A 115,343-nucleotide genomic window follows, 5' to 3' on the forward strand; every position below is an offset into this window, starting at 1 on the left:
CATCGCGACCGTAAAAGTCGTCGGCATTGATTACTGCAAATGGCGTATCGGTCTGTTCCCAGGCGCAGAGCGTGGCATGCCCGGTGCCCCAGGGCTTGGTGCGTTCTACGGCACCCAAATCTTCCGGAACATAGGATTGAATGCCCTGAATGGCGAAGTCGAAATCGATTTTACCTTGCAGCTTTGGCGCAAAAATAGCCTCGGCACTTTCCTTGATCTCCTGGCGTACGATAAATACTACTTTTCCAAAACCTGCGCGAATGGCGTCGTATAAAGAATAATCGATGATGGTTTCTCCGTTGGGACCGAACTGGTCGAGCTGCTTGATACCTCCGTATCTGCTACCGATGCCGGCAGCCAAAATCAAAAGAGTTGGTTTCATTCAAATGGATTTAAACGTTCCTTAATGTGGTGTGTAAAAGACGGTTCAAATTAAATCCATTCAAAACGATAAAAAAAACGCGTCCCGGGTTTCGGAGCGCGTTTTTTCAAAATAAAATATTTTAATAATTTAACTATACCGCGAAGCTTTCGCCGCAACCGCAAGTACGTGTGGCGTTTGGATTGATGAACTGGAAGCCCTTCCCGTTCAGTCCGTCGCTGAAATCAAGGGTCGTTCCGGCGAGATACAGCAGGCTCTTCTTGTCAACGATAATCTTCACTCCCTTGTCTTCAAAAACCATGTCATTCGGCTTTGAATCCGAGTTGAATTCCAGATTATAGGTCAAACCCGAACAACCGCCGCCAAGTACGCCGACGCGAATCTGATAATCTTCATCAAAACCGTCAGCCTTGCGGAGTTCTACAATTTTGTTTTTGGCTGTATCGCTTACCGTAACCATTTCTCTAATGTTTTATTACCTGTACGTTTTAACGCATTTTTGGAACCTGAAAGTTCACATTCCGATCAAAAACGCAATTCAACCATTCATTTCCCCGTTCCACGGCGGCTCATTCCAAAATGACCGCCCCACCCTGGTTAATGCCGGAAACGTGCACCGCCGACTCAATCCCCGCGCTAGCAAACCGTGCTTGCATCGCTTTCCCGGCGTTTTGAGCATTTTCGATGCCCCGGCTCAATGCAAACATCGATGGCCCGGAGCCAGAAATACTGCATCCCAAAGCGCCATTGGAAATGGCCGCCTGCTTTACGTCTTTAAATTCAGGAATCAGGATCGAACGGACGGGTTCGATGATCACATCCACCATCGAGCGGCTGATCAGTTCGTAATCTGCCTTCATAAGGCCTGCTACCAAACCGGCCACATTGCCCATTTGGGCGATTGTATTTTTCAGGGAAACTTCGTTTCGCAAAATGAAACGGGCGTCCTTGGTATTGATCTCGATATCAGGATGCACGAGGGTGCAATAAAGATCGTCGGGCACCGGGATCGTAAATATATCCAGCGGATTATAGCTTCGGATCACGACAAAGCCTCCCAGCAATGAAGGCCCCACATTATCCGCATGCGCCGAACCGGAAGCAATACGCTCACCTTCCATAGCAAACGGCAAAAGCTCACCGCGACTCAGCGGATTACCCAGCAATTCGTTCATCGCCACCACACCAGCCACCGCACTTGCCGCGCTGGACCCCATTCCACTACCCAAAGGCATATTTTTACGCAATACCACTTCGCAGCCCAGGTCGCTGATGCCCAGGTGTTTCAGCAAAGCCAGCATGACCACCGTCACTGAATTCTTTTCCGCCTGGCGTGGCAACCGCCCTCCGTCGCCCGTAATTTCCGTTATGACAACGCCCGGTTCGTCACGCCTGATCAACTCAACCGTATCCCCCGGCTCCTGAATGGCAAACCCGAAAATATCAAACCCACACGACACATTAGCGACTGTCGCCGGCGCAAAAGCTTTTACTGAATTCACTGTAAATGGTTGTTTTCTATCCCAAATAGCTACTGATACTCATGATATCCGCGAACACGCCCGAAGCGGTCACTTCCGCGCCGGCGCCTGGTCCTTTGATCACGAGCGGACGGTCTTTGTAACGTTCGGTGGTGAAGGACACGATGTTGTCGCTGCCCGAGAGCGTGTAAAACGGATGCGAGGCGTCCACAGTTTTGAGCTCGATGGTCGCTTTGCCGTTTTCGAGCGCTGCGATGTAACGTAGTTTCTCTCCTCTGGCCTCGGCTGCTGCCTGCATATCGGCGAAATAGGCGTTTGAAATTTCCAGCTCACCAAAAAAAGCATCCACTGTCGGCGCGTTCAGGCAGTTCCCAGGCAGGATTTGTGAGATTTTCACTTCCTCCGGCTCCAACGGCACACCTACTTCCCGAGAAAGAATGAGGATTTTCCTACCTACGTCGGCTCCGCTTAAGTCGTCGCGCGGGTCAGGTTCGGTGAATCCTTTCGCTTTGGCTTCTTTCACGATGTCCACAAAACGGTTGTCGCCTCCGAAATTGTTGAATATATAGGATAGCGTTCCCGAAAGGATTGCTTCTATTTTCAAAAACTTGTCGCCGCTCGCCATCAACCCCTGAATCGTGTTGATGATAGGTAAGCCTGCGCCTACGTTGGTTTCATACAAAAACTTCACCCCGCGCTGCAATGCGGTGCGCTGCAATGCAATGTATTCCGAATAGCTGCCGGAGTTCGCGACTTTATTAGGTGTTACCACGCTGATACTCGCATCCAGGAGCATGTGATAGTATTGCACAATGTCCTTATCCGAAGTACAATCCACAAAAACGCTGTTCGGCAGGTTGAGCTCGATCATGCGCTGCACGAATGCAGGCAGGCTCGTCTTCACGCCCTCGTCCATCACACGGTCGCGCCAGTTTTCAGGTTTGATGCCGTCCGGGTCCAGGAGCATTTTTTTAGTATTGGATAAACCGGCGATATTCAGGTTCAGCAGCTTTTCGTCACGCAAGAACTTTGTCTGATTACGGATTTGCTCGATCAGCGTACTGCCAATAAGCCCTACCCCGACGATAAACAGGTTCAACGAGCGCGTTTCCGATTGGAAGAACACCCCATGAATCGCGTTCAGTGCTTTGGAAAGGTCGCTTTTTGAGATAACCACCGAGATATTCAGCTCGGAAGACCCTTGCGCAGTGGCCACCACATTAATACCGTTCTTACCCAAAGCCGAAAACAACTTGCCTGAAATACCGGTATTCTTTTTCATTCCCTCGCCCACGATGGCGACGATCGAAAGGTTTTTTTCTACCGAAATGCCATCAATATGGCCAAGACCGATTTCGGTAGCGAATTCCTTTTCCAGGACATCAATCGCTTTCTGGGCGTTTTTCGGGTCGATCGAGAAACAGATCGAATGCTCCGAAGAAGCCTGCGAAATCAGGATCACGCTGATGGCATTGTTGGAAAGGGCCGTGAAAAGGCGCCCGGAAATACCGGCCACGCCGATCATCCCGCTACCCTGGATATTCACCAGCGCGATCTCGTCGATCGACGAAATCCCTGTGATCACATATTCCTTACCGTTAGCCGATTTCTGAACATAAGTTCCTTCGAAACCCGTATTGAATGTATTGAGGACTTTTAATGTAATGTTCTTTGCAAATGCCGGCTGCAAACTTGGCGGGTAAATCACCTTCGCACCGAAATGCGACAATTCCATCGCTTCCGCATAGGAAATGGACGGGATCGTGAATGCATTCGCGACCTTGCGCGGATCGGCGGTCATCATACCGTCGACGTCCGTCCAGATCTCGATCGAATCGGCTTCGAGTGCCGCGCCGACGATGGAGGCCGTGTAGTCAGAGCCGCCGCGTCCGAGCGTCGTCGTTACGCCTTCGGCAGTGGACGCGATAAAGCCGGTAATGCATTGCAGTGCCGTGCTTTTCGCGAAATGCTCTAATATAAGATGGTTAGTTATTTCAAAATTGACATCGCCCATGCCATAAGCAGCATTGGTGCGGATAACCTGGCGTGCATCGCAAAATTCCGCAGCTACGCCTTTGCTTTTGAGAATTTCAGTGATTACGAGCGTAGAAAGCCGCTCACCGAAGCTCATAATGAAGTCGAGGGTACGTTCTGACAGTTCCCTGATCCAGGAAACGCCGCGCAGAATATCTTCCAGCTCATTGAAAAGGCCGCGCACAGCCGCAAATGTGCTGCTCTGGTTTTTTACGGGAATCAGGCCCCGCACTACCGCAAAATGCCGCTCCTCAACGCCCTTCAAAAATTCGACATATTCCGTATTGCCGGCGGCCGCCATTTTCCCGATTTCGATCAATCTGTTCGTGACCCCGCCCATGGCAGAGAAAACGACCGCGATGCGTTCGCCTTTTGACAGATTTTCTTCGAGGATACTGATTACCGTTTTGATGCTGTCGACCGAACCGACAGAGGTGCCGCCAAATTTAAGAACCTTCATTTAAAGCTATATTCGAAATATGCGAATGTGAACGGCACAGGACCGCTCATTTTGAACAGAATGCAAATATAGCAATTCAAACGCCGCTTACTTTCAATAATAGCCCTAAATGCAGGGACCGTCCTGGATTTCGCAGGGCAATAAAAACCACCGATCCCCGCCGCACTCACACTCAGCAACTTGCCGCCCAATGTTACTCCATATAAACATGCTGATTTTTAATATAAAATTTTAAACAAAATCATTTTTATCGTGGAATATTTCATTAAAACATTTTTTCTCGATCATATATTTTTTGAAATTAATTAAAAATAGAAGATTCTTCTGTTTTAATAAGAATACCTAACTGTTTCACTCCATTACTTAATCAATCATGAAGAAAGTCTTTACATTAGGCTTCCTGCTTCTCCTGCTATTCCTTACCGGGGCAGGTTTTGCGCAGGACCTGGCTATCAAAGGCAAAGTGCAATCGGCCGACGGGTACCTTCCCGGAGCCAGCATCCTCATCAAGGGCACTAGCCGTGGCAGCACCACGGACGCCAACGGCGATTTCACCCTCACCTCGCCGGCCAATGCAACCCTCGTGGTTTCGTTTATCGGATACAAAACACTGGAAATCCCCGTGGGCTCGAAAACCGTCTTCGACATTATGCTCGAAAATGACGCGACGCAGTTCAATGAAATCGTCGTAACGGCACTCGGCATCGCCCGTGAGAAGAAGGCATTGGGCTATGCGGTGCAGGAAGTGAGCGGCAAAACGCTCACGCAGGCACGCGAGACAAACCTCGTCAACTCGCTTTCAGGGCGGCTTGCCGGTGTACAAATTACCAATTCCAATGGCGCACCGGGCTCCTCGTCGCGGATGATCATCCGCGGGGCCAGCTCAATCGGCAGCAACAACCAGCCATTGTTTGTGGTGGACGGCGTACCGGTAGACAACAGTAACTTTGGCTCGGGTACGGGTATCGATTATGGCAATGCGGCAGCGTCGATCAACCCGGACGACGTGGAGTCGATCAACGTATTGAAAGGCCCGAGCGCCGCGGCGCTTTACGGCTCGCGCGGAGCGAATGGGGTGGTTTTGGTAACTACCAAAAGCGGTAAGGGCACGAAGGGGATCGGGGTTTCGGTCAACTCAAATACAGCTTTCGAAAGCCCGTTCAGATTGCCTGAATGGCAAAACGAGTACGGTCAGGGAGCCGCAGGGCAATTTACTTATGTGGATGGCAAAGGCGGTGGTAAGGGCGACGGGGTGGACGAAAGCTGGGGACCCAGATTGGATGGCCGCCTTATCGCACAATTCGATTCGCCGATCGCCGCCGACGGTACCCGGACTCCCACACCCTGGATCGCGCATCCCGACAATGTGGACAAGTTTTTTGAAACCGGCAGAACGCTTACCAACAGCGTGGCGGTGACGGGCTCCAACGACAAGGCCGATTTCCGGCTTGCATTCACCAACCTGGACCAAACGGGTATTTTGCCAAATACCAACTATAAACGACGAACAGTTTCACTGAATGCCGGCTGGAACCTCACCAGCAAACTGAGCATCCGGGCAACGGGAAACTACATCAAAGACGGCTCAGACAACCGTAACAACTTCGGCCTCTATTTCATATGGTTTGGTCGCCAGGTGGATATGGACAAGCTGAAAGCCTACAAAAAGCCGGGTAGCATTTATCAGTACAACTGGAACGACAATTACTGGACAAACCCCTATTACCTGCTCAACGAGAGCACCCGCGCGAACGAAAAAGACCGGCTTTACGGCAATTTTTCGGCAACGTACAAGTTCGCCGACTGGCTGTCATTGACCGCCCGGACAGGTACAGATTTCTATGAAGACCGACGCAAGACCAAAAGTGCCGCACGCCAGGCTATCATTGGAACCTCGGCGCTTTACGACGCTTATAATGAAGAACAAATCTTCGTTCGGGAATCTAACTCCGACTTCCTGCTCAATGCGACCCACAAGTTCGGAGATTTCGACATTACCGCGAATATTGGTGGAAACCACCGGACAAACTATGCGCAACGCAACTATATGGGTGCCACTGAATTGGCGATCCCGCGGGTTTACAACTTCGGAAACTCCCGCCAGAAACTGGTCGGCGAAAACAGCTACATCAAAAAGACGGTCAACAGTCTTTACGCAGCTGCCAACCTTGGCTTCCGCAACTACCTTTTCCTCGATCTGACTGCAAGAAACGACTGGTCGAGCACACTGCCGTCCAATAACCGCTCTTATTTCTACCCTTCCGCGGCGGTGAGCGCGATCGTGACAGACATATTCGACATTAAGTCGTCGGTTTTATCTTTTGCAAAAATACGCGCCGGTGTAGCCCAGGTTGGAAATGACACTGACCCTTATCGTCTGGTAAGTACCTACAAATATGAAAACGCGTGGGGAAGCACACCAAGCCTGTCGGAGAACAATGCGATGCTGAATGCGAATTTGAAACCTGAAATCACATCTTCCTACGAGATTGGTGCGGATATCAGGCTTTGGCACAACCGTGTAGGCCTCGATGTTACCTACTACAACAAGGTTTCGAAAAACCAGATCCTGGATGTTAACATTTCCAACGCAACCGGGTTCTTGTCCAAATTGCTGAATGCGGGTAAGATCAAAAACTCGGGTATCGAGATCCAGCTGACTGCAACGCCTGTGAAGCTCGACAAGTTCTCATGGGATATCGGTTTAAACTGGGCGAAGAACAACAACAAGGTGGTTGCGCTGGACGGAGGGCTCACTACTTACCAGCTGAACACCAGCTATAATTCATTGACCCAGGCGACATCAAGCAACAGTTTCAGAGGATTGTCGGTTGAAGCCCGCGTGGGACAGCCTTACGGCACATTCTTTGGTAAAGGCTTCCTGCGCGCGCCGGACGGCCAGATTGTGTACGACAGCCAGGGGTATCCGATGATCGACCCTGTAAGCCGTGTGCTCGGCAGCTTTACGCCGAATTGGATTGGCGGCATTTCCAACACATTTACCTACAAAGGCTTTTCGCTCAGCACGCTCATCGATATGAAACAGGGCGGGGACATTTTCTCGCAGTCTATCAATATCGGCAGGTATACCGGCGTCCTGAAAGAAACCACTTTCGGGCGCGAGGATGGTGTGGTCGGACAAGGTGTGGTAAATATCGGAACCTCGGCCGCTCCCGAATATGTGCCTAACGAGAAGCGCATTTCATCGGAAGAATACCATCACAAATACTACCTGCTGACCAACAACGAAAACACCATTTTCGATGCGAGCTATATCAAGCTACGGGAGGTAAAGCTTACCTATATGATTTCCGGAAAGGTGTTCAACAAGCTGCCGTTCCGCGACATCGCTATTTCCATTGTTGGACGCAACCTGGCACTGTTGAAGAGCAATCTGCCGCATATTGATCCTGAAACCAGCTATTACAACGACGGTAACCTGCAAGGGATCGAAAACGGGCAAATCCCGACCACCAAGACCATGGGCTTTAATATCAGTTTCAACTTATAGGATAATTTTTCGAGACGATGAAAAAGAAAATATATTCATTGGGCATTTCGACGCTGCTTTCGCTGACGATTATCTGCGCAACGAGCTGCACCAGCGATTTTGACACCATTAATACGAACAACAACAGCGCTGCCACCGGCACCGCCGATCTTTTCCTGCCGCACGGCATCCAGAGTGCGGTCGATATTTATTGGGGCGGTTCGCTGGGAATGGATATCGGCGACGGCTATTCGCAGCATTGGGCGCGGATCCAGTACACGGACATTGATCAATACACGGTCTCAAGCGACGTGTACACCGCAGCATGGCAGGGATTGTATGTGGAATCACTCGCGGATTATCAGCGCATTTACAAAATCGGCAAAGAGTCGGGTAACGTCAATTACCAGGCGGTGGCGGTGATATTGCGGTCGTGGGCGTTCATGCTCCTCAGTGACGTGTACGGCGATATCCCTTATACCGATGCGTTGCAGGGGCTGGAAGGAAACCTTTTGCCTAAATATGATAAGCAAAAGGATGTTTACGCGGGCATTGTGGCCGAGCTTAAATCGGCCGGAGAGACTATCAACACATCCGACAAAAGTATGGCGATCGCGGGCGATATCCTCTTCAATAATGACCTTTCCAAATGGAAAAAATTCGCGAACTCTCTGAGCTTGCGCGTGCTAAGCCGCATGATCGATAAAGCCGACGCGCCCATCGACGTAAAGGCCGAAATCACCCGGATTTTGAGCGATCCCGTCAAATATCCCGTGATCGCCTCCGTGGCCGATAACATTCAGCTCAATTACCTGGATGCCACCAACAACCAGAATCCGGTGAATGTAAACCGGAAAACACGCGACGACCACCGCGTAAGTGCCACTTTGGTGAACAAATTGAAAGATTTGAAAGATGCGCGCCTGCCCATTTACGCCAACAAACCGGTATTACGCGACGAGTACACGGGGGTCCCCAATGGACTTTCCTCCTCACAAGCAGGTAAGCTCGGCCTCGACAGTACTTCCAGGGTTGGCAGCTACTTCACGGGCCCCACTGCCCCGGGCGTTGTCATGAGTTATGCGGAGCTGTTATTTCTTAAAAGCGAGTTTGCCTACAAAGGAATAGCGGCGGCCGGCGACGCAGCTAAAAACTATTCGGATGCCATTACCGCATCATTTGCCCAGTACAAATTGGCCATTACCCCTGAATACCTCAGTGCGAATGCCTTGAAACCAGGGGCAGCCGGTTTCACACAAATTATGGAGCAAAAGTGGATCGCATTGTACGGGCAGGGACTCGAAGCCTGGACAGAATTCCGCAGGACAGGCATCCCCGACTTGAAACCTCCTGTATTGAATACCAACCAGAATGTCATTCCCACGCGGCTGCCTTACCCGAACTCGGAAGAATCGCTGAATTACCAAAATTTCTCAGCGGCCCTTACCGCCCAGGGAGGCAAGAATGACATGAAAATGAAACTTTGGTTTGCGAAATAATGCAGGCTTAAAGTCCTAAAAAGCAAAACGGGTCGGATACGTGCGGTATCCGGCCCATTTTCTTAGAGTATAATATTGATTTAGAATGAAATACCCAAGCCTGCACCAACATTGGCAACTCCCACGAAGCGCTTCTCATTGATTGGAATACTTACCTCGGGATATTTGCCGACGCGTACATTCACTGCCACATTCTCCAACTGGGCCTCGGTAGCAAGAAAGTCGCCGGAAATATGAAAATACAATGGACCGGCAATGGGCAAGCGCAAACTGGCGCCGGCGCCAACGCCGAAACCGCTCGTGGAAGCGGGGCTTAAATGCACGAGGATCTGATTTTCTCCGGACTGGAATGTCCCCGTCATATCCACCGTCGGCGAAGTAACTTCTACATAACCTCCCTGCACGTGCCCTTCGATTTGCACTCTGTTGAAATTAAGGAATATCGCGGGCCCGGCCATGATCGCGTTGAATTTCCAGCGCGACACGCGCGTGTCCCAGGTATGTGTGGTAGTTTCATTGATAAAACCTTTGATTTCTTCGACGCGACGGTCGGCAATATCGACGATCGGCTGAGGGCGTGTCGTATTTTTATTCATACTCCCTGAGAGCTTCAAACCAAACCAGCGTGCGATACGGAAATCATAATTGGCTTGGAAATAATATCCCGAGCCTGTCAGGCCGGCAAATGGGTCGTTCAGTTTTTCCCTGGCGAGCTCGCCCACGGGTAAGCTATACCCGCCAGCGACGGACAAGAAGCTCCGGTTGTCGTTCTGCGCCGTGGCGTCGACTTGTGTAAATAGGAAAAGTGCAAAAAACGGGATAGAGAAACGTTGGCTAATTTTCATTAATATGGCTGTTTGTGAGAAGAACTAGTACGTGAAACGAAATTTCCCGCTAAGGTAACATCAAACATCCCCGATATATTACATTTTTATTCACCTACTTAGTTTGGGGAAATTTTATCAACACAATGTTATATAATTCGCTTAAAAAGTGCTGAATCCGCGCTGGTATGGAAATGGTAAGGTTCCTATTAAACTAAATCATTAAACCCATGAACAGGCAAGAAACAGATAAGGAAGCAAGAGCCACCAAGAACGTGAAGAACGTCTGGAAGTGGATCGTCGGCATCGGTATCGTTCTTTCGCTGATCGCCTGGTTTGGCGGCTTCTTCAACCACGATAGAAATTTTTCGGGCCAGGCAGATAACCCGGCCGATCAGGGCACAACTGTGGTGGACAGCATTGCTTCTGATACAGCAGGTACCCAAATGCGCGCCGATACGGTTAACGAGCATGTACGCGGCACAGAATAGGCATTATTTGATCAATGCATCGTATAAAATCTCTACCGGATGCATCGCTATGCGTCCGGTGCCATCCTTGATCTGATGGCGGCAACTCGTTCCGGCAGCCGCGATGATCACATCTTCGGGCTGCTGCCGAACGGTTGGGAACAGTACCAGTTCCCCGATCTGCATCGACACTTCAAAATGCTCTTCCTCGTAGCCAAACGACCCGGCCATTCCGCAGCACCCCGACGGGATGAGCTGAACGTGATAGTTCTCAGGCAATTGCAATGCCTTTTTAGAAGCCGTTAATGTCGAAAGGGCTTTCTGGTGGCAATGGCCGTGCAGCTTGATCAGCTGATTTTTCGCCACAAATGCGCTTTTCTGAATGCGCTTCTCATCGATTTCGCGCGCGACGAATTCCTCGAAAAGCAATGCATTCGCCGCGATATTCTCCGCATGGCCCCTTTCTTTTTCCCCTACCAGATCCACATATTCGTCCCGGAAAGAAAGTATTGCCGATGGCTCAATACCCACCAGCGGCGCGTCATAATTGATTTTGTCCTTCAACAAATCCACATTCCGGATAGCCAGTTTCTGCGCTTCTTTTACAAAACCTTTGGATAAATACGAGCGGCCGGATTCGACATGCTCGGGGATAATGACTTCGTAACCCAGCTTTTCGAGCAATAGCACGGCTTTTTTGCCTACTTCCGCATCATTATAATTGGTAAACTCATCACAAAACAAATAAACCTTCCTCGAATGTGGCGCGGCGGCCGGTTTGTTTCGCTGATGCTTTTCCCACCAGCTTTTCAAGGGTTGGCTATCCAGCTTAGGCATTGAGCGGTCGGGATGGAAACCCACCATTTTGTTGGCGATTTTCCGCAATGCAGGCGTCCCGAATATACCATTGAATGCCCATGGCGCGATCGACGCCAGTTTCATCTGATTTGAAAAATTGGCGATCAGCTTGCTGCGCATCGGTGCGCCATGGCTTTCGTAATATTGCTGCGTGAATTCGGCCTTCATTTTACCAATATCCACGCTGGAAGGGCATTCCGATTTGCAGCCTTTGCAGGAAAGACAAAGGTCCAGCACTTCCTTCACCATTTCCTGGCTGGTTGCCGGGGCGGTTTCAGGCGTAAGGTACTGGCGTAAAATGTTTGCACGGGCACGCGTCGTGTCGCGCTCGCTGCGCGTGGCCATGTAGCTGGGGCACATCGTACCGCCGGTTAGTTCGGTTTTACGGCAATCGCCCGAGCCGCTGCATTTCTCGGCCAGGCGCAGCATGCCTTCCTGCTTCGAAAAATCGAATATGGTATCGATCTGCGGGTTAGGCTTGTCCTGCTCATAGCGCAGAAATTCGTTCATCGGCGGTGTGTCCACGATTTTGTTCGCATTGAAAACGCCATCCGGGTCCCAGATGCGCTTCACCTGCCTGAACATTTCGTACACCTCCTCGCCCATCATATAAGGAATAAACTCCCCTCGCAAGCGACCATCGCCATGCTCGCCCGACAATGCTCCGTTGTATTTCTTTACAAGCATCGCCGTATCAGCCAGCACATCGCGGAATTGCTGTTTTCCTTCACTGGTTTTGAGGTTGATCATCGGTTCCACGTGCAGCTCGCCCGCACCCGCATGCGCGTAGTACGAGGCGCTCAAACCGTGTTTTTTCAGCAAAGCCTCCAATTCTTCGATGTATGCGGGCAAATCTTCTACCGCTACGGCGCAATCTTCGATCAGGTTCACGGGCTGCGTGTCGCCGGGGAGATTGCGTATCAGTCCAAGGCCCGCTTTACGAATGTCCCAGGCTTTGTTGGCATCGTCGCCAAACAGCAATGGATAGGCGTAACCAAGGTTTTCCACTTTCAACTGCTGGATCAATGCGGAAGCTTTCTGTTCCACCTCTTCTTCTGCAACGCCCCAGAACTCCACCATGAGCATTGCCGCGGGGTCGCCCTGCATGAAAAAGCGGTTTTGGGAATACACATTGTGGTTTTTGGTAAAATCCATAATGTACTTATCGACCAGCTCAGAGGCTTTCGGATCGTGCTGCATCGCCACGCGGTTCGCGTGGAGCGCTTCCGCAAGCGAGTTGGTATGCACGCACACGACGCCGACAGCTGCGGGAGGAGCGTCCACCAACGCAATTTTCGCTTCGGTAACAAGGCATAATGTGCCTTCCGAGCCCGCAATGAGGTTACAAAGGTTGATATTGCCGTTTTCGAAATTCCTGACCAGCGCGTCGAGCGCATAACCGGAGTTGCGTCGGGTAACGCTCGGTTTGGGAAACTGTTTTTTGATTAAATCGTGGTCAATAGGATTGGATATTAAGCCAAACATGCCCGCCAGAATCGATTGCAGGCGCTGGCCTTTGATCTGCTTTTCCCGGATTTCACGTGTAAAATCAGCGATGGATTTCTCATTGAATATCGCCTCAGTGCCATCTGAAAGCAGCACTTTCACTTCCAGTAAATGGTCACGCGTGGCACCCCAGGTGATGGAATGCAGCCCGCACGAGTTGTTACCGATCATTCCGCCGATCATCGCGCGGCTGGCCGTGGAAGTTTCAGGGCCGAAAAGCAGGCCGTAAGGAGCCAGGTGCTTGTTGAGATCGTCGCGGATCACGCCCGGCTGCACGCGTACCCATTTCTCCTTCGCGCTAACCTCGACAATTTCCCTGAAATGCTTCGAAATATCGACCACAATGCCATTTCCTACAACTTGCCCCGCGAGTGAGGTTCCTGCTGCCCTCGGGATCAGTGTCACTTTATTGGTTTTCGCAAAACCGATCAGCGCGCGGATGTCTTCCACCGTTTTCGGCAAAGCTACTGCAACCGGCATTTCCTGATAAACAGACGCATCGGTAGCATAAACCGTGCGCTGGGCAGCGTGTAGCGTGGAATTATCAAAATACAGCTCCCCCTCGAACCGGGCACGGAGCGTATTGAACTGAAATTGTGAAACGCGGGTCATGGGAACAATCGATAATCAGATGGCGAATTTACGGTAGTTGGCCTATTAATGCTTTGAAAAACTGCATTAATGTGCTCCCGGACAACGCTGAATAAGCTGCCGGAACACTTACCGGCGGGAGTTACGTATATTGGCACAATTTTTACACCGCATGTTTTGGTAAAAACTGTTTTCCCTTTCGAAACGATGAAACACATAAACTTTCTGATCCTCACACTATTCGGCTGGACCGCATTAGGTTGGGCTGCGTATGCGCAGAATACAGCGAACATTACGCTCGCCGCCTCCAAACAAGCTCCGATAACGGTTACGCTGGTGCTGGAAGATGTACATTTTCACCCCAATCTGGGCACAGGCCTTGCCGATGCAAAGCTCGACGCCGTAGCCTCAGTGAATTTCGCAGACAAAACCACCGAAAAAACGATTATCCAGCTCACCGAACCGAAAATGATGCGCCTGCAATACAGCGGAAGCGGCGTGAACAAGACGTGGATGCTCTTCCTGCAACCAGGCGACGACCTGACGATCAATGTCGCGGAGAATGCGGATGTGACTTTCACAGGCAAGAACGCCGGCTACCAGACGTTTTTGAAAAATTACTTTCTTGAAAACCAATATCAATATCTGCCCGTTTTCGGCTACAAGCCATCGCAAATCGATAACAAAAGCGTGGTACAGCAAAGCGACAGCCTGAAAAAAGTACGGCTCGAAGCATTTGAGAAATTTAAAATGGCTAATCCGGTGGTGCCGGCGTTCGAGGCCTACGTACTTGCGACGACGGCTACCGAGCCATCGCTTACACGCCAGCTCATCCAGGAAAAGATCATGCGCCGCAACCGCGTAGCCAAACTCGACGCCACGCAACGCAAAGAGCTGGAAGATTTTACCTTAACCGACTTCAAAATCCAGCCCGACGATGCATTACTGAGCCAAACCTACCGCGACGAGCTCCGCAACTGGGCGCTGATCCCCTCGACCCGCAAATTCCCGCTCGCATCCGAAAGCCGTTACGAAATCAGCCCCGATGCATTGAAGGATGTATACGCATTCAGTAAGGAAAAGCTGGCCAGCTATCCGAAACAAAAGGAATACCTTGCGACCTACTGGCTCAATTACGCCGCAACGGCCATTCCCGACATTTCAACCGCTAAAACGCTCCTGGCAGATTACAAAGCGACATTCCCTCAGTCGCCATACTCAGAATACATTTCCAAACTCATCCAAACCAAAGAATCGCTGCAACCAGGGGCGGCTATCCCGGATATCACGCTGCTAAGCACCGATAGCACGGCTGTAACAGTATCGTCCTTGCAGGGCAAACCGGTCGTCATGGTCTTTTCGTTCAGCATCGGCCAGCACGAGCCCGGGTTGAAGGTTTTGGAAGATAAATATGCCGATAAAGTGACCTTCGCCTACATTTCCGTCGCGACAGGCATACCCTTTCCGACCTGGAAAAAATATGTAAAAATACGGCCTACTGCAAAGCATTTATGGGCTTCCGACGATAATATCGAGGTTTTGAAGGAGAAATACGGCATTGACATCCGGTATCCGTTCCTGGTGCTGGATGGTTCGGGCAAAATAGTGAACCGATGGATTCCGCAGGAGTTCCCCAATAATAAAACTTTGGAAGCCGAGTTGCAGAAGGTTGCGAAATAGTTGCGTTTCCTCCACATAGCGTGTGCGAAGCAGGAGCTTCGCACTATCCTGTGATTTTAATCGAATGGATCGGCGCGTCATACTGGTACGAGATCCGCAGCTCACAATTATCGCAAATCTGCTTCACGATCGCCAGCCCCAGTCCCAACGACTCCGCGCCGGTCGATTCCTTTTTGAACCGCTCGAATAGCCGTTCAGGGTCGCTTTTCAGCGGATTGCCCGTATTACTTACCCGCACATAATCCGTACCCGATTCCAGCCTGAGCTCGCCGCCGGTGTAGTTATGTCTGATCGCATTGTTAATCAAATTTGTCAGCAGAATATCCGCCAATGCAGGTGACATTAGTTTCCGGAAACTGCCCGACGACTGTAAATCGAGCCTGATTTCCTTATGCTGCAAAATGTCTTCAAAATCTTTCAGCTTGTTCAATGCGAGTTCTGAGAGATCGAGTTCTTCCTGTTCCGTAAACTGCTGGTTTTCAATTTTGGCCAACAACAAAAGCCCTTGATTAAGCCGCGACATCCGCCTGGCTGCATGGTAAATCTCCTCAATCCAGTAAGTATGATTTTCTCCTAAATCTTTCGACTGGATAAACTGCTCAACCCGCGCATTGATGAGCGCGAGGGGTGTCTGGATTTCGTGGGAAGCATTCTCAGTGAATTCGCGCAGGCTCCGGTAGTCGTGCTGCATCTTGGAGGCCATTTTCTCCATCACATCGCCCAGCTCGTTGAACTCCGTGATTTCGCTGCGAACAGTTTCCAGCGGCTTGTTTTTCGTCCAGTCGAAGTCCTTAATCCTTGCCAGTGAATCATAAAACGGCTTCCAGAGCTTACCCGATAAAACCCGGTGAAAAAGGAATGTACTCACCAACAGCAACCCAAGGAACGCGATCATCGCCGCCGAAATCGCCTCAATCAGTTTATAGGACTCGATCATCGACTTCCTGATCGCGACGCGATAGGGCGCGCCACCGATCAACGTGTAGAATGTGAGCTGCCTGAATGGGTCGGCACTCTCCTCGTAGCGGTTATTAATGAGCGTATCGGTAAAAACCACCTCGGCCTTGTACTTGCCGAATACGGGCAGCACTTCAATTTTATTTTCTACAAAATATGAATTGTTGCTCCAAGTGTCATTCGTACGGACATATGTCTCAAAATCCTGCTTCTCAACCATGAGGCGACTTTCCACTTCGTCGTAGATCATGAATTTGATGATCCAGAAAAACGCAATCCCCACCGCCAGGTAAATCAGCAGCGAGGCAAGCAGGTAAATCCGACTGGCTTTTTCGAGGAGTTTCAAGGTGCGGTGAATTTGTAGCCTATCCCGTAAATCGATTGAATGTAATCCTTCCCACCCTTTTCCACTATTTTCCGGCGAAGGTTTTTGATATGCGAATACACCATATCCAGTGAATCGGCCGAATCCATGTTGTCGCCCCAGAGGTGCTCGGCAATGGATTCTTTCGTTAATGCAACATCGATATTGGAAAGAAAATAGAGCAGCAGATCGTACTCCTTCCGTGACAAAGTAGTTTCAATATCTTTGATAAAAACCTTCCGGGCAGGCAGATTAACCCTGATATCCTTCCAGATCATATCATTATTTCCTCCAAAATTCCTGCGCCGGATCAGTGACTTCACCCTGGCATTCAGTTCAGAAAGATGGAATGGCTTGGTCATGTAATCATCCGATCCTATTTCAAGCCCTTTCAACTTGTCTTCCAATGTATTACGGGCTGAAATAATGATAATACCGGTTGCGGAAGCAATCTTTTTCAATGTCTGGATTATATCGAAACCATTGCCGTCGGGCAGCGTCAGATCCACGATCGTGCAATCGTACTGGTAAAGGCTGATCTTTTCATCTGCCTGCCAGAAAGTGTTGGCTACTTCGCAAACAAACCCTTCGCGGGAAAGGTAGTCGGTGATACTTTCTGCAAGCCCTTTTTCGTCCTCTACAACTAAAATTTTCATTCCTCTTTCAAAAGATACTTTACAAAAATACACCCGGAAGTTGGAAACATTTAGGAAGGATAATCGGGTAATAAACAGCCCATTGCAAAGCTCCGTTTCCCAAATGTTTCCAGAATTGGGCTCTAATTTCGGCTAAAAATCTCTTTAACCCGAATTATGAAGCACTCCCAGTACCATTCGGATTCCCGCTTTTTTCCGCCGGGGAACGCGCATGCTCCGGCACACCGGACCTTCGACATTAAAAACCGTTGGCTCGCATTGTTTTTCGCTGCCTTCGCATGCATGCAGGCGAATGCCCAGCAAATCAAGCTGCACGAAGCATTGGAACAAGGCAAAGGCAACTTTCCTTTCCTGAAAGCCAAACAGGCTGAGATCCACAGCGCCGAAAGCCGCATTAAATCCGTCAAAACCGACTACCTGCCCGCATTCATCGTGCAGGATCAATATACTTATGCCACGGGCAACAGCGTTGCCGGTGCATTCCTGCCCAACGAGGGAAGCGCATTGTCGCCCTCAGGCGGTATCCGTCCCGAAAATATCTATACCGCCACATTCGGCAGCTTCACCACGGCGATGGTCGACTGGAAAGTATTTAATTTCGGAAAGGTTAATGCGAATGTGAACGCTGCCAAAGCCGACCTCGCCCGCAGCCAGGCCGATTATGAGAACGAGCTGTTCCAGCATCAGGTCAAAATCATCGATGCCTATTTATTGTTGTTGATTAATCAAAAACTCGTCGAGGCGCAGCGCCAGAACCTTCAAAGGGCGGCTATTTTCAAACGGGTGACCGATGCCGCGGTAAGTTCGGGCATGCGCCCGGGTGTCGACAGCTCGCTTGCCGCCGCGGAATATGCCAAAGCACAATTGCTGTTGCTGGAAAGCCGGCGGTCGGAAAAAGCGCAGCGCCTCCGCTTTTCGGAACTGACCGGCGAGCTGCGCGACAGCATTCAGGTCGATTCAATGGGCTTTTACTCCCAATTGCCTTTACCGGCGGAAACCGCATCATTTCTTAAAAATCCGGCATTACGATTTTCACAAGCGCAAATCGATGCGTCGCTGGCACGCAGCCTGGCCGTAAAACGCTCATCCTTACCCTCGGTCTCGCTCGTAGGCGCCGGTTGGGGACGCGGCTCGGGGGTGTCGAACAAAGACGATTCGTTCCGCACCGATTTTGGCAGCGGGGTCAAATACCAGGTTTACAATTACCTGATCGGCGTTTCCACGCGCTGGAATCTGACCAACATTTTCAAAGTCAGACATGATTACCACGCCGAGCAGTTCCAGGCAGAGCGTTTCAAATCATTATACAAAACCCAGCAATTGCAACTCGACCGCCAGGCGCGTGAATCTGAAATGCAGTTCCAGCTTTCCCTCGCGCAAGCACGCCTCACACCCGTGCAGCTCGCAGCCGCCCGGACCGCATTCAACCAGGCCGAGGCACGCTATCAAAGCGGCTTGACTGATCTTTTCACGCTCGCACAAAGTGTAAATGCACTCAACCGGGCTGAAATCGACAAGTTCGTCACCAACGGCAACGCCTGGCGCTCGCTCCTGCTCAAAGCCGCGGCCGCCGGTGACCTCGACATTTTCCTGAGCCAGATAAACAGATAATCTTATGTATCAACTCATCAGAACTGCCCTCCGACAGCCTATTTCCATAGTGGTGGTCGTCATCGGCATCCTATTCTTTTCGATTCTGTCGATACGGAGCATTCCCGTCGACATTTTTCCAAATCTCGATCTTCCCACCATCTACGTGGTGCAGCCCTACGGCGGTATGGCCCCCGACCAAATGGACGGATTCATCGCAACCCGCTATCAGGACCACTTCCTGTATGTTTCCGGGATCCGCGATGTGGATGTGAAAACCATTCAGGGGCTATCTCTCATTAAACTTTCGTTCTACCCCGGCACCGACATGGCGCAGGCAGCCGCTGAGGTCGCCAACAACGTCTCCCGCGCGAAGGCCTATATGCCCGAGGGGACGGTACCTCCGCAAGTGGTCCGTTTCGATGCCAGCTCGGTGCCGATCGGGCAGATGGTATTCGAAAGCGCCTCGCGGTCGCTGAACGAAATCCAGGACTTCGCCTCCTCGCGGGTACGACCGATGTTCAGCCGCATTGAAGGTGTTTCGAGCCCGCCGCCATTCGGTGGAAACCAGCGCACGATTGTCGTCCGCGTCGATCCTGAGCGCATCAGAAGTTATCATCTGACACCGGAAGAGGTGATCAAATCTATTATTGCCAACAACCAGCCTTCCCCGGCCGGCAATATCCGTATGGGTGATAAGACCTTGATGACGCCCGTCAACTCCCTCATTAAGAAGCCGGAAGACTTTTTGAATATTCCTATCCGTGTGGGCGCAGGGCCTACCGTGTTCATCCGTGATGTGGGCGTGGTAGAAGATGGTGCCGATGTGACTGTGAGCTATGCATTGATCAATGGCCGGCGGGCAGTTTATATTCCTGTTGTAAAAAAATCGGACGCTTCGACGCTCGATGTGGTCAACAATATCCGCGCCGCATTGCCGCAACTTCGGAACGCGGTGCCCGAGGATGTGAAGATTTCCTATGAATTCGACCAGTCGGTGTATGTGACCAACTCTTTGAAAAGCCTTATTACCGAGGGTATTTTAGGCGCATTGCTCACCGGTTTGATGGTACTCCTGTTCCTCCGTGACTGGCGCAGCGTGATCATCGTGATCGTGACGATCCCCATTTCCATTCTCTCGGCGGTGATATTGATGAATTTGTTTGGCCAAACGATCAATATCATGACATTGAGTGGCCTGGCATTGGCTATCGGTGTACTCGTCGACCAGGCAACGGTGACAATTGAAAACATCCACCAGCACCAGGAAATGGGTAAACCGAAGGAGCAGGCCATTTGGGACGCGTGCAAGGAAATCGCATTCCCCGAGTTTCTGATCCTGCTCGCGATCCTCGCCGTTTTTGCGCCTTCCTTCGTTATGAGCGGTATTCCAAGATCGATGTTTTTGCCACTCTCGCTGGCCGTGGGTTTTGCAATGATCGCTTCGTTTTTGCTTTCACAAACATTGGTACCGGTACTTGCCAACTGGCTTTTGAAGGATCATCCGCACCATGAAGCACCGACTTTGGCATTGGATAGCCAGGAAATTGATGATGTGATTGAAGAAGGTGCGCACCCGTCGCTGCCACCGACCGGTTTTGAAAAATTCAAATTGAAATACCTGAATGTGCTTGGCGGCATTATGGGCAGGCGGCTTATCGTTCCGGTCTATCTCGTAGGTACCATTGCACTGATCGTCGGCGGATTTTTCCTCATCGGCACCGACATTCTGCCCAAAGCCAACAGCCACCAGTTCCAGATGCGCCTGCGGGTGCCCGACGGCACGCGCGTGGAACGTACGGAAGAGGCCACATTGAAGGTTTTGAACCTGATTAAATCGGAGGTGGGGAAAGAGCATGTAGAAATATCCTCGGCTTATGTCGGCACCGTGCCTTCCAGCTATGGTACTTCCAATATTTTCGTATTCAACAGCGGCCCGCATGAAGCTGTTCTACAAGTGTCTTTGAAAGAAGATTTTCCTGTGAGAATGGATGCATTAAAAGAAGAACTTCGCTCGAGAATTAAAAAAGAGATTCCAAACCTCGCCATTTCATTTGAACCGATTGAATTGGTAGACAAAATCATGAGCCAGGGGGCCTCAACTCCGATCGAGGTGAGCGTGGCCGCTAAAGACGTGGAAGAAGCCGGAAGGTTCGCCCGGAAAATTCAGAAAGAAATGCAGCGGATCGCATTCCTCCGCGATGTACAGATCGCCCAGCCGTTGCAATACCCCATTCTGGACGTAAAAATCGACCGCGAAAGGGCCGGCCAGCTAGGCATTACCTCGACGCAAGTGGCGCGATCGATGGTAGCGGCAACGTCTTCCAGCCGTTTTACCGATAAAAACCTCTGGCTCGATGATGCGAAAGGACTCGCCTATCAGGTCCAGGTACAAATCCCGGAATACCAGATGACCTCGGTTCAGGATATCGGAACTATTCCATTAAAAACCGGCGTGAGCAACCCGCTACTGGCCGATGTGGCCACATTCTCGGAAAAAACAGCCCCCGGCGAATACGACCGCGCCGGCCCGAACCGCCTGGTGACCGTTACCGCGAATATCCATAAAAAGGATCTTGGAGCTGCCAGCACTGCTGTTCAAAAGGCAATTAAGAATGCAGGCGAGCCGCCACGCGGGATTATTGTGGAATTGAAAGGGCAAACCGAGCTGCTGACCGAGACGTTAAACAGCTTGCAAACCGGTCTGCTGATCGCCGTGGTGATCATGTTCCTCCTGCTCGCGGCTACGTATCAGTCGTTCAAACTGTCTCTTGTCGTACTTTCCACGATCCCCGCCGTGGTTGTAGGGTCAATAGGCCTGCTGCTGCTTACCGGTGCGACATTGAACCTGCAATCTTATATTGGGCTGATTATGTCCGTCGGAGTATCCGTTGCGAATGCGATCCTGATGGTAACCAATGCGGAGAACCTGCGCCTTAAATTACAGGATGCCCATAAAGCCGTAACACTCGCAGCCGGTAGCCGTATCCGCCCGATCCTCATGACCAGTATCGCAATGATCGCCGGTATGGTTCCGATGGCGTCCGGCCTCGGCGAAGGAGGTGACCAGATCGCACCGCTCGGGCAGGCGGTAATCGGCGGGCTCATCGCTTCCACGCTGGCTTCGCTGCTGATACTACCGGCCGTGTTCACGCTCGTGCAACGCAAAGCGTCCGTCAACTCGGTATCCCTCGACCCCGAAGACCCTGAAAGCAATTTCTTCCGTAAAAAACTCCAAACATCCGTTTCCATGAATACCCTGAAATCCATTCTGATCCTGATTGCCGTCGTTGCCGGTATGAGCGCATGCAGCAGCACCGCCGAAACGAGCGAAAGCCACGAAGCCAAAACCGAGGCTGGAACCGCCGCGAAGGAGCCTACCACCGTCGAACTCGCTTACGTCAAAAGCATGAAACCTGCGAAGCAAATTGCGTTACCGGGCGAATTGAAGCCGTGGAACAAGGTGAGCATTCATCCAAAAGTGAAAGGATTCGTCAGAACGGTAAATGTCGATCGCGGCAGTTTTGTCCGAAAAGGTCAGGTATTATCCATATTGGAAGCACCGGAAATTATCTCCGAACTCAGCCAGGCAAAGGCGCAGCTCATCGCCGCCGAAGCCGCATTGCAGCAAACCACCACGCGCTACCAGGCCAGCACATTGACATACAGCCGCTTGCAAAAAACCAATCGCACTGAAGGGGCCGTTTCTATGAACGAACTGGATCTGGCGAAAGCGCGTGCAGCATCCGACAGCTCGGCAATGGCCGTGGCAAGGGGCAACGTACAAGCTGCAAAGTCATTCATGGAAACAAAAACCGAACTCTCGCGCTACCTGACCGTGACTGCCCCGTTCGACGGCATTATTACCGAAAGGAATATCAGCCCCGGTGCGCTAGTAGGCCCGGGAGAAGGCGGCGCAAAGCCATTATTTGTTTTGGAAGACAATACGAAATTGCGTCTTACGCTCGCGATCCCGGAAAACATGTCGAGCGCCATTCCGAACAAAGGGGAAGTAAGTTTTACCGTTTCGGCCAGCCCTGAAAAGGTGTACAAAGCCGTTTATGCACGCAGCTCCCGCACATTATCCGAAGAAAACCGCTCGATGATGACGGAATTCGACGTCAACAACCGCTCAAACGAGCTGAAAGCCGGCATGTACGCGCAAGTTCAACTCAATACGGAGCGCACGGGCAACACACTTTTTGTTCCTACTACCGCCGTTGTCAATTCCAGCGAGCAGGTATTTGTGATCCGCGACAAAGGTAAAAAAGCCGAATGGGTGCCCGTGAAACGCGGTGTTGTGGTAGACACGCTCGTGGAAGTTTTCGGGGATTTGCACGACGGCGACGCGATTGTGAAGAAAGCATCGGAAGAGTATCGGAATGGGCAGGATTTGTAACAGGTTACCATAACATCAGCCGTTCGTTCATTGGAGCGGGAAAGTGGTCTGTCCGACCACTTTCCCGCTCTATTTTTGTTTAAATCTATGCACAGTATTTCATGAATGTAATCAGTTTCAGAAAATTGAAAGAATTTTACCAGATGGTAACCCGAATCAGCTTTGAACACAAAAGAATCATGATCAAATGGCTCGGTACCCATGCTGAATATGACCGCATTACCGCTAAGACAATCTAGAAGATGGTAGACGTAAAACTGATAGAAACCGAAGAAGAATACAATGAGGCATTGAACGACTCGATATGCTTTTTTGACGCGTCTGTGGGCACTCAGGAGGCCAAAGAGGCTGATGTTCTCGCGTTGCTGATCAATCGATATGAGGAAGAACATTATCCGATCGATGAGCCCGCGCCCGAAGAATATAGCAGGATTAGAATGGAAGAAGCGGGTTTGAAAGAAGATTTTGATTCATAACAAAAATGCCGGACGCAAGCCCGGCATTTTTGTGACTATTAACCCTAAAAATCATTTCCGGCTGTAAGTATCCAGCGTTGCCTGCGGAAAAGAACGAAGAATATCAGCCATAGTATTTTTGATCATCGTATTCTGATCTTCCTTCTTGGTTGGCGCTTTCACTTTTCCCGAAGCCCAGCCTTGCCACACCATTCGCTCGGTGTTTTTTTGGTAGATGTTCAGAATGAAACGGCTCTCCTGATAATTGTAAGTCGAGATATTGTTACCGCCGCCGTACCACCACATATAAGGCGAATACATGTTGTTGGAGCGTACTTGTTGACGGTCCTTCACGTCGGTCATGAAACGTACTATGATTTCGGGATTCTGCTGATCCAGTTTGTAGCCTTTGGCTTCCATCACTTCTACTACGGCATCGCCCAGACGGCGTCTGTTCAGTTCGCTACCCAGCAATGGGTCTTGCTCCATATTATGCTCGGCCTCCACTTTGAAGGTTTTGAACTGCTTGAGATTCACCGCCGAATCGTAATCGTAACTGACTTGAAGGGCATTGCTGCACGCCATCAGGAATACACCCGCCACAACCGCCATGCCAGCGGATTTTATCAACTTCACTATGGTTTTCATTGTGTTTTTGAACGTTTGGTTATGTTACATTACTCTGACAGTTTCAGGGGGTAATTGGTTTAAAAGACCGCGAAACATCTATTAAACTTGTAAACAAATAAAATTGATATATCGATCGACAAAATTACTTATTTCGGTGCATTTCAAACGTTTGCATAGCACTCAACCCCTCTATTTACTTTACCGCAGTCCTGCCTCGTCTGTTGCAGCGGCGTATTGAAAATAAACCGGCCTTAAACAAAAACGCGCCCGGAGTTTGCCGGACGCGATGTACTGGGAATATATAAGGGACCACGAACTTTAATGAGGTATCCTAGACATGCTTATAGTCTGGATGTTTGTAAGGAGCCCGGTAAGAACGGGCCAGTAACGCATTCGCCTCTCTATCTCCCACAATTTCGCGCTTTATTGGGTCATAAACAATCGAACGGCCTGTTTTCATCGAAAGATTTGCCAAAATGCAGCTTGCAGTCGAAATATGTCCCTCCTCGATGTCGGCAACAGGTCTGCCGTTATTCTCTATAGCGCTCAGGAAATCGAGCATATGCAGGCGCGTTGCAGGTGCCGCATTGAGCTCAATCTTGTCCTCTTTTAAATCCTCGGGATATTTTTCCTTTTCGTAAACAACGTCCTTATGGATCTTCTCGCCTTTGCCTTGCGGAATAAAATCGTAAGCCATCGTACTCGCCCAAAGCGTCCCTTTCTCGCCATAGAGTGTAAATGACCATGGATAATCGGGATTGTTTGGCGTGCCCCACGTGCGATGCTGCCAAACGCAGTTCAACCCGTCGTATTCGAAAATGGCTGATTGCGTGTCGGATATATTGGACTTGCCTTCTTTCTGCACATAAATACCGCCCGTCGACGTGATTTTCTTTGGCCAGCCCAGTTTCAGCATCCAGCGCACCGTGTCGAACATGTGCACGCACATGTCTCCGGTAATGCCATTGCCATATTCCATGAACGTCCGCCACCAGCGCACATGCGGCGAGCCGTCGTATGGGCGCAGGGGCGCGGGCCCTGTCCATTTTTCATAGTCAAGGTATTCCGGAACGGCTTCTACCGGCGGATTACCATTGGCCCGCATGTGGTAATAGCAGCACATTTCGACGTGGGAAATCTTGCCCAGCAAGCCTGCGTCGACGATGTTTTTCTTGGCGTCGATCAAATGCGGCGTACTTTTCCGCTGCGTTCCCACCTGTACTACCTTCTTGTATTTGCGGGCTGCGGCAACCATCGCTTCACCTTCCAGCACGTCCACGCTGATGGGCTTCTGTACATACACGTGTGCGCCGGCCTTCACTGCGTCGATCATCTGCAATGCATGCCAGTGGTCTGGCGAGCCGATAAGTACAATATCCATTTCATTTTCAGCAAGCATTTTCTGGTAATCACCGTACAACTTAGGCGTCTTACCTGACTTCTGCCGCTGGCTCACCAGTTTACCCGCTTCGTTCAATTGGTTTTTATCCACATCGCACAACGCGATCACCTCCACGGGCGCTACCTGAATCAACCTGAAAAGATCACTTTTGCCATACCAACCCGTACCGATTAATCCCACGCGCCAGGTTTTCGCTGGGTTCATCAGGTCCATTCCCTGCGCTCCGAAAGTGGAAAGTGCCAATGCAGCCGTGGCCCCGTGGAGAAAGCTACGGCGGTTGATATTGAAAGTGTTCATCAGTGATTTGATTGGTTTTAGGAAAACTGGCAAATGCCATTCGGAGGTAAAAGGGCAAGGCGCCGCCCGTTTTACTTTTAAGGGGAGATTATTTTACATTTGTTACACATACTCCGCTCAACTTCCTGCATTCGATATGGTACCTGTTATCTCCCGATTGTATGGATTTAGAATTTTATCCTTTAACTGCAAGAGAAAACCGTCTTCTTTTCGAGTTTGAAAGTATAAGCGAACAAAAGCGGATTTCAAAACGTGTCACATTTGCTGCTTTACCCGATTCCCCCTCCGTCTTCAACCTTGCGCTGATGGATCTTGATCAGTATGGAGCAACCACTGATGTCACTGTCAGCAACAATTCGGACATGCCCAAAGTAATGGCAACCGTGATCCAATGCGTATTTTTGTTTCTGGAAAAATACCCTTCGGCTACCGTATACATCACAGGCAATTCTCCTGCACGTACTCGACTGTACCGCGCTACCATCAGCAGAGAGATTTCAAAAGCGAAAAATTTTATCGAAATTTATGGAATGGACGGCTGGCAAATTGAGCCATTTCGCTCTGGTAAACACTATGACGCGTTCTTAATTAGAAGACTATGAAAAGTACATTGAATAAAAGTGAAAGAAGACGCCCTCGGGAGGTAGTTACCTATCCATCCGTTGAAGCATTCACCCAAGCCAAGCTTGAACAGGCCATGAAACTTCTGGAAGGCGCGGATTTATCTCCTATCTTCGGTCCAGGTTATGAATGTTTTTCTTTTAAAACTCCCCCACATTCTCCTTCGTCACCAGCTGAAAAGGAATAATCACCTCCTTATCAAATGCCTCTTTTTTAGCTGCTTTCACTGCCGTTTCTATCGCTTTTCCGCCCTGTTCTTTGGCATTCTGGAAAACTGTGGCGTCCAAGGTTCCCTTTTTTACAGCTTGTAATGCATCCGGAATAGCGTCTACGCTAACCACTAGTACTTTGCCTTTTAAGCCTGCGGCTTCCAGTGCTTTCACGGCACCCATGCCCATTTCGTCGTTTTGAGCAAAAATGGCGTTGATTTTATCGCCGTAGGATTGGATCCAGTTTTCTGTGAGGGACATTCCCTTGGCGCGGTCCCATTCGCCGGTTTGCTCGGCGAGCAGTTTGAGGCCTGGATTGGCTTTCAGGATTTCCTTCGCCCCGTTATCGCGCCGGATCTGCGCGGCCTGGCCCATGAAGCCGTGTATCATCAGCACGTTGCCTTTTCCTCCCAGCTTTTCGGCAATGTATTTCATGGCTATGCGCGCCGACTCGGTATCATCCGAGCCTACAAATGCCGTGGGCTTGGCAGAAGTTTCGGAATTGACATTGATAATGGGAATCTTCGCATCCATCGCCAGTTTGATCGCCGGCGAGCTTGCTTCCACTTCGCAGGGATTCATGATAATCGCGTCCACTCCCTGGCCGATAAAGCTTTCCACCTGCTCCACCTGCTTCAACGCAGAGCGCTCGGCGTCGACGGTGATCAATTCTACGCCCATCTCCTTCGCCTTCGCCTCCATTGCGTCGCTCACATTCACGATAAACTCATTCTGCATGCTCAGCATCGTAGCGCCGATCACCAGTTTTTTCCCTCCATCCGATCCCGTCTCTTTGTCAGACGATTGATTACAGCCCGCCAAAAGGACTGTCGCGATGAATGTTGCGAAAATTGCGTTGCGTTTCATAGAGTTATCAGCGGTAGCCCGTCAGTTTATGTTTTAATATTAAAATCATTTTCAAATCCCACTTCTCCATCCTCCCCTTCTTCCCTCCCCCACCTTTCCTCCTTCAATCAATCCTTCTTCCCAACCCCATCCAGCACCACGGCGCCGATAATGATCACACCCATTACCACCTGCTGGTAATAGGAGGTTACATTCAGCAAATCGAGGCTGTTGCTGATTACTCCTATCAGCAAGGCGCCGATCAATGTGCCTGTCATGGTTCCCGTGCCGCCCGAGGTGCTGGTACCGCCGATTATCGCAGCCGCGATAGCATCCAGCTCGAAGCCGGCACCGGCATTGGGCTGACCAGTCGTGATGCGCGACGTAAGCAAAATACCTCCTAACGCAGAAAGCAGCCCGCAAATCGTATATACCCACATCTTGACACGGCTCACACGTATACCTGACGCACGCGCAGCAGGCTCGTTGCCCCCTACCGCGTACATATAGCGTCCGAGAATCGTTTTATTCAAAATAACCGAACATACCGCGAATGCAATGAGCAGAATAATGATAGGAAATGGAATTCCGCCAATATTACCTCCTCCGATGAAATTGAATGAATCGGAAAGATTTGATACCGGCCTTCCCTTACTGAGAATCAATGCGAGCCCTCGCCCGATTGTCATCGTTCCGAGCGTAACTATGAATGGAGGGACTTTGCTTTTGGTAACCACCAGCCCGTTGAATGCACCCATGGCAGAGCCGGCTCCCAGTCCGACGAGCAGCGGCACCACGAGCGGATAAGTATCGGGGTGAGCGAATGTCGCGGCGGCTACGCCTGTTACCGCTACCATCGAGCCAAGCGAAAGGTCGATTCCCCCGGTGATGATCACAAAAGTGACACCAAATGCTAATAATGCGTTGATTGACACCTGATTACCAATGATCAGCAGGTTCGAAACGGTAAAAAACTTCGGCGTACTCAACGCCAGCACCAGGCATATCAATGCAAATGCGAAAAAGATGCCGTACTGGCCTAATTTGGAGAGCTTGTTCATTCGTTTGTTGGGTATTGTGCCGTGGTTCGGTTTGACCGCCGTTTGCTTCTTTTAAATTTCGATTCGTATGTAATCTGCATTACATGTCGGCGGTCAGTGGTCGGCCGTCGCCACTCCGCTCACGCTACCGCATACCGCATAATCAACTCCTGCGTCGCTTCCGCCCTGGAAAGCAGCGCGGTTTGTTTTCCTTTGGATAAAACCAGAATCCGGTCGCTGAGTCCCAGGATTTCCGGCAGCTCCGATGATATCATGATGATCGCCATGCCCCGATCGGCCAGGCTGCGGATCAGTTTGTAAATTTCAAACTTGGCCCCTACGTCCACGCCGCGGGTTGGCTCGTCGAGGATAATGATCTCAGGCGAGGCAAGCAGTACTTTGCCGATAACGACTTTCTGTTGGTTCCCTCCACTCAAATAAGTGACGTGCTGATCAGCCCCGGCTGTCTTAATCTTCAAATCGGCAATCATTTTTTCGGTGACCGATTGTTCGCTGTGTGTATTGATAAAACCGCCTTTGCGGTGATTTTTCATGCTCGAAAGTGTGATATTGCTCTTTACCGACATCCTTGGAATAAACCCAAGTCCTTTCCTGTCCTCGCTCACATATCCGATTCCCCGGTCGATGGCCTCGCGTGGCGTACGTGCGCAAAACGGCGATTGTTTGATCGAGATCTCTCCCTCATCCCATTGATCCAGCCCGAATATTGCTCTCGCTATTTCAGTTCTTCCCGCACCCATCAGCCCCGCTAACCCCAGTATTTCGCCGGATTTTACTTCAAAACTGATATTTGAAAACTTACCAGCCCTGCCCAGGTTCTGCACCGAAAGTACTTCCCCCCCTGCCGGCTGCGTTGCTTCCGGAAACATCTGATCTATTTCTCTTCCCACCATCATGGCGATCAATGCATTCTGATCCAGATCGGCGGCACTTTTCGTGCCGATGTATTTCCCATCCCGGAGCACGCTAATGGTATCCGAAATCTGGAATATCTCATCCATTTTGTGGGAAATGTAAATAATACTAACACCCTGCGCTTTCAGATCACGGATAATCTGGAATAATGTACCGACTTCCTTATCTGAAATAGCCGAAGTAGGCTCATCCATGATGATTACTTTCGCGTCGTTCGAAACAGCCTTCGCAATCTCGACCATCTGCATTTGCGCCACGCTGAGGTGTTTCATTTTCGTCTTTGGCGCGATGTCAACACCCATCCGGTCAAGCAATGCGCCCGCTCGCTGGTTTATTTCCGAATCATTCAACCAGCCGGAAAGCAGTCCTTTTTTACCAGAAACCTCCCTTTCCCTTCCCAGGAAAATATTCTGTGCCACGGTCAGTTCGGGAATAATCAGGATTTCCTGATGGATCATGGAAATACCTTTTTTCAAAGTCTCATTTACATTGTTACCGATCAGGTTTTCGCCTTCCAGCAAAACCTCCCCCGAATCGGGCGCAACCAATCCGATCAGTATTTTCATGAACGTCGATTTCCCGGCCCCATTTTCACCCATTAAGGCATGTACTTCGCCTTTTATCAGGTCAAAATGGATATTGTCCAGCGCTTTCACACCGGAGAATGACTTGGAAATTCCCTTAATCCTCAGAATGTAGTCGGACATAGCAGTATCGAAACTGAGGCTTTAACCTATCCCGCAGGAATGGTCAAAGCCTCAGATTATGAATGCGTTATTGGATTAGCCTTCCCAATGTACGCCGGTATCTTTCCAGCTTTTGGAAGCCGCCGAATCCAATACCGCTTCACACACTTTCTGTGTTTCGTAAGCGTCACGGAAAGTCGGTGAACAAGGCTTGCCGGTTTGCAGGCTTTCGAAGAAATCGGCTGCCTGGTGGATGAACGAATGCTCGTAACCAATGCTGGTCCCGGGAATCCACCATCTTTTCATGTAAGGCTGATCGCTGTCGGTGACAAGGATCGATCTCCATCCGCGAACGATCGACTCGTCGTTGTGATCGAAGTATTCCAGGCGGTTCAGATCATGCAGGTCCCAGCGAATCGATGCATGTTCACCGTTGATTTCAAAAGTATAAAGCGCCTTATGGCCGCGTGCGTAACGCGTAGACTCAAAAAGGCCAAGTGAGCCATTGTCGAAATGGCAGTGGAAGATACAAGCGTCGTCGATGCCCACTTTCTGAACCTCGCCGGTTCCGGTGTGCTTACGCTCTTTGATGAATGTCTCAGCCACGGCCGAAACGTCCTTGATACCGCCATTGATCCACATTGCTGTGTCGATACAATGCGCCAGCAAATCGCCGGTTACGCCGGAGCCTGCTGCGTCCACGTCGAGGCGCCAGGTAGCGGTTCCACCTTGCGGCACATCCGGGCTGATCGTCCAGTCTTGCAGGAAGTTCGCGCGGTAATGGAAAATACGTCCCAGTTTACCTGAATCCACAATTTGCTTCGCCAAGGTCACGGCCGGAACGCGGCGGTAGTTGTACCAGACAGTATTTTTAACTCCCGCTTTTTCAATGGCTTCCACCATTGCCTTCGCTTCCGCGAGCGTACGTGCGAGAGGCTTTTCGCAAAGGATCATTTTTCCCTTCGCAGCCGCCGCCAATGCGATCTCGGCGTGGGTATCATTCGGTGTACAAATATCCACCGCGTCGATATCGTCGCGCTCGATGATCCTGCGCCAGTCGGTTTCGTACGATTCGTATCCCCACTGCTCGGCGAAGGCCTTCACTTTCTCCTCGTTACGGGAGCAAACAGCCGCCAGCACCGGGCGGTATTCGAGCTCAGGAAAAAAGTCCCCGATCCTTTTATAACCATTGGTATGCGTGCGGCCCATCAAACCGGAACCGATCAGTGCTACACGAATTTGCTTTTTTTCTGACATAAGGTTTTGTTGGTTGGGGCTTTAAGCGATTCGCTTCGGGCCCTAGGTTTTTGGAATATACTTTTGACCATGGACGATGGACCATAGACCATGCGTTTGCTAGTCCATATCATGCCCCATGGTCGGCGGTCTATGGTCTGTAATCGAAAACCATTACGCTACCCACCCATGCGCATTGCGCACTTTCACGAGCGCAGCGAGGATGTCGTTCCAGGTTTGCTGCTTGTACATTACCTCGTTGGGGAACATGCAGCCATCCCAGCAAATATGGCGGAACGCTCTCGTAGGTTCGCCTTTTTCGTCGCGGAGCCAGAATCCGGCGTGGTGCACGATGTCGAGCTTGCCGTTTGGATCGGTAGCCAGACAGTGGCGGCCGGTTTTGTCGTGCGAACCGGTGCCGTGAACGGTGCCGTCGTTTTGTGCTACGTGGAAATCGATGGTCCACGGACGAAGCGCAGCGGTCATTTTCTTGAAGGCTTCATCCAATGTGGCCCGGTCGTTCCACTGGAAATCTGCGGGCAAAATACGATCTTCCGGTGCATTGTAGCCGAGCAAATAAAGGAATGTATGTGACATATCGGCTTGGAAACCTACATTCGGGCGGTCTGTCGCTTCGAGCGTATCGATCATAGCTTTCCAGCTATGCATACCACCCCAGCAGATTTCCCCCTCCGCAGCCAGCCTTTCACCGAAATCAGCGGCAACGTCGGCAGCACGTCTGAAAGTCTCGGCAATTTGCTTGGTATTACCTGTGGGATCAGCCGACCATGCTTCCGGCGAAGAAGCCGAATCGATGCGGATTACGCCTCCCTGCCTTACACCGGCATCACGGAGTTGCTTCCCAAATTCACATGCCTTGCGGACCTGCTCCACAAACGTATCGCGTGCCTCCTTGCTGCCCATTGCAGAACCAGCCCAAACGTTGGCTACAAGGCTGCCGGCTTCGAGGTTATACCCAGCCAGCTTATCCGCCAGGCGTTTACCACCGTCGGCGCTATTCAGATATTCACCAATATGCTCGTCGAAAAGACCGATATCGACACCGTCGAATTTCACACCGTCCACCTCGGCAGCGGCAGTTTTTTCCAAAAGCGTATCAAAAGGAATGATCGGTTCCGAATCAGAACCTTTGCCCACGATGCCAGGCCATGTGGCGTTGTGGAGTTTAGGGAAATTATTTTCAGGCATGGTTTGAGGAATTTATGGTGGGGGACTTCGGCCGTCGGCCGAAAGCCGAAGTTTATTTACAATACTAGGTCAGGGTTGCCCGGACCGAAGTGCTTCAAGATCACAATAGGATCTGTTTTCGAAGGGTTGCTGATCACTACGCCTTCGACCGCAGCAGCTTCGCTTACGAAGTACTCGTCGTTGGTTAACTGTCCATAGCGGATCAATGCAGGGGTTTCGATATCCCACACACCGAATTTTCCATGTCCCTGCATTACAATCATTCCGTATGCAGCAGCGTCAGTAATGGTAACAGTCTGTCCTGGAAAAACGGTAAGTTCCTTGGCACTGTAAGCCTCGTTTTTATAGCAAATCCAGTTTTCGCTATATCCTTCTTCGGCCATCACAGCGACATCTTTTACCGGTTTGGGGCGCATGAAATGCTTCTCCATTAAATTAGGATTTACGTTCAAATCCCAGTCGATCACTTCCATCAACAGGTCATAATCGCCTATTCTGTCTTTCGGCGTTCCTTTCCAAAGCAACTCTTCCGGAATCACCGCCTCGTTGACAAGCGATTGATACATCGCAAAAATATCCGATGCTTTTTGAGGCTCATAGGTACACAAGCTACCCGGCGCATGCAACATGCCAGGAGGCACATCCCAGCCTGTTCCCGGCTCCAGACGAAACGCCTGGGAGTAATTGGTAATCTTGTTGTCACCTTTGGTGAAGTTCATCAGACATTCTTTGATCTGCTCTTTGGTTGTACCGGGAGCGATTCCGATGAATGTGTATGGAAAATCACCACCGTGATTGTTCAGTTGAGGCGGGAAATAGTAGGCTTCCGGCTTTCCATTCTGGCCCACCATAGCGGCGTGCTCATCTCTGTGGTGAATGTGATGCGGAAGTGGCCCCATATTGTCAAAAAACTTGGAGTACATGGGCCAGCTCTTGTATTGATCCCAAAGTCTGTCGCCTATAATCTGACCTTTCAGCTCTTCTACCGCGTCCCGCAATGTCACTTTTTGAATCCCTGATTCATCTTCCAAAACGATTTGGCTCAAACCTTCATTTTCACCTGTAAGCGGCCCGTTTTCCGCAGGAGTTGTGGATGACAACCAGCGCTCATCGATACCACCACGCTCTCCACCCAGCACGTAATAATCGTCGGGGTGCAACTTGATCCTGCGGCCAGGAACGCAAAACGAACGCGGCACCCATGTCGGAGCCAGACGTAAAATTCCCTTCCCCTGCTCCAACGCCTTCTCAGCTATACTTGAAAGTCCCATTGTTTTTGTATTAAAGAATTGGTTTTTGGTATACTTAGTTAAAATTTTCACTGTGTGTTAATGTACTGTCGTTCTTGTCGTCCTGAGCGGACCGGGCCGCTCAGGGGGACAGTATCGCTACACATTCACCTTTAATTCAAATTCTTCGATTTCTTCCCTCGCAGTCAATACGCTCAGTTCCAGATCATATTCCCGCGTTTCTTCCGGTTCCAGAAAAATCAACGTTCCGTCTTCCCTTGCCTTGGCCTGCCCGGAAAGCGGGTGCGTACTCGGCTCGATACCCGTTACGTATTCCCCTTTGCCCCAATGTTGCCAGTTGGCCAGCCAGGGCAACTGTTCTTTTTTGAATTTCAATGCCACGGCCAATCCGAGCTTCGCATTGTGCAATCCACAAATGCTATCTCCGAAAATGTCGGCGTCCACATCAATTAAGGCTACTTCTTCTCCGCTTCCCAAGTGGCTTTCCAGCGGTGCCGGGGCTTTTTTGAATGCATTACCTTCTTTGAAAATCTTGGCATTCTCTTCAAAGCGCGGGCGCCATTGGCCATTCCAGAGAATGTCGGTACCCTCGTCCACGATCGGCCATCCGAAATTAAAATGGTACAGCAACATATGCGGCGTGGCGGTATTGGCTTTGTTGATCACCTCATCGTGAATGCGCAGTTTTGGCTCTCCCAACGTGGCTGAAATCGTTCTTTTCAATTCCAAACTTGGTCCGAAAGGCCGCGTTTCACGGATAATGCCGGTAATGCTCATATCGTATTTCCCAGCGCGCAAGTCTGGCTGAACGATCGAAACGATTTCCGCAGGCTGATTACCGATCAAACCATGTAATCCGCGGTCGCCGAAACCGTCAGACTCCGGCCCGCCCGCGTGTGAGAGGCCACAAGTAGTAAGCAGCCCGCCGCCAAATGTGCGGAGCCAGTCAATGCCTTTGTCAGAAAACGGTTGCGGATAGGTAATGCCGCCGTGACTGATCCACGCAAGGCTATGCTGGTTATAAAACGCCTCGGCAATATCCATCGCCCTGTCGATCACCACCTTAAAGCGCAAACCGCCCCCGGTATTGATCCACGCAATGCGGGTACCGCGACCAGCGCCATTGTCCAGCACTGAAGTTTCGATACCGCCTACTTGTGCGTGGTTCGAAACTTTTACTTTCCAGTCTTCCACTAGCTTTTCAATGCCTTTCGAATCGCCGATCTCCATTATATCTTAATTAAACTACTAATTATCTAAACCTCAAAAAGGCGCAAAATGCCTGGCTTTAATGCTTTTAACTCAAAAAATGGGAGGTCAGGCTACCGGTGCGCTAGTCAGCCAGTTTCTCACTCTTGCATTGAAATCTTCTGTATTCTCAAAATGGAACGCGTGCCCGAGCTTGTCGTACAAAAACAGCTCGGCACCCGGAATGCCACCGGCGACCTCTTCCGCCATCCATACCGGCGTAAAAATATCCTCCCTGCCGCCTATGACCAGTGTCGGGGCGTTGATCTTACCCAGTTCCGGCAATGCATTGTGGTTAATGCAGGCAGCCGCCTGCCCCTCCAATCCGTGCAATGGCTGCGGGAATGGGTTGAATGCATCTACACTACGGCCATTTTCGAGGTCCTCGTGTTGTTTCGCATCGTCCCACGACGATTTCGAAAAGATCAGCAACTGAATATACAAGCTGAACTCCTCCGGCCTGAAACGGGCCTTGGCATTCATAATATGTTGGAAAAGGCCCTTGGCATAATTGTCGCAACGCGCCCACGGGCACATTAACACGAGCGATTTGACCTTGTGAGGATGCCTTATCGCAAGTTGCTGCGCGATGGTACTACCCATGGAGCAACCGATCACATGCACGTTTTCCAAACCCAAAGAATCGAGTAAGCCGGCATAGTCATCCGCCATTTGCTCGGTAGAATACGGTCCGGCCGGTTTATCTGTCAGCCCTACACCACGATTATCGCCGATAATGCAGCGGAAATGATGCTTCCAGTCGGCAAGATGCACATTCCATACCGCGCCCGGCGCCGTTATGCCCATAATCAGGAGCAGAGGCTCGCCGGAACCGCGTTCTTCGTAGTAAAAGTTGATACCGTTGGTTTTTATTGTGGGCATGGGGAGATGCTATTTTAGTGCCGGAATCAACTCCTGCTGAATCCACTTCCCGTCGTGCAATGTCACGAAATCGGGGTCTTCGAGGGCTTCCTCGCCTTCATCTTCGCAGATGATCCAGCCTTTGTAATTGATGTCTTTCAGCCACTGGGTTACGCCGGGCAGATCTACCTTACCATTACCCATTAATGTAAACTCAGGGTTGCCGTCCCAGTCCTTATAATGCACATGGTTGATCAGCGACTGATATTCCTTCATTTTCGTGAGCGGATCCATGCCACCGTTGATGATATGGCCTACATCGGGCGTCCAACCGGTTACCGACGCATCCAGGCCTTCAAGAACGATCTTGTAATCTTCCTCGGTACGGATTATGGAGGTATGCGGCGAGTTCGGATGGTAGCTACAAGGCACGCCTTTGTCGGCGGCACGGCGCGAAACGGTGTTGACGATGTTCACGAGGCGCTTTTGGCGCTCTTCGATGTTATGCCTGCCGGCCGGGATCTGTACTGTGTTCAAAACCGCACCCGGGAAGCGTTGCAGCACACGGATGGCGTGGTCCGCCACTTCGCGTTCGCGTTCGGTCTCTTCGGACTCGTTCCAGTCCAGTGCGAGGGCCAATGCGGCGAGTTCGATACCTTGTTCTTTCAGTTTGGCTTCGAGCAGATCAGGGTCCTGAAGATCGCCCATCCAGGTAAAAATAGGTTGAATACCGGTAAAGCCCGCTTTGGCGATGACTTCGATCATGTGTCCTAACCGGCCCTGGTGTGTTTGGCCGCTGTTGCTCATGAACCAGGTGTAAACCTCTGATCCAAAGCGAAATGGAAGTTGCTGAGACATTAAAAAGTTTATTTTCAATTACATAAAAATCACTTCGACTTCTTTTTCACTACCTCGCCCGGCATGATCAGCGAATCCCAACCAGCCAGATCGGAGGGCTTCACATTCGCTTTGTACCCGCTGAAATTGAATGTAGTAGGCTTGTAAGGGCCCACAAATGCAATGTCGTTATTCGGTTTGATAGCATTTTCAAGCCCCAGCCCCCAGAACATCGCATTCACGATCATCCTTCTGAAACCTTCATTCAACAAATCCTCGGACGCGCCATGCGTCGTGGTGAAGGCGCGGCCTTTCCGGCCTCCCTCCATTTGATAATCGCGAATCCAGGCAACCGGTAGCAGTTCTTTCGTCGGATCGGCAGGCGAATCGGCGGTCATGCCATTCAGCACCTGGCCTTTTGCCAGCACAGTTCCTTTGGGCGCTGCCGTATAACCTCCCGACTGAACCCACATATCCTTCACGCCCCGCATGATCGGATGCTTCGTCTGTGTTTCGTCGATGACGATTTTAGAGGATTGCTTATGGTTCGTCCCATAATGCGACACCCAGGTTTCACCCAAAATATGTTCGCCGAAACCGTCTTTCCATTCCGTTTTTGGCCCCTTATAGTTCCAGGTATAATGCTCCCATTTCGGGTCATTTTTAATTTCAAATGCATGTGTCGACGTGCGGAACGCTACGATGGGCCCTCCTCGTTTGAGGTAGTTCTCGAAATGCTGCATTTCCTTGTCTTCGAAATGCGCGAAACGCATAAAAAGCACCATCAAGTCGGCCTTATCGAGCACGTCGAGGCCTTTTACATTGGAACTACCCGGGTAAATGTAGCCATTCGAGTCGAGCGCGTACACGACCGTACACGTGAACCCGTAGCGCCTGGCCATAATCCGCGCCAGTGCGGGAAGCGATTCTTCGCCGCGGTATTCGTGGTCGGTGGCAATAAAAACGATGTTTTTACCCACCCCCGGCCCTTTGTCGCCTTTGTACACGACCCGGTGTTTCGCGGGATCGTCCTGTGCATTGGAGCCGAAAGTGATCAGTGCAATGCCGAACGCCAGCATTGATTTCAATAGATTCTTCATAAACCCGGACTAAAAAAGGTGGTTGATCAAAGCCCGTGTTTCAGGCCCATTTCGCGGATAAATTTGTAGCCGTTTTCGGCAATGTCCCACGGCTCATTGAATTCTCGCCACACGCCGATTGCATTCGCAAAACCGGGATCGTTCCGCGAAAATGCCTCGATCGTCAGCCAGCCATCGTATTTAATAGCCGCCAGCGCCGCGAAAGCATCATCCCACTTCACCTGCCCGGTTCCCGGCGTGCCGCGGTCGTTCTCACTGATGTGTACGTGCGCCAGCACCGGTGCGATCGTCTGCAAGCCACTCAAATAGCTTTTCTCCTCGATATTGGAATGGTGGGTGTCGAACATCGCCCGAACATTCGGATGGTCTGCGGCCTTTACGAGTTTGAGCAGCTGCTCCATGGTATTGCACAGGTAGCATTCGAAACGGTTAAGCGCTTCGAGGGCAAATGTGATGTTGGCCTGTGCGGCGTAATCGGCAGCCGCATTCAAAACTTCACCCGCCAATGCATATTCCCGATCTTCGGCCGGGCGGTTTACAAAAACAGTATGTGCCGAGTGGAAAGGTCCGCAAATGACTTTGGAATTCAGGTCATGGGCACGGTCAACAGCCCATTTGATTTTGTCCAAAGCTCTTCCCCGAACCTCCGCTGATTCGCTCACCGGATTTTCGTCGGCACCGACCGTCATTACCGCCGTAGTTTCAAGGCCCAAGTCTTTCACAAAACTGCCCATCCGTTGGTAAGCCGCGGCTTCCTGGGGGCCTAAATAGAACTCGACACCGTCGTACCCAATCGTTTTCAGTCGTTCGATGATCGGAAACAAGTCATCCGAAACTGCCGCCGTCCAGGCCAGCACATTAAATCCGATTTTATTCATAGTAGGCATTAAGCCGACGGCCAACAGCCGACAGCAGATGTTTGATTAATATTGTTTGATGCGCAGGTCTTTGTATTCCACTTTCATTGGTGGGCCTACATGTACCTGTACACCTAAAAGGCCTTTTTTGGCTCCATTTACCGTGTCATTGTCGGTAACATCACTCATGAGGACGCCATTGATGTAGTGTTGGAGATGATTTCCCTTCACTACGAGGTGGAAAGTATTCCAATCTTCACTTTTGATCAATGTCTTCAAAGAATCGGAAGAACCGAGCGAGCCTACCACTTCGAAGCCTGTCCAAGCATTTCTCGCCACGTTCTTGCGGATAGCTTCCGGTGTTTTTTCGCCTGTATATTCCTTGATGACCGTTTTCTGGCCGCGGTAGGCCAATGTGGTACGCTTGCGCTCTTCGTAGTTCTGGCCGGTGTAGTTGTTTTTGCCATCGATATCGGCCTGGTAGCCTTTCAATGCAAAAGGTACGTCGGTCAACTGTTCGCTGCGGTAGTTGATACCGGAGTTACCGGCAGCCGCGATCTTGAAGGAGCCCTTTAATTCGAAATCTCCCGGCTCGCCGCCTTTCCAAATGATGAATGAGTTGGTTTTTAAAAGCGTTTCAGGAGTTATTTCCCCCACGAGGGAGCCGTTTTCGGCACGCCAGTATTTCGGATCCCCGTCCCAGCCTTTCAGTGTTTTTCCGTCGAAGATGGATTTAAAGCCTTTTTCGGCTTTTTGGGCAAAAGTATCGACCTGGCTGGTGAGGGTCATCACGGCGGCCAGAAGCATTCCGGCCTTGATAAATCTGAAACTCATTTTTGATCGCATTTATAGGTTTAGTGACTTCTGAACAACTGACTTCCCTTACTTCAAGAATTATTGGGGCATCAACCTCCTCTTAAAAAAGCAGAAATTAATATCCAAAAATTCCTAAAAATATCTGATGGACTATCCTGTACTGACCTGCTACCGGCGCGAAGCTCTTGCTTCGTACCAACGCATTAGGGCAGCGGATCGCCAGGGGTTTTGGCAGCGGGATCGTATACCGCCACTCCTACGCGTGAATCGGCGCAGCCATAGTAGAGGAGCCATTTCTTTTTGTAATACACCATTCCTTCAATGAAAACCGTCCCTGCTACGTACTGGCCGCTCTTTTCGAACGGTTCCATCGGGCGGAAAAACGGCGCATCGAGGCGTGCAAGGACTTTGGTAGGGTCATTTTTATCAAACAATACCTGACCGGCGCAGTAGCTGTTCGGCGTAAAACGTTTGTCGCCGTCTTCGCCTTTGTCGTTTTTACCATTATAAAGTAATACAATTCCCTTGTCGGTCAGGATGGCCGGGGGGCCGCATTCGGTGAGGTTGCTGTCGAAGTAACCTTTTCTTGGCGAAATCAGATTGACGAGCTCGCCTTTGCTATCGACCACCGGTTCCCAGTTGATGAGGTCGGTGGAGGTGGCTATATTCACATTTGCCTCTCCAAAATAGAGCCAGTATTTGCCGTTTATTTTTGCGATCACCTGCTTATCTCCAACCAATTTGGTCACAATAGAGCCGGATTTTGTCCAAATGTTGTTGAACTTGCCATGATAGGCCTCCCTGAAAGCGGGCCCATATTTCTCCCATTTGAGCAAATCGCGGGACGTAGCGACTCCAAGGCGCGCCTTGTCCTTGTTCCATTGGGTATAAATCACGACGTACAACCCATCTTCTGTTACAGCCACACGCGGGTCTTCGCAGCCGCCGGGCCATTCATTAGCCTTCTGACTGTCCTCAGCAGGAAACAGCACCGGTTCTTTTCTCCTTTTGAAATGGATCCCATCCTCACTTTCGGCGTAGCCGAGGCGCGAAGTACGCATACCAATCGCCTTGCCGGCCTTATCCTCCGCGCGGTAGAGCACCACGATCTTGCCGTTTTTGATAGCCGCAGCGGGATTGAATGTATCATTCGACTCCCAATCGACATGCCGCTTTTTCATAGGGCAAAAGAAATGCGAGGTGCTGTCGGGAGATATCACGGGATTCACGCCGGCTGGTCGTTTGAAACCACCGATAGTCCAATCGGGTAGTTTGTTTTCGGTTTGGGCAAATGTCTGCCCTGTGAAGATCGATGTGCATATAGCCAGGCCGGCGATAAAATTTTTCATAGATTTTCTATCAGTTATCAAATCATACCTCTCAAATATAAGGCTCTGCGGGCAATAAAAAATCCGGTCTGATTGCTCAAACCGGATTTCATGCCTTTTAAATATGCGTTGATTATTTGTTCGCTACCAGATTTACATCGAGTGTAAAATCATTTTCGATCGCCTTGTCTCCGAGGTTTTCGAAGAAGTTGGTCGAGCGGAATTTGATATCGTATTTGGTACGATCGATCGCTACTTTCGCGTTGGCAGTCACCTTTTTAGCATCGGCTGTAACGGTTGCCGGGAATTTCACATCCTGGGTAATCCCTTTGATCGTCAGCTTGCCGGTTACATCATATGCATTTCCGCCTTTTGGCGTCACGGTAGAAATCACGAGCTTAGCCTGCGGGTGTTTTTCAACTGAGAAAAAGTCGTCGCTTTTGAGGTGATTGGTAAGCTTGCCGTTCATTTCCTTGTCGGTCACATCGGTCACAACGAGTGATTTGATGTCGGCCACAAAACTACCTCCTTTGAGCTTGTCGTTATCCACCACGAGTGTGCCGCTTTCCAGAGGCACAGTTCCGGCATGCGTTCCTGTCACTTTTTTAGCGCCCCAATTAATAGTGCTTGCCTTGGGATCCACCTTCAAAGTTTTGTCGGCAGCATTCTTTCCAGGACCGTTGGCAATTGCAGCAACATTGAAAAGCAAACCAGCTGCTGCGAGTACAAACATTCTTTTCATAATAATTTCAATCGTTTAAAGTGTAGAAGAATTGTTTTGAAAGATATAAAGAATAAAAAGTACTTAACAAATCATTAACAGGCTTTAACAATCCTATACGTCGTTTGTCAGGAGCGCGTTGCTTCGCTTTCCAGCAATTTTACGTCATCAAAGCGCTCCAATATCTTCTTACCATCGACCCAGTCTTCGAGCCCCGATACGGCATTGATATGTCCCTTTTTGCCCACATTGACGAAATCGCTTCCCCAGTTCGCGGCAAATACTTTTGACCGGCCTATTGTCGCGTAAATGTCGTTCGTACTCGCTACCACAATCGTTTTGAAAGGGATCGTACGCACAGGTATGGGCGTAAACCCGACGACAAAATTCAATCTTTTCGAAAGTTCGGCATCGGCCGGGGCCACTAATAATGCGCCCTTGATCAGCTCCGAACTAAATTCCTGCGCCCAATGCGCCACGGTAATGCATCCCAGGCTATGCGCAATGAGGATCGTCGGCTCGGTGAGTTCGCCGACCTGCTTTTGAAGCTGCGCAACCCAGTCCTCTTTCACCGGCCAGTCCCAGTTCTCCTGCTGTACGCGGTCGAAACGGTGTGGATATTGCTCTTCCCAGATGGTCTGCCAATGCTGCGAGCCCGAGCTCGCCAGCCCCGGTACGGTCAGAAAGCGCGTACTCATAATACTATCGATTTGATGATCACATCATTTTTTATCCATTACACAACGGAAACCAAGATTGTTGCTCCCGCTCGTCACTTCGCCCTTGCCGCGGCTTCCGGCTTTATAACGAATGCAATAGTCGTCGCTGCAAAGGAACGAGCCTCCGCGCTGGACGCGTTTCACTGCGCCGGGCTCGTCGGGGTCGTAGCTATCCGACGGCCCTTTCGGGTTAGCGGTGGGACTTTTCTGGTAATAATCGGGACGATACAAGTCCTCGCACCATTCCCAGACATTGCCGTCCATGTCGTAAAGCCCGTAAGGATTCGAAGGGAAGGACTTAATGGGCGCTGCCGTAAGATGGCCGTCTTCTTTGGTATTCTTGTCAGGGAAACTTCCCTGATAAATATTCGCAACCCATTTGCCGCCGGGTTTTAGCTGGTCGCCCCAGTAATAGGTGTGATTGCCTTTCCCGCCCTGTGCTGCAAACTCCCATTCTGCTTCGGTAGGGAGCCTCTTACCTGCCCATTTTGCATAAGCGGAAGCATCTTCATACGAAACATGTACCACCGGATAGTTTTCACGGCCTTTGATCGAGCTGGAAGGTCCTTCGGGATGTGCCCAGTCGGCTCCGGCCACGTAATTCCACCATTGCAGCGGGTTATCCAGGCTCACGCGTGAAGGCGTGGGCGTAAAAACCGCCGAGCCGGGAACCAGCTTATCAGCCGGCACACCGGGATAATCGGCCGGGTTCAATGGGCGTTCGGCGACGGTTTTATAATTGGTCGCTTTTACAAAAGCGGCGAATTCGGCATTGGTTACCTCATGGGAATCGATATAATAGCCATTCACGGTTACCTCGTGCATCGGGCGCGCATCGGGAAACTCGTCGGCGCCCATCAGGAATTTTCCGCCGGGAATCCACACCATACCGGTACTATCGCCGGCACCTTCCGTCACCAGGCTTGCACTGCGGATCGCGGCTGCGCGGGAAGGCATACCGTCGGCAATGCAGGCTGCCAGGCTGTCGGCTTTGCGTTTTTCTTCGGCGGTTTGTTTGCTTCCGCAGCTCCACAACGTCACAGCCATCGCTCCTACCAGACCGCAAAAACCTTTTATTGAAAACTCCATATTCCAGAAAACTCGGTTATCCTTTTTTTACTTCTACTTTAAAAACATCCTTCAAAGCCTGTCGCGCAGCGTGGTACCCGCACATCCCATGTACGCCCCCGCCCGGCGGTGTGGACGACGAGCAAATGTAAATGTCTCTGCCCGACGTCCGGTAAGGCGAAATACTCAGTACTGGCCGCGAATACAACTGCCAGATATCCTGAATACCCCCGTTGATATCACCTCCGATGTAATTCGGGTTATATTGTTCCAATGCGCTGGCATTGGTAATGTGTTTTGCTTTGATCACGTCCCTGAAACCCGGAGCATAGCGTTCGATCTGGCTTTCCAGGGCGTCGGTCATATCGCGGTCGTCGCCGTTGGGTACGTGGCAATAGGCCCATGCCGTATGCTTGCCTTCCGGTGCGCGCGTTTTATCAAAAAGACTTTGCTGCGCTACAAGGGCAAAAGGTTTCTCGCCCCGTTTGCCATTTCCTACATTACGTTCATACTGCACAATTTCTTCGAATGTATTCCCCAGATGCACCGTCCCTGCGCTCCTGCATTCCTCGCGTTGAAAGGGTATCGGCTCATCCAGTGCCCAATCGACCTTGAAAATCCCCGGACCCTGCCGGTAGGTTTCGAGACGACGTTTGTACGAAGTACTCAGCCTGTCGCCCGCGATGCGTACCAGCTGTCGCGGCGTCACATCCATTAAGACCGCCTTCGCCGGTGGAAGTTCATTCAATGAGCCCACCATCCAGCCTGTTTGGATCTTTCCGCCGAGCGATTGAAAATACGCCCCCAGTGCGTCCGCAATGCTTTGACTTCCGCCTACGGGAATCACCCATCCTTTAATATGTGCCGCCGCCATGAGCATGATACCAAACGCCGACGTGGCAATATTATCCAGCGGCTGGATCGAATGCGCTGCCATTCCGGCCCATAATGCACGTCCCTCCGCTGTTTTGAACTTCGTGGCAGTCCAGGTCGCCGGGGGCAGTGCTGCTAATCCAAAACCTGCCAGGCGAAAAGGCTCGGCAGGCCATTGCAGCGGCCCTAGCAAATCCGGCAACAACTTCGGGACCGATTCGAGCAAATTGCTCATCCATTTGCGGTAAGTACTCCCATCCGCACCCAGCTGCGCCGCCGTCGATTCCACCGATTGGTCCAATACTGCCACCCTGCCTCCGTCCAGCGGATGTGCCGCGTCGTGAGTCGGTTGAACGAACGTCAACCCGAAATCCGCGAGCGGCAGCTTTGCAAAAAAAGGCGACATCAATGCCATCGGGTGAACCGCCGAGCAAATGTCGTGTCGGTAACCGGGCAACGTCAGTTCCGCTGTACGCATACCGCCGCCAATCGTTTCTTTACCTTCAATCAACAACACCGAAAGCCCCGACTCTTGTAAGGTAATGGCCGCCGCAAGCCCATTCGGACCAGAGCCGACCACTATCGCATCGTATTCGGGAGTACCCACTCCTGGAATATCCACTCGGGTGTCTGCCACGCTGATCAGGGTTTAGCTGTCGCAAGGATCTGCAATGCCTCGTCGTCTTTGTATTCGTTCATTAACGCTTTCAGCTTCGTTTTAAGATCGGTTGTCAGTGTTTCTGTTCCTTTTGTTCCGTAGATATTCGAAACCTCTTTCGGATCTTTTTGCAAATCATACAATTCCCATGAATCGGCACCGCCGTAGAAGTAGGCCAGCTTGTAGCGACTTGTCCTTAGCCCGAAATGCGGGTGTACGTGGTGCGGCTGGGGGAACTCGTAATAGTGATAATATGCCTCTTTCCTCCACGGAATTTGTGCTGCGCGGTTCGCTTTCAACAATGGGAAGAACGATTTGCCCTGCATGTCCGAGGGAGTTTTCACACCTGCGATATTTAGCACGGTAGGCGCCCAGTCGATATTCACCACGAGGTCGCTCACTTTCGTACCCGGTTTGATCACCCCCGGATAACGGATCACAAACGGTGTTTTGAGCGATTCTTCGTAAATGAACCGCTTGTCGAACCAGCCGTGTTCGCCGAGGTAAAAACCCTGGTCGGAGGCGTAGATCACGACGGTGTTTTTAGATAAACCACTTTTATCGAGGTAATCGAGCAACTTACCAATGTTGCGATCGAGCGAATTGGCCGTCGCGAAATAATCACGGAGGTAACGCTGGAATTTCCATTCCACCAGTGCTTTCCCGGTCAGGTTCTTGTCGGTAACTTCTTTTGAAACCTTGTCATAGTAAGCCTTAAAAACCTTTTTCTGCTCGGAGTTCAGGCGTTTGTAGAGAAAATCTGTTTCATAATCCACGCCCACTTTCAGGTCGAGCTTCATGCGCATCGTTTTGTCGATCGTCATATCCTGGTCGGCGGCGGCCTTTCTTCCCTTATAATCATCATAAAATGTCGAAGGCAGCGGAAAAGTCACATCATCATAAGCGCCAAGGTCTTCCAGGGCGGGCATCCATTCGCGGTGCGTGGCTTTGTGTCCGACGATCAGGAAAAACGGCTTGTCGTTTTCACGTTTTTCGAGCCATCCGGTAGCAAACTGGGTAATAAGATCGGAAACGTAGCCTGTGTATTTGGTGGTATCGTTAGGTTGGCCCACGAACTCCGGATTGTAATAATGCCCCTGGTCGGGAAGTACATTCCAGTAATCGAAACCTGCCGGCAGGCTGTTCAAATGCATTTTACCGATCCACGCCGTCTGGTAGCCGTTCTTGCGGAGCGTTTCCGACAACAGCGTCTGGCTGGTATCGAATTTCGTGCGGTCGTTGCGTTTGTAGCCGTTCAGATGGCTGTATTTGCCGGTGAGGAGTGTAGCACGGCTCGGGCCGCATATGGAGTTGGTAACGAGGTTATTGGTAAGCAATGCGCCTTCCCGGGCAATGCGGTCGATATTCGGTGTTTTGGCGATTTTGTTTCCATAGGCACCAATGCCCTGATAGGCGTGATCATCGGAGAATATGAAGATAATATTCGGGCGCTGAGCGGCTTGGCCGAACGCCAGCGTAACCGACACAACCAATGCAACCAGGCCTGAAAAGGCCTTTGAAATCAACTTCGTAGTACGGGTAAGGATAGCAAACATGAAATACTCTATATAATAGGTAGACAAAATAAACTTATGCAAAATCAAATCGCAAGCGTTTTACCGGAATTACTTTGCGAGGCCGGCTCCCGACGGGGTTTAAAATTACAAATTGGAGATTTGTTTTCACTATCCCGCGTTTTTTAAACGCAAAATGCCCGGAACGCTTGGCGCCCCGGGCATTTCAAACCAACGGTTTAGCTTACTTTACCTTTTCATGGAGCGCCTCAGCCGTTTCCAGGTGATGTTTCAATGTCGGCACTTTTCCTGCCGCCCATGCTTTTACATCCGGGTCTTTAGCGTCATTCCCGGCTTCTTCGAACTCGTTGATATCTTCCTTGTGGTCGTCGACCATGAAGGATACGTAGGCTTTATCAAACTCTTTGCCTTTCTTTTCGGCCAGTTCATCGTACTTTTTCTGCTTGTCGTCGCTCAATGTAGCGGGAAGCGTGATGTTTTTTTGAGCAGCGAGCGCTTTCAATTCATCATTGGCTTTCGAATGGTCGGTAACCATCATTTCGCCGAACTTTTTAACGTCGGCGCTTGCCGCATTCATCTTCGCCAGTTCGCCCAGTTTCACCTCCATCATACCGCCGTCGGCAGCTGCCACGGCAAACTCGGAGTCGTCTTCCAATGCAGTCGTATCGAGTTTCGCTTCATTTTGCTCTTCGGCAACTTCCTTGCTGTCCTCAGTCTTGTTGCTGTTACAGGCAGTGAACGCCACGCCGGTGGCCACCAAAGTAGTAGCGGCCATTAGGATACTCAATGTGATCTTTTTCATAACAGGTTTTCATTTTTTGATGATTTGGGTGCTAAAAAGTAAAAAACTGTGCCACCCCATCACAAACCCGTTTGCGGCCGGCACCCGCGGCAGGCACATTTAGTTTTCTGGAAAAAGAATGCATATTTTTGTAGCTATCCGTCGACATCGCGATGTGTTGTTCAGCCATTTTATAACCCCCTCTTCCCCGATTAATGAGCTTCCTTACTCTTACGCGTATTTTGCTGGCCGACGACGACCACGATGATACTTTCTTGTTCCGGGAAGCATTGGAACAGGTCCCGGTTGAGACACGGCTTTCTGTTGCTGAAAATGGTGCGCAGCTCCTCCAATTAATGAAAGGCGCAGATGCGAAGCCGGATATCATATTTCTGGATATGAATATGCCGGTCAAAAACGGGCTTGAATGTCTGGAAGAAATCAGGGGTACGGCCGGGTACGAACAGGTTCCGGTTGTGATCCTCTCGACGTCCGTGGCGCAATACCTGTGGGAATCGGCGTATAAGGGCGGCGCTAACCTCTATATCCAGAAACCGACCAGCTTCAAAGGTTTGATAGAAATCCTTAAAATGTGCCTGCTCGAAAAGGCGGGAACAGCAATGCCGGTGGGGTTGGAACAATTTTTGATTACCAATTAGTCTTAACAGGTTTCAATTTGCATTCAGTATGAGTGAAGCAACTGCTTTCAACACGGAGCAAGACTTATTTTTCAAACAATTAAGACAAGAGACAGCGGAAAGCCACCAGTCACTGGAAGATAACCGACTTTCCAAAGCAATACTCAATCCCTCCGTTTCCATTCAGGATTACCAGACTTACCTGGCCGCTCTTTTCGGAGTGACTGTCGCCTGCGAGGATCAGATATTCCCCGCTATTTCCCACGTTATCACCGACTTGCCCGATCGTTACAAATCGCGACTGATCATCGACGACCTGCTTGCGACGGGTTTTACAGAAGCTGAGATCGACGCATTACCCGTTTATCATTTCGAATTTTCTTCGGTCGCTCAGGCGCTGGGTATCATGTATGTGCTGGAAGGTTCGACGCTCGGCGGAAGGTTTTTATACAAACACACGCATGAAGTGCTGGGACTGAAATTCGAAAACGGCGCTTCCTACTTCTGGGGATATGGTACGCAAACAGGGAACCTGTGGAAAAGTTTCATCTCCGCCCTTACCCAATTTGTCGAAGAGCATGAAGAAAGGGGCGAGGTAATCGCCAGTGCAAAAAATACTTTTACCATCATTGACAATTGGCTGAGGCAAACAGGCGCAGCGAGCGTGACCCGGCCGGTCGTAACTGATCAGCATGAATGAATATTAAGGACATCGTAAATCGCGACATTGTCAATCTGACCAATTGCGAAAGTGAACCCATCCATATACCAGGCAGTATTCAACCCCATGGTTTTTTGCTGGGAATAAAAAAAGGTGATTCGAGGATCGAATTCTGCAGTGCCAATAGTGCCGTATACATCGGCGTCGGCCCTGAAACGTTGCTTGGCAAAGATATTTCGGATATTTTCCCAGGGGAACAGGCCTCGCGATTCGCCATGTACGCCGGCGAAGAGGTTATCGACTCCGCAAAGCCGTTTGTGTTCTCGCTGAACGGGACTTCGTTCAATACCACCGTTCACCAGAGCGGCGGCAATGTGATCATGGAGCTGGAACCGTTCCCCGACGGTACCCTGAACTTGCCGAACCTCTACACGCAGACACGGAATTTCGTGTCGATCATGGAAAAATCCAGCGGCTTGCTGGACCTCTGCCAGGAGATCGCCGATGAAACGCGCGCCATTACCGGTTACGATCGGGTGATGATCTACCGCTTCGACGACCAGTACAATGGAGAGGTGATAGCCGAAAGCCGACGCGAAGACCTGGTTTCGTTTGCTAACCAGAAATACCCGCATACCGACATCCCCGCACAGGCACGCGAACTGTATATCCGTAATCCGCTGCGAATGATCGCGGACATCAGCTATACGCCGGTACCGCTGCTCACCATCGACGATTCTGCTGACAAGGGAAACCATTCCCTGGATCTCAGCCTGTCGATCCTCCGCAGCGTATCTCCCATGCATATCGAGTATCTCAAAAATATGGGTGTAGGTGCGACGTTGACCATTTCACTGCTCCAAAACCAGAAACTTTGGGGTCTTATCGCCTGCCACCATTATGCGCCGAAGATATTGCCACATTATACACGCCTTTCCGCATTGCTGCAGGGCCATTTCCTGACCTCGCAAATAGCGGTACGGGAAGTGGCCGAGGAATACAAAATCAGTGAAGAAGTGGACAAAGCCTTGGTGGAAGCGCTGGCGCTACTGCACGAGACCGAAAACTTCATGGAAGCCAGCCACCGTTCGCCGGCATTGCTGAAACTCGCGAATGCGACCGGCGCCGCCATTTACCATGAAGGCGTCCTGTATACCAACGGCCTGGTCCCCTCAGATTCCGAACTGCTTGATTTATTCACATTTCTCGCAAATGCATACCCCAATCAGGCGTTCGAGACAGACAACCTCTCCGACGTTTATCCGGCCGCGAAAGACATTTCCAAATATGCCGCGGGGGCGATCTACCATTCAATGGTTTCCGGCGAAAATGACGGGATTTTATGGTTGAGGCAAGAAAAAATCGAGACAATCAACTGGGCCGGTAACCCGGATAAGGCTGTTTTACCTAATGAAGACGGCGTACAGCTTTCCCCGCGCAAATCGTTCGAGCTATGGATGGAGATTGTGAAGGATAAAAGTGCCCCGTGGCGCAAATCGGAGGTTAATGCGGCGTCGAGCTTTTCCTATGCACTGCAAAAGCATATTAATTACCGGATTATCAGGGCGCAGGAAGATGAAAACAGTATCCTCAACGATGAATTGCGGCTTGCCAACAAGGAACTGGCCAACCTGAACTGGATATCGACCCACGATCTTAAAGAGCCGCTTCGGAAAATACAGATCTTCGCATCAAGGGTGCTTGATCGCGAAGATCCCGACCTGTCTGTTCAGGTTAAAGATTCGGTTGAAAGAATGCGTTTCGCAGCCGAAAAGATGCAAATGCTGATCGAAGATATCCTGACCTACTCGAAAGCGGGCAGCATGGAAAAAACCTTCGTCCTCACAGATTTGAACGAGGTGCTACGGAATGTACTTTCGGAATTGCAGGATACTATCGATGAAAAAGGTGCTGCGGTTCATGCGGAAGATTTACCCTTCCTTGAAATCATACCTTTCCAGGTACACCAGCTCTTCATTAACCTGATCAGCAATGCGATCAAATTTGTAAAAACCGACGAACGGCCTGCTATCAGAATAACGGCAGACGTCGTCGAAGCGACAGCTGTTTCCCTTGAAAAAACCGCATCTGCCCGATATCACGCCATTGCTTTTCACGATAACGGAATCGGCTTCGAGGCAGAATACGAAAGCCGGATCTTCGATATTTTCCAGCGCCTGCACCCCGCCCACAAGTACCCGGGCACAGGCATAGGTCTGGCGATCTGCAAGAAAATCATGGAAAACCATAAAGGGCTGATTGATGCAAAATCGGTTTTCGGTGAAGGTTCTGTGTTCACCATATATTTCCCGGTTGCGTAACAGCCGATTTCTGTGAGTACATTGTTCCTCAGCTTAGCTGCTCATCGGGCCAGGCTGAGGATTTTTATGTAGTTTAAAATGAATGCAATGCCGCTGACAGGCGGTTTTGAATCGTCTAGCGGTCACCGGCGCGGATTGGTATTAAATTATTAGGATTTGTGGGACAACAAAAAAGTAAACCACATGTCAGTAGCCGCAGCCCCTGCATTAACAACCGACGAGCTTGTCATCACGGCCCGTCAATTTAAAAAACTAAGAAAGAATCCTGCATTGACAGCGGAAGCGGCCGGGCTTCATTATGTCCAGTCTGCCGATGCGCCTGGCTATACCCGCAAAGGAAAAGCACCCCGGTTCTACTATACCGATGCTGCCGGCCTGCGTTGCAAAGATCCCCAGGCGATCAAGCGCATTAAATCGCTGGTGCTCCCGCCCGCCTGGACCAATGTATGGATCAGCGCCGATCCGGACGCACATTTGCAGGCCACGGGAATCGACGCTGCCGGCAGGAAACAATATCGCTACCATCCCTACTGGAACCTCATCAGGAACCAGACCAAATATTACAAACTCCTGACTTTTTCCGAAGCCCTGCCGCTATTGCGCGAGCAGGTGGAACATGATCTCCGAAAGCGCGACTTCGACCTTTCCAAAACCATAGCATTGGTGATCAAGTTGATGGACAAAACCTGTATGCGCGTGGGCAACCAGCGTTACAAGGTTCGCCACGGCTCGTCGGGCATTACTACGCTCGATGCCCGCAGTGCGACAGTCACCGGAAGCCGTATCCGATTTATATTCAAGGGAAAGAAGGGCATCCGGCAGGACATTACCCTACAAGATAAGCAGCTGGCACGCCTGGTAAAGCAATGTAAGGAAATGCCCGGGAAAAGGTTGTTTCAATATGTCACGGAAAGTGGCTGCAAATGCGCACTGAACGCCCAACAGGTCAACGATTACATTCGCCGCCATACAGGCGCTACCTTCTCGGCAAAGGACTTCCGGACCTGGATGGGAACTGTTACCGCGTTCGAATACCTCAGTCGCCAGGAAAAGACATCGTCGCAACGGCAGCTGACCCGTGTACTAAACACCTGTCTCGACGCCGTGGCCACTCATCTGGGAAATACGCGGGCGGTTTGCAAGAAATATTATGTTCACCCCGCTGTTTTCAGAGCTTACGAGCACAATCGCATCCAACGCTTCCTGAACAGGCAGGTTGAAGAAGCCGCCTATTTTTCAGAAACCGAGCAGCATGTCCGGGCATTGCTAGCCCGCCCCAATTGAGGGTTCTGCCGACATTCGGAAGCATATACGCGTGCCGTTTCCCTCGCGGCGGGAAATATCTCCAACATATACGCAGGCGAAAAACGCCTTATGCGCTCCTTCCGCGGCTGTTAAATAATGGCACAGCATTTGAAAACAATGCAACTGTTTACAAACAAAACTTGTCACAAACTTTAACATTGAAGAACCATGGAAACCAATGAGAATTTAATTGAAGTAATGAATGATTTGATCCGAATTAACAACGACCGCGTGGATGGTTATGAAAAGGCGCTCACCGAAGTTGAAGACATAGATGTTGACCTGAGAGGCATCTTTCAGAAAATGGCCAATGAAAGCCGTGAGAATATCAATGAACTGAGCACAGAAATCCGCAGGCTCGGCGGCGAAGTGACATCGGGAACGACCACTTCCGGTAAGATCTACCGTGTGTGGATGGACATCAAGGCCACATTTACCGGCCACGACCGCACATCGGTTCTCGAAAGCTGCGAGTATGGCGAGGATGCCGCGCAAGAAGCTTACGACGATGCATTAGCTACCGACGCCGATCTGCCGGTCGATATTCGTCAACTGATCGCCAACCAGAAAGCAGAATTGCTCGAATCGCACAACCTGATCAAGAAATACCGCGATCTGCATCAGGCGGTCAATTAAAAGAGAATATATAACGCGTATAAGAAAAATGGGTGAGACCGAGAGGCTCACCCATTGCTATGTTGATATACTTCTGGAAATTACCGCAGGTCGACCACTTCCACACCCGGATATTGTTTGGCATTGAAGGCGAAAAAATTGTCGGCCACATTCACGTCCGCTACAAACTGATCTACCTTATAAGTTACCTCCTGTCCGTTCTTTTGAAAGATCTTCCAGCTGCTGATCGACTTATCTGCCTTATTCACCTCGATCTGCACTTTATTAACCTGGCTGTTTTTGTTGGTTGACGTTAATTCAACCACTTCGACTGCCTTTCCTGCTTCCTGTCTTTCCTTTACAAAAGCGGATTTGAAACCCTTTTTATAGGCTGTGTAAATTTTGGTCGGGTCCAGGTCGCCGCCAGCAGCGGGGTCGAAATCCTGCAAATTCACTTCATTGGTTTCCTTGATGTACGTGGCCATCAGTTTACCGTCGTTAAAGATCTCCTGACCAGCCATTTTCAACCTAAACTTCGTTCCTTTCACGGTCGCTTCTCCTTTCAATGGCTTTTCACCCTTGGTAATGTAGGTAAAAAGTGCTTTAAAGGATTTGATCTTCTGGTACTTGCTGCTCATGGCGTTCAATATATCCGATGACTTTTTATCACCCTGCGCATTGGAAGCGAATGGGTTTAAAAGCATAACCGTCATTACCGCAAACAGGCAAGCACATTTCTTCAAATTTCTCATATTCAATTATTTAATCCTTACTAAGTTTATAAAAACGGGGTTTTTAGTGAAATATTTCAATTTTAGACTCTGCAAGCATCCAGGGGTTTAATGCCGTTCGAACTAGCTAACCCCCATTACGCGGAGATGCTCTTCCAGCATATTTAGGTCGTGGTACATCACATCGCGTGCTTTACTTCCGGTGAAAGGCCCTACTACGCCCAGCACTTCCAGTTGGTCCATGATCCGGCCTGCGCGGTTGTACCCGAGCTTCATTTTACGCTGGATCAGTGAAGTACTCCCTTGCTGGTGCGTCACGATCAGGCGCGCGGCATCGGGTAGTAAACTGTCGAAATCATCCGGGTTAAGATCCGCCTTACCTTCCGCGGCGTCCTCACCTTCATATTCTGGCAGGGCATAAGCTTCGTCATAGCCGCGCTGCGCGCCGATATACTCGCAAACATCCTCGATCTCGCGGGTGTCTATAAACGGGCATTGCAAACGGATTACCTCCGAGTTGATCGCCAGCAGCATGTCCCCCTGCCCCACCAGCTGTTCGGCGCCACCCATATCAAGGATGGTACGGGAGTCGATACTCGACGTCACCCTGAACGACAGACGTGCCGGGAAATTCGCCTTGATCAACCCCGTGATAACCTTCACCGAAGGTCGCTGCGTCGCCACTACAAGGTGAATACCTACCGCACGTGCCAGCTGGGCCAGACGGGCAATTGGCGTTTCAACTTCCTTACCGGCCGTCATCATCAAGTCGGCCAACTCATCGATCACCAATACAATGTATGGAAGGAAGCGATGCCCTTTTTCGGGGTTCAGTCTTCGCGCCGCAAATTTCGTATTGTACTCCTTCAAATTCCGTACCGCGGCTTCTTTCAGCAGGTCGTAGCGAGAATCCATTTCGATACACAGGGAATTGAGTGTAAAAATTACCTTCTTGGTATCTGTAATAATGGCTTCTTCGGCATTGGGGAGCTTCGCAAGAAAATGCCTTTCCAGCTTGTTGAAAAGGGTTAATTCCACCTTTTTCGGATCCACAAGCACAAATTTCAGCTCTGCCGGATGCTTTTTATAAATCAATGAGGCGAGAATGACGTTCAAACCGACGGACTTACCCTGCCCGGTCGCACCTGCCATGAGCAAGTGGGGCATTTTTGCCAGATCGGCAATGTGAATGTCATTCGAAATGGTTTTGCCCAAAACAATCGGCAAGTCGTAGTTCGACTTCTGGAAACGTTCATTCGCAAGCACCGATCGGGCAAAAACCGTTTCCCTGTTCTTGTTGGGCACCTCGATACCGATCGTTCCGCGGCCGGGCATAGGCGCAATGATACGGATACCGAGCGCTGCAAGGCTCAATGCGATGTCGCCTTCCAGGTTCTTGATCTTCGAGATCCGGACACCGGCTTCCGGGATGATCTCGTAAAGCGTTACCGTCGGCCCGATCGTCGCCTTAATTTTCGATATATTGATACCATAGCTGCCAAGCGTATCGACAATCTTGGTTTTGTTGCTTTCCAGCTCTTCCTGGCTTACTTTTTCATGCTGGTTCTCAACAACTTCGTTCAGCAGGTCGATATGCGGAAAATGATAGGATGGCAAGTCAAGCATCGGGTCATATTGCCCGAATTCGCGTAAAATCGACGCATTGACATCCTCATCTTCGAACTCCTCTTCCTCAGCTTCCTTCCCCTGCGTGGTATCCTCTACTTCCAGTTCCAGAAGCGGTTCGGATGGCACCGCTGATACTTCCATCGGCATTACAGGCAACTCCATGGTCGTCGATGCAGCGGGTACCGGTGGAGCCGCAACCGGCAATACCACTGCGGGATGCGGAGCAGGGCGGGGCGTCTCCTCTTCTGTTTCCAGATCGGAATCCGGCTCTTCTTCCGAAATCATCACCTCATCATCATAAGTATCGTTTACGACCGACACAAATGCGCTCTCGGAAGCTGTAACGGCAGCCGGATCGCTCGGAGAATGCGGATCTCCTGTATCCTCACCCGCTACTTCCGGTTTCGCATGCCTTGCCTGCCACGACTCATATCTGTCGCGCACATCGTAAAAGAACACCGCGAAAACGAATAGTGCAAAGAGAATCGGCAATACGCTCCCCCATTTCAGCCAGTCGAAAAGCGACACATTGATGAGGTAACCGAAACCGCCGGAGAGGAAGCTGAGCGTGTTTTCGGTATTGCTCATGAGAATCACATAACCCATCAGCACACTTACCCAGAGCGTAAAAAAGATCACCTCCCGGGTCGTTCTGCTTAACGGCAATATTTCCCTGCCGAATGCCATTTTCCAGCCGGCTACAAACGGCACGAGCGGCAACAACAATGCTCCTACCCCAAACCAGCGATAGACGAAAATATGCGAAACCACTGCCCCGAGCACGCCCAGGAAGTTGCGGGTCTGCCGGCCTGCGTCACGCAGCGACTGGTGCCCCAGACCGTCCAGCACGCTCTGGTCGGACAGACCGGTGACAATGTAGGAGAAAAACGATGTTTCCAGGATTAATCCCAGGATGATAAAGAAAGTGCCCCAGGCCAACGTGTTCTTCGGACTGGTGAAAATGTGTTCCCAATCGAGGGATACACGAAAGCGGGGAGCGGCGGCCTCCTCCGGTTTCTGGCGCTGTGTGTTACCTCTTGGCTTGTTGACTGACATTTATTTCTATTCCGGGAATGCGTGAAGTGCTGTTTTAGATTTTACTTCCTGACCAATGCCTTGCAGATCCTGCTGACCACACCGGGCCCTTCGTAAATAAAGCCGGTATAAAGCTGAATCAGGCCGGCCCCTGCATTTATTTTTTCCAAAGCTTGCCCGGGAGTGGCGATACCGCCGACTCCGATAACGGGAAATGCATGATTGGATTGTTCACAAAGGTAACGAATTACTTCCGTCGAGCGATGCGTCAATGGGGCGCCGCTCAATCCGCCCGCCCCTATGTTAGCCACTTCCGTCCGATCGGTTACAAGGCCTTCGCGGCTGATCGTCGTGTTGGTAGCGATCACTCCTGCGATGCCGGTTTCCTTTACAATATCGATAATATCATCGAGCTGGCTATTGGTAAGATCCGGCGCTATTTTCAGGAAAATGGGTTTGGGATTGACCCTTTCGGCGTTCCGGGTTTGCAGTTCTTTCAAAATTTCAGTCAATGGGCCTTTCTCCTGCAAATCCCGCAATCCGGGTGTATTTGGCGAGCTTACATTCACTACAAAATAATCCACCACATCGAACAACTCCCGAAAGCAGATCAGGTAATCGCTTAGTGCCTGCTCGTTCGGTGTATCCTTATTTTTACCAATATTACCTCCTACCAGTATTTTGGATTTACGTTTCGCCAGTTTCGCCGCAGCCACCTGCACGCCCTTGTTGTTGAAACCCATGCGGTTGATGAGCGCCTTATCCTTTTTTAGCCGAAACAAACGTGGCTTATCATTCCCCGGCTGCGGGCGCGGCGTAACCGTCCCGATCTCGATAAACCCGAAACCTAATGCTTCCAGCTGGTCTACCATTTCGGCATTTTTATCGAACCCCGCGGCCAGCCCTACCGGGTTACGGAACCGCAAACCGGCCACTTCCTGCACCAGGTCGGGGTGCTCGTACGTGTACAACGCACGCATGATCCTCGGCATAAAGGGGATTTTAAAAGCGATATGCAGCACTTCACATACAAAATAGTGAATGCGCTCAGCGTCAAACAGGAAAAGTATAGGGGAGATCAGAATCTTATACATCCTGCAAAAATAGAATGTTTCACAGGAAGGCGCGGGTGGGTCGGGGAATTTTATTTTAAGTCTTGCAGCAGTTGTTTCAAATGACTGTCAGATCGCTAATCAGCTCCGTCACCGCCACCAAATCGGATAAAATCATCGATCATCACGACGTCCCGTAGGTCTTGTGGTCTCCTCGCGAGTATCTTCAATTCACGTAAGTCATTTATCCATTCTGCTTTGCGGATTTTAATGGTCCTATCACGGGTACTGTGATCGAAGCCTATAAAAAGTTCGAATTTTTTCCGGATCTCAAAAAACCTGTCGAATCGCTCACGCGGCGTTTCCCCCATGCCGGTTAGCATTACATCGACATACGGGTCATCGAGGCTTTTATAAATAGTGATTATTCTCTTCTTCGTTTTCATGCCTCTAAAAATCTATGCAGAGTAAATATCGGGATATTCACTAAACAATAAAAGCACCCTTTTCAGGATGCTTCTATCAACTTTCAAAGTAACACGACTACTTTTTCTCCGGCCACACATATTCGAACTTGCCGTTGATCGGCGCGCCGAAGTAGTTAACACCGAGGAAATCGAGGCGCTTTTTGTGGATTTCCATGCGTTTGCTGAAATCTTCGAAGTTCTTGCCCTCTTTAGAAGTCCATCCGACTTCAGCCAGCGCGGTGGCGCGGGGCCATACCATATATTGTACGTAGGCAGGAGTTTTCATGTATTCGGTCCACACGTTGCCTTGCACGCCGAGAATGTGCTTCGCTTCGTCGGCTGTAAGTTCCGCGGGCGTTGGTTCGTAGGAATAGGACTCAGCCAGGTCGGTGAAACCGCCAATTGCGATCGGTTGTGTTTTGGCGTCGGCCTGATAATGGTCGAGGTAGCAGAAGTTACCGGGTGTCATGATCACGTCGTGGCGCTCTTTCGCCGCGGCGATACCGCCTTCAATGCCGCGCCAGCTCATCACTGTGGCATTTGGAGAAAGGCCCCCCTCGAGGATTTCGTCCCAGCCGATCATCCGGCGGCCTTTGGCAGTAATGAACTTATCGATCCGCTTGATGACGTAGCTTTGCAGACCGTGCTCGTCTTTCAAGCCTTCTTTCTGAATGATATTCTGGGCAAAACGGCTCTCCTTCCACTGTACTTTCGGGCATTCGTCGCCGCCGATGTGGATATATTTACTGGGGAAAAGGTCGATCACTTCGGTAAGAACGTCTTCCAGGAACTTGAAAGTCTCCTCACGCGGCATGAAAACGTCGTCGTAAACGCCCCATTTCGTACCTACTTCATAAATCTTGTCGGGATTGTTACCCAGCTGCGGATAAGCTGCCAGTGCCGCCAACGCGTGGCCCGGCATTTCGATCTCAGGGATCACATTCACGAAACGATCCTCTGCATATTTGATAACCTCTTTAATTTCATCCTGTGTGTAAAAACCTTCATAAGGCTGACCATCGTATTTATGGTCGCCGTAATGCCCCTTCATCGTCTCTTTGCGTTTCGAGCTGATGGTTTTCAGTTCAGGATACTTCTTGATCTCGATGCGCCAGCCCTGGTCGTCGGTCAGGTGCCAGTGGAACTGGTTCTGCTTATGCAATGCAATCAGGTCGATGTATTTCTTGACAAATTCAATCGGCATGAAATGACGGCACACGTCGAGCATCAGACCGCGGTAAGCGTAGCGCGGCACGTCTTTGATCGTAACGTAAGGCACGGTCCATTTCACGCCGGTGACCGACGCACCGGCGCCCGGAGCTTCGCTGAATACCTCTGCCGGCAACAGTTGCAGGAGAGTTTGGACACCATAGAATGCTCCCTTGGCGGTCTGCGCCTGGATGGTTACGCCCTGGGATGTCGACAGCAGGCGGTAACCTTCTTCGCCGAGGCTGGCGTCCGATGATACCGCGAGCGTGATATCACCTTTGCCTTTGGTGGTTGTCACAGTTTGTCCGGTGGCCTTTCTAAGTTGCGCGGTGAGCATGTCCGCTACATGTGCCCATTTGGCGTCGGCAGGTGCGCCGACTTTCGTTTTTGCTTTGAGCGTCCATGCGCCTTTGGCGGTCAGGACCTGGGTGGGTTTGGGGATGACATTGATCTGCGCGAATGCAGAGTGTACGAGCACGCAACAGATCAGTCCGAAAAGGAAGCGTTTCATCAGGTAGGAATTCAGTATTTATTAAAATTATTTAAAAATGCTGCAAGTTAATGTGTTCCCTATTTAAAATACTGCGGATCTTAAATTTTTTATAATTTTATGTAATTATTTCAAAAACGGGCACGTTACCATGATTAGGTGTAACTTTGTACCCTCTACCGCTTTACAACTAGGTTTTGTTACATTCTTCACACGCTGTCAGCCAATTTCGCAACCTTAACTCCTAATAAAATCTAAATCCTATACCCGTGAAAAGCACTTTGCTTCTTAACAGTCTTGCCCTATTTTTACCTGCACAACTTCTTTTTGCATCTCCTGAAAGCCGGCCGTTTCCTGTGAATGGTACAAAATCACACCGCGTGGTCGGCGGTAAACTTGTCGGCAAAATCGTGGAGGCGCCCGATAATGCCGGGGTAGCATTCGCCACAATCGCGTTGCTAATGCCCAAAGATTCGTCCCTGGCCAATGGCGCAGTGGCCGATGAGAACGGGGTGTTTACGATTGCCGATGTAAAACCAGGCAGCTACATCCTGCGTGTAACCAATATGGGTTACCAAACGCTTTACCGGCCCAATGTAAAAGTAGCCGCCGAAGCCAACTTGCTCGATTTGGGTAGCATTACCGTGAAGGCCGAGGCACAAAAATTGGCCGAGGTGGTGGTGAAAGGTGAAAAAACGATGATTGTCGACGATATCGACAAGAAGATCGTCAATATCGGCAAGGACATGCTTGCTACGAGCAACAACGTGAGCGACCTGCTCGAAAAAGTACCGGCGGTTTCACTGGACGAGAACGGCAACCCGCAGGTACGCGGCAAAGGGAATGTGGTCGTACTGATCGACGGCAAGCCGTCCAACCTCTACGGCAGCGACCTTCCTACCATCCTGCAGTCTTTTCCGGCGAACCTCATCGAACGGATCGACGTGATGACGACCCCTTCCGCGAAATATGAAGGCGAGGGCGCATCGGGGGTAATCGACATTATTACTAAAAAGACGAAAATCCGTGGCATGAACGGCGGTGCGCGGTTGAGTATTGGCAACAAAAACAACAATGCGGCGTCGGGTTACCTGAGCTACAAAGCCGGGAAATTCGGTTTGAATGCGTCCCTCAGCGGGCAAACACGAGCCACCACCTGGGAAAGGAAATTGAACCGCGATAATTTCGTGACCGAATCGACCTCGCATCTGCAGCAGGATGGTACCGGCGGCAATAAGGGCAAGAATGCATTCGGTCGTGTGGGTGTCAACTATGATTTTAATGACAAAAACTCCATTGAAGCCGGCGTAAACTACTCCCGCGACAACAGCCGCAACAACAGCAATATCTTCAACCAAACCACGCTCGCTTCGGGTGTGGTATCAGAAAGCTTCCGCCGCCTCAACAACAGCAAAGGCAATGGCGATAATGTCAATTTCAGCTTCGATTACCGCCGGAAATTTGCTGATAAAGACCATCAGCTCAATTTCAACTCGAGCTACTCCCTTGGCGGCTCCGACGGAGAATCGTATTTCGCACAGGAAAGCGCTGTCGACAGCCTGCTGCGCAACCAGCAGAACCTGCGCAACAACAACCGCCATTCGCTTTTCCTGAATGCCGATTACACCTGGCCCATCACGCCCAAAGCGACACTTGAAGCTGGTGTACGCTCTCGCACGAGCTCGAACGACAATGTAAATGCGTTCTACAATCTCGACCGTGAGACGAACGGATACGTTTTTGACAACAATATCAGCAATGTGTTCGGCTACAAGGATGCGACTTACACCGGTTTTATGACATTCTCACAGAAAACCGACCTCTGGGGACTCCGGGCCGGCCTTCGGGTAACAGATTATAACCAGGATATCGACCAGGTGAGCCGTAACCAGGATTTCAGCGTGCATTTTCTTACGCTCGTGCCTTCCCTTGCGGTGACGCGCAAACTGGGCGAATCGTCCCAGGTAAAGCTAAATTACAGCCGCCGCGTGCAGCGTCCCGAAGCTGACTGGTTGAACCCCTATACCGATGTTTCTGACCCGCGCAATGTAAAAACCGGTAATCCCAATCTGCGTCCCGAGTTTACCCACAAAGCCGAAATGGGTTATTCCAACTACGAGGCCAACGGCGGCTGGGGGCCATCGCTTTTCATGGATTATTCTAACAATGCAATCACGCAGATCCGGACGATCGATGAGGCTGGTGTTTCGCTCACCAGATACGACAACGTGGGGCGCGAGTTCTCTTATGGTTTTGAAACCGATTTCTCCCAAAAACTATTTGGCGACGTGTTGAAGCTCAATGGCAGCGGTCGCGTTTTCCGGAGCGAGGTGGTATCGACCCTTGCGCAGATCGACAACCGCACATGGAGCTACTCCGGTAACCTGAATGCATTCATCACGCTTCCGGCCGACTTCCGCGCGTCGGCTTATGTAAACTACGAGGGCCCGCGGGCAATCGCACAAGGCACGCGCGACGGCGTCTTCATAGCCAATATGGGTATCCGCAAGGATTTGCTTGAAAAGAAAGCGACCATCTCCTTTAATGTGCAGGACATTTTCCTATCGCGGAATTACAGAAGCCAGCTGAATACCGCCACGTATTCGCAGACGTCGAACTGGCATCAGACCAACAGGCTTGTGAATGTGACATTCCAATACAGGTTTGGCAAAATCTCCGCAAGTGGCGACGATGCCTGATACACCCGGGAACAATTGTTAATATATGTGAAAAGGAAGGGCCGTCGCGACCCTTCCTTTTCATTTACAAGCAGTTCGCAATTGCCACTGGTGGTGTCGTTACGCTCATTCTTGCCCAAATGCCGACTCATGGAACGGTTTTTGCAAATAGCTGGCACAGGAGTCGATTAATTTTGCTTATTTAAACCCCGAACACGCAAAGTGATCTAAAAACGTAGTCCGGACAACCGGACTACGGAAAAGGTCCAAAACTTTAAACAAAATCTTTACACAAATGAAAAAGCTCAAAATGCTGGCCGCTCTGTTACTCGTAACCGCTGGCTCGTACGCACAGAAATTGCCCGCTGACTCCATATTTTCACAGTTTTACAAAGCAACGGGCGGCAAAGGTTTATGGGACGGTGTAAAATCTTATAGTCTGACGAGAAGTTATTCCGCCGCCGCGGCCACTCCGTACAACGCGGTGATCACGGCCTCCATACCCGAACAGTCCATTTACAAGAACAAAACCATCATGAAACGCAGCTTCGTGTATACGGTGAAGGGCGACCAGGGGTGGATTAAAGTGCCGATCGGGCAGAAAGTGGACGTGAAAGACCTCAGCCAGGCCGAGCAGCAGAATATGCGTTTGGAATTGTATGATAACCTGGTGCCTTTTATCGATTATAAAAACCGCGGGCTGATCGCCACGACTGTCGGTGTCGAAACCGTCAATGGTGTTCAGGTCAATAATGTTGAATTACAGGGAAAGGGTGTAAAGTACAATCTCTATTTCGACGCTAAAACAGGTCTGCTGGTACGCCAGAAGACGAATCAGGGCGGCGTTGAAACCACTACCGATTTTTCAGATTATGCGAAATCCGCGTACGGTATTTTGTACCCTGCTAAACTCGTGGAACTCAACAGTTCCGATAAAAAACCGGTTACGATCAAATCGGCATTGACGGTCAACGACAATGTAAACGTCGAACTGTTTAAAAGATAAAAACCTAGATTCTCAACGCCTCGATGTGGCGGAAAACAGCCAGGGATGAAGAAAGCACTGAAAGTATTGGCCATAATAATCCTGACAGTTTTGATTCTGGTTGGCGTGTTGATCTGGGGTATCCAGACACCGTTCGGCCAGAATTTTTTAACGTCCCAGGCAAATTCCTTTTTACGTAAAAAACTCAAAACCAAGGTCAATATCGAAAAGGTGCGCTTCGATATTCCGGATTGGGTACTGCTCGAAGGCGTTTATTTCGAAGACCTCCATGGCGATACGCTCGTGGCGGGCAAGCGCCTGTACGTAGACCTCGACATGTACAGCCTCATTAAGGGTGACATTGGGATCAACAAGGTGGAACTGGAAGGGGTGAATGCCAATATCAACCGCGTTTTGCCGGATACGACCTTTAATTTCCAGTTTATTGTCGACGCATTCGCCGGCACCGCGGAGGTCGACACAACGCCGTCGAAACCGCTCAAAATGCGGCTTGACCGGATTTCCCTTAAAAATGTCCGGTTTTCTTATCGCGACGCGGTTATCGGCACCGATGCTTCGGGCAACATCGATTCAGCGGTTGTGAAATTCGACAAATTCAATCCGACTATTTCGCAATATCACCTCACCAGCACGGCATTGCACAACAGCAAGGTGAAGCTGCGAATGTACCCCGCATTGAAAACAGCTGCCGCCGGTCCCGAGCCGAAGCCCGATCCGGCCGATTCACTGGATATTAAAGTAGGCGACATCGATATTCAGCAATTCAAATGGCAGTTTGATGACGAGGTTTCAGGGCTCAAAAACGGCATGACGGTGGGCAAACTCGCCGGGCATGTGAACAGCGTTTACATGGGCAGCCAGCGCGTGGATGTGAAAAACGTTTCACTGCAAAGCATGTCGCTTTTTGCGGAATTTGCTAAAAAGCCGAAAACACCGGAGCAAAAGAAAGATACTACTGCGGCCGAGGCCCCGGCGGCCGGAGCCCCGGCGGCAAACAGCCCCGGCTGGTATGTAAAAGTGGGTGAGATTAAACTGGCGGACAATGATATTCGCTACGACGATTTCAATTCACCTGCCATACCCAAAGGCCTCGACTATGCACACCTGAATGTCAAAGACTTGAATGTCGATTTACAGAACTTCCTTTTCTCACCCGAAAATATAGCAGGGGCGCTCAAATCTGCCTCATTCAAGGACAAAAGCGGTTTCCGCCTTGATGCATTCCGGACCGATTTCGCCTATGGCGACCACGAAACTTACCTCCGCAATCTCTATTTAAAAACACCCAATACCCTGTTGCGCGACGAGTTGAGCCTGCGTTATAAAAACCTCGACCAGCTTACGAACGACATTGACAAGGTAAAACTCAAACTGCGCCTCACCGACAGTCGCATTGCCTTTGCAGACATTCTGTTGCTTGTACCCGATCTGGCCAAGACTCCCCCATTTGATGCGGAGCCGAACGGCGTCGTGAAAGGCACGGGGCAAATTAGCGGGTCGGTGGATGATATGCTGATTTCCAAAGCGAAGTTCACCATGCTCGACGGCACCGTTCTGAGCGCCGACGGCCGGCTGAAAGGTCTCCCGAACGCAGAAAAGCTTGATCTGGATCTCAATATCAATGAAATATCTTCCACAAAAGCGGATCTGCTCAAAATGCTGCCCGACAGCGTGGTTCCCGCTTCAATCGAATTGCCTGATGCTATCAAGATTTCAGGAAAAGTGAAAGGTTCGATGGAGGACCTTACGCTGGCGACGACCATCAACACGACGTTTGGAACAGGCACTTTTTCAGGTAACCTTAAAAACATCACCGACAGCCTTCGGGCACAATATAATGGTACGCTGACCCTTACGGAATTCGATCTCGGAAAACTCACCAAACAGCCCCCTGCCGAAATGGGTAAGCTCACACTCCGTGCCGACGTGGATGGTGTGGGGTATGCCTCTAAAACAATGAAAGCGCGGCTGGATGGCAATATTGAAAGTGCAGATATTAAAGGTTATGTCTACCAAAACCTGAAATTAAAAGGTGATATCGACCATGGCCTGGCCAATATTTCCGCAGATATGGACGACCGCAACATCGATCTCGACCTGACGGCGCAGGCCGACCTTTCGAAAGAATATCCATCGGTTAAAGCGGATCTCGAAGTGACTAATCTCGACCTGACCGCCCTTAATTTGTACACCGATTCGTTGCAGGTAAAAGGCAGCATCAAAGTCGATATGCCTTCCACCAATCCGGAAAACCCGCTCGGAACCGTAAATGTAGACAGCCTTGTGCTGACACACCATCGCAGGCCGGTCGGTATTTCCAATATCAATGTGCAATTGACCGATTCCGCCGGCGGCAGACAGGCTTATATCGAATCACCTTTCCTGAAAGCCAAAATGACCGGCCAGTATTCCTATACAGATATTGGCGACGCGATCCTGACCGAGGTAGGAAAGCATTTCAAATCACCCGACCTGACTTACAAAGAAGTTACCAGGCCGGTCAACTTCGCCCTGGATGCCACGCTTACCAATCACCCGGCCATCCAGGTTTTTGTGCCTGAAATACGGGAAATGAAAGCGATACAGCTGCATGCGCAAATGGATAACCAGAAAGACTCGTCGCTGGTGGCCCGGCTAAGTGTCCCGATGGTAAATTACGACAGTACCATCGTGGAGCGCGTGTCGGTGGATTTCAGCACCGTGGAGGCCAATGCAGCTTTGAATGCGAATGTAGGGCTGGTTAATACGGGCGGTTTCAGAATGCAGAATGCATCGTTGGCAAGTCAGATCGTCAACAACGATGTCAAGTTCGATTTCGTCGTCCGCGACTCGTTGAGTACCGAACGACACGCCGTAAAAGGTGACCTGGTCGTCAACAACAATCAATACCGTCTCAATTTGCGTGACGACCTGCTTTTGAATTATGATAAATGGGAGGCCGACACCGCGGGTTACGTGCAATACGGATCCGACAGCGTGTATGTGAAAAATTTCGCGATCAGCAACAAAGGGCAGTCTCTGAAGATCAATTCGACCTCCGAAGCGCCGAACAGCCCGCTCGACGTCACGATGTCGAATATCTCCATCGGCCCGCTCATTGAAATCGCCACCCTCGATTCTACGCTTGCTACCGGGACATTGAACGGTAAAGTCCTGCTGAGTAATTATATGACTGCACCTGTGTACACGGGAGAACTGACAGTCAATAACCTGGCAGTAACTAAAATACCGGTGGGTGACCTGTCACTGAAATCGACCAACGAAACCGAAAACCTGATCCGCGTGGCGATGTCGCTAGTGAACGACCAGAACGACGTTAATATCAATGGAAGCTACAATCTGAAATCCGAAACACCGATGGATTTCAAGATGGATCTGAAAAAACTCAGCGCCAAAACCATCGAAGCTTTTAGTTTTGGCGAACTGAAACGGGCGGAAGGTAACCTGACAGGCGATATCGCCATCACGGGCTCCACTGACAGCCCCCGGCTGAACGGTGCCGTCAATTTCGACAATGTAGCATTTAATGCGACGCAGTTGGGTTCAAGATACGCTCTCGCCGGGCAAAAGATCCAGTTCAATGGTCAGAATATCAATTTCAACAACTTCACGATCACCGATTCGCTGAACCAGGCGATGAAGATCAACGGGAATGTGAGCATTGCCAAGCTCCCGGATGTAGGCTATAACCTGACTATCTCCGCTAAAAACTTCAATGTCCTGAACTCAACCCAGAAACAGAATGAGCTGTTTTTCGGGAAGGCCAATATCGATGCTAACCTGACTGTAAAAGGCCAGGGCGCCAAATCGGTGATCGATGGGAATGTGAAGGTGGATCCCGGCAGCAATATCACGGTGGTAATGCCCAGCGATGCGACCGAGGCAGGCGACGCTACCAAGGGGGTGATCGAGTTCGTGGATATGAGCGACCCGACGCAGGTGGTCAAAAAGGATTCTATTGAGGCTGAACAGAATGTCATGGTAGATTTTGCTTCGCAAATCTCGCTCGATATCGCTGTCGACGACAAATCGGAATTCAAAGTTGTGATCGACGAGTTGAACGGGGATAATATCCGGCTGAAAGGTAATGCGCAGCTCAATACGGGTGTCGCCCCGAACGGGCAGTTGTTTCTCCTCGGATCATATGACCTGACGGAAGGCTCCTACGACCTCACGCTGCAAATCCTGAAAAGGCAGTTCGAGATTAAAAAGGGAAGTACGCTCCTCTGGACGGGTGATCCGATGAAGGCCGATTTGAATATTACCGCCGCCTATCCCGTAATGGTAGACCCGGGCTCTATCGCCGCCAAATTTCAGGGTGCAAGCAAAATACAGGTCGAGGTGCAGATCGTGATTACAGGAAATCTCACGACGCCTAACATTACATTTAAGATCGTAATACCCGAAAACTCCGTTGACAAGCAGGTTCAAAACGACATTACCCAGCAGACATTCTGGAAGGATATGGAGAACAACCCTTCCGAGGCGAACAAGCAGGCATTTGCATTACTGATCACGAACAAGTTCATTACCGACCAATCTACCGCCGGCTTTAATATCGGTTCGAGCGCAGAAGCTGTGGCCCGGCAAAGCGTAAGCCAATTGCTCAGCGATCAGCTCAATAACCTGGCGTCGGATCTTGTGAAGGGTGTCGACCTCAACATTGGCTTGAACTCCACCGCCGACCAGACCACCGGTGCCCGCACCGACCTGAACGTGGGCCTCAGCAAGGCATTTTTGAACAACCGGTTGAAAATTTCCGTAGGCAAAAACTTCGAGCTCGAAAGCAAAACCAACTCGGGCAACTCAACCGAGGTTTTCGACAACATCGCCCTCGACTATTCTATCAGCAAGGACGGCCGGTATATGTTCCGGGGTTACCGGAAAAACCAGTACCAGTCGATACTGGAAGGTTTCATCATCGAAACGGGGGTCAGTTTTATCATTACGGCGGATTACGACCTGATCCGCGAAATTTTCCAAAAGCAGCACAATGAGAAGTAATGTAGGGTATATACTGGCGATCTGTATTTTCCTGGGCAGCTGCTCGGTCAATAGGTATGTACCCGAAGGCCAGAGCATTTATGTAGGCAACAAGGTGAATGTGCAGCCCGACAGCATTTACAAACCGAACGTATCCGGGGTGGCTGATCAACTGGAAGAACTGATCAAACCACCTGCTAATAAGACCATTTTTGGCTTCCCCTGGAAAGTCTGGTTCTACTACTGGATCGGCGAACCGAAAGATGAGGGTGGGCTGCGGAGCTGGTTCCGTAAAAAGCTCGGCGAACCTCCACGTTATGCAACCCAGCGGATTGTGGATATCAATGCCGCCAATATGGTTGCATTCCTCGATAATGAAGGTTACTACCGCTCCAACGCTAAGGGTAAGATCGTCCCGAACAAGAACAAGCGAAAACGTACCGCGATCACGGAATTCGATGCATACGTGATGCCGCGCTACGTGATCAACGAGATTAGCTACGTCGTGCCCGATAGCTCGCTTTTCAATCGCGACCTGGTTTTAGCCAAAGAAAAAACGCTGCTTAAAAAAGGCGACCCGATCCGCCTGGAAGTGATCACGACCGAGCGCACGCGCATTGACCAGGAATTGAAAGGAAAGGGTTATTACTATTTTAACCCCGATTACCTGATTGTAAAAGTAGATTCAACTATTGGTCGCGCCGACTCCACATTGGGTCCGCAACAGGTGAATCTGTTTCTCGAAACCAAGAAGGAAACGGCTCAGACTTCGCTGAAACAGTATTTTATCAACCGCATTTACGTCAATACAGGGACGGACGAAAACAAGCTGACCGACACGTCCGGTCTCGCTGCGCGCGGCCCGCTGCGCCGGGGCATTACCATCACGGATCCCGGCAACAATTACAAACGCCGCATTTTCTATGATGCCATCGGTTTCAGAAGGGGAAATATGTATACCAATACAATGCATGACGTCTCCCTGCAAAGGCTGATCAACCTTCAAAATTTCCGGTTCGTCAAAAACCGTTTCGAACTTGTTCCCCGCTCCGATTCTGCCTTGCTGGATGTGTATTATGACCTTGCGCCGATGAAGAAAAAGTCGCTGCAGACAAGCCTCTCGGCCAGTACCAAATCCAACAACCTTGGCGGCTCGGAGCTGGAAGTGAAATGGCGCAACCGGAACTTCTTCCGCGGTGCCGAAATGCTGGCGATCAAAGCATATTTCGGATTCGACGTGCAGCTGGGTGGAAGCCGTACTACTTCCAATAACATTGGGAACGAATATATCCGGTATGGTGCCTCGGCCGATCTTTCGTTTCCAAGGTTTATTATTCCGTTTGTAAGGATCAGGCCAGAAAAAAGTCAGTCTTTGCCTAAAACCATTCTTTCCTTAACCTACGAAAACCGGATACAGCGTAACTTTTATACTACGCGTTCCATCCGGGGCGATTGGTCGTATGTGTGGCGCCGCAACTCGGAAGTGGAGCATACTTTCGCGCCGATTTCCATCAACTTTGTGGAACCGAGGAATATCAATACCGAACTGCTGGGGGAAGTTGCAACGGACCCGAATACCAACCCGCTGGACGTCGACCGGCTTTTCAGGCTTGTCGATACTAAATTCTTTATCATGGGGTCAAACTATTCTGTATCCTATCGCCCGACTCCCCGGCCTTTTAGTAAAAACCAAATCGCGATGAGTGGCGGTGTCGAATGGGGCGGGAATATTTTAAGTCTGCTGGCAAAGAAAAACTCCGAAGGATATCCGAAAGAGTTTCTTAAAGTACCCATTCTGCAATATGTAAAAGTAGATGGAGATGTAAGATATTACCGCACCATCACACCTTCGATCAAATGGGCGAACCGCATTCTCGTGGGAGCTGCCAAGCCATACGGAAACTCGAAAACAATGCCCATACCACAGTTTAAACAATACTTTGCGGGCGGTAGTACCGGGATCAGGGCATTTCGCGCACGCTCGCTGGGGCCGGGATCGGTAGCTCCGGATACGTTATCTATTCGCTTGCTGGGTTATCAGTCTTTTGCGGATATCCGCATGGAATTCAACTCGGAAGTACGGATGAAATTCACCGACATCATCAACGGAGCCGTTTTTGTGGACGCCGGAAATATCTGGTCGTTCGGAGATAGTACCCGCGCCTCCTACCCTGGCACTGCGCTAATCAGCAACAAGTTTTTGAAACAAGTGGCAGTCGGTGGAGGTATCGGTTTACGGCTCGACTTTTCGTACCTGATTTTCCGCCTTGATCTCGCGACACCATTCCGCAAACCGTGGTATGTGAATGAGGCCAAGACTGTGAGCGATGAAGGCACTGTTTTGGAATACAAAAATCCGTGGGTATTCAATGAAATCAACTTTGGAAGTAAAGCCTGGCGAAAGGAGAATTTGATATTGAATATAGCGGTCGGGTTACCGTTTTAGTGCCTCCCATAGTGCTAGCGGATCTCCTGACAAAGCTCTATCAACACCCCATTCGCGCTTTTGGGATGAACGAAACAGACCAGCTTATTATCAGCTCCACGTTTGGGAGTTTCATTCAGTAATGTAAAACCTGCATTACGCAGCCGCTCCATTTCCGCGACAATGTCTTCCACCTCGAATGCGATGTGGTGAATGCCTTCGCCTTTCTTTTCAATAAACCGGGCGATGGCGCTATCCGGTCCTGTCGCTTCGAGCAACTCTATTTTTGTTTGGTTTATCTTAAAAAATGAAGTGGTAACCTGCTCCGATTCAACGGCCTCGCGTTTGTAAGGAATTGTATTAAGCAATGCCGAATACAGCTTCTCTGCCGCTGAAAGGTCACTGACCGCAATGCCAATATGCTCTACATTCTTCATAAGCGGATACGCATTATTCAACTAGTAAACTCTAAACTTTCCACCGAGCGACTGCCACTCATGAACGGCAAGCCCTATTTCCGGTTATCATCCCCAGCCATAATGCTCAGGTAGCTCTCAAAACGGCTCATTGCGATCCTCCCTTCCGAGACGGCGTCCTTCACGGCGCAACCGGGTTCGTTGATGTGCTGGCAGTTGTTGAAGCGACATTGATTCAGCAAATCGCGCATTTCAGGAAAATAGTGACTGATTTCCTCCTTTTCCATATCGGCCAGGCCAAGTTCCTTGATCCCCGGCGAATCGATGATGAATGTGTCTTTTTCGAGCTCGAACATTTCCGCAAACGTGGTGGTATGCACGCCCTTGTTTGCAAATGTGGAAACTTCCTGCGTCTTAATGTCCAGGCCGGGTGCGATTGCATTCACAAGCGTCGATTTACCGACCCCCGAATGCCCGGAAAGCAGCGAGACTTTTCCTTTCAGGAGTGAATTGAATTCCCCGAGGCCGGATTCTTCCAACGCGGTTGTTGTCAGGCAACGGTAACCCAGACTTGTGTACAATTCCATGAGCTCCGTCTGGAAATCCTTCATATCGTCGTTCAGTAGGTCCTGCTTATTGAAAACGAGCACACCCGGAATCCGGAATGATTCGATAGCTACCAGGAAACGATCGATAAAACCCAGCGAAGTACGCGGAAATACCAGGGTGCAGATCAGTATCGCCTGGTCCACATTGGCGGCGATGAGGTGCGCGTGGGCCGTTTTGTGGACAGAACGGCGTATCACATAATTCTCGCGTGGAACGATCTCGTGGATAATACCGAAGTTTTCCCCTTCATTCTCCACTTCGAAATTCACATAATCCCCTACCGCGATCGGGTTGGTCACTTTCAAACCCAATGCTTTGAATTTGCCTTTCAAACGACACTGCCAGATGTGTCCGTCCCTGCTATCCCTGACCTCGTACCACGAACCGGTGGAACGAAGCACCAAACCCCTTATTAAACTCATTTGTCTTTGTTTTGGAACCAGCGAATTTAAAAGGACTTTACCAGAAGTCCCTAAAAATTACCCGTGAAGTCAAAACCTGTATCAAAACAAGTAGTTTTCGCAGATCCCTGATTTTTATTCTGCATTACGTATAATTAGCTACTTCAAGCCTGAAAATCCCGTTTGTGACCACTGCATTAATTATAAAACGTTTGGCCTATCGCCCGATTCGCTAAGGATTTTACAACAAATAATAATATTTTTTAAAATCAGACCCGTTTTTTCTGATTATTTCATACATTAGTATCACTTAATCGTAAAGAAAATTAAAAACGTCATCCTATAATTATTTTCACTTCGCATAATGGACTTAGTGGCAGAAGAACCGAGTTCGGTCATTGATATTCGTAAAAATCGCATTAGAAGCAGTCTGTTGCTGCATCTATATCAATCGGGCGACACATCCATTAATAAAATGGCCAAGTTGTTCCATGCGAGTATCCCGTCTGCAACCGGCATTGTGAATGACCTGATGCGAGAGGGCTGGATTACGGAAACAGGCACTGGTCCTGCAAGAGCCGGCCGCCCACCCGTACTATATGGCCTGAATGCAAAGAAATACCTTACGCTGATCATGGACATTAACCGCCATGACACGCAGCTCTGTATATTCGACCTTCATAACCAACTGATCCTCAAAAGGAAAGTCGACATTCGCCTCGACGATTCGGCAAATTTCCTGGAAGAACTGTTTGAGTCGACCGACGATTTCCTGAAATCCAACAATATCACCCGCAGCAAATTGTGGGGCATAGGCGTTTCGATGCCCGGCCTCATCAATTCTTCGCAGGGGATCAACTTAACCTACCTCAACCTGACGCCTCCGGGCGTGCCGCTGGTAACGCACCTCAAAGCGCATTTCGACCTTCCCGTGTGCCTTTTCAACGATACTAAGGCCACCACCATCGGCGAGCACCGCTTTGGCTATGCCGTGGATAAGTCGCAGGTCCTGACGATCAATATCGACTGGGGAGTTGGACTCGGAATAATCATTAATGGCGAGGTTTTCAATGGAGCTTCGGGCTTCGCCGGTGAGCTGGGGCATATCCAGGTGAAACCGGACGGGATGCTGTGCCATTGCGGAAAAGTAGGCTGCCTCGACACAATTACCTCAGCTATTGCATTGATCCGCCAGGCGAAAGAAGGCATCAGCAGCGGCCGCGCAACGATCCTGAAACAGATCGTGAACGACAATCTCGAATTACTGGAAACCTCCCACATTATTGAAGCCGTTCACGCAGGCGACGAGTTTTCGATCGATCTGCTGAGTACTGTCGGAACTGAATTAGGGAAAGGACTGGCTACCGCCGTTCATTTGTTCAATCCCGAGGTAATTATCGTGGGCGGTTTGCTGGCCGAGGCCGGACCGTTCATTTCCAACCCGATCGAGCAGGCTATCAACAAATATTGCTTGTCGGATTTCAAAAACCCGCTCTCGATCCACATTTCCAAGCTGGGCGCCAAAGCGCGCTTGCTCGGAACGCAGGCTTACCTGTTCGACAACCTGATCGCAAAGGAATTTTCCTGAAAATACCTATACTGATGGCGCTTCTAATGGGCGTCATCAGCCTATTGCTTCCTTCACTTTCTGCATAATCAGGTCGGTAGCACCCGTTCCCGACAATACGTATTCAGCACTTATGTGGCCTGCTTCTGCGGCCTCGGAAGCGTTCCCGACCCAGTTTTGCATGATCTTTAAGAGCTGATCGGTATCGGCCACAGCGAATGCACCGCCCCTTTCCATCAGATCCACCGCTTCCTGGAACCTGTGATAGCCTTTGTTACCAAAAACAATCGGCAAGCCGAATGTCGCCGCTTCGAGGATATTGTGCAGTCCGGCGCCGAATGAGCCGCCGATATAAGCCATATTACCATACCGGTAAAGCGAGGAGAGCATTCCGATATTATTGATAATGAGGTAGTCGTACCCTTCCGCGCTCTGTCCAGCCGCCACTTCTGAATATAAAATGGAACGACCGTTCAGTTTAGCTCGCCAGCCGGCTATTTCATCGGCCTTGATCTCATGCGGCGCGATGATCGCCTTTAGTTTGCCTGTCAGTCCGTTCAGCGAGGGAATGAGTACCTGCATATCCGCATCCCACACCGAGCCCGCGATCAGACACGGACTTTCACCCTTGAAACGCTCGATTTCGGGAAGCTCACGCGCATTGTACGCAATCGCGCGCACACGGTCGAAACGGGTATCGCCCGCGATGCTGCAAGCGGAAACTCCTGCGTGGTTCAAAAGCGAAACCGACGCCTGGTTCTGGACAAACAAATGATCGAAATAGCCGAGCATTTTTCTAAAAAAACCGCCATAAGGTTTAAAAAAAACCTGGCCGGGCCGGAAGATGGAAGAAAACGAAAGAACATAACTCCCGTTTCTTCGCAATTCGCGCAGGTAATTAAACCAGAATTCATATTTGATAAAAAACGCAATATGCGGGTTTACAATTTCCACAAACTCGCGTGCATTGGATGGCGTATCGATCGGCAGGTAACAAATAAAATCCGCTCCATTGTAATTCTTCCGGATCTCATAACCCGAAGGCGAGAAAAAGGTAAGCAATATGAAATGATTGGGATAGGCATTCCGGTACGCCTCCATCACGGGCCTCCCCTGCTCGAATTCACCCAATGACGCCGCATGGAACCAAGCCACCGGCCTACCCGCAGCCTGTGCCTGAAATGAAGCACGCAGGCGGCCGAGAAGGCCCTTCCGCCCCTCTTCGCCTAACTTTAATTTGTGATTGAAAGGAGCAACGAATCTGATTAAAAAAGCGAAAACCTGAATGGCGATCTGATAAATGATTTTCACCAAAGCACTCTGATTAAAAGGATGTTAAAAAAGAAGCATACCACCGCCTATTTTGCGGATCAGAGACCTCTGGTTGGCTTTTTTGCATCTTTTTTCGTTTAAAGAACATAAATGTACAAAAAACCGTTAAAGTGATGTCGGTATACAGCAGCATACGCTATTATTTTGTACTTTCACTGTTCATACGACACATACATAGTCACGGAGAACTATACCAATAATATGATGCGTGTAAAACTTTTACTTTCAGTAACGATTCTGTTTGCACTATCGACAGAAATATACGCTCAGCGCAGGTCTGTGAAGAATGAGGACGCCGAGGAGACCTATAAGACATTTACCTCTGTGGGTGTCACCACTAATACCAACTCCGGGATTCTCGGCGGTGCGGTATTCCGTCAGTCAGCGGCTTTGGGTTCAAAAATGTTCGGAAAGAACGCCTATCGCTACCTGGCACTCGAGCTGGTGAACGTAAAACACCCGAAAGAACTATCCACACAAGATTTTGTAACAGGCGCACGGCTGGTTTATGGTAAACAAAACTACCTGTTCGTGCTTCGTCCTGAATATGGCCGCGAAATAGCGCTGTTCAGCAGGCAGGACGACGAAGGCATTTCAATCAGCGGGATCGTTGCAGCTGGGCCTTCGCTCGGTTTCGAAAAGCCTTATATGGTGCAGTACCAGAATGCTGGTCGCGTTACTACCGAGCCTTTCGATCCGGACAAGTCGGGTGACATTATCGGGGCTGGCAGCTTTTTTCAGGGTTTCGGAAAATCGAAAGTTGTGCCGGGGCTGCATATTAAAACAGCAATGAGCTTCGAGCTGAGCGCCTTCCGGGATAATGTGACAGGCGTCGAGATCGGGTTCATCGCGGAGGCTTTTTCAAGAAAAATTACGATTATGGCGGATGCGCAGAACAAGGCCTTTTTTACATCCGGATACCTGACCCTTTATTTTGGAAGTAAGAAAAGATAATTACCATTACAGATTGATATGATTGAATTGCCAGTAATACCGTCGGAACGCAGAAAACGCCCCGATTGGCTCCGGGTTAAACTCCCCGCAGGCCCCGAATTCAGGAAAGTAAGACAGCTGGTCGATAACTATAAACTCCACACCATTTGCGAAAGCGGAAACTGCCCTAATATGGGAGAATGCTGGGGCGCCGGAACGGCCACCTTCATGATCCTCGGGAATGTGTGTACCAGAAGTTGTAGTTTTTGCGCGGTGGCAACCGGCCGCCCCAACGAATACGACACCGACGAACCACGGCGCGTAGCGGAAGCGATCAAGCTGATGCAGGTGAAACACGCGGTGATCACATCCGTTAACCGCGACGAGCTGAAAGACAAAGGCGCGGAGATCTGGTATCAAACCGTTCGTCAGGTAAAAGAAAATACCCCTGAAACGACCATCGAAACACTGATTCCCGATGTAAAAAGCAACTGGGACGCGCTGATCCACATGATCGAAGCGGGGCAGGAAGTGGTTTCCCACAATATGGAAACTGTGGAACGTTTATACCGCGCGGTACGCCCGCAGGCAAAATATACCCGCAGCCTCGAACAAATCAAACGCACGAAGGAATTCGGGCAGCGCACCAAATCGGGCATTATGCTGGGCCTTGGTGAAACACAGGATGAGGTTTACAAAGCAATGGACGATCTGGCTGAAAACGGCCTCGATATTCTTACATTGGGACAATATCTTCAACCCACAAAAATGCATCACGAGGTGATTGAATGGATCACGCCTGAGATGTTTGATAACTACCGGGAAGAAGGGCTGAAACGTGGATTGAAATATGTAGAGTCCGGACCACTCGTTCGTTCCAGCTACCATGCGGAGCGGCATGTGAATGTGCCGATCTGATCAAGCAGAACATAACTATCACATAGCAAAGCCGGCGCAGTTTGACTACGCCGGCTTTATTATAATACCCAAAAATTACGCATTGTCACCGTTTGCTAAGTAGCCGATGACCGCAGCACCCAAATAAACAGGCATTTATTGCAAGCGCCGGCCAGCGAGCTGATAGAACCAGTTAAAATCCTGAGCTTCAACATTTACAGGATCGGACGGGAAAGGGATTGAATTTTGATAAAATTGAGGAAATTATTCCTAAACAGTACGATTCACAAAGTCAATATCTAAATGATTACTTATTTTTGCCAACAACTACGAAAATAGAAGAGCTTCTTATCAGGTAGTTCTATCACACATTTAAACTTTTCTTTAACTTTTATTTCGTTTCCAATGCCATACTTATTCACCTCGGAGTCCGTATCTGAAGGACATCCTGACAAGGTAGCCGATCAAATATCAGATGCACTGATTGACAATTTTCTAGCATGGGATCCCACCAGTAAGGTAGCCTGCGAAACACTGGTGACGACCGGGCAGGTAGTTTTGGCCGGCGAGGTAAAGACCAACACCTATCTGGACGTTCAGAAGATCACCCGCGAAGTGATCAGAAGGATTGGTTACACGAAGAGTGAATACATGTTTGAAGCCAATTCCTGCGGTATCCTCTCGGCAATCCATGACCAGAGTGCGGATATTAACCAGGGGGTGGACCGCGCAGCAGCAGCCGAAGATTTCGAATCGAAAGCGAATGCACAAGGAGCCGGTGACCAGGGTATGATGTTCGGGTATGCTACCCGCGAGACAGCGAATTATATGCCGCTTGCACTCGACCTGGCGCACAAAATTCTGCAGGAAATGTCGGACATCCGCAATAACGAGCCATCATTGATCCCTTACCTGCGCCCTGACGCGAAATCACAGGTAACGATCGAATATAGCGACAACAACGTACCGCAACGCATCGATACTATTGTGGTTTCGACACAGCACGACGACTTCGATAGCGAAGAAGCAATGCTTGCGAAAATCAAAAGCGATATCGTCAATATCGTAATCCCACGCGTGAAAGCGAAACTGACGCCGGAGCTGCAAAAACTGTTCACAGGCGACATTACCCACCATATCAACCCAACCGGAAAATTTGTGATCGGTGGTCCTCACGGCGATACCGGTCTTACAGGCCGTAAAATCATCGTGGATACTTACGGCGGCAAAGGTGCACACGGTGGTGGTGCGTTCTCCGGAAAAGATCCTTCCAAAGTAGACCGTTCTGCGGCATATGCAACCCGCCATATTGCCAAAAACCTGGTTGCGGCAGGTCTGTGCGACGAAGTACTCGTTCAGGTTTCATACGCGATCGGTGTGGCCGAGCCTTGCGGTTTGTACATCAACACCTACGGAACTGCGAAAGTAGCTGAAAACGACGGGGCTATCGCGGAGAAAGTAAGCGAGATCTTCGACCTGCGCCCGTACGCGATCGAACAGCGCCTGAAACTGCGCAACCCTATCTATTCCGAAACAGCGGCATATGGCCACATGGGACGCAAGAATGAAATCGTTAAAAAATCGTTCAAAGGTGCCAACGGCGAAGAGAAAGAGGTCGAAGTTGAACTCTTTACCTGGGAGAAACTTGATTTCGTAGACAAAGTCAAAGCGAAATTCGCTCTTTAAGCCTTCGCTTATACCAATAATAAAGAGGTCGGCACAGATGTCGGCCTCTTTTGTTTTTAGGTACATTCTCAAAATAATGTTTTAAATATCAACTTTCGACATCATTTTTGAGGTTAGTATTGAATTTAAATCAAGCATTTGCCAATATTTGCAGCCAAACTCCGTTTTCACGGAACCACCCCATTAATCTAAACTGCGTTTTCCGCTTGCCCTCAATGCAATATCAAAAAGTCAAATTCACGAATCCAGAGAAAAGTACGTTTTTCCCCACCCTCAGACAACGGGTCGATCAGTATTTCTCAACCAATGAAATTTGCAAGTCGGGCGGGTCCGGCATTATTTACAAAGCATTGTTTATGCTGAGCTTGTATCTGGTGCCATACATACTGATCCTTTCCAATCAGTTCGGCATGTTGGCCATGGCGGGTTTTGCTTTTGTGATGGGCCTTGGAGTGGCGGGAGTGGGCATGTCGGTCATGCACGATGCCATTCACGGCTCGCTGGCGACATCCAATGTATTGAACAAGATCTTTGGCGCATCCATCTATCTGCTTGGCGGAAATGCCTATAACTGGGAAGTTCAGCACAACAGGCTGCATCACACCTACACCAATATTCATGAAGTAGACGAGGATATCACCGGCAAGTTCCTGCTCAGGTTGTCCTACCACGAAAAGCAGAAATTCATTCACCGCTTTCAGCACATCTACGCATTCTTCCTGTACAGCCTGATGACGCTGTCGTTCCTGTGGAAGGATTTCAAGGAAATTTCGCTATTCAATAAAATGGCTGAATCGGGAATGACAAAGCCCTTTCCAAGAAAGGAACTGGTAAAATTGATATCGACCAAACTGGCCTATGTCGTATTTATATGTGTTATCCCGCTTAGCCTGACGTCCGTTACTTTCTCTCAATGGCTGATCGGCTTTCTGATCATGCACGGTACGGCCGGAATGATCCTTAGCACAGTATTTCAAATGGCGCACGTAGTAGAAGGTGCGGAGCAACCCGAACCCGACCACGCCGGTTGCATTGAAAACGCCTGGGCCGTTCACCAACTGCAAACCACCTCTAATTTTGCCGGAAAAAACCGCATACTCTCGTGGTTTATCGGCGGCCTCGACTATCAGATAGAACACCACCTGTTCCCTTCCATTTCCCACATCCACTACCACGCATTATCTCCCATTGTAAGAGCTACTGCACTGGAATTCGGATTGGTTTACAATGCAAAAGCCAATTTCGGCAACGCATTAAGCTCGCATGTGAGGATGCTAAAAAATATGGGAACGCGGTAATCCGCATTCCCATCTATACTGAATTCTCCCCATCCACTCAAAAATGCGCCGGTTCTTCGAGCTCGCTATCCCGCGCCACCCGCTCGATCATTTTCATTTTCTCGAAATTTCTGGGCCGTGAGAAGAATGTGTAAATGGCTGGAATGACATACAGCGTGAGCACAAGCGAGAACAGAAGGCCTCCCATGATCACAATCCCCATGGACATCCGGCTGCGGCCTGCGGAGCCTAGCGCCATCGCGATGGGTAATGCACCAAGCACTGTCGCCAGGCTCGTCATAAGGATAGGCCTGAAACGCATTGTTGCTGCTTCCAGGGCTGCTTCCTGAATGCTTCGTCCCTGTTCGCGCAGCTGGTTGGCGAACTCGACGATGAGGATTCCGTTCTTTGTTACCAGTCCGATGAGCATAATCATCCCGATCTGGCTGAAAATATTGAGCGTCTGATCGAAGAACCAGAGCGAGAATACCGCCCCACCGATCGCCAGCGGCACGGTGAACATGATAATGAACGGATCGACAAAACTTTCGAACTGGGCCGCCAGGATGAAGTAAATCAGCACCAATGCAAGGAAGAACGAGAACATCGTATTCGACGAACTCTCGGCATAATCCCGGGAAGAGCCGCTTAATGCGGTCTGGATCGTTTCGTCGTTCAACTTGTCGCGGATGCGATCCATGGCTGCGATACCATCGCCGATAGTCTTACCCGGAGCGAGTGCTGCCTGCACGGTGGCGCTCATGTAGCGGTTGAAGTGGAAAAGCTGCGGCGGGCTGCTCTCCTCTTCGGCTTTGACGATATTATCCAACTGAACCAGATTTCCCGTATTGGTTTTGACAAACATACTTTTCAAATCCAGCGGTTCGTCGCGGTTGGCGCGGTCGTATTGGCCTATTACCTGGTATTGCCGGCCATTCATGGTGAAATAACCAAAACGCTGCCCGGCAAAAGCGAGTTGCATCGTCTGCGCCACATCCTGCACCGAAACGCCGAGCGATTTTGCCTTTTCGCGGTCTATAATAACCTGAATCTCAGGCTTGCTGAATTTCAGGTTAACATCCGTAATCGCGAAAGTCGGGTCTTCGGAAACCTCTTCCATGAATTTGGGAAGGTATTCACGCAATTTCTCAAAATCCGGCGCCTGGATAACGTATTGAATGGGCAGGCCTCCCCGCGAATCCACGGAGATCGTCTGTTGTTGTACCACAAACGACTTAGCGTCGGGCATCGATTTGAGTTTCTTGTTGATATAATCGGCAATTTCCTGCTGCGACTCTTTTCTCAACTTCTTATCTACCAATGCAATGCGGCCACTACCGGTATTTGCTGCACCAAGGCCGGAGTTTCCAGGCGAGGTGATCATCATCAGACCTTTGCGGCCCGGCATGGAATCCATGAGCATATCGCTCACACTCTGTACATAACGATCGGTAAATTCGAATGAAGAGCCTTCCGGCGCCGTCATATTGATACGGAACCAGTTGCGGTCGTCGAGCGGCGCAAGTTCCGATTGCAAGTCTTTCCCAAAAAACCAGATCATCCCCAGCGTAATGCCCACGAGCGGAATAGCCACCCAGCGCATTTTCAGGAATTTCCCGAGCGCATTGCCGTAGTCATTGGTAATTTTCTCAAAAAAAGGCTCCGTCTTTTCGTAAAACCAGCTTTTTTTGTGGGTCTTGCGCACCAGATACGCATTCAGCATAGGTGTCAGCGTCAGCGAAACGAAAGCGGAGATCAATACAGCGGCGGAAATAACGATACCGAACTCACGGAACAGTTTTCCTACAAAACCCTCCATAAAAATTACCGGCAAAAACACGGAAGCCAGCGTAATGGATGTGGATAGAACCGCAAATATGATCTCGTTGGAGCCTTTAATGGCCGCCTCGATCGGACTCATACCCTGCTCGATTTTCTTGAAAATATTCTCGGTGACCACAATACCGTCATCCACAACGAGACCCGTCGCGAGCACGATTGCAAGCAGCGTGAGTACGTTCACCGAAAATCCCATGACGTACATAATGAAGAATGTACCAATGAGCGAAACGGGAATATCAATTAGCGGGCGGAAAGCAATGAGCCAGTCGCGGAAGAAAAGGTAAATGATGATTACCACGAGAATAATGGCGATCAGCAATGTCTCTCCTACCTCTTCGATCGATCGTTCAACAAAAATCGTGTTGTCAATCAGCGTATCCAGCTTGTAATCTTTCGGAAGCTCCTTTTTGATGGCCTCCATCCGCTTATTCACCTCTTTGGCGATATTGAGGTAATTAGCTCCCGGCATCGGCGAAATCGCCAGACCAATCATAGGGACATTGTCAAGGCGCAATATCGTTTCTTCGTTTTCAGGACCTAGCGTCGCCGAACCAATATCTTTCAGGTGGATAGTCTGCGTTGCCGTATTTTTGACGATCATTTCGTTGAAATCATCTTCGGTACGGAATCGGCCAATCGTTTTCACCGTCAGCTCCGTATTATCCCCCGCGAGCTTCCCGCTGGGCAGTTCCACATTCTCCTTGTCGAGCGCGGATTTCACATCCTGGGTTGTAATGCCGAGCGACGCCATTTTGACCGGATCCATCCAGATCCGCATGGCATATTTCTTCTGTCCGAAAATGCGGATTTCGCTCACGCCCTCTATCGTTTGCAGGCGTTGAGCGATCACGTTTTCGGCATAGTCGCTTACTTCGAGGTGCGAGCGGGTGTTGCTCGTGAAAGTGAGTACGATAATGGGCTCAGAGTTGGCATCGGCCTTGGCTACCACCGGCGGACCGTCGATATCGAGCGGCAATGTCCGTGAGGCGGAACCTACTTTGTCACGCACGTCGTTCGCGGCGCGTTCCATATCCACGCCGATGTCGAACTCGACGGTGATCTGGCTCGTACCCTGGCTACTGGTGGAGCTGATGGATTTGATACCTTCGATACTGTTCAGCTGCTTTTCGAGCGGTTCGGTGATCTGCGACTCGATAATGTCGGCATTCGCGCCCGTGTAGCTCGTGCGTATGGAAACCACCGGCGGGTCGATCGACGGGAACTCCCGCATTCCCAGGAATTTATAACCCAAAAACCCGAACAGGATGATCAGCAGGTTCATCACAATCGCGAGAACCGGCCTTTTGATGGAGAGGGTCGAGATACTCATAGGTTGACCTTCACGGCGGTGTTAGGTTTGATAGCGATGATCCCCGACGTAATGAGGGAGTCGCCGGGCTGTAACCCGTCTATGATCTGGATCTTTTTATCAGTGCGCAAGCCGGTGGTCACCATAGCTTCCTGTGCCTTACCGTCTTTCACGACAAATACTTTCTTCCCTTTCAAAACCGGCACAATGGCCTCCGTCGGGATCATCATCGCCGTACGGTTCGCATCGAGATCGGCCAGTACTTTCACGAACATTCCCGGTATAAACCTGCCTTCGGGGTTATTTGCCAGCGCGCGTACACGCAGCGTGCGAAGGTTCTCGTCCACTTTCGGGTCGATGGCCAGTATTTTGGCACTGTATGTCGACGGGTCGCCGTCGAGGTTGAATTTGACAGTGCTCCCCACGCGGATGCTCGGGCTGTATTTCTCGGGAACCGTAAAATCTATTTTAATAGGATTACTCTGAACAATGGTAACGATGGGCGTACCCGGGGCCATAAATGCGCCTTCGCTGATGAACTTCAACCCGATCCGTCCGCTGAATGGTGCGCGGATCTCCGTTTTTTCAAGCTGCGCCTCGATCACCTCTTTTTCCGCATCCAACACACGGATATTGTTGGAAGTCACATCATATTCTTCCAGGTTGATTGCTTCCACATTGAGCAGCTTTTTCTGCCTTGCTTCTATTTTTTTGCTCAAATCCTGGTTGTAAGCTACTTTTTGCAGCTGCGCCCGGAGTTCGCGGTCGTTGATCTTCGCGATGAGTTGTCCTTTGGTTACGTACGAACCTTCCCTAATGTCGAGCTTCACAAGTCTGCCTGATATTTCCGACATTAGATTGACTTCCTCGTTGGGCAGCACCGTACCTGAGGCGAAAATCTGGTTTTCAATGGACTCTTTACCTACAATAAATACATTCACCGGCACGGCACCGGATTTCGCATTCTTTGCATCCCCGCCCTTTTTCGCATCGGCACCTTTCCCCTCACCGGGTTTTGAGAAAATGAAGAGTTTTCCCAAAACCAGTGCGACGATGATCCCCGCCACCAACATGATCGTACGCATGATTACCTAAAAATAAAATTCGTTCAAGAAGAGTAGTAATTAGTTATATTTTGTAAAAGTAGTATTTAAAGATACTTCATATTGTAAAAAGAGGCAATGTAGATGTTTTATACTTCTGCACGGCAAGGCTTTCCCCGGTTGTTTGCTGAATGACGTATTCCGGCTGCTCAATGCCGCTTTTGGCGCTGCGGCGATTTATTATCTTTATCAAATCATCACAAACCAAACTCTTCACGCGATGAAAATAGCGTACACCACCGGTTACTACCTGATCATCACCATTATCCTATTGTTAACTATGCACACCTACGGACAAAGCCCGGTCAAGAATTACGCCGCAGAATGGAAAAAAGTCGATGAACTCGCCGGCAAAGGACTTAGCAAGGACGCCCTTGAACAAGTGAAAAAAATCTATGGACTTGCAAAGAAGGAAAAACAGGATGCCCAGTTGATTAAAGCGGCTGTGTATATGACCCAATTGCAGACCGAAAACCGCGAAAATAACGCCATTGCGTCTATCAAGGAGCTGGAACAGGAAGTGGCTGCAAGCACAGGCCCGGCGCGATCAATCCTGATGAGCCTGGTGGCTTCGGAGTATTACGCTTACTACCAGACAGTTCGCTGGCAATTGTACGACCGGACAGCCACCGTAACCTTCGACAAGGCTGATATTGCGACCTGGGGTACTGAAGATTTTCATCAAAAAATAGGTGCATTGTTTCTCGAATCGATTCAGGACGAAGCTGTTCTGAAAAAGACAAAGCTCGATAACTACGACGCTATCATCACCAAAGGCAACATGCGCAAGCTACGTCCGACGCTGTTCGATCTCCTCGCATTCAGGGCTTTGGATTATTTTTCTTCGGATGAACGAAACATCAAAAAGCCTGCCTATGCATTCGAAATCAATAAGGCGGCGGCGTTTGATCCGGCTGCGGATTTCATACACAGAAAGTTTGAAACAAAAGATTCGGCCTCGCTGGAACATCATGCGCTGCTACTTTATCAGAAACTGATCGCATTTCACCTGGAAGACAAGGACCCGGGCGCATTGATCGACGTGGATCTGGCGCGGTTGCAATATGTGCGGCAGAAATCGGTGCATCCGGATAAGGACGAGCTTTATTTGATGGCGGTAAGCCACGTTGCGGACCAGTACCAATCGACTCCGGCGGCTGCGCAGGCTTGGTACCTGAAAGCGGCATATCTGAATGAAAAGGCGGATAATTACAAGCCTGGGGCTGATTCGACGATTCGCTTTGAGCGTGTGAAGGCATTAGAAGTCTGTCAAAGAATCGCCCGGGAGAATCCGGAGACGGAAGGAGGCATTAATGCATTCAATCTTGCCAAACAGATTACCCGCAAAAGCCTCTACTTTTCAGTGGAGAATGTGAATGTTGTCGGCAAACCGTTTCGGATGCTGGTGAAGTATAAGAATTTCAGCAAGTTGTTTTTGCGGGTCGTGAAGGCGGTCGATCTGATCAAAAACAGTTTGGAACGGGATGATAACAATGCAAAATGGCCCCGATTGACCAGTGCGCAACCGTTGCGTGCCTGGGAACAATCACTTCCTGAAACCAACGACCATCAGGAACATGCTGTGGAAGTAAAATCCGATGGCTTACCCTCCGGCGAATACGTGTTGTTGGCCAGCTCCGATCCGGGTTTTAAAAATAGTGAAGCAGTGCTCGGGGCTACGTTGTTTTACGTGTCCGACATCAGTTTTGTCCAAAAGGAAGACGACTTCTTTGTCCTGAACCGTGATAACGGTCAGCCTCTGCCAGGGGCAACAGTGCAGTTGTGGGAAAAAAGCTACAACTATAATACAAGGGCTTACGTCAGCAATAAAGGAGCGCGACTTACTACCGATCCATCCGGGCATTTCAAGGTGCCGTCGCCGCCCAAAAGCAAGAGAGACAAGCAACGGCTGTTCGAAATCACTTATCAGCAGGACAGGCTCTTTTTGCAAGAAAACAACGACCGCTACTATTATAACGCGGAGGAAACGGAGGATCAGGAGAAAAATACTGTGCAAGCATACCTTTTCACAGACCGCAGTTTGTACCGCCCCGGCCAGACGGTTTATTACAAAGGCATCGTCAGAAAGGGTAACAGTGTGCTCAACGACCAGCGGGAGGAGTTTACCGTTACACTTTATAATGCGAATGCAGAGCATGTTGCTGAAACGAAGCATCACGTCAATGCATTTGGCAGTTTTTCAGGCTCATTCAACATTCCGCAAGGCGGGCTCACCGGTAATGTCTATATACAGATTCGGGATGAGTACAGGGCTGATTTCCGTGTGGAGGAATACAAACGCCCCCGGTTTGCCGTCGGGTTTGATACATTAAAAACCAGTTACAAGGTTAATGAGCAGATTAAAGTAACAGGTAAGGCCTTGGCCTACGCCGGAAATGCGATCGATGGGGCGACAGTGAAATACCGGGTCGTGCGCACGCCACGGATAATCTATCCGTGGCTGGTCAAACGCTGGTGGCAACCGACGGAGCCAATGGAAATTGCGCACGGCGACACCGTCACGGGTATTGACGGTACATTCCACGTTAACTTTAAAGCCATTCCCGACCTGAAAATCGACCCTAAAACGGACCCGGTGTTTGATTACACCGTCTACGCGGATGTAACTGACAGCAATGGAGAGACCCGGAGCTCGCAGACGCAGATTTCGGTCAGTTATAAATCCTATGTGCTGCAAGCCGATATCCCTGCAAAGCTGGATATCAGCCGGTTCAAATCATTGTCAGTCCGCACCGAAAACCTGGCCAGAGCATTCGTTCCTGCGGATGCAACGATCCGGATCGAACGGATCATACCGGAAAAAAGGTTGATCAGGAATCGTTTCTGGCAACGGCCCGACCTGTTTGTCATGACCAAAGATGCGTACACGGCCAGTTTTCCAAACGACGAGTACGATGAAGAAACAGAAATGGAAAACTGGGAGGTAATTGGCGCTGGCGTGAGCAAAACGGTCAGCCTCAGTCCGGATACCGAAATCCCGGTTTCAGATTTTGCGCTTCCTGCCGGTTTTTACAAAATTCAGATCAGCACCGTGAATGCCGCTGGAGAAAAACTCACCGACATAAAGTTCATCGAGTTAACTGATCCGAATGCCAAAAAACTGACTCACCCTCAGTATTTCGCTCCCACGCACAGCAAGGCTATTGAACCAGGCGACAATGGACACTACGCATTGGGTACCTCCGCCGAAAAGGCATTTCTGATCACCAGCAGCAATCGAAAATCGGCGTCGAAGGATTTCTCCTACATAACATTAAATGATGAAGTAAGGAGATTCGACTATACCGCTTCGGAAGCAGACCGTGGGGGCTATTCAGTGGATTACATGTTCGTCAAGCACAACCGTGTGCACACTTACATGGAAACCATCATAGTACCGTGGACAAACAAAGAGCTGAAAATTGAATATCAAACATTCCGTGACAAAACACTGCCAGGCAGCAAGGAAACCTGGAAGGTAAAAATCAGCGGTTATCAGAAAGAAAAAGTGGCTGCAGAAATGCTGGGTAGTATGTACGACGCGTCTTTGGATCAGTTTTACCCGCATCAATGGATGAAACCTAACATCTGGCGCGAACGAATCGGCCTGAAATACTGGGCCGACAACGGCAACTTCCGGTCGGCAGATGCGGATATCCGGTATGCCGAGTATGGAGAATACAAGTCTTTTGACAAAAGATACGATGTATTATTTCAGGGGTTGGGGATATATAGTGAAGGAAGACCTATGAGTGCAGCAGGCGGTGGGCGTTCAAGGCTTATGCGAATGGCAGTTAAGGGCTCAGTAGCAGAGCCCATGCCACAAGCCGCCCCAATGAAGATGGATAAATCAGAGGTAGAAGAAACAACCATCGCGATGAAAGCAGGCGAAGGCAATGACGTCAGGCAAGACCAGGAAAAACCCAAAACCGGTAAAGGTGAAAACACCCCGCCAAACAATGCGGCTCCACCCATTCGTACCAACTTCAACGAAACTGCCTTCTTCCTCCCCGATCTGAAAACCGACAGCGAGGGCAACATTACCTTCTCATTCACGCTGCCCGAGGCGCTTACCAGGTGGAAATTCCAGGCGCTCGCCCATACGCAGGAACTGGCAATGGGTTACAGCAGCAAAGAGATCATCACGCAGAAGGACCTCATGGTCCAGCCCAATGCCCCACGCTTTCTGAGGGAGGGGGATCGGATCAGCTTTCCGGTAAAAGTGGCGAATCTGAGCAGTTCGCCAGTGAATGGGGAAGTATCTTTGTCTCTATCCGATGCGGAAAGCAATGAACCGCTTGATAAACTTTTCAAAAACGACAAGTCTTCAAGACAGTTTACCATCGCAGCCGGACAAAGTAGTACCACCCTTTTTTCATTAGAAATACCCAAAGGTTTTAATAAAATGCTGACCTGGCGGGCGGTTGCCAAAGCTGGCAATCTTTCTGATGGTGAAGAGAATATACTGCCCGTTCTTCCCAACCGGATGCTGGTTACCGAAAGTATGCCCATATCGATAAGAGGAAGCGGCACGAAGCACTTTACACTTGAAAAACTCCTGGGTTCGGCCAGATCGACTACGCTAACCCACCAGTCGGTAACAGTCGAATACAGCAGCAACCCGGCCTGGTACGCGGTACAGTCGCTGCCGTATTTAATGGAATATCCGTACGAATGCGCCGAGCAAACCTGGAACCGTTATTATGCCAACTCCCTGGCCTCGCATATTGTGAATGCTTCGCCCAGGATTGCCGCGGTTTTCAAATCTTGGAAGGGTACGGATGCCTTGCAAAGCAACCTTGAAAAAAATCAGGAACTGAAATCACTGCTTATTCAGGAAACACCCTGGGTATTGGCTTCAAAATCCGAAGAGGAGCAAAAAAGGAATATTGCATTGCTCTTCGACCTCGTCAGAATGGAGAACGAGCTGAATGGAAGCATGCGCAAATTACAGGAAATGCAGAGCCCTAACGGCGGCTTCGTGTGGTTCAAAGGCGGCCCGGACGATCGCTACATTACCCAGTACATCGTTACAGGAATTGCCCATTTGCAGAAAATCAATGCGCTGCATTCTTCACAACTGGAAAATGTTAATGCGATCCTGGAAAAGGCCCTGCCTTATCTCGACAAGCGGATCAAGGAGGATTACGACAGGCTGATCAAATCTAAATCGGATCTGAAACAGTATGTCCCAGGCCCGGGCGAACTGCAATATCTTTATGCGAGGAGTTTTTTCAAGAATCCTATTCCCGCTGGTTCACAAAAGGCTTTTCAATATTACCGCGATCGTGCCAGGCTTACCTGGGTTTCTCAATCTAAATTCCTTCAGGGCATGACGGCCTTGATATGCCATCGCACGCAGGACCCAAAAACGGCTAATCAGATCCTCGAATCATTGCGACAAACGGCAGTCCGTCATGAAGAATTGGGTATGTACTGGAAAACCAACCAACGGGGATGGTGGTGGCATGAGGCGCCCATTGAGCGCCAAGCTTTGCTTATTGAAGCATTTCAAGAAATCGGTAATGACCAGTCGACAGTGGCGGACCTTAAAACCTGGCTCCTGAAAAACAAGCAGACTAATAGCTGGGAGAGTACCAAAGCGACCGCGGAGGCTTGCTATGCCCTGCTAATGAATGGAGGCGATTGGCTGGCCGAATCTCCGAAAGCCACAATCCGTGTAGGCAATACCGAGGTCAGTTCAACGGACCAAAAAACAGAGAGCGGTACAGGTTACTTTAAACAGACCATCGGTACAGGCATAACGGCACAAATGGGCAATATCGACCTTATTGTAAATGGCAACGCAGCATCTTCCCAACTGCCCGGCTGGGGCGCCGTCTACTGGCAATACTTCGAAGACCTCGATAAAATCACCTTCGCAGAAACGCCCTTAAAACTCTCCAAACAGCTTTTTGTAGAAACGAACAGCGATTCCGGCCCGGTACTCTCACCCGTACGCGAAGGCGCTACCGTGAAGGTGGGCGACAAAATAAAGGTTCGCATCGAACTGCGCGTCGACCGGGATATGGAATATGTGCATATGAAAGACATGCGCGCATCCGGCCTCGAACCGGTGAACGTGCTGAGCGGCTACCACTGGCAGGGAGGATTGGGTTACTACGAAAGCACGCGCGACGCCAGCACCAATTTCTTCTTCAATGCATTGCGAAAAGGAACTTATGTGTTCGAATATCCGCTTTTTATAACACATGAGGGCGATTTTAGCAATGGTATCACCACGATCCAATGCATGTACGCGCCGGAATTCACTGCCCACAGCGAGGGCGTCAGATTAAAAGCATTACCCAGCAAGTAATATGTCAATACAACTCGTTAAAGCTACCATCGACGATCTGGACACCGTCAGACAAATCGGGATAGATACTTTTTATGAATCGTTTGCTTCGGTTAATACGGAGGAAAACATGGCTCATTACCTGAAAACCGGTTTCAGTCTGGAAAGAGTAGCGTCTGAACTGAATAATCCGTTTTCAGAATTTCACCTTGCCTATGACGGCGGTAAGCTGATCGGTTATCTCAAAATCAACCACGGCCCCGCCCAAAGCGAGCTGAAAGACAGTACATCATTGGAAATCGAGCGGATATATGTCCTCCAAGCCTGGCAGGGACTGAAAATCGGGCAGCTGTTTTATGACAAAGCCATCGAGATCGCTCGCACGCACCAGTACGCGTACGTGTGGCTGGGCGTGTGGGAAGAGAATAAAAAGGCCATCGGCTTTTACAAACGGAATGGTTTTGTGGAGTTCGACAAACACCTTTTCAAACTCGGGGACGATATTCAGACCGACATTATGATGCGTCGGGAGCTATAATGCGCCACTCAGAAGGCATCGCTATTAGCTGACTGCCTCTTGAATTTTCAAAACTGCGCTTGCAAAAGCTTCCATGTCTTCTTTTTCGCCCAACATTGCATGTTGGAGGATCCAGACGGCGTCGGTATCGCAGGCCTGTTCGGCCACGGGGCAGAACGTCCGGCTGTAATCTGCACTATCGGGAATGGCGTAGCACATGAAAGTTTTATTCTGAAAAAGCGGCTGCTTGTAGAGCGGATGTGGGTAACCCTTGAAACTGGGCACACCTTCGGCAGCGAGCATTGCCGCAAATTCACTTTTGGGCAGGCCGCTAAACTTCGTCGCGTCGTATTTGAATATATAGATGTGATAACCGTGCAGCGTAATGGTCTCGTCGCGTTTCAGAGGGAATATCCCCTCTATTTTTTCCAGCAAACCACTCAAATACAACCCATTACTATTCCGGCGGCGGGTTTGCTCTTCCAGGCGTTTGAGCTGTTCCGTAAGCAGCACGGCCTGCATTTGGGTAATGCGGTAATTGCACCCGGGATTGTAATGCTCGTACCATTGCCCGCCTTCGATCCGCCCAACGTTGCGCAGGGAATGCATGGTCGCGTATAACTCATCGTCATCGGTAATGACAATGCCGCCTTCGCCGGAGGTCAGGTTTTTGGAAGATTGAAAACTGAAACTGCCCACGTGACCAATAGAGCCTAGTTTTTTGCCTTTGTACTCCGCCCCGTGCCCGTGCGCAGCATCCTCGATCACTTTGAGGTTGTGTCGTTGCGCAATGTCCATGATCGCGTCCATATCGCAGGCCAGCCCGCCAAAATGCACCGGAATGATCGCTTTCGTGCGCGGGGTAATGGCCGCTTCAATGGCTGACGGGCTGATATTGTAAGTTTCGGGATCGATATCCACAAAAACAGGCACACAATTGCATTCGATCACCGTAGAAGCCGTGGTAATGAACGTATAAGGCGGAACAATCACCTCGTCGCCCGGTTTCACGCCACACGCCATCAATGCCAGCCGGAGTGAAACCGAGCCATTTACGCAGGTAATGGCATACTTGCTCCCGCAATATGCTGCAAATGCACGTTCGAAACGCTCCACTTCATCGCCGCAATCAGGGTTGCCCCATTTGCCGCTCGCGACAACGGCTGCAACTGCGTTCACCTCCTTTTCATCGTAAATCGGCCATGGAAATGTCCTGTCGAGGGTTTTGGGTCCGCCGTAAATCGCTAGTTGTTCCTTTTTGCTGCTCATGGTATGGTATTCCTGAAATGTCGTGGCAAGTTTTAATGGAAATACTATGGGAGAAAGGAATCGGGCTATTTCCTGTCAGCCAGCAGCTCGATTATAGTCTTTTTCAACGACTATCCAGTATTTATCCCACAAACCCATAGTCGCATTGCATTCATGAATAACAGACAACTACTTTACGCCTTGCTTGTTGCAGGCATGTCATTAGGCACGGCCTGGGCCATACGCGGCCAGTTTGGGCACGAACAAGGGGCCGCCTGGGCAGGTGGCATCGACGGATTAAGCATCGTCCTCATCGCCAAACGCAAAGACTGGTATGCCAAAGCATTCCAACTTGCACTGGCTTCGGCTGCCGGTTGGGGCGTAGGCGGCATTATCAGCTACGGCAAAGTGGTTGGTTTTGCGCGCGGGCTCGAATTCGGGAATGTATATTACGGATTTTTGATGCTCGGCATTATCGGCGGACTATTCGGGCTGATCGGCGGCGGGCTTTTCGGCCTTACGCTGGCCTCTTCCCGCGAAAAGCCCGTGCGATGGTCGCAGCTGATCACGGAAATGACCGCTGGCGCGATCCTATTTTACTATCTTCTGATCGAACAGCTCGGCTGGCTCATGACCCCTCCACGCTCGGAAGCCTGGGCAGCCTGTCTCGGGATGGCCGTCGCGCTGTTCTGGTATATGATCCGCCACAAGCAACATTCGGCTATAAGACTGTCCATTTTCGCTGGGTTGGGCGGCGGGTTCGGATTCGCATTCGGCAACTTTTTACAGGTAATGGGAAACGTTTCCGGCATTCATTTCAATTTCTGGAACGTTATGGAATATTCGATCGGCTTTTTTGGCGGTGTGGGAATGGCTTATGGCACTTTCACATCCGAATGGGAAACCACCGACGCACAAGCCTCGCGCTCCGGCTTACTGGCCCCGATTGTTATTCTGACGTTGATTATCCCCTTCATCGTCTGGGATCAATCGTTCAAAACAGAAAGGCTGGTTGAAACGATCCGGAGCTTCGACCCACTCGCCGATGCAGCCGGAATTACAACTTACATTCAATGGATAGCATTGTTACTGGTGCTGTCTTTTGCCGCCTATGGTGTGTTTAAATATTATATCCGGTCAAATGCTCCGCTTTCTGAGCTGCGGTACGAGGGAATCCAGCTGTTCTTCTTTCTCAATCTGGGTTTGTACACGATTTACAGCATCCTCATTACCTGTGCGTTCATGAGCTTGTACCGTATCGAGCAATACCTTTACATCCTGAACGTCGCTATACTGGGTTTCCTGGTCAAAAAGACACAGGCTTCTTTTTCCGACCGCGGACTGAACCTCAGCCGCTGGGCGATCAACTTCGCGTTCATCATCGCCATTTTCGCCATCCTCACGGCCGTCGCCATCAGCACGCACGGCGAATTGAATGGGGCTAACAGGCGGTTTGAGTAATGGTACAGACTGAAATTAGTTTACGGCTGGCTCCGTTTTAGTAGTAAAAAGAGTTAGATTAGTATGCAAAAAAATTCGAATGGACGCGCTGTCAGACATTGTTCAAATATTGAAAAAGCTAAAACCGGAGCTTGTGGATAAATATCACGTAAGTTCCATCGGCCTGTTCGGCTCAATCGTTCGGGATGATTTTACCGTGAGCAGCGACGTCGATATTATTGTGGATTTCAGCCAACCAGTGGGTGTCGAATTCATTGAGCTCGCCGACTTGATCGAAGACCGCATTGGCAAATCTGTCGACTTGGTTTCTAAAAATGGAGTTAAACCGAGATACTATGAAGAAATCGCTCCCGAAATAATCTATGTCTAGCCGCAAATCGTCACTACTGGTTCAGGACATTCTTGAGAGCGGAAAAAAAATCCTTACTTACACGCAGGATCAATCATTTGACGAGTTCATCAACGATGATAAGACGATTGACGCCGTAATCAGAAACTTCGAAATAATTGGCGAGGCCGCGAATCGCTTACCAGAGGAATTCAGAGATCTGCATTCAACTATTGACTGGCATAAGATCAGGGGTTTCAGAAACCGAATCGTCCACGACTATTTTGGTATCGACTATGCGATTGTCTGGGAGATCAAAACCAACTATTTACCTCATTTGCTGGAAGAATTAAGCACTTTACATTTATAATCAAAAAGCCACTCCGGTTTTTCCCGGAATGGCTTTTGTTTTCATCGGTGCAGCCCAAGCTCACGTAACCCCCGGATCATCTTCTCCGGTTCATCGGTCTGGATGATATTGGCTCCTTGTTTCGTGAGGTTTTTCAACGTTTCGCTGACATTGCCTTTTCTGATTTCTTCGTCCGGGGCGCCCAATGCATTGATCCAGATCCTCGCACCCTTGTTCCTAATCAGGCTGGTGACTTCGGGCGTGTAGAATTTCGAATCGATATGTATAACTTCCGGTTTGAAGCGCGTCAACGCAGAATCGGCCATGGCCTGAGAATAGGCCCGCGGCATGAGCATGTACTTTTTAGAAGCGTCGTCGACCTTAGAAAGAATTTCATAGTCGCTATCGAAGAAGAACACAAATTCCCTGCCATCGGCTTTTTTCACCACCTCAATTACCTTATCGATTTGTTCCGTTTTCAGGTCAAGATCGACGAGAATGCGCCCTTTGGCCACTTGTAAGGCTTCCTCCAACGTGGGAATTGTTTCTTCCGTCACTTTACCATTCGAAAGGAGCCGTAATTTCCGGAGTTCATCGAAAGTCTGTGTTTCAAGATTGCCTTTACCCGTTGTCGTACGATCAACCTTGCCGTCGTGCATGAGCATTGGAATGCCATCTTTACTTACTTTCACATCAATTTCTACAATATCGACGCCCAATCTGATTGCTTCCCTGATCGCAGGCAGCGAGTTTTCGGGTAGTTGATGGTGCACCGCGCGGTGCGATGCAACCAGCACATTTTTCGACGTTGGGCCCAAAAATTCCTTTCTGATCGGTCGGACTTGCGCATGGGTTTTAAAAACAACAAATAGTAATAGAATCGCGGATACTGTAATGCGGGTCATTATAATTGAAATTATGAAATACTACTTCGTAATCGTCAGCTGGTCCTTGATCTCGCCCTCGGGATTGTAACATTTGTAATGCAGCGTGTTTCCCTTGATGGATATGTGCTGATAAAGCGGGCCGTCTTTATATCTTACCAGGGCATAATCCTCCTTCGGCCAGCGCACCTGCTTGCCGGGAATGCTGATAGACATCAGGTAAATCGTCCCCTTCGCCGGGCTGGCAACTTCTTTTTCATTAAACATCGGCTTGGTGCGCAGGTAGTAATGCATGTGCCCGCTCATGACCATATCCACGTGGTATTTGTCAAAAAGCGTACACCACTCGCGCTTGATCTCGTCATACGGCTCCTCGAAGTTGTAGGGCGGAAAATGGAACATCGCAAACTTCCATTTGGCTTTCGAATTCCTAAGCTGATTTTCAATCCACGCACTTTGCTGAGGCACCGAAAGCGTGGCGTCAATCATCAGGAACAATGCATCCTGATAATTGAATGCATAGGTCATTTCAGAAGGCTGGCCCGAGGGGCCGTTTTCCGGCAGGCTGAACATCTCTTTGTACATCGCTGCGCCCAGCCCGTCCTGGCTATCGTGGTTACCAGGCACCGGCATCAATGGCCGCGTGCTGAACGTCGGGCCGGCGTGTGCCCAAAGCTGGTCCCAATCGTCGCGGTGCAAGCCGGTTGTTACCAGGTCGCCGGCGATCGAGAAGAAAGCGATTTCAGGATGCCGTTTGATCGATTTTTGCGCCATATCACCCCAGATAGGCGAATAATGCGTGTCGCCGAACCAGATGAACGAGAAGTCTTTCACACGATCGGAGGCAGTTTGGAACGACGCCGGCGCCGACCATTGCAATTGCCCTGTACCGATCGAATAATGGTACAGAGTGCCCGGGCTCAGCCCTTTAAGCTGCGCGGTAAAGCGGTTTACGAACCGGTCGTTCTGTAAAAGCCTGTCCTCCATATTGAATGCAGAAGCATCCGTAAAAAGCGTATCGGAAGCACCTGGTTTCCAATATTTTATTTTGCCTCTAAGCACCTTGGGACTGGTTCGCCATTGAATATTCGCCGTGGTAGCGGGGTCGCCGCTCCATGTCATGACTACCTGGTCGGGCTTTTCAGAGGAAGGCGTCGAAGTCCTTCTGAATGCATTTACTAAATGCGCCTCGCGCGCGCGTCCCCGCACGGTCGTGAGGAGCGTCTGGCCTTTCAATTCCTCAGGAACTTCGGTCAATACCAACCCATCCCAGTCATGGTAGGTAAATGCCCCCTTTTGCAATGTGCTTAATGCATACTGTGCGGGGATGACATTCGAAACGGTCAATTTTTCGGCCTTGTCGAGCGGCGCCACGCTGATGAAATAAACCGGCCGGTCTTTGTCAAAACCATTGATACCAAGCCCGACCTCCCCTTTTTCGAAATCTTTCTGCCAGACCTCGTAAGTATATTCTTCGTTTTTAACGAGCATCTGTGTTTTCCGGAACCCGCTTTTTTGTATCCAGAAAGGCGGCACGGCTTGGCCGGTATGCCGCATCAGTGACACTCTTACGGGCACACTCACTTCGAAAGTCCAGAAACGCGTCGCCAGCGTTTCCTTGTCACGCTCGCTGAGAACGCTCAGAATATACGCATCAGAAATCGTATCGAGCTGCGTCGGTGTAAGAGTTGCATACAACCTGGTCACCGCACGATCGATCACCTCCTTCACCGTTCTCTCGGGTTGTTCACCGCTTAGCGCGTAAAAAGACATCCAAACAGGGCATAGCAAGGCCCACCAGCGCATTCTTTTGTTTTTGATCATGGCTATTTTAAGTTTCCCGTCAGGTATAGATACATCTATTTCAGGGATTTACAGAACTGACTTATTATCCGTTAGGAACACCCTCGTACTTTCGGTGTAAGTGTCACCCTGCGGTGTTTTATATTTTAAATCCACATAAAATGCGCGGAAGCCACTTGCCGGTAACTCTGCGGTCACTTTCACGCTAGACTTTTGACTTATTTTCAAACTTTGAGCCGTCCAGGTGTCATTCCGCAAATCCTGGTCGGGCGAGTTGGCCGACCACAGGATCACGTCTACCAATGCATCCGGCGTAGCCTTAATGTCCAGGTTTACTTTCCGGTTGGCCACCGACTGGCTCCATTTGCATTCGGTATAAGGCCGTTTGTTAATCGTCGCCCCGAAGAATGCACTCAGGGCTTCCATCGCTTGCTTGCCGTCGCCGAGGTCGTGCCCCGCGTTGGGTACATAATGCAGCATATTCTTCCCTGGGATCTTGTCCAGATAGTTTTTGATATTGTCGACCACCCAATATTCATCGTTTGTTCCCATGAATATCATCTTCGGCATCGTCAGCTTGGCGCGGTAGGAATAGGGGTCTATCATCGCCGTAATGGCCTGCCCATCGGCCGAGCCGGTCGACTGCGGAATGCCCAGTTTTACATAATCTTCGATCTGGACGCTGTAATCGCCCCATGATTTGATCTGATAATCAAGACTAACCGGCATATTCAGCACATCGATCACCATCGGCGCGATCGCCTCCACACGCTTATCACTAGCGCCCGTAAGCCAGGTGGTCCAGCCACGCTTGGACGCCCCGGTAACCACGAAGCTGTTGACGGTATGTTTCAATTGTTTTTGAGAAAACTGCTGCACGGCATCCATCGCCTTCACCGCGCTCTTCACCATTGGAAAAAGCAGCGGCCAGGTATAGTCCTTATCCTTTTTGAAGTTGTGCAAAGTATAGGAAATCAATGCATCTTCGGTAAGATCGTCGAAAAACGGCTGGTTGGGCGTCTGTTTCAGCAATGCTACGATGGCATGGTTCGTAGTAGCCACCGCACCGAGCGAGGCATACATTTTTTCATCCTTTTTGCTGTTCCAATTCGGCAGTCCGTCGGCATTGGAGCCGCCGGTGATGAAGAGCAACGCGTCGTCATGCCGGTTTTCTTTGGGTACAATCACCGTCATCTGGTGTGTCCAGGTGAACTGGCGCCATTTCTGCGAGGTAACGAGTATTTGGTAAAATGTCAGATCGTCGCGCTTGAACGTCTCTTTCAGCTCCCATTTAAAGGTTTTGTCGCCATTATTAAGATAACTTTCCAGGGCATTTTCAGGTGTTACTTTTTGTGCATTCACAAACACGATGGCCACAATTGCCAGCAGCATGGACAAAACGGACCTGACGGCTATTTTCAAAAACATGATCACTCGGTTTTGGTTTGAAGAATCGGTTTACTTGCCCGCTGTGGTGGCCGGCACGGATGCGGCCGACTTAGGGCTGTCTTTTACTAGTTTCAATGCCTGCTCGATATAAATCTCTCCTGTCATTTCGCCCAGGCTTGTGCGGCTCACATAGTCATACCTTTTAAAGCTATTGAAATCGACTTTCGTAAGCATATAACCGAAGGCGTCGTTCGTGAGTCCGAAAAGAAACGGTTGTTTGGTATTCATATTCCTTTTCACATAATACCCGATATTGGGCAATGCTTCGCCGGGCACCGTCAGTACCTGAGCGGTACCGATATTAAGCAGGTTAAGCTGCGTCACAATACGGTTATCACCGGCCATCTCATTTTTAATCGGTGATTTTTGGAGGATATAACGCATGATCTCCGAATCGACCGGAAACTCAATCCTGCGGGAAACGCAATAAACGTCGGGGTTTTCCTGCACCGCCGCGTCTTTCACGATCCGCAATGCCTCGTCGGCCAGCAGCTCGCCTATCCTTTTGCATTCAGTCCAATCGCTGGCTTCTTTCCCGTTTTCGAGGCGGTTGTCGGCCGTTACCATTCCGCCTTGTGCGCCATTCATGAAAATGGCCGTTCCGCCGCCCTGCGACTCAATCCGATCGTACAGCGGCCCGCAAAGGTCCGGGCTCAGAATGCCCCTGCCCGATCCGATAATTTCCGGGTGCACCGCGTAATTGACCAACGTAGCAATGGCCTTTCCCTTATTGACTCCGGAGGTTGCCACTGCCTGGATCACCCCGCAACGGGGATCATAAAGCTGATCGGCATAGTAGTTGTAGGCGATTTTCCCTTTTGCATCGCTTACCGCGATTTTCAACGAAGCATCTTCCAGTTTCCCAACGGCCTCATTCACAGCATCGGCGATTTGCTGTACGCACCGGTCGAGGTAGGTAAGGTCGGCGAAAGATTCACCTTTTTCATTGGGAAAACCATAAGCATCGGGCCCGCTATGCGTATGCGTGGCGCCTATGAGCACGTTCTCGGGTGCGATGCCCTTTATCAGCTTCCGCGACTTGTTTCCTAATGCAGCCGGCCACCCCAGGTTATCCACATTCACAATTGCGACCCGCACTCCACCTTTTTCCATCACAAATGCCCTCGCGTACAGTTCACCATTCTTCTGTGTCGCTTTTTTGGGAGTACCAATGCCCCCCGAAACCGGCAGCAGCGGATCGGGCGTGATCACCCGCACAGCCGCCGCAGCCCTGAAATGCTGCCCAACTGTAACCTGGTTCAGAAACAGGCAGAAACAGCAAAATACAATGGCCCTAACTTTCATGTTGAAATGGGTTTACATATTAAAACTAAACCGGAACCGTGGGATGATCCCGACAGTCCCGGTTTTAAATACTCACCTTAAAACAAATATGACTACCACGGCTTGCCGGTTCCTTGCAAAAGCCATTGTTTAGACCAGGCGCTGTTGCCGTTGTCGGCCTGTGAATAGCCAGTAACTTCCAGCTTGCTCACCGCGGTCTCGGTATTCGCCTTGTTGATGCGCAACTCATCCTGCATGTAGTAGAAACGCACAGGCAAAACCTCTCTTTTAGCTGCCGGGCCAGCTTTCAACGCAGGCAGGCCGGTGCGGCGGAAATCGAACCAGGCTTCGGTGGCGGCAGTCCAGCTGGCAATCCACTTCTGTTCGAGGACCTGTTTCAAAGTATTGTCGAAAACCACACCCGGCGTAGCAACATAAGCGGCATACTTGTCGCCTACCTTCCAGGTTTCCATCGATGCTTTCACACCGGCTTCGTAACGGTCTTTTGCAACGCCGGTAGCCCAGCCTTTCAATGCAGCCTCGGCGAGGATGAAGTTTACTTCGGCAGCCGAGATCAGCCGTGCGCGCAACAACGGGCCCTTTGCAGCCTTATAAATATCATTCAAAAAGGACACGTGCGGGTTGAAAGACGTTTGTCCGGGGGTCGGATTGAGGTTGTATGCCGATGGCAATGCTGAAAAACTTGGCGGCAAACCTACGTATTCAGGGTCGGTGTCGACTGGTGTATTCTTCACTTTATCCGGCGAAAGTATCCGCTTGCCGTCTACGATTTTGTCCGTTCCGGCTGGTTGTGTCGGATCTACTACCAGCGGCACTTCCACCTTGTTGGCCCAGATTCCGAGCCGCGGGTCTTTCAAGGTCTGCAATTTTTCTACCAATGTGGCGCACATTTTGATGCGGCGGTAATTGCTTCCGCTGGCGTCGCTTACGGTGTTGGCAGGCCATGAATCGGCTTCGCTGTTGCCGGGAAAGCCCATTGTGGCATCATCCGCATTGGATGTGATGATCGGATATTGGGCCGCATTGGCGACAATCTTCTCGATACCCGCCTTGGCGATGTCCGGCTGCTTGGCCGAAATGCGCAGATAGTAACGCAACATCAGCGAATTAGCCATTTTGCGCCATTTAGCAGGGTCTCCGCCGTAAAAAACATCCACGTTGTCGACAATCCCCTCATACTCGGCCTTTGATTTGGAAAGCAGCGCATTAGCCTTTTCGAGGTCTGCGATGATGCCCGCATAGATCTTGTCCTGGCTATCGAATGCCGGCAGAATGTCGGCTACCGAGCCCGCCTCCCCTTTCAATGCATTGGTGTAGGGTGCATCGCCCCAGAGATCGGTGATGAGCCCGAACATAAACGATTTCATTACCAGGGTAACGCCCTGGTGAAACTCGAAATTCGTCGCAACGGCCCGCTGATAAACGAGGTCGTTGTTGCGAAGCACGTCGTAATAGGCATTCCAACTCTGGTCGCCGCCCCAATCATAATCGTTGTGCCCGCTCGACCACGCGTCTTTCTGCGTATGCTGCACCACGCCTGCAATGTCCTGATAACCCAGGTTTACATAAAGTTTCGCGGCTTCCGTCAGGACAGTCGGCAACACGAGGTTCGGGTTTACCGACTCCGGTGCGACACCATTCGGGTTTTCGTTTATCTCCGTCAGGTCTTTACAAGAAAAGATCATGCACGCCAGCAGCAGCGGTATGATGACGAACTTGTTGTGATTTTTTTTCATGAGTATATTTATATAAAATAAACTATATGATTCTGTATCAGAAAGTTAAACCAATCTTGAAGCCAATCGGCATCACCCAGGGAGTAACGTTGTAACGCTCGATGCCCTGCTTGAACTGGGTACCCGCCTGTGCGCCCGACTCTTGCTGGAACGCCTGCTCCGGATCGATACCGATTTTCGCTTTGGTCCAAAGGATGATATTGCGGCTATAAACAGCGACGTTGGCATTTTGAAGGCCGAGGCGTTTCACGAACGTAGAGGGCAGGTCATAACCCAGGGACACTTCACGCAGCTTGATAAATGAAGCATCGAATGTAGCCGCGCGGGTGAAATCCCATGGGTAGTTGTCGCCATAGGGAATGTACTTGGTGTCCTTGCCACCCAGGTTTTCGGTATAACCGGTAATTTCGCCGGCTTCGTTGTATTGCGCAATCACGCCCGGGTTGAACACCGCGTAGTCGTAAGTGTTGCCTCCGTACTCAAATGGGAAACCTCCATATGCTTTGGTAGGGCCGCCGACGATATTGAACTTGTTTCCATTGACAACCACTTTGTTGTTTTCAACCAGGTAGTTGCGCAACTGATCGCCCGTCATTCCGTTCGGATTGATCAGGTTATCCAGGAAGCGTTGGGATTTGAGATCCGATTCGCCGTAGCGATATGTTTGCGACACGAAGTCGCCTCCCTGGCGCCAGTCGAACGACATATTCAGGCTAAACCCTTTGTAGGAAACGGAAGTCTGTAACCCCATCGTGAAATCCGGATTGAAATTACCGATCTTATTGCGGGTTTTGGAAGCGCTGACCGATTGCCACGAACCGTTTTCATCCAGGATCGGATACTTGTAGTAAGGCGAACTCTTATCCTGAACTGTCACGAGCTCGGCATCGTAAATATCACCGATCTTGTCCCCAACATAGGTCCAGGCGCCACCTTTTGCGTCTGTCCAGAGGGTGTAGAATTCAAGACCGTCCGACAACGATTTGATAATGGTCCGGTTTTTCGACCAGTTGGCGTTAATGTCCCAGCGCCATCCATTCTTATCGATCGGCGTACCTCCCAGGGTAAATTCAAGCCCTTTGCTCACGAGCAAACCTGCATTGATGTTTTTTGAAGTAAACCCGCTGGATCCCGGAAGTTTGGTCGGTATGATCTGGTTGCGGTTTTCCACCTGATAGTAAGTGGCCGAGAGCCGTACGCGGTTATGGTAAAGATTCAGGTCGAGGCCATATTCATAAGAAGTCGCGATCTCGGGTTTGAGGTCGGGTAGCAGAATTTGTCCTGATTTCGACAAACGTGTGATGCCGTCCCATGCCCCTGCATTGCCGAGCGTTGCCAGCAAGCTGTAAGGATTAGTATCGTTACCAACTTGAGCAACACCGCCTCTGAGTTTCAGCAAGCTGATCTGGTTCGCGATCGGGAACATTTCATTTAACAAAACACTCAATGAAGCCGATGGATAGAAATAGGAACGATTGGCTTTTGGCAATGTGCTCGACCAGTCATTCCGGGCCGTCAGATCCAGGTAAACCATGTCTTTGAAGCCAAGGTTAGCCAATCCGTACACACTAAATACCGCCTTTTCATACATCGCGCTACCGTAAGAGAGGTTCGCAGGAGCGATGTTCGACATAGTATACAGGCCCGGGATAATCAGCCCTGTACCGTTTTTGGTAGCCGTAGTCATGTCTGTATTTTTCTGATAGCGCGTATTGCCACCACCCGAAACGGACACACTGAAATCGCTGATGTCGCGCTTGTAGGTCAAAAGGAAGTCAGCATTACGCTCGAATCTCGACAGGTTAATTATCCCGTAACCGCCCCGGCTGTCGTTGGTGTAGCTATTGCCGATCTTGGTCTGGCGCTCTTCGCGGTAAGTATCGAGTGCATAACGGCCCATAAGGCTCAAATGCGGGGTAATCTGCCAGTCAGCCTTCACATTTCCGAAAACACGGTCGCGAACAAAGCTGTTGTTTACCTCGTAGGCCAGGAACCATGGGTTGTTATAAGCGCCCGGACCTTGCGAGAGTTGCTTCAAGCCTTCTTGCCCCGGCACCCAGTAATTACGCAGGTCGTTGATATCAATGTGCGGCGAAACAGCGTATGCCCATTGCAGCGGGTTCGTACCACGATTGGTTGCTGGCCGGTTGTTCGAATTGTTGCGGCTGACATCGATGTTCGTACTCAATGTCAACTTTTTACTTAGCCTGACCGACGAATTGATGTTCAATGAATTCCGGAAAAGATCGGAGTTCGGGATAATCCCCCGGTTGGACATGTTTGAGTATGACAAACGGTACGTGACGAGGTCGTTGCTATTGGAAATCGAAACGCCATTGGTCGTGGTGATACCCGTGCGTACGAAGTTTTTTACATTATCAGGGTGCGAAACGAGGTCTGTTGGAATGGGCTTACCATTGGCGTCTTTCGGGCTATTCCATTGGATCGCCTTGTACCCTTTATCGAGTTCCGGCCCCACGCCCCCGGCTGAACCCTCATCGATAAGCAGCACACCGCCCGGGTAAGGATTATTATCGGGTGTAAAAGGAAGAATACCCGTTGCAAACTTGCTGTGCATGTTCAGGTATTTGTAAGGTCTGTCAAAAACAGTGCTGGAATTAACAGAAACGGTCATTTTCTTCGCTTTGCTGCCATTTTTAGTGGTAATCAGCACGACCCCGTGACCTGCACGTGAACCATAAAGCGCTGCCGCGTTAGGTCCTTTAAGGATCGAAACGCTTTCTACGTCGTCGGGGTTAATATTTGAAATCGCATTTCCATAATCGACGCGGTTGTCATTTCCTACCTGGCTTATATTGTTCAGGGTGTTGGCAATAGGGACACCATCCACGACAAAAAGTGGCTGGTTGTCATTACTGAGGGATGTCGCACCGCGGATGATCATACTCACCGACGAACCGGTGCCGCCCGTAGAGCTGATGGTAACACCCGGAACCTTGCCCGACAGGGAGTTCAGCACGTTCTCCTGTGCTACCCGGCTGATATCTTTTCCCTGAACTTCCGCGACCGCATACCCCAATGAGCGTTTTTCGCGCGAGAGACCCAATGCTGTGACTACGGTTTCTCCAAGGGTTTCGACACCTTCCGCCAAATCCACATTGACCACCGATTCATTACCCACAATCACCTCCTGGGTTTCATGACCAATGTAGGAAAAGACCAGAATGGCCTTCGAAGCGTCACTGACATTGATCGAATAATTGCCGGCTGCGTCGGTAGACGTTCCCACCTGGGTGCCCTTCACAACAATGCTGACACCGGGAAGCGCCGCCCCATCTATTTTCGAAGTAACTTTTCCCTTAATCGTCTTATCAAAATTTTTCCCCGCAAACGCCGGAGCGACGAGGAAAACGGCCACGAAAATGCATAAAAGCAACCTTCGCAGACTAGCAGTAGAATTTGGATCCATAGTTTTTGTTTTTAAGGTGATGGGCACTGTTCATGATACTGGGAATAGAGATTTATGTTAAAAACTGGAACACAATACAGACTTATATAATCCGTGTCAGCGGTATTAATAACATGGTATCAGGTGAGTGGCGGATCAACTTCCGGAAGGTTTGCTCCCGGGAGAAAAACTGATTGAAATCCTGCTCACGTTACTAGGAATGGTGTCTTTTGGGCTATTCTAACGGATCTAAGTTTTTTAATTTCTGACCAAACAATTGATAGAGGAGGGTGAGTAATGGTAATATCTGTAATCTGCTATAAATCCTTCGGCCCGGCTTCACCGTTGGGCCTGCTTTCCCTTAACAAACGGTTGAAATAAATTTCGAGGGCGTCGGAGTAGTTTTTACCTCGTTCGTCATCGGAAATTCCTGCAAGCAACTCCGCCAATTCGTCCCCGGATATCTTGTTGCTGATTAGCTTGTTAATCAAAATTTCAGCACGGGATAATGACATGGTGTTAGTTAGTTTTGGTATGTGACAAGGATACTGGCAAAGCCCCATAACAGACTACTCCCGCGACACGGATTTTTCATCCCGTCGCGCTCCTTTTTTTGAAAGCCGATAAAAAACATAAGCGCCCGAAAGCCCGATTTCTGTCAACTGATTGTTGCCATTCTTCACTAACCCCTATTTTTGCTAAAATTTTATCATATTAACAGGAAGTATCGTTTCTATACCGAAACCCGGATCGTGAAGAATGAACCCTAAGAAGTGCTGTCAGGAGATTTACTTTCTGCTTTTTATCCTACTGATTTCCCATTTTGCCTCCGGCCAGACGGTCGTTGCCGATAGTACAGGCAATGTGATCGTGGGCGATGTTACGGTGGAAGGGAACCATCGTACCCGCACGGGCATTATCATGCGGGAAATGGCGATCCATCGGGGCGATACGCTTACGGCAGAATCACTCAAAGAAAAGCTCGAAATCGACCGCAGGAAGGTGGTTAATACCAATCTGTTTGTTACCGTGGAGTTGCTCACGAAGCCTAATCCCGACTCGGTGCACACCGATATCCTCATTGCGGTAAAGGAACGCTGGTACTTTATCATGCTCCCCGTCTTCCAGCTCGCCGATCGCAATTTCAATGAATGGTGGTACGAACGAAAGCGGGACCTTTCCCGCACTACTTACGGCGTATACCTCAGCTACGGTAATGTTACAGGCCGGGCCGATAAGCTTCGTTTCCTGGCCGAATTCGGCTTCATTCCAAAGTTCGAGCTGGCCTATACGTTACCGTACATCGATAAGGCTCAAAAAACGGGGATTACCGTCGGGACCTCCTATTCCATCAACAAAAACACCGCATTCAGGACCTGGCGGGACAAGCTGCAATACCTCAGCAGCGAGGAAATCAACCGCGAGCGATTCTTTACCTATGTGAGCCTGACACGCCGTAATAAATACTACACATTTCATTCCCTTGACCTCCGTTGGAGCTACCTGACGATCTCTGACACGGTAGCGGCTTTAAACCCCAATTACCTGCTGAATGGGGATAAACGGCAACGTTATTTCCAATTGACCTACACTTACAGTTACGACAAGCGCGACAATGCGCAATATGCCCTGCAGGGCCAAACCGCCGGATTGCAAATTTCCAAAACCGGGCTACTGGCTTCCGACGACGTCAATACGCTTTACTTGTATGGCTCCTACCGAAAATTCATCCCGCTTGGCAAGAAATGGTTTTTCAACACCAATTTGCGTGGGCGGATTTCATTTCCGAAACGCCAGCCTTATACACAAACTGTGGGTCTCGGTTACCGCAATGATCTCGTGCGCGGGTACGAGCTTTACGTGATCGACGGTCAGGATTACGCATTGATCAAAAACGAACTGAAATACAGGCTTTTCTCTATTCAAAAGCATTTTTCATTTATTCCCGTCCGCCAGTTCAATACCATTCCACTCGCAGCTTATATCAACACTTTTGCCGATGCCGGCTATGTCAAAAACAGCTATCCCGAGTTCAGCAATACGAGACTCGGCAATTCGACATTATATGGCGCCGGGGCCGGGCTCGATGTTGTGACGTTCTATAACATTGTCGCCCGATTCAATATCACACTGAACGGCTTGGGCGAGCGGAGGTTCTTTTTTAACCTTTCGAGAGAATTTTAACCAGATTTCCCCAAGCCGTAAATATGTATATATTGCATTTGACCGATATTCGAACTAGTTGCAAGGCACGATAATTTCTCAACTTATTTAAACCGAATGCCACAACCTCTACACTTATGAATACGCTGAAAAATGGAATCGCATTGCTCATGATGGCATTACTGGCATCAGCTTGCGACACTAAAACGAATGAAAAAAACGAAGCGGCAGCGGATTCCGTTGTCCTGCACGAACCTGTCCCCGCTGATCTGAATAGCGATCAATCGGCATTGTTGAAAACGATCCTTGGCCCGTCCGCGCAAAATCCTTCCGGTACGGTCCTGCGGGGTATTGCGTTCGGTGATCCGCTCACAAAGGTGAAAGCGACGGAAACATTCGAAATGTTTGAAGAAACGCCCGACCATCTGGGCTATACCTCGGAAACGGCACGGTTGGAGACGATCGATGTACAGTATTTTCTGACCCCGGAAAAAAAGGTGAACAAGATCACGATCGACGTTTACCTGAACAGTTCGGAGGCAACAAAACAGCTCTGGAACGCCAGCAAGCAGTATTTCAGCGAGACCTATTCTTCCCCCAAAGAGGAAACCAAAAAAATCACCTGGAACAACAAGACTGTCCGAGTGAATATGGAGGATGTTTCGGAGGGGAAAGATTATGGTTTGAAATTTCAATTCTTCCCGGCAGACAAAAACGTTCTGGCCGCCAAATAACACCTATGAAAACAAAAAGATCGATTCTACTCGGCGCGCTCTGCCTCATTGCCCTGAATGTTTGTGCACAGAAACCGTCTAAAAAAGACGAGGTAATCACCATCAATACCGACAAGGGCACGATGCGCTTCATCCTTTTTGATGAAACCCCGAAACACAAAGCCAATTTTATCAAACTTGCCAAGGATAAGTTCTATAACGGACTACTTTTCCATCGCGTTATCGACGATTTCATGATCCAGGGCGGCGATCCCGAATCACGTAATGCAAAGCCGGATGCAATGCTCGGCCGCGGTGATAACGGCTACAAGGTTCCGGCGGAATTCAATGGCAAATTATTCCACCAAAAAGGCGCCTTAGCGGCCGCACGCGACAATAATCCAGCGAAAGAATCCAGCGGATGCCAGTTTTATATTGTAGAAGGCCGGAAATGGAGCAAGGCCGATCTTGAAAAACAGTCGGCACGCGCGGCACGCAAATTGACCGATGCCCAGAAAAAAGTATATGAAACAGTTGGCGGCACCCCGCACCTCGACGGCGCGTATACCGTTTTCGGACAGCTGATCGACGGCATGGATGTGCTCGACAAGATTGCATCCGTGGATAAGGACGAGCGCGACCGTCCGGAGAAAGACATTTCGATGAAAGTGTCTGTCAAAAAGATGAAAAAGAAGAAGATTACCCGCAAATACGGCTGGAAATACGAAGCTTAAATTGGAAAAGAAGAAAATCCTGATCACCGGCTCCAACGGGTTGCTGGGGCAAAAATTAGTGGAACTGCTGGTTTCAAAAGCGCATATTGAAACCGTTGCTACGGCAATAGGCAAGAACCGGCTGCCGATCAGCGCGGGATACCGGTATATTGAAATGGATATTACCGATCCCGGAGCCGTCGATCAGGTGCTCGGAACCGAGCGCCCCGACGTGCTGATCCATACCGCCGCGATGACGAATGTGGACCAATGCGAAGCGGAGAAGGATGCCTGCTGGAAGCTGAATGTAACCGCGACCGAAACACTGGTCGCGGCCTGCGCGAAGTACAACATTTTCCTGGAACATGTTTCGACAGATTTCGTTTTCGACGGAACTTCCGGGCCTTACCGTGAGGAAGATGTCCCTAACCCGATCAGTTTTTATGGATGGAGTAAATATGCCGCCGAAAAGGCAGTCAAGTCTTCCGACATCGAATGGGCCATCGCCCGCACGGTGCTCGTATACGGGGTCGCGCACGATATGAGCCGGAGCAATATTATTCTCTGGGTCAAAAATTCATTGGAAGAAGGCAAGGCGATCAACGTCGTAACCGACCAGTTCCGCACGCCCACACTGGCCGAAGACCTGGCATCAGGCTGCTTCCTCATCGCCGACCAGGAAGCCAAGGGTATTTACCATATTTCCGGCAAGGATTTCCTGACGCCCTACCAAATGGCGCTCGCAACCGCAGACTACTTCGGACTGGATGCCTCGCTGATTTCGCCTACCGACGCATCAGCATTCACCCAACCCGCCCGCAGGCCTCCGCGCACGGGATTCAATCTTACGAAATCAAGGAATGTTTTGGGCTACGAGCCGCATTCGTTTCGGGAAGGGATTGCGTTGCTGGCTAAGCAAATAGGTTGAATAGCATTTCGCATTTCAGAAGTTTCCGATCTCACCCAAATTCAATACAAACCCGGGAAAAACCTGCTCCCCGGAAAGTTGAATGTCAAAGCCTGAATGCTCGATGATGGCACAGCCGGGTTCGTAAATGTAGACTTTCTTTCCATACCGGTCTATCAGCCAGGCGAGGCGGCAACCATTCGCCATATATTCCTGCATTTTGTTCTGTAAATAAATAATGCTATCCGTTTTTGAACGCACTTCAATCACAAAATCAGGACACAAAGGAGCGAATCTTTCGTGTTCGGATTCCGGCAGTGCATTCCACCTCTCACTATTAATCCAGGCGACGTCCGGCGAACGGGCAGCTCCATTTTGCCGCGAAGGCTGCGCGGCGACCAGCAGTCAATTTTCACAGGACATATTCATGAGGACCAACTGCCTGCCGCCGCTTCCCGCGGATTAAATTTAATTATACAATAACTCATAATACTCCCTGGCCATCCGGTCGGAACTGAACGGTTCGGAAACGTCATTCATACTATTCAAAGTCATCTCCCGCCATTTCTCAGGCGCATTATAGTAAGTCGGGATCACGGAACGCTCCAAAGTTTCCATCAGATTATCGCAATCTTGCTTATTAATATCCTCCCCTTTGGCAACCGGCAGAAGAAATGCATTGTGCCCGTCCTTTGCGAATTCGCAGATCCAGCCATCGTAGGTCGAAAGGTTCAATGCCGCATTCATAGCCGCCGTCATCCCGCTGGTACCCGATGCTTCGCGCGTCACGACCGGCGTATTGAGCCATATATCGGCCCCGTCTTTGAGCAGCTTGGATAATGCCAGCTCATAGCCTGTCAGTACGGCCATGTTAGGAAACAAGTGGCTCAGATAGAATAGATGGTTAAAGGTCCCAACTGCACCTTCATCTTTCGGATACGGCTTTCCAGCCCATATCACCTGCACCGGCTGCTCCTTATTGCCCATTATGCGTTTGAATCTTTCCAGGTCCCAAACCAGCATATCCGCCCGCTTGTAAGCCGCAAACCGCCTCGCCCAGACGATCGTGAGCACATCCGGGTCAAATAACTTCCCACTCTGGTCGGCGACTGTTTTGAACAAAACTTCTTTCAGTTCCTTCTTACGTGCGACAATCGCGCTGGTATCCTTTTCTTTCCTGGCCTTTTCCAAAATAGGGTCAACCCAGTAAGTATTGTTTTGCGCATTGGTAATGTGCTCGATCGGCGCGATTTTGGGATGCGTTTTCCACATTTTTCGTGAAACTTCCCCATGCAGTTTGGAAACGCCGTTCGCTTTATGGCTAAGGCTCAATGCAGCCAGCGAATGGTTGAATACTCCGTCGCGAATGCCGCTGATCTTACGCACCGTTTCCAGGTCCAGTCCTGAGAAAAAGCCCAGTTTATCCAGAAAATGAATATCGTGCTTTTCATTACCGGCTTCTTCGGGGGTATGCGTTGTAAAAACTACCTTTTTCCTTACCTCAGCCACATCCTGGTATTTTTTATACAGATGAAAAAGAGCGGATACCGCGTGTGCCTCATTCAAATGGTAAACTTCCGGATCGTATTGCAGCGCTTCGAGCAACCGCGCGCCACCGATACCGAGCACCATGCATTGCGCTACTTTGTAGGTAACGTCCGAGTCGTACAATGAATAACTGATCGCTCGCGTGGATTCGTCGTTGCCGTCGGTATCGGTAGTCAGAAGAAATAATGGTGCGGAACCGAATGTTTCAGGAGCCAGATAATAGGCTGCTACCCAAACGTTTTTACCCATAATGGGTATCTGAAAACGGATTTGGGTATCGGCGAGATACGAATATATTTTCTCCGTGAACTCCGGCTCCATACTGCCGTCCTTTTTCCGGCCCTGGTCGTAATAGCCGTATTTCCAGAGCATCCCAATGCCGATCAGATTCTGTTTCAGCGCGTATACGCTGCGCATATGCGAACCTGCGAGGAAGCCCAGACCGCCGGAGTAAATCTTTAATGCCTGGTCGACGGCGAATTCCATCGAAAAGTAGGCGACTGATTTTTTGTATTTGCTGTCCGCGACAAACGGATGTTGGTAGGGAAGAACGAAAGTTTCCTGTGACATCAGAAGCAATTTTGATAAAACAAATAACGTAAATAAAAAACCCGGCCAATCGAAAAGGGCCGGGCCGGGAAATTATCTGCAAATAGTTATCCGCCAAAGAGCCGCGCCCAGAATCCTTTTGTCTTGGTCTTCGTTTCAGCGACTTTTTCCGTTGCCTCTTCTTTCAATTCGGCTATTTCCTCAGCTGCTTTCGCTTTCAGTTCGGCGGCTTTGGCCTGCGCTTCCGCCAGTTTCTCGGCGGCTACTTCCTTCGCGTCTTCGAATGCTTCGGCGGCATCTTCTTTAATATGTTCGTACTTATCGGCTGCGACTACCTTAATGTCCTCAAACTTCTCCGCAGCAACTTCCTTGATGTCCTCAAACTTGTCTGTCGCAGCCTCTTTCAGGTCTTCGAATTTCTCTGCTGCTGCCTCCGTCAGACCGGCGAGTTTCGCAGCAAAGCCGGATTCTACCTCCTCGACCTTTTCCGCAACCTCCTCTTTCACCGCCTCAGCCTTCACAGCCGCCTCCTCCTTCACTTCTGCCACAGCTTCCTTAACCGCTTCCGCTTTTTCTTCGATCACCTCTTCCACTTCGGTGGTTTTGGTCTCGGCCTGCGCTTTCAGGTCATCGAGCGTCTCGTAAACTTCGGTTTTGATTCCATCAGCTGCATCCACTACCTCGTCCACTTTGTCCTCTGCCTTTATTTCCAATGCTTTGGCTTCCTCTTTCACCGCTTCGGCTGCCTCTTCCGCGATCTGGTCTTTGGCTTCGGTAGCAGTAGTTTTGAGTTCTTCAACTTTATTTTCCAGCGATTCTTTTTCGTCTTCTGGTGTAGGTTCGGTATTCTCGGCCATGGGAAATGAGGTTTTAAGGTAAAAAACAGTTGATACGATGAATGCGTAAGCTACAAAGGAGTTGCCAAGGTTGCAAGCAATCCGGGCAGCTTTCTGTCAGGTTAACCTTCTAACCATCAAATTTTTAACAAGCTCATAAAACGGCTCCGGCTGCAACGTACGCCAGTTATTGAGGTGCAGCGTACCACCGAAATTAATATAATAGTCGAGCCGGAATTTCGTCCATTGCTCCTCCACATGCTCGCGAAAATTGACGGCGACGATCCATCCGTCCTCCACGTCATCGAACCATTCCGCATAGTAATCATCCTCCGCGCCATGGAAGTCCAGGACATTTTCTCCCAGCAATATAAACTGGTTAATACCCTCATCGACAAGGGGATCGACCACCTGCCGTTTCAGGAACATGATATCATTATGCAGCGCATCGTTCCATTCCCCAAACATTTCAATAATCACAAAGCGCTTTTTATAATCGGCAAAAAGGATTTTCACATACAACGTCTCCGACCCGATATGGTCCCAAAGCGGGTGGATATAATAGCCGTAAATCGCATTCTCATAATAATCAAGATTATACGTGCGGCCATAGAACGGCGAACGCTCGTCGTGGCTGGCTACATAGTGTTTTTCCCAATTGTAATAGGGTTCTATTTCCTGCATGGCAACTTTTGGAATGGCATTGAAAACGAATATAAATGAAAAATAGAAAAGGATTAACCGATGCTACCAATCGTTTAAGGCATTATAATTATTGGACTCAGACAAATTATTATTTGGACTTAATATAAATAGTGTCGTAGCTTTGCCACGAACCACGCTCCCGCGCCGCATTGCAAATCCATCCGTTTATATTAATAGTATCCCAATGAATCCGAGGAATAAATTCCGAAAGTGCATGGCCGTCATGCTTTACATTATTGCTTTATTTTCCGCCAACCAATCCCACGCTCAGGCCAACGAAGGCCGCGGTGCATTGCGGGGCACCGTGAAAACTTCCGACGGCAAGGCGGCCGAATTTGTCAACATTACCATTAAAGGAACTGGAAAAGGAGCGCAAAGTGATGCAGACGGGCAATTTATCATCCGGAATATCCCTGCCGGCGAGCATAGGGTCGTAATCCAGTTGCTTGGTTATGAGCCTATCGAACGCCCGGCAGCCATCGGTTCTGATCAAACCGTCATATTCGAACCGGTATTCCTGAACGAGGACAGTAAGGCATTGCAGGAAGTCGTGATTAGCGGGGATATCAACAAGTTTTCCAAAAAAGAAAGCGATTACGTAGCCAAGCTCCCCGTGAGCAATATGGAGAACCCGCAGGTTTACAGTGCATTATCCAAAACACTTTTTACAGAACAGCTTATTACAGACTTCTCCAACATTGTTAAAAACGCGCCGGGGGTTTATAAAATCCAGGCCAATCGTGGTATTAACTCCGATGGAGCGACATTCTATGCATTGCGCGGTTTTCGCACGGAATTGTCCGTCGTGGATGGGTTGCCGGTACAAACGAACGGCGAGTTCGACCCGATCAATGTCGAAAAAGTGGAAGTGATCAAAGGGCCATCGGCTACACTGTTCGGCAGTTCGGTTACTTCGTTTGGCGGGCTAATGAATATCGTGACTAAAAAACCGGTTGAAATAGCGGGCGGTGAAATTGGTTACACAACCGGCAGTTTCGGCTTGAACCGTCTGACCGCCGACATTTATTCTCCTATTAATGCTTCCAAAAATCTTTTGCTGAGGGTTAATGCAGCCTATCAATATCAGGGCAGCTTCCAGGATGCGGGTTTCCGGAGAAGTCTCGTGATTGCACCATCACTGGAATACCGTGTGAATGAAAAGATGACCATCCTTTTCAACGCGGGCATTTACCAGAGCGAGATGACGAGCCCGTCGGCCGTTTTCCTCAACCGTACCCGCCAGTTTGCAGCACACACGCCTCAGGAACTGGGTTTTGATTGGAACAAGTCCTACACCAGCAACGACCTGACGATGAAAACGCCGACCATCAATGTGTATGGTCAGTTGAAATACAAACTTTCGCAAAGCTGGACGTCGCAAACCGCATTTTCGAGCAATACACGTAGATCAGAAGGTTTTTACCAATATCAGTTCATTCGAGGCGCCGTGGCCGATACCTTGCTCGAACGCAATATTTCTTTACAAAACACGACCAACAATGCGATCGACATCCAGCAGAATTTTATTGGCGATTTCAAAATCGGCACGTTACGCAACCGCATCGTAGTCGGCCTCGACTACCTGAACCGCACGGCGCACAACAACAACTCGCCTTACATCGTGTTCGACAATGTAAGCGGGATTCACAATGACCCGAATTACCTCAAAATCAACCGCACGTCCGTGGAGGCGCGACTGGCCATGAACAACGACGCGCCTTTACGTAACTATAACTCGGGTAATGTGTACAGCGCCTATTTCTCCGACGTCCTCAATGTTACCGACCGCCTGCTCGCGATGATCAGCCTGCGCATCGACCGTTTTGAAAACAAAGGCACATTAAACCACGCGACCCGCACCTACGTCGCTAATACACAGTTCAAGCAAACGGCCGTTTCGCCCAAACTGGGCCTTGTCTATCAGTTGATCAAAGACCGGCTTTCTGTTTTTGGAAACTATATGAACGGCTTCTTCAATGTTGCCCCTGTAACCCAGCCGCTACCTGATATTTCCGGGGTGTTTAAGCCACAGCAGGCCAATCAGCTCGAAGGCGGTATTAAACTGGAAAGCTATCAGGGTAAGCTGAATATGACCATCAGCTATTATGACATTAAAGTAGACAACACCACGCGCACCGACGTGCTCGTACGCGATGGCAAGAATTACAACGTCACCGTGCAGAACGGCACGCAATACAGCCGTGGAATTGAGGTAGAAATTATTGCTAACCCGATAACGGGGCTAAACCTCGTGGCGGGTTATAGCCATAATGATAGCAAACTGACCAAATCTACCGTCGCGCTGGAAGGTCGCCGCCCCGCTAATGCCGGCCCGGCGGATCTGG

84 protein-coding genes (2 of these 84 cut by a window edge) are annotated in these 115,343 nt (G+C 50.0%); 33 read left to right on the plus strand and 51 right to left on the minus strand.

What is annotated here, in order from left to right; all coding sequences use genetic code 11:
* The 4 genes from IEY24_RS24130 to thrA form a co-directional block, all read right to left on the minus strand.
* On the minus strand, window positions 1-382 hold the 5' portion of the coding sequence (locus IEY24_RS24130; RefSeq protein WP_188936957.1) for a nucleotidyltransferase family protein. It extends 518 nt beyond the left edge of the window; the window shows 382 of its 900 coding nt (coding positions 1-382); its start codon is at window positions 380-382; its stop codon lies off the left edge, out of view.
* Window positions 383-515: 133 nt separating this feature from the next.
* Window positions 516-842 carry a HesB/IscA family protein gene (locus IEY24_RS24135; RefSeq protein ID WP_188936959.1) on the minus strand — a complete coding sequence of 109 codons (327 nt, stop codon included), beginning with the start codon at window positions 840-842 and terminating at the stop codon, window positions 516-518.
* Window positions 843-951: 109 nt separating this feature from the next.
* Window positions 952-1,884, minus strand: a complete 933-nt coding sequence (locus IEY24_RS24140; protein ID WP_188936961.1) for a homoserine kinase — start codon at window positions 1,882-1,884, stop codon at window positions 952-954.
* 16 nt (window positions 1,885-1,900) lie between these two features.
* On the minus strand, window positions 1,901-4,357 hold the full coding sequence (gene thrA / locus IEY24_RS24145) for a bifunctional aspartate kinase/homoserine dehydrogenase I (RefSeq protein ID WP_188936963.1): 2,457 nt from the start codon (window positions 4,355-4,357) through the stop codon (window positions 1,901-1,903).
* 373 nt (window positions 4,358-4,730) lie between these two features.
* On the opposite strand from thrA, the gene IEY24_RS24150 reads away from it, so the two are divergent.
* The gene (locus IEY24_RS24150) at window positions 4,731-7,868 is read left to right on the plus strand and encodes a SusC/RagA family TonB-linked outer membrane protein (protein WP_188936970.1); all 3,138 of its coding nucleotides are present in this window, start codon (window positions 4,731-4,733) and stop codon (window positions 7,866-7,868) included.
* Between the two features lie 17 nt (window positions 7,869-7,885).
* On the plus strand, window positions 7,886-9,346 hold the full coding sequence (locus IEY24_RS24155; protein ID WP_188936972.1) for a SusD/RagB family nutrient-binding outer membrane lipoprotein: 1,461 nt from the start codon (window positions 7,886-7,888) through the stop codon (window positions 9,344-9,346).
* An 80-nt stretch (window positions 9,347-9,426) separates the two neighbouring features.
* On the opposite strand, the gene IEY24_RS24160 is transcribed toward IEY24_RS24155, so the two are convergent.
* Window positions 9,427-10,191 (minus strand): hypothetical protein, encoded by a 765-nt coding sequence (locus IEY24_RS24160; RefSeq protein WP_188936973.1) that lies wholly within the window; start codon window positions 10,189-10,191, stop codon window positions 9,427-9,429.
* A gap of 209 nt (window positions 10,192-10,400) precedes the next feature.
* Between IEY24_RS24160 and IEY24_RS24165 the strand changes: the two genes are divergently transcribed.
* On the plus strand, window positions 10,401-10,661 hold the full coding sequence (locus IEY24_RS24165) for a hypothetical protein (RefSeq protein WP_188936974.1): 261 nt from the start codon (window positions 10,401-10,403) through the stop codon (window positions 10,659-10,661).
* A 3-nt stretch (window positions 10,662-10,664) separates the two neighbouring features.
* On the opposite strand, the gene IEY24_RS24170 is transcribed toward IEY24_RS24165, so the two are convergent.
* Window positions 10,665-13,616, minus strand: coding sequence for an FAD-binding and (Fe-S)-binding domain-containing protein (locus IEY24_RS24170; RefSeq protein WP_188936976.1), 2,952 nt, complete (start codon window positions 13,614-13,616; stop codon window positions 10,665-10,667).
* A gap of 186 nt (window positions 13,617-13,802) precedes the next feature.
* On the opposite strand from IEY24_RS24170, the gene IEY24_RS24175 reads away from it, so the two are divergent.
* Entirely contained in the window at window positions 13,803-15,275 is a 1,473-nt protein-coding gene (locus IEY24_RS24175) for a TlpA family protein disulfide reductase (RefSeq protein ID WP_188936978.1), read from the plus strand.
* A 43-nt stretch (window positions 15,276-15,318) separates the two neighbouring features.
* Here the strand turns inward: IEY24_RS24175 and IEY24_RS24180 are convergent, their stop codons facing one another.
* Both IEY24_RS24180 and IEY24_RS24185 read right to left on the minus strand, forming a co-directional pair.
* Window positions 15,319-16,578, minus strand: coding sequence for a sensor histidine kinase (locus IEY24_RS24180; RefSeq protein WP_188936979.1), 1,260 nt, complete (start codon window positions 16,576-16,578; stop codon window positions 15,319-15,321).
* Window positions 16,575-17,252, minus strand: a complete 678-nt coding sequence (locus IEY24_RS24185; RefSeq protein ID WP_188936980.1) for a response regulator transcription factor — start codon at window positions 17,250-17,252, stop codon at window positions 16,575-16,577. The genes IEY24_RS24180 and IEY24_RS24185 overlap by 4 nt, the downstream gene beginning before the upstream one ends.
* Before the next feature lie 156 nt (window positions 17,253-17,408).
* Between IEY24_RS24185 and IEY24_RS24190 the strand changes: the two genes are divergently transcribed.
* The 4 genes from IEY24_RS24190 to IEY24_RS24205 all read left to right on the plus strand — a co-directional run bounded on the left by IEY24_RS24190 (window position 17,409) and on the right by IEY24_RS24205 (window position 23,717).
* On the plus strand, window positions 17,409-18,863 hold the full coding sequence (locus IEY24_RS24190; RefSeq protein WP_188936981.1) for a TolC family protein: 1,455 nt from the start codon (window positions 17,409-17,411) through the stop codon (window positions 18,861-18,863).
* A 4-nt stretch (window positions 18,864-18,867) separates the two neighbouring features.
* On the plus strand, window positions 18,868-23,241 hold the full coding sequence (locus IEY24_RS24195) for an efflux RND transporter permease subunit (protein WP_188936983.1): 4,374 nt from the start codon (window positions 18,868-18,870) through the stop codon (window positions 23,239-23,241).
* Between the two features lie 143 nt (window positions 23,242-23,384).
* The gene (locus tag IEY24_RS33135; RefSeq protein WP_369009296.1) at window positions 23,385-23,480 is read left to right on the plus strand and encodes a type II toxin-antitoxin system HigB family toxin; all 96 of its coding nucleotides are present in this window, start codon (window positions 23,385-23,387) and stop codon (window positions 23,478-23,480) included.
* A gap of 3 nt (window positions 23,481-23,483) precedes the next feature.
* Window positions 23,484-23,717, plus strand: coding sequence for a hypothetical protein (locus IEY24_RS24205; protein WP_188936987.1), 234 nt, complete (start codon window positions 23,484-23,486; stop codon window positions 23,715-23,717).
* Window positions 23,718-23,768: 51 nt separating this feature from the next.
* Here IEY24_RS24205 and IEY24_RS24210 read toward each other — a convergent pair whose 3' ends face one another.
* The gene (locus IEY24_RS24210; RefSeq protein WP_188936988.1) at window positions 23,769-24,344 is read right to left on the minus strand and encodes a DUF4136 domain-containing protein; all 576 of its coding nucleotides are present in this window, start codon (window positions 24,342-24,344) and stop codon (window positions 23,769-23,771) included.
* A 313-nt stretch (window positions 24,345-24,657) separates the two neighbouring features.
* Complete coding sequence (locus tag IEY24_RS24215; RefSeq protein WP_188936989.1) at window positions 24,658-26,025, minus strand: Gfo/Idh/MocA family protein; 1,368 nt, start codon at window positions 26,023-26,025, stop codon at window positions 24,658-24,660.
* Between the two features lie 161 nt (window positions 26,026-26,186).
* On the opposite strand from IEY24_RS24215, the gene IEY24_RS24220 reads away from it, so the two are divergent.
* Window positions 26,187-26,627 carry a DUF6934 family protein gene (locus tag IEY24_RS24220; protein ID WP_188936991.1) on the plus strand — a complete coding sequence of 147 codons (441 nt, stop codon included), beginning with the start codon at window positions 26,187-26,189 and terminating at the stop codon, window positions 26,625-26,627.
* Window positions 26,628-26,786: 159 nt separating this feature from the next.
* Here IEY24_RS24220 and IEY24_RS24225 read toward each other — a convergent pair whose 3' ends face one another.
* The 19 genes from IEY24_RS24225 to IEY24_RS24315 all read right to left on the minus strand — a co-directional run bounded on the left by IEY24_RS24225 (window position 26,787) and on the right by IEY24_RS24315 (window position 47,481).
* Window positions 26,787-27,722 carry a sugar ABC transporter substrate-binding protein gene (locus tag IEY24_RS24225; protein ID WP_188936993.1) on the minus strand — a complete coding sequence of 312 codons (936 nt, stop codon included), beginning with the start codon at window positions 27,720-27,722 and terminating at the stop codon, window positions 26,787-26,789.
* A gap of 107 nt (window positions 27,723-27,829) precedes the next feature.
* The gene (locus tag IEY24_RS24230) at window positions 27,830-28,762 is read right to left on the minus strand and encodes an ABC transporter permease (protein WP_188936996.1); all 933 of its coding nucleotides are present in this window, start codon (window positions 28,760-28,762) and stop codon (window positions 27,830-27,832) included.
* A gap of 119 nt (window positions 28,763-28,881) precedes the next feature.
* Window positions 28,882-30,384 (minus strand): sugar ABC transporter ATP-binding protein, encoded by a 1,503-nt coding sequence (locus tag IEY24_RS24235; RefSeq protein WP_188936999.1) that lies wholly within the window; start codon window positions 30,382-30,384, stop codon window positions 28,882-28,884.
* Between the two features lie 75 nt (window positions 30,385-30,459).
* Entirely contained in the window at window positions 30,460-31,620 is a 1,161-nt protein-coding gene (locus IEY24_RS24240; protein ID WP_188937001.1) for a Gfo/Idh/MocA family protein, read from the minus strand.
* A gap of 153 nt (window positions 31,621-31,773) precedes the next feature.
* Window positions 31,774-32,808, minus strand: a complete 1,035-nt coding sequence (locus IEY24_RS24245; protein ID WP_188937003.1) for a TIM barrel protein — start codon at window positions 32,806-32,808, stop codon at window positions 31,774-31,776.
* A 56-nt stretch (window positions 32,809-32,864) separates the two neighbouring features.
* A complete protein-coding gene (locus IEY24_RS24250) occupies window positions 32,865-34,079 on the minus strand; it encodes a class I mannose-6-phosphate isomerase (protein ID WP_188937005.1) in 1,215 nt (404 codons plus the stop codon).
* 117 nt (window positions 34,080-34,196) lie between these two features.
* Entirely contained in the window at window positions 34,197-35,288 is a 1,092-nt protein-coding gene (locus tag IEY24_RS24255) for an aldose 1-epimerase family protein (protein ID WP_188937007.1), read from the minus strand.
* An 87-nt stretch (window positions 35,289-35,375) separates the two neighbouring features.
* Window positions 35,376-36,188 (minus strand): alpha/beta fold hydrolase, encoded by an 813-nt coding sequence (locus IEY24_RS24260; RefSeq protein ID WP_188937010.1) that lies wholly within the window; start codon window positions 36,186-36,188, stop codon window positions 35,376-35,378.
* Between the two features lie 9 nt (window positions 36,189-36,197).
* On the minus strand, window positions 36,198-37,025 hold the full coding sequence (locus IEY24_RS24265; RefSeq protein ID WP_188937012.1) for a sugar phosphate isomerase/epimerase family protein: 828 nt from the start codon (window positions 37,023-37,025) through the stop codon (window positions 36,198-36,200).
* A gap of 29 nt (window positions 37,026-37,054) precedes the next feature.
* On the minus strand, window positions 37,055-38,104 hold the full coding sequence (locus IEY24_RS24270) for a ThuA domain-containing protein (protein WP_188937014.1): 1,050 nt from the start codon (window positions 38,102-38,104) through the stop codon (window positions 37,055-37,057).
* A 26-nt stretch (window positions 38,105-38,130) separates the two neighbouring features.
* Window positions 38,131-38,982 (minus strand): sugar phosphate isomerase/epimerase family protein, encoded by an 852-nt coding sequence (locus IEY24_RS24275; protein WP_188937016.1) that lies wholly within the window; start codon window positions 38,980-38,982, stop codon window positions 38,131-38,133.
* Window positions 38,983-39,027: 45 nt separating this feature from the next.
* Entirely contained in the window at window positions 39,028-39,768 is a 741-nt protein-coding gene (locus IEY24_RS24280) for a 3-keto-disaccharide hydrolase (protein WP_229223019.1), read from the minus strand.
* A gap of 212 nt (window positions 39,769-39,980) precedes the next feature.
* Window positions 39,981-41,126 carry a beta-1,2-mannosidase gene (locus IEY24_RS24285; protein ID WP_188937020.1) on the minus strand — a complete coding sequence of 382 codons (1,146 nt, stop codon included), beginning with the start codon at window positions 41,124-41,126 and terminating at the stop codon, window positions 39,981-39,983.
* 112 nt (window positions 41,127-41,238) lie between these two features.
* Window positions 41,239-41,838 (minus strand): YceI family protein, encoded by a 600-nt coding sequence (locus IEY24_RS24290; RefSeq protein WP_188937378.1) that lies wholly within the window; start codon window positions 41,836-41,838, stop codon window positions 41,239-41,241.
* 116 nt (window positions 41,839-41,954) lie between these two features.
* Window positions 41,955-42,524 (minus strand): RBBP9/YdeN family alpha/beta hydrolase, encoded by a 570-nt coding sequence (locus IEY24_RS24295; protein ID WP_188937022.1) that lies wholly within the window; start codon window positions 42,522-42,524, stop codon window positions 41,955-41,957.
* A gap of 24 nt (window positions 42,525-42,548) precedes the next feature.
* On the minus strand, window positions 42,549-43,634 hold the full coding sequence (locus IEY24_RS24300; protein WP_188937025.1) for a formylglycine-generating enzyme family protein: 1,086 nt from the start codon (window positions 43,632-43,634) through the stop codon (window positions 42,549-42,551).
* 16 nt (window positions 43,635-43,650) lie between these two features.
* Entirely contained in the window at window positions 43,651-45,093 is a 1,443-nt protein-coding gene (locus IEY24_RS24305; RefSeq protein WP_188937380.1) for a phytoene desaturase family protein, read from the minus strand.
* 35 nt (window positions 45,094-45,128) lie between these two features.
* Entirely contained in the window at window positions 45,129-46,700 is a 1,572-nt protein-coding gene (locus tag IEY24_RS24310) for a sulfatase family protein (RefSeq protein ID WP_188937027.1), read from the minus strand.
* A gap of 202 nt (window positions 46,701-46,902) precedes the next feature.
* Window positions 46,903-47,481, minus strand: a complete 579-nt coding sequence (locus IEY24_RS24315; protein WP_188937029.1) for a DUF4142 domain-containing protein — start codon at window positions 47,479-47,481, stop codon at window positions 46,903-46,905.
* Window positions 47,482-47,675: 194 nt separating this feature from the next.
* Between IEY24_RS24315 and IEY24_RS24320 the strand changes: the two genes are divergently transcribed.
* From IEY24_RS24320 to IEY24_RS24340, 5 genes are all read left to right on the plus strand, one after another.
* Window positions 47,676-48,119: a response regulator gene (locus IEY24_RS24320; RefSeq protein ID WP_188937031.1), complete on the plus strand. Its 444-nt coding sequence runs from the start codon at window positions 47,676-47,678 to the stop codon at window positions 48,117-48,119.
* Window positions 48,120-48,147: 28 nt separating this feature from the next.
* The gene (locus IEY24_RS24325; RefSeq protein WP_188937032.1) at window positions 48,148-48,798 is read left to right on the plus strand and encodes a biliverdin-producing heme oxygenase; all 651 of its coding nucleotides are present in this window, start codon (window positions 48,148-48,150) and stop codon (window positions 48,796-48,798) included.
* Entirely contained in the window at window positions 48,795-51,080 is a 2,286-nt protein-coding gene (locus IEY24_RS24330) for an ATP-binding protein (protein WP_188937034.1), read from the plus strand. Before IEY24_RS24325 ends, IEY24_RS24330 begins: the two co-directional genes overlap by 4 nt.
* Before the next feature lie 183 nt (window positions 51,081-51,263).
* Window positions 51,264-52,364 carry a DNA topoisomerase IB gene (locus tag IEY24_RS24335; protein WP_188937036.1) on the plus strand — a complete coding sequence of 367 codons (1,101 nt, stop codon included), beginning with the start codon at window positions 51,264-51,266 and terminating at the stop codon, window positions 52,362-52,364.
* A gap of 189 nt (window positions 52,365-52,553) precedes the next feature.
* Window positions 52,554-53,021 (plus strand): ferritin-like domain-containing protein, encoded by a 468-nt coding sequence (locus IEY24_RS24340; RefSeq protein ID WP_188937038.1) that lies wholly within the window; start codon window positions 52,554-52,556, stop codon window positions 53,019-53,021.
* Between the two features lie 80 nt (window positions 53,022-53,101).
* Here the strand turns inward: IEY24_RS24340 and lolA1 are convergent, their stop codons facing one another.
* The 5 genes from lolA1 to IEY24_RS24365 all read right to left on the minus strand — a co-directional run bounded on the left by lolA1 (window position 53,102) and on the right by IEY24_RS24365 (window position 59,634).
* Window positions 53,102-53,752, minus strand: coding sequence for an outer membrane lipoprotein periplasmic chaperone LolA1 (gene lolA1, locus IEY24_RS24345; protein ID WP_229222975.1), 651 nt, complete (start codon window positions 53,750-53,752; stop codon window positions 53,102-53,104).
* A 102-nt stretch (window positions 53,753-53,854) separates the two neighbouring features.
* Window positions 53,855-56,416, minus strand: a complete 2,562-nt coding sequence (locus tag IEY24_RS24350; RefSeq protein WP_188937046.1) for an FtsK/SpoIIIE family DNA translocase — start codon at window positions 56,414-56,416, stop codon at window positions 53,855-53,857.
* 41 nt (window positions 56,417-56,457) lie between these two features.
* The gene (locus tag IEY24_RS24355; RefSeq protein WP_188937048.1) at window positions 56,458-57,489 is read right to left on the minus strand and encodes a quinone-dependent dihydroorotate dehydrogenase; all 1,032 of its coding nucleotides are present in this window, start codon (window positions 57,487-57,489) and stop codon (window positions 56,458-56,460) included.
* A 95-nt stretch (window positions 57,490-57,584) separates the two neighbouring features.
* Window positions 57,585-57,893, minus strand: coding sequence for a hypothetical protein (locus IEY24_RS24360; protein ID WP_188937050.1), 309 nt, complete (start codon window positions 57,891-57,893; stop codon window positions 57,585-57,587).
* Between the two features lie 97 nt (window positions 57,894-57,990).
* Entirely contained in the window at window positions 57,991-59,634 is a 1,644-nt protein-coding gene (locus IEY24_RS24365; protein ID WP_188937053.1) for a beta-N-acetylhexosaminidase, read from the minus strand.
* Between the two features lie 248 nt (window positions 59,635-59,882).
* Between IEY24_RS24365 and IEY24_RS24370 the strand changes: the two genes are divergently transcribed.
* From IEY24_RS24370 to tamL, 4 genes are all read left to right on the plus strand, one after another.
* Window positions 59,883-62,312 carry a TonB-dependent receptor gene (locus IEY24_RS24370; protein ID WP_229222979.1) on the plus strand — a complete coding sequence of 810 codons (2,430 nt, stop codon included), beginning with the start codon at window positions 59,883-59,885 and terminating at the stop codon, window positions 62,310-62,312.
* A 274-nt stretch (window positions 62,313-62,586) separates the two neighbouring features.
* Window positions 62,587-63,297 carry a hypothetical protein gene (locus IEY24_RS24375; RefSeq protein ID WP_188937055.1) on the plus strand — a complete coding sequence of 237 codons (711 nt, stop codon included), beginning with the start codon at window positions 62,587-62,589 and terminating at the stop codon, window positions 63,295-63,297.
* A gap of 45 nt (window positions 63,298-63,342) precedes the next feature.
* Window positions 63,343-68,301 carry a translocation/assembly module TamB domain-containing protein gene (locus IEY24_RS24380; protein ID WP_188937058.1) on the plus strand — a complete coding sequence of 1,653 codons (4,959 nt, stop codon included), beginning with the start codon at window positions 63,343-63,345 and terminating at the stop codon, window positions 68,299-68,301.
* Complete coding sequence (gene tamL, locus IEY24_RS24385; protein WP_188937060.1) at window positions 68,291-70,726, plus strand: translocation and assembly module lipoprotein TamL; 2,436 nt, start codon at window positions 68,291-68,293, stop codon at window positions 70,724-70,726. The genes IEY24_RS24380 and tamL overlap by 11 nt, the downstream gene beginning before the upstream one ends.
* Before the next feature lie 14 nt (window positions 70,727-70,740).
* On the opposite strand, the gene mce is transcribed toward tamL, so the two are convergent.
* Both mce and rsgA read right to left on the minus strand, forming a co-directional pair.
* Window positions 70,741-71,142 (minus strand): methylmalonyl-CoA epimerase, encoded by a 402-nt coding sequence (mce, locus tag IEY24_RS24390; protein WP_188937062.1) that lies wholly within the window; start codon window positions 71,140-71,142, stop codon window positions 70,741-70,743.
* Between the two features lie 74 nt (window positions 71,143-71,216).
* Window positions 71,217-72,152, minus strand: a complete 936-nt coding sequence (rsgA, locus tag IEY24_RS24395; RefSeq protein WP_188937065.1) for a ribosome small subunit-dependent GTPase A — start codon at window positions 72,150-72,152, stop codon at window positions 71,217-71,219.
* A 343-nt stretch (window positions 72,153-72,495) separates the two neighbouring features.
* Here rsgA and IEY24_RS24400 point away from each other — a divergent pair, with 343 nt between their 5' ends.
* The gene (locus IEY24_RS24400; RefSeq protein WP_188937068.1) at window positions 72,496-73,719 is read left to right on the plus strand and encodes an ROK family transcriptional regulator; all 1,224 of its coding nucleotides are present in this window, start codon (window positions 72,496-72,498) and stop codon (window positions 73,717-73,719) included.
* Between the two features lie 36 nt (window positions 73,720-73,755).
* Here IEY24_RS24400 and IEY24_RS24405 read toward each other — a convergent pair whose 3' ends face one another.
* On the minus strand, window positions 73,756-75,012 hold the full coding sequence (locus IEY24_RS24405; RefSeq protein WP_188937071.1) for a 3-deoxy-D-manno-octulosonic acid transferase: 1,257 nt from the start codon (window positions 75,010-75,012) through the stop codon (window positions 73,756-73,758).
* Window positions 75,013-75,231: 219 nt separating this feature from the next.
* Between IEY24_RS24405 and IEY24_RS24410 the strand changes: the two genes are divergently transcribed.
* The 4 genes from IEY24_RS24410 (at window position 75,232) to IEY24_RS24425 (ending at window position 79,844) form a co-directional block, all read left to right on the plus strand.
* On the plus strand, window positions 75,232-75,984 hold the full coding sequence (locus IEY24_RS24410) for a hypothetical protein (protein ID WP_188937074.1): 753 nt from the start codon (window positions 75,232-75,234) through the stop codon (window positions 75,982-75,984).
* 18 nt (window positions 75,985-76,002) lie between these two features.
* Window positions 76,003-76,881, plus strand: a complete 879-nt coding sequence (gene lipA / locus IEY24_RS24415) for a lipoyl synthase (protein WP_090156965.1) — start codon at window positions 76,003-76,005, stop codon at window positions 76,879-76,881.
* 384 nt (window positions 76,882-77,265) lie between these two features.
* Window positions 77,266-78,546 (plus strand): methionine adenosyltransferase, encoded by a 1,281-nt coding sequence (metK, locus tag IEY24_RS24420; protein WP_188937076.1) that lies wholly within the window; start codon window positions 77,266-77,268, stop codon window positions 78,544-78,546.
* A gap of 215 nt (window positions 78,547-78,761) precedes the next feature.
* Window positions 78,762-79,844 (plus strand): fatty acid desaturase family protein, encoded by a 1,083-nt coding sequence (locus IEY24_RS24425; RefSeq protein ID WP_188937078.1) that lies wholly within the window; start codon window positions 78,762-78,764, stop codon window positions 79,842-79,844.
* A 37-nt stretch (window positions 79,845-79,881) separates the two neighbouring features.
* Here IEY24_RS24425 and IEY24_RS24430 read toward each other — a convergent pair whose 3' ends face one another.
* The gene (locus tag IEY24_RS24430; protein WP_188937080.1) at window positions 79,882-82,995 is read right to left on the minus strand and encodes an efflux RND transporter permease subunit; all 3,114 of its coding nucleotides are present in this window, start codon (window positions 82,993-82,995) and stop codon (window positions 79,882-79,884) included.
* Complete coding sequence (locus IEY24_RS24435; protein ID WP_188937082.1) at window positions 82,992-84,059, minus strand: efflux RND transporter periplasmic adaptor subunit; 1,068 nt, start codon at window positions 84,057-84,059, stop codon at window positions 82,992-82,994. Before IEY24_RS24435 ends, IEY24_RS24430 begins: the two co-directional genes overlap by 4 nt.
* A gap of 238 nt (window positions 84,060-84,297) precedes the next feature.
* Here IEY24_RS24435 and IEY24_RS24440 point away from each other — a divergent pair, with 238 nt between their 5' ends.
* Window positions 84,298-90,396, plus strand: coding sequence for an alpha-2-macroglobulin family protein (locus IEY24_RS24440; RefSeq protein ID WP_188937084.1), 6,099 nt, complete (start codon window positions 84,298-84,300; stop codon window positions 90,394-90,396).
* 1 nt (window position 90,397) lies between these two features.
* Window positions 90,398-90,913 carry a GNAT family N-acetyltransferase gene (locus tag IEY24_RS24445; protein WP_188937086.1) on the plus strand — a complete coding sequence of 172 codons (516 nt, stop codon included), beginning with the start codon at window positions 90,398-90,400 and terminating at the stop codon, window positions 90,911-90,913.
* A gap of 24 nt (window positions 90,914-90,937) precedes the next feature.
* Here the strand turns inward: IEY24_RS24445 and IEY24_RS24450 are convergent, their stop codons facing one another.
* A complete protein-coding gene (locus IEY24_RS24450) occupies window positions 90,938-92,161 on the minus strand; it encodes a DegT/DnrJ/EryC1/StrS family aminotransferase (protein WP_188937088.1) in 1,224 nt (407 codons plus the stop codon).
* 153 nt (window positions 92,162-92,314) lie between these two features.
* Here IEY24_RS24450 and IEY24_RS24455 point away from each other — a divergent pair, with 153 nt between their 5' ends.
* The 3 genes from IEY24_RS24455 to IEY24_RS24465 all read left to right on the plus strand — a co-directional run bounded on the left by IEY24_RS24455 (window position 92,315) and on the right by IEY24_RS24465 (window position 94,299).
* Window positions 92,315-93,601: a hypothetical protein gene (locus tag IEY24_RS24455; protein WP_188937091.1), complete on the plus strand. Its 1,287-nt coding sequence runs from the start codon at window positions 92,315-92,317 to the stop codon at window positions 93,599-93,601.
* A 79-nt stretch (window positions 93,602-93,680) separates the two neighbouring features.
* Window positions 93,681-93,971 carry a nucleotidyltransferase family protein gene (locus IEY24_RS24460; protein WP_188937094.1) on the plus strand — a complete coding sequence of 97 codons (291 nt, stop codon included), beginning with the start codon at window positions 93,681-93,683 and terminating at the stop codon, window positions 93,969-93,971.
* A complete protein-coding gene (locus tag IEY24_RS24465) occupies window positions 93,964-94,299 on the plus strand; it encodes a HepT-like ribonuclease domain-containing protein (protein WP_188937096.1) in 336 nt (111 codons plus the stop codon). The genes IEY24_RS24460 and IEY24_RS24465 overlap by 8 nt, the downstream gene beginning before the upstream one ends.
* Window positions 94,300-94,340: 41 nt before the next feature.
* Here IEY24_RS24465 and IEY24_RS24470 read toward each other — a convergent pair whose 3' ends face one another.
* The 7 genes from IEY24_RS24470 to IEY24_RS24500 form a co-directional block, all read right to left on the minus strand.
* Window positions 94,341-95,183, minus strand: a complete 843-nt coding sequence (locus IEY24_RS24470; protein ID WP_188937099.1) for a glycerophosphodiester phosphodiesterase family protein — start codon at window positions 95,181-95,183, stop codon at window positions 94,341-94,343.
* A gap of 21 nt (window positions 95,184-95,204) precedes the next feature.
* On the minus strand, window positions 95,205-96,986 hold the full coding sequence (locus IEY24_RS24475) for a purple acid phosphatase family protein (protein ID WP_188937101.1): 1,782 nt from the start codon (window positions 96,984-96,986) through the stop codon (window positions 95,205-95,207).
* Between the two features lie 48 nt (window positions 96,987-97,034).
* On the minus strand, window positions 97,035-98,399 hold the full coding sequence (locus IEY24_RS24480) for a PhoPQ-activated pathogenicity-related family protein (RefSeq protein WP_426292100.1): 1,365 nt from the start codon (window positions 98,397-98,399) through the stop codon (window positions 97,035-97,037).
* A gap of 24 nt (window positions 98,400-98,423) precedes the next feature.
* Window positions 98,424-99,719, minus strand: coding sequence for a hypothetical protein (locus IEY24_RS24485; protein WP_188937106.1), 1,296 nt, complete (start codon window positions 99,717-99,719; stop codon window positions 98,424-98,426).
* Window positions 99,720-99,811: 92 nt separating this feature from the next.
* Complete coding sequence (locus IEY24_RS24490; protein WP_188937108.1) at window positions 99,812-101,455, minus strand: SusD/RagB family nutrient-binding outer membrane lipoprotein; 1,644 nt, start codon at window positions 101,453-101,455, stop codon at window positions 99,812-99,814.
* A 37-nt stretch (window positions 101,456-101,492) separates the two neighbouring features.
* Complete coding sequence (locus tag IEY24_RS24495) at window positions 101,493-104,885, minus strand: SusC/RagA family TonB-linked outer membrane protein (protein WP_188937117.1); 3,393 nt, start codon at window positions 104,883-104,885, stop codon at window positions 101,493-101,495.
* Window positions 104,886-105,181: 296 nt separating this feature from the next.
* On the minus strand, window positions 105,182-105,379 hold the full coding sequence (locus IEY24_RS24500; RefSeq protein WP_188937119.1) for a hypothetical protein: 198 nt from the start codon (window positions 105,377-105,379) through the stop codon (window positions 105,182-105,184).
* 244 nt (window positions 105,380-105,623) lie between these two features.
* On the opposite strand from IEY24_RS24500, the gene IEY24_RS24505 reads away from it, so the two are divergent.
* The 4 genes from IEY24_RS24505 to IEY24_RS24520 all read left to right on the plus strand — a co-directional run bounded on the left by IEY24_RS24505 (window position 105,624) and on the right by IEY24_RS24520 (window position 109,381).
* A complete protein-coding gene (locus IEY24_RS24505; RefSeq protein ID WP_188937122.1) occupies window positions 105,624-107,048 on the plus strand; it encodes a BamA/TamA family outer membrane protein in 1,425 nt (474 codons plus the stop codon).
* 116 nt (window positions 107,049-107,164) lie between these two features.
* A complete protein-coding gene (locus tag IEY24_RS24510) occupies window positions 107,165-107,761 on the plus strand; it encodes a hypothetical protein (protein WP_188937124.1) in 597 nt (198 codons plus the stop codon).
* Between the two features lie 5 nt (window positions 107,762-107,766).
* The gene (locus IEY24_RS24515) at window positions 107,767-108,474 is read left to right on the plus strand and encodes a peptidylprolyl isomerase (RefSeq protein ID WP_188937126.1); all 708 of its coding nucleotides are present in this window, start codon (window positions 107,767-107,769) and stop codon (window positions 108,472-108,474) included.
* Window position 108,475: 1 nt separating this feature from the next.
* Complete coding sequence (locus IEY24_RS24520; RefSeq protein ID WP_188937128.1) at window positions 108,476-109,381, plus strand: SDR family oxidoreductase; 906 nt, start codon at window positions 108,476-108,478, stop codon at window positions 109,379-109,381.
* 15 nt (window positions 109,382-109,396) lie between these two features.
* On the opposite strand, the gene IEY24_RS24525 is transcribed toward IEY24_RS24520, so the two are convergent.
* From IEY24_RS24525 to IEY24_RS24540, 4 genes are all read right to left on the minus strand, one after another.
* A complete protein-coding gene (locus IEY24_RS24525; protein ID WP_188937397.1) occupies window positions 109,397-109,765 on the minus strand; it encodes a Uma2 family endonuclease in 369 nt (122 codons plus the stop codon).
* 63 nt (window positions 109,766-109,828) lie between these two features.
* Entirely contained in the window at window positions 109,829-111,478 is a 1,650-nt protein-coding gene (gene glgP, locus IEY24_RS24530; protein ID WP_188937130.1) for an alpha-glucan family phosphorylase, read from the minus strand.
* Window positions 111,479-111,564: 86 nt separating this feature from the next.
* A complete protein-coding gene (locus tag IEY24_RS24535; RefSeq protein ID WP_188937132.1) occupies window positions 111,565-112,314 on the minus strand; it encodes a hypothetical protein in 750 nt (249 codons plus the stop codon).
* A 96-nt stretch (window positions 112,315-112,410) separates the two neighbouring features.
* On the minus strand, window positions 112,411-112,977 hold the full coding sequence (locus tag IEY24_RS24540; RefSeq protein ID WP_188937135.1) for a hypothetical protein: 567 nt from the start codon (window positions 112,975-112,977) through the stop codon (window positions 112,411-112,413).
* Window positions 112,978-113,212: 235 nt separating this feature from the next.
* Here IEY24_RS24540 and IEY24_RS24545 point away from each other — a divergent pair, with 235 nt between their 5' ends.
* On the plus strand, window positions 113,213-115,343 hold the 5' portion of the coding sequence (locus tag IEY24_RS24545) for a TonB-dependent receptor (protein WP_188937138.1). 290 nt of this gene lie beyond the right edge of the window; only the first 2,131 of its 2,421 coding nucleotides appear in the window; the start codon lies at window positions 113,213-113,215; its stop codon lies off the right edge, out of view.

Source organism: Dyadobacter endophyticus, assembly GCF_014641595.1.
Taxonomy (GTDB): Bacteria; Bacteroidota; Bacteroidia; order Cytophagales; family Spirosomataceae; genus Dyadobacter; species Dyadobacter endophyticus.

What these genes read in the sequence shown, in the direction of transcription:
- IEY24_RS24135 (WP_188936959.1), bottom strand. Translation starts at nt 842, where the DNA reads ATGGTTACGGTAAGCGATACAGCCAAAAACAAAATTGTAGAACTCCGC.
- thrA (WP_188936963.1), bottom strand. Translation starts at nt 4,357, where the DNA reads ATGAAGGTTCTTAAATTTGGCGGCACCTCTGTCGGTTCGGTCGACAGC.
- IEY24_RS24150 (WP_188936970.1), top strand. Translation starts at nt 4,731, where the DNA reads ATGAAGAAAGTCTTTACATTAGGCTTCCTGCTTCTCCTGCTATTCCTT.
- IEY24_RS24155 (WP_188936972.1), top strand. Translation starts at nt 7,886, where the DNA reads ATGAAAAAGAAAATATATTCATTGGGCATTTCGACGCTGCTTTCGCTG.
- IEY24_RS24160 (WP_188936973.1), bottom strand. Translation starts at nt 10,191, where the DNA reads ATGAAAATTAGCCAACGTTTCTCTATCCCGTTTTTTGCACTTTTCCTA.
- IEY24_RS24165 (WP_188936974.1), top strand. Translation starts at nt 10,401, where the DNA reads ATGAACAGGCAAGAAACAGATAAGGAAGCAAGAGCCACCAAGAACGTG.
- IEY24_RS24170 (WP_188936976.1), bottom strand. Translation starts at nt 13,616, where the DNA reads ATGACCCGCGTTTCACAATTTCAGTTCAATACGCTCCGTGCCCGGTTC.
- IEY24_RS24175 (WP_188936978.1), top strand. Translation starts at nt 13,803, where the DNA reads ATGAAACACATAAACTTTCTGATCCTCACACTATTCGGCTGGACCGCA.
- IEY24_RS24185 (WP_188936980.1), bottom strand. Translation starts at nt 17,252, where the DNA reads ATGAAAATTTTAGTTGTAGAGGACGAAAAAGGGCTTGCAGAAAGTATC.
- IEY24_RS24190 (WP_188936981.1), top strand. Translation starts at nt 17,409, where the DNA reads ATGAAGCACTCCCAGTACCATTCGGATTCCCGCTTTTTTCCGCCGGGG.
- IEY24_RS24195 (WP_188936983.1), top strand. Translation starts at nt 18,868, where the DNA reads ATGTATCAACTCATCAGAACTGCCCTCCGACAGCCTATTTCCATAGTG.
- IEY24_RS33135 (WP_369009296.1), top strand. Translation starts at nt 23,385, where the DNA reads ATGGTAACCCGAATCAGCTTTGAACACAAAAGAATCATGATCAAATGG.
- IEY24_RS24205 (WP_188936987.1), top strand. Translation starts at nt 23,484, where the DNA reads ATGGTAGACGTAAAACTGATAGAAACCGAAGAAGAATACAATGAGGCA.
- IEY24_RS24210 (WP_188936988.1), bottom strand. Translation starts at nt 24,344, where the DNA reads ATGAAAACCATAGTGAAGTTGATAAAATCCGCTGGCATGGCGGTTGTG.
- IEY24_RS24215 (WP_188936989.1), bottom strand. Translation starts at nt 26,025, where the DNA reads ATGAACACTTTCAATATCAACCGCCGTAGCTTTCTCCACGGGGCCACG.
- IEY24_RS24220 (WP_188936991.1), top strand. Translation starts at nt 26,187, where the DNA reads ATGGATTTAGAATTTTATCCTTTAACTGCAAGAGAAAACCGTCTTCTT.
- IEY24_RS24225 (WP_188936993.1), bottom strand. Translation starts at nt 27,722, where the DNA reads ATGAAACGCAACGCAATTTTCGCAACATTCATCGCGACAGTCCTTTTG.
- IEY24_RS24230 (WP_188936996.1), bottom strand. Translation starts at nt 28,762, where the DNA reads ATGAACAAGCTCTCCAAATTAGGCCAGTACGGCATCTTTTTCGCATTT.
- IEY24_RS24235 (WP_188936999.1), bottom strand. Translation starts at nt 30,384, where the DNA reads ATGTCCGACTACATTCTGAGGATTAAGGGAATTTCCAAGTCATTCTCC.
- IEY24_RS24240 (WP_188937001.1), bottom strand. Translation starts at nt 31,620, where the DNA reads ATGTCAGAAAAAAAGCAAATTCGTGTAGCACTGATCGGTTCCGGTTTG.
- IEY24_RS24245 (WP_188937003.1), bottom strand. Translation starts at nt 32,808, where the DNA reads ATGCCTGAAAATAATTTCCCTAAACTCCACAACGCCACATGGCCTGGC.
- IEY24_RS24250 (WP_188937005.1), bottom strand. Translation starts at nt 34,079, where the DNA reads ATGGGACTTTCAAGTATAGCTGAGAAGGCGTTGGAGCAGGGGAAGGGA.
- IEY24_RS24255 (WP_188937007.1), bottom strand. Translation starts at nt 35,288, where the DNA reads ATGGAGATCGGCGATTCGAAAGGCATTGAAAAGCTAGTGGAAGACTGG.
- IEY24_RS24260 (WP_188937010.1), bottom strand. Translation starts at nt 36,188, where the DNA reads ATGCCCACAATAAAAACCAACGGTATCAACTTTTACTACGAAGAACGC.
- IEY24_RS24265 (WP_188937012.1), bottom strand. Translation starts at nt 37,025, where the DNA reads ATGTCTCAGCAACTTCCATTTCGCTTTGGATCAGAGGTTTACACCTGG.
- IEY24_RS24270 (WP_188937014.1), bottom strand. Translation starts at nt 38,104, where the DNA reads ATGAAGAATCTATTGAAATCAATGCTGGCGTTCGGCATTGCACTGATC.
- IEY24_RS24275 (WP_188937016.1), bottom strand. Translation starts at nt 38,982, where the DNA reads ATGAATAAAATCGGATTTAATGTGCTGGCCTGGACGGCGGCAGTTTCG.
- IEY24_RS24280 (WP_229223019.1), bottom strand. Translation starts at nt 39,768, where the DNA reads ATGCTTCTGGCCGCCGTGATGACCCTCACCAGCCAGGTCGATACTTTT.
- IEY24_RS24285 (WP_188937020.1), bottom strand. Translation starts at nt 41,126, where the DNA reads ATGAAAAATTTTATCGCCGGCCTGGCTATATGCACATCGATCTTCACA.
- IEY24_RS24290 (WP_188937378.1), bottom strand. Translation starts at nt 41,838, where the DNA reads ATGTTTGTACTCGCAGCAGCTGGTTTGCTTTTCAATGTTGCTGCAATT.
- IEY24_RS24295 (WP_188937022.1), bottom strand. Translation starts at nt 42,524, where the DNA reads ATGAGTACGCGCTTTCTGACCGTACCGGGGCTGGCGAGCTCGGGCTCG.
- IEY24_RS24300 (WP_188937025.1), bottom strand. Translation starts at nt 43,634, where the DNA reads ATGGAGTTTTCAATAAAAGGTTTTTGCGGTCTGGTAGGAGCGATGGCT.
- IEY24_RS24310 (WP_188937027.1), bottom strand. Translation starts at nt 46,700, where the DNA reads ATGTTTGCTATCCTTACCCGTACTACGAAGTTGATTTCAAAGGCCTTT.
- IEY24_RS24315 (WP_188937029.1), bottom strand. Translation starts at nt 47,481, where the DNA reads ATGAAAAAGATCACATTGAGTATCCTAATGGCCGCTACTACTTTGGTG.
- IEY24_RS24320 (WP_188937031.1), top strand. Translation starts at nt 47,676, where the DNA reads ATGAGCTTCCTTACTCTTACGCGTATTTTGCTGGCCGACGACGACCAC.
- IEY24_RS24325 (WP_188937032.1), top strand. Translation starts at nt 48,148, where the DNA reads ATGAGTGAAGCAACTGCTTTCAACACGGAGCAAGACTTATTTTTCAAA.
- IEY24_RS24330 (WP_188937034.1), top strand. Translation starts at nt 48,795, where the DNA reads ATGAATATTAAGGACATCGTAAATCGCGACATTGTCAATCTGACCAAT.
- IEY24_RS24335 (WP_188937036.1), top strand. Translation starts at nt 51,264, where the DNA reads ATGTCAGTAGCCGCAGCCCCTGCATTAACAACCGACGAGCTTGTCATC.
- IEY24_RS24340 (WP_188937038.1), top strand. Translation starts at nt 52,554, where the DNA reads ATGGAAACCAATGAGAATTTAATTGAAGTAATGAATGATTTGATCCGA.
- lolA1 (WP_229222975.1), bottom strand. Translation starts at nt 53,752, where the DNA reads ATGAGAAATTTGAAGAAATGTGCTTGCCTGTTTGCGGTAATGACGGTT.
- IEY24_RS24350 (WP_188937046.1), bottom strand. Translation starts at nt 56,416, where the DNA reads ATGTCAGTCAACAAGCCAAGAGGTAACACACAGCGCCAGAAACCGGAG.
- IEY24_RS24355 (WP_188937048.1), bottom strand. Translation starts at nt 57,489, where the DNA reads ATGTATAAGATTCTGATCTCCCCTATACTTTTCCTGTTTGACGCTGAG.
- IEY24_RS24360 (WP_188937050.1), bottom strand. Translation starts at nt 57,893, where the DNA reads ATGAAAACGAAGAAGAGAATAATCACTATTTATAAAAGCCTCGATGAC.
- IEY24_RS24365 (WP_188937053.1), bottom strand. Translation starts at nt 59,634, where the DNA reads ATGAAACGCTTCCTTTTCGGACTGATCTGTTGCGTGCTCGTACACTCT.
- IEY24_RS24375 (WP_188937055.1), top strand. Translation starts at nt 62,587, where the DNA reads ATGAAAAAGCTCAAAATGCTGGCCGCTCTGTTACTCGTAACCGCTGGC.
- IEY24_RS24380 (WP_188937058.1), top strand. Translation starts at nt 63,343, where the DNA reads ATGAAGAAAGCACTGAAAGTATTGGCCATAATAATCCTGACAGTTTTG.
- tamL (WP_188937060.1), top strand. Translation starts at nt 68,291, where the DNA reads ATGAGAAGTAATGTAGGGTATATACTGGCGATCTGTATTTTCCTGGGC.
- mce (WP_188937062.1), bottom strand. Translation starts at nt 71,142, where the DNA reads ATGAAGAATGTAGAGCATATTGGCATTGCGGTCAGTGACCTTTCAGCG.
- rsgA (WP_188937065.1), bottom strand. Translation starts at nt 72,152, where the DNA reads ATGAGTTTAATAAGGGGTTTGGTGCTTCGTTCCACCGGTTCGTGGTAC.
- IEY24_RS24400 (WP_188937068.1), top strand. Translation starts at nt 72,496, where the DNA reads ATGGACTTAGTGGCAGAAGAACCGAGTTCGGTCATTGATATTCGTAAA.
- IEY24_RS24410 (WP_188937074.1), top strand. Translation starts at nt 75,232, where the DNA reads ATGATGCGTGTAAAACTTTTACTTTCAGTAACGATTCTGTTTGCACTA.
- lipA (WP_090156965.1), top strand. Translation starts at nt 76,003, where the DNA reads ATGATTGAATTGCCAGTAATACCGTCGGAACGCAGAAAACGCCCCGAT.
- metK (WP_188937076.1), top strand. Translation starts at nt 77,266, where the DNA reads ATGCCATACTTATTCACCTCGGAGTCCGTATCTGAAGGACATCCTGAC.
- IEY24_RS24425 (WP_188937078.1), top strand. Translation starts at nt 78,762, where the DNA reads ATGCAATATCAAAAAGTCAAATTCACGAATCCAGAGAAAAGTACGTTT.
- IEY24_RS24430 (WP_188937080.1), bottom strand. Translation starts at nt 82,995, where the DNA reads ATGAGTATCTCGACCCTCTCCATCAAAAGGCCGGTTCTCGCGATTGTG.
- IEY24_RS24435 (WP_188937082.1), bottom strand. Translation starts at nt 84,059, where the DNA reads ATGCGTACGATCATGTTGGTGGCGGGGATCATCGTCGCACTGGTTTTG.
- IEY24_RS24440 (WP_188937084.1), top strand. Translation starts at nt 84,298, where the DNA reads ATGAAAATAGCGTACACCACCGGTTACTACCTGATCATCACCATTATC.
- IEY24_RS24445 (WP_188937086.1), top strand. Translation starts at nt 90,398, where the DNA reads ATGTCAATACAACTCGTTAAAGCTACCATCGACGATCTGGACACCGTC.
- IEY24_RS24450 (WP_188937088.1), bottom strand. Translation starts at nt 92,161, where the DNA reads ATGAGCAGCAAAAAGGAACAACTAGCGATTTACGGCGGACCCAAAACC.
- IEY24_RS24455 (WP_188937091.1), top strand. Translation starts at nt 92,315, where the DNA reads ATGAATAACAGACAACTACTTTACGCCTTGCTTGTTGCAGGCATGTCA.
- IEY24_RS24460 (WP_188937094.1), top strand. Translation starts at nt 93,681, where the DNA reads ATGGACGCGCTGTCAGACATTGTTCAAATATTGAAAAAGCTAAAACCG.
- IEY24_RS24465 (WP_188937096.1), top strand. Translation starts at nt 93,964, where the DNA reads ATGTCTAGCCGCAAATCGTCACTACTGGTTCAGGACATTCTTGAGAGC.
- IEY24_RS24470 (WP_188937099.1), bottom strand. Translation starts at nt 95,183, where the DNA reads ATGACCCGCATTACAGTATCCGCGATTCTATTACTATTTGTTGTTTTT.
- IEY24_RS24475 (WP_188937101.1), bottom strand. Translation starts at nt 96,986, where the DNA reads ATGATCAAAAACAAAAGAATGCGCTGGTGGGCCTTGCTATGCCCTGTT.
- IEY24_RS24485 (WP_188937106.1), bottom strand. Translation starts at nt 99,719, where the DNA reads ATGAAAGTTAGGGCCATTGTATTTTGCTGTTTCTGCCTGTTTCTGAAC.
- IEY24_RS24490 (WP_188937108.1), bottom strand. Translation starts at nt 101,455, where the DNA reads ATGAAAAAAAATCACAACAAGTTCGTCATCATACCGCTGCTGCTGGCG.
- IEY24_RS24495 (WP_188937117.1), bottom strand. Translation starts at nt 104,885, where the DNA reads ATGGATCCAAATTCTACTGCTAGTCTGCGAAGGTTGCTTTTATGCATT.
- IEY24_RS24500 (WP_188937119.1), bottom strand. Translation starts at nt 105,379, where the DNA reads ATGTCATTATCCCGTGCTGAAATTTTGATTAACAAGCTAATCAGCAAC.
- IEY24_RS24505 (WP_188937122.1), top strand. Translation starts at nt 105,624, where the DNA reads ATGAACCCTAAGAAGTGCTGTCAGGAGATTTACTTTCTGCTTTTTATC.
- IEY24_RS24510 (WP_188937124.1), top strand. Translation starts at nt 107,165, where the DNA reads ATGAATACGCTGAAAAATGGAATCGCATTGCTCATGATGGCATTACTG.
- IEY24_RS24515 (WP_188937126.1), top strand. Translation starts at nt 107,767, where the DNA reads ATGAAAACAAAAAGATCGATTCTACTCGGCGCGCTCTGCCTCATTGCC.
- glgP (WP_188937130.1), bottom strand. Translation starts at nt 111,478, where the DNA reads ATGTCACAGGAAACTTTCGTTCTTCCCTACCAACATCCGTTTGTCGCG.
- IEY24_RS24535 (WP_188937132.1), bottom strand. Translation starts at nt 112,314, where the DNA reads ATGGCCGAGAATACCGAACCTACACCAGAAGACGAAAAAGAATCGCTG.
- IEY24_RS24540 (WP_188937135.1), bottom strand. Translation starts at nt 112,977, where the DNA reads ATGCAGGAAATAGAACCCTATTACAATTGGGAAAAACACTATGTAGCC.